A 115343-nucleotide genomic window follows, 5' to 3' on the forward strand; every position below is an offset into this window, starting at 1 on the left:
ACCAATTCAGGAATAAAAGAATTCGTTTCACCAGCTTTTTCAGTATTGAGCAACTTACTCTTTGGAGCAGCTAAAGCCTCTCCTGTCTTTTGGTCATAATAAACAGCCTGACCATTGCATTCGCCGATAAAGACACGACGGCGTCCGAGAAAAAACATATTGACCTCTTTCTATTTATGAAAACAAGTCTTCAAATTTTGGAATTTTATTATCCTAGTATACCATAAACCAACTTGCTAGGTCATAAGATAGCTAAGAGCCACATCTTGCTAAAAGGTTGACAGAACTTCGCTCCATAGGATATGATGGGAATACCTAAAATTTTAACTCTGCATGATCTTTACGACTTCTACTGAAAAAGCGTTGGTGAGTTCAATTCTATATTTGGAGGTTTCTATGAAAATCTATTATTCAAAATTTGTCGGTGTCGGCTATCTAGTCTTTGCGGTAGGTATATTCTTTCAATTTTTCTTTTTTCTCGCGCATGGATTGATCGACTTTTCTCAGCTCAGTCTTCTCACTGTGGTACCAACCATCCTCTTTTTCACTGCTATCTATTCAACGATTGCAGGTATCAAAAGACTTTCTAGTCGTAGGCTCTCCTTTGAATTCACCTTTGAAGGTATTTATGTCTATCCTGGGCTCTTCTTTTCCAAGGAAATCTTCATCCCAAAAGAAGAATTGTTGCGAGCATCGTATGTCGAAGTGGATGTCAGTGACCCCGACCATGTCAACAGCAAGGCTTGCTATTTAGACTTCGATCTGAGAGAGGTGACCCAGCTAGAAGATATTTCTAAGTCAAACGTCATCATCGATACAAGTGTTCTGATATTGCGGCTCGCCCTTAGCCTCTGTAGATTTAGAGAGGAAGAAAAAGCCGAGTTGGCGACCTATCTAAAAGAAAACTACGGAATTGATTTCTTATATTAGAAAGCAATAAAAAAAAGCCCTGTTGTAGGGCTTTTTGTGTTGTTAGCGATTTAGCACATGCTACGCTCCGCTTTCATCCTGTTCTTTCTTAAATCGCACTTTCCCTTGGCTATATAATCTCATAATCTTCACAAAGCGAACTGGATTGTTTTGGTTATACACTAACACGAGTGCAAAGAGTAATAATCCAGCTATCCAAAATTCATAACCTAATTCAATTTCCTGACCAAATTTTTGAGTATAGCTATAAAAAACATATAACAAGTAGATATTAGTGGCAACTATTAGAAAACGAACAATTCGGAAGATTTTAGTCGACAGCTTAGCCGGATCAAAGTTTTCTTCCCCCACCATCAGGTTATGAGAAGCCACATAGTAAAAGATCTTTTCTGTCGTCGGCTGGGCCTTGCGTACATTTTTATATAGAGCTCGTTCGAGTAAAGCAACCATAAACAAAAACTCAGCCAACCAAAATAATAGGATAAAGGTCAAACTGGTCCAGTTATAGACCCCGATACTCATAGCTGCAAGGAACCCAAAGCCACCCGTTCCACCAGCCATGAAGAAAATCACCAATTCAGGAATATAGGCGTTGGTCTTCCGAGCCCCTTCAGTATTGAGTAGGACACTCTTGGGAGCGGCTAAAGCCTCTCTCGTCTTTTGGTCATAATAGACCGCTTGACCATCACATTCGCCGATAAAGACACGACGGCGTCTAAGAAAAAACATATTGACCTCTTTCTATTTCCTTTGTTATATTTACTTCTTAACTCGACTATTTCTGTACCGTTCAACTGACTTCAGCCATCGGATCAACCAGACAATGTGTTTTCGATTTCCACGCGCAACATCTGTATTAAGAGCTTACTTTTAGCAGTACCTATATCTATACTTAGGCATATAAGATCCGATACATATTTTCCATGAAGCCATCAATCTCTCCTCGAACAATTTTCAACAAACGATCTTCTTCGGATTGCGAGATAGAGACTCCTTCTCTTTTTCCACTGTCGTTATCCTGAGAATAGTTAGAATAAATTAAATTAAGGTCTTTATCTAACACGAAAGCTACATATGTTTGTTTTTCATTAACTTGTGTAATGAAAAATAACTGAAAATCTTTTGTATCTTTCTGAGGAGGGCTGATTTTCAAATGTACTTCTCCTTCTATTTCAAGTGGATAAATGACTCCGTCTAGACGAATGGCACCATCAGATGGAATGATGTATCCCGCTTTACGTATTTGAGATGCGTACTTTTCCGACGTCATTAAATAATGAAGAACTGCGATTCTATCCTGTTTTTCAAAAGCTGTTTTTAGAGTACTGGATTCTTGAGAATTCTTATAAGCGAGATACAAAGGAATAACTAATAAGATAAAAGATACTATTATCAACCACTTAAACTGTTTCATTTTATCTAACATTACTCTTACCACCTCTTTCTAAATAGTCAAAGAAGGCTTTCTGCTTTTTCTTTCTCTCTATCTCTTCTTTTTAATCTGATAATAAATAAAACTAATAGTGGTATCCAAAAGAATTGAATAACCAAAAGTTCTTATTGTCCATATAAGCCAAATCGGGCTATTTTCAGCATCTATATTCAATAGTTTTAAAGACACTGCTAGAGTCAAAAATAAGACAACTTCTGTAGTCAAGCGGTGCTTTGCCTTTTTAAGGTCTATGGTTTTCAAAAAGGACTGACTCTTGGTTTCCTTAGGTACTTCTTCCCAATAGGTCTTATCCTTACTTCTTAGATAAAGTAGATAACCAACTTCGACGATTAATCTTGAAAAAGCTGAAATAAACACTATATTGCTCACAATCCCAAATGTTTGCAAATAATAACCGGATAAACTAGCCAATCCTCCGCTTAACAAAGTAACTCCTAGAATAATCCAAAGGGATGGTTTACTGTAAACACTTGAAAAGGCTATATAGTTAGCAGTTGTTCGTTTATCTGAAAATCCTTTTCTTAGTTGCTTTTTTAACCAACTGGCATTATAAACAATTAACCCCATGAATAAACCAATGGAACTTAACCAATAAATCAGCGAGTAGATCAGCGAATTTTTTAGAACCTCATTCGTTAAAATAGTGAGGATATAATCCATTAAAACCAATGAAAGATGAATCCCATTGATTAGTACAAAGAGCATCGCAGTACTAAAGAGTTGATGTTTATAGATGAATGTCTTGCTGAATGACATAATCTGACAGCCCAGCATGAGCAATAGAAGGAGACATAGAAAAAGAAAAGGGACATTCGAAAAGGGATCTACTGTGAACTGCTCCTTGATAAAAAAGTATACATGAGTCAGGTCGATACTCAATACAAACAAACCAGCCCAGGCCAAACTCAACATTCTAACAGAAGCTCTCGTGGAACCCAGCGCTTGAAAATATTCCTTATTTAATGCTTCTGACTGACGGTTCATATCCCACTACTCCTCTTCTAGTTGACTGCTTTTGATCAACTTCTTATAATAGCGTTTGCTGTACCATTCGCGGTCGCTAATCCCCAGATATTCTTTGTATTCCAGACGGCGTCTAAGAAAAAACATATTGACCTCTTTCTATTTCCTTTGTTATATTTACTTCTTAACTCGACTATTTCTGTACCGTTCAACTGCCTTCAGCCATCGAATCATATTATTTTGCCACAGCAATAGAACTGCGACAGCTAGCAAAATCCCCATCAGGCTAAAAGGAAATATCTCACTGCCGATTGGTGTTCCCATCATCTTTAAAACGAGCATGGAGAGGATAGAAATCGGACCAGCTAAGCCCATGACAGCCATAAAGACTGTGAAAAACCAAGCAAATAGCTTCTTGCCAAGGGTAACCTTCTTATCTGAAAAATTATTCCAAAAGAGATTGCTATCGACGGCTCTTCTGAAGTTTTCCTTGCTGATAGGTTGCGCTAAGGCAACATTTTTGTAGAGTGCTCGCTCCACGATCACCAATAGCAAAATGGTTTCCAGTAACCAAATTAGCAGAAAATAAATCAGAGTTCCATAGCTATAGACACCCGTAAAAAAGCGTGTTGCCGGAAAAAGCTGCATGATGCTACTGAATGCTAAAAGGCCACAAATCAACCAGACAATGTGTTTTCGATTTCCACGAGATGCCTCAGTATCTAAAAATTTACTTTTAGGAGCTGCTAGAGGATTTCGTGGCTCATCGACATGGACATAAATAGCCTGACCATCACTTTCCCCTATATAAATCACTTTCCTAAAAAACATACTTATCTTTCTCCTCTAACCAACTGTTTTTCTTAAAACTTCCCTGAAAAAGAGATTTTTTCTTCATTTACTCCTCCAATTTTATGACACAATTGATAGATTTTTTCCCAAAGAGAGATAAAGAATGAGAATTATAAACCTTGGGCAATATTTCCTAGTTGGTTCACTCGATCATGAATGGTTTCCACATTTAAATTTCCATGTTGGTATTCACAAAGAAATCCATTTTCGTAGAAAACTTGCTCTGAAAGCTGACCTTTTGGTGTATCTGGGCATTCAATCATGACAATATTAATGACACCACCTGTTCCTGTACCCTCGATTGCATTGCCTCTAAAATGATAAGTGAAAGCCCGGAATTGTTTCCCCTTGTAGTTACCAGAGATGACATAGGCAACTTTTCTCTCATGTCCACACCCAAAAGGATAATGGCTAAAATTGGCATATTTTTCTACATAGGGACTTTGGGTAGGGGTTATAGTAAGCGTACTAGACATCGTTCTGCTTGAGTAATCCCTATAGTTGTCTCTACCTTGAGCTTGGTCAAATTGATATCCGTGCGCAGTTGCAAAGGCTAGATATTCATTGTTATTTTTATTGGCGTGGCTAATAGCCCAATAAACAATCCCTGCTACAAAAACAAAGATTAGTAACATAAAGATGATAAAGAAAACAACAAAAGTCATACTCATTTTATACTCCTTTTTAAATTGGTTAGAAAGCAAGGACATTTCACCATCCTTACTTCTGATTGATGTTCTTAGTTACGGTAAAACTGGTTATCTTTGTCGCTTACAGATTGACCGATAGACAAGACATCTTGACTGCCATCTGTACCTGTCACTTCATTTTGGACTCCAGCTGGGGTAAAGATTAGTCGTGCCCCTTGTCCACCACCGACAAGATGAATACCTGTTGAGTAGTAGCCGTCTTTTTCCTCTACTTGCCCCATCTCGTATTTAAAGGTTCCATTTGAACTTTGGATCGTTACAATTCCATCTGCTGTGACTGTTGCAGTTGTTCCCGCGTAGTTTTCCCAAGTCCCTACAAACTTAGCGTAAGCCTCTTGTGATTTTTGCTTATATTCCTTTTGTTCTGCTTGAGTGGTTGTAGCTTCTGTCGCACTATTTGTTTCTGACTTCTGCTCCTCTTTTTGGCCTGCTTCAGTTTTACTTGCGGACTCTGTAGTCACCTTACTTGTTGTTTCCTTTTGGTTTGAAGATGACGTATTCTTGTCAGTCTTTCCACCACAGGCAACCAAGGTCAAGGCAGTCAACAAGGTCAGGACTGATAGGCTCGTATAGCGTAATGTTTTGTTTTTCATAAAAATCTCCTTTGAAATAGACTCAGATAAAAGTAGCTCGTCAGATTTTGCATATATTTGACGGCTGTATCATAGTCTTCAGTGTATCATTTATTTGCTTTTAATTCAACAGCTATCATATATCGAAAAAAGGCTAATCCAAGTAGGAATTAGCCCTTTTATTTCTAGTTTTGATTTGCTCGTTTTTTAGTAGATAAACATGGCATCGCCAAAGCTAAAGAAACGGTATTTTTCATCGATAGCATGTTGGTAGGCTTGGAGGACCAATCCACGGCCTGCAAAAGCTGAGACAAGCATGACCAAGGTAGACTTCGGCAAATGGAAATTAGTAGAAAAAGCATCCACCACCTTCCAGTCATAGCCCGGTTTGATAAAGATATTGGTCCAGCCAGAGTCGGCCTGGATTTGGCCGTCAAACTTGCTTCCGATAGTCTCTAGCGTACGGATAGAGGTTGTCCCCACAGCAATGACACGACCACCATTTTCCTTGACCTGACGCAAGGTCGCTGCAGCTTCCTCAGACAATTGATAAAACTCTGAGTGCATCTCGTGCTCATCCAGATTATCTACTGAAACAGGTCTAAAGGTCCCAAGTCCAACGTGCAAGGTCAGGTAGACTAGATGAACGCCTTTTTGCTGGATTTCTTCTAGTAATTCTTTGGTAAAATGTAGCCCTGCAGTTGGAGCAGCTGCTGATCCACTCTCCTTGGCATAGACTGTCTGGTAACGTTCACGGTCATCCAATTTTTCATGGATATAAGGAGGCAAAGGCATTTCTCCAAGACTTTCAAGTACTTCTAGGAAAATTCCTTCATACTCAAAACGGACAATACGGCCACCATGAGTTAATTCCTCAGTCACGACTGCGCTAAGTCGACCATCACCAAAGATAACACGGGTGCCGACCTTGAGACGTTTGGCAGGTTTAGCCAAGACTTCCCATTCGTCTCCTGCTGTATTTTTCAAAAGCAAGAGTTCAACATGGCCCCCTGTTTCTTCTTTTTGACCATGAAGTCGAGCTGGCAAGACACGGGTATCATTCATAACCAGGGCATCACCTGGCTCTAGCATTTCAATAATGGAGTGAAAGTGTCGATCTTGAAATTCTCCAGTCTGGCGATTGACCATCAAGAGTTTAGAGGCATCGCGCTTTTCCAGAGGAGTCTGAGCAATCAATTCCTCTGGCAAGTGAAAATCAAAATCATTTGTATTTAATGTCGTCATTCTTCTTTTCTCTTCTCATTTATTCAAATTACTTATCAAAGCGAACTTCTTCAAGTAGGTACTCGATGAAGCGTTCACCCATCTTAGACAAGCTAGTTTTCTCATGCTGGATATAAACCAGTTCAATGGGATCATCAATATCAAGTGGAATCGAAACGATATTGTCTCCATTGAGATTACTATTGAGGATACCAGTCGCGATGGTATAGCCGTCCAAACCAATCAAGAGATTGAACAAGGTCGCACGGTCACTAACCACGATGGATTTCTTGTGGTGTTCCTGAGACAAAATCTCCTCTGAGAAATAGAAGGAATTATGGGTACCTTGGTCATAACTTAAGTATGGAAAGTCTTCTAGGTCTGCCAACTGCACCTTGTCTCTTTTAGCAAGAGGGTTAGTCTTGCTGACAAAGATATGGGGTTGGGCTGTAAAGAGATGGTGGGCAACCAGATGGTTGTCATCCAACATCTTCGAAAGAACGTCCCGATTATAGCTATTTAAAAAGAGAACTCCCACTTCACTTCGGAAGTTCTTGACATCATCGATAATCTCCCAAGTTCTCGTCTCACGCAAAAAAAGCTCGTACTTTTCCATATCGCTTTTCTTAAGCAAGGAAACAAAAGCATTGACCACAAAGGCATAGTGCTGCGAAGACACACTAAAAAGCTCGCGATGAGCGATTGGGTTCTTATAGCGTTCTTCTAGAAGTTGCGTTTGCTCGACAACCTGACGGGCATAGGATAAAAACTCCATCCCATCACGTGTAAGGGTAATCCCCTTAGGATTTCGGATAAAAATCTCAATTCCCATCTCATTTTCTAAATCACGAACGGCATTTGATAGACTCGGTTGTGTAATGAAAAGTTGCTTGGCAGCCTCATTCATCGAACCAGTCTCTACGATTTTGATAATATAGTGTAATTGTTGAATTCTCATGTTTTTATTGTACCATACTTGAGGCAATATAAAAAGAACCAGTAACTGAAAGCCAAGCTAGTCGCATATCAGTCTTTTTGCAGCTCATAAAAAAGAGGTTGGAAGATTTCCAACCTCTTTTTCTGTTCTAGCAAGTTAAAACTAGCTGTCTCTTCTCCAAAAGATGGCTAATAAAATCATGGCTCCCAAAACTGATGGGATAATAGCCGTATCAGCTAAAATAGGGCCCCAAGTTCCAAAAAGCATTTGACCCAGGAAAGCACCAATCCAACCCAGGAACATTTTCCCGAAGCATCCCATCCGTTCTCCACGATTGGTGATAGCTCCTGCTAATAGTCCGATCAAAAGACCGACAAACATACTTCCAATCATAGTTTCTCCTTAAATTGCCCAATCTCCATTGCGGAAGAGTGGTACGCGTGTCCCATCCTCACGGATACCATCGATATCCATTTGGTTCGAACCAATCATAAAGTCAACGTGAACGTCTGAACGATTAAGTCCTGCAGCTTCCAGCTCTTCTTCGCTCATCTCAGCTCCACCAACAACGCTCGTTGCATAGGCTGCACCAATAGCCAAGTGGTTAGAAGCATTTTCATCGAAAAGGGTGTTAAAGAAGGTAATACCTGACTGTGAAATTGGGCTTGGATCTGGAACCAAGGCACATTCACCCAAGGCACGCGCACCAGCATTCTTAAAGACGAGGTCCTTCATAACCTGGTCACCCTTTTCAGCTGTGATATCAACGATTTGACCATTTTCAAAGGTCACTTTGATGCCTTCGATAATATTTCCATTGTAGCTAAGAGGTTTTGTAGACGTTACATAACCATCTGCGCGACGAAAATCAGGGGCTGTAAAGACCTCTTCTGTTGGCATATTTGGCAAGAAACCTTCGCCTTGAGCATTGATCGCTCCGGCAGATTCCCAAACGTGGTTCTTCGGCAAGCCAAGTGTCAAGTCTGTTCCAGGAGCAGTGTAGTGAAGAGCTGAGAATTGTTCTTTGTTGAGCATTTCCGCCTTGCTCTTGAGGATAGCAGCATGTTTTTCCCAAGCCTTAACTGGATCTTCTTCGTAGATACGGCAAGTCTTGAAGATTTGGTCCCAAAGGAGATCTACTGCTTCTTCGTCGCTTGCAGCATTTGGAAAGACCTTCTTAGCCCACTCAAGTCCAGCAGCTGCTGCTACAGTCCAGCTAACCTTGTTAGATTGAGTTGCAATACGCATTGGCTTCATAGCAATTCCCATAGCTTTAGCAGAAGCTGAGAGCTTTTCAGCATCCACTCCGTTCAAGGCACCTGGGTCAGAAGAACGGACACCGAGACGACTCGCTTTGTTTTCAAGAAGGTAGTTCATCTCAGCGATCTTGTATTCTGGTACATTGTCCAAACGCTCCATCGGCGCGTGAAGGAATTTCTCACGGTTTACAAAGTCATCTGCCCATTGAACGATAACTTCGTGAGCTCCAAGTGCATAGGCTTCTTTGACGATCAAGTGAGCCAACTCGCGTTGCTCCACATCGATAGAGAGAGCCAAGGTATGACCAGGTTGCACGTTCACTCCGTTTGCAACCAAAAGCTTAGCGTATTTTTCTAGATTTTCTTTAAAATTTGGTAAAACCATCTTGTTTCTCTTTTCTATTTGTTTATTTTTCATTCAAAGCAGAAAGTAGCCCTGCTAAAGAAATGGCGCCAGACAAAAGCACTGTCGATAGAAGAATTGTCTGATCAGCAAGTTCCAATTGGTACTCAAAGACTTTTTCAGCTGGCTTGTCTTCCGCAAAAATTCTTAGTTTCATCAAATGTCCTCCGTTCTACCTCTTAAAACAAATCATCAAACAAACTCAACTGGTTATCCTCTGGCATATTGCCGAGAATTCCCATTTCATCCATCTTTTCAACCAAGGTTGATGAGAGTCCTCCACGCTTGCGCAATTCAGTTTTAGAGAGAAATTCTCCCTCTTGACGGGCACGAACCAGTTGCTTGGCAACGTTCTCTCCTAGTCCATCCATAGCGACAAACGGTGGGATGAGAGTATCTCCATCGATGATGAATTCAGTCGCATCACTGCGATATAGGTCCAATTTACCGAACTTAAAGCCACGTTCCCACATCTCATTGACGATTTCAAGTGTTGTGTAGAGGTCAATTTCTACGTTGGAAGCTTCATTGTTCTTACGCTTTTCAGCAATATCTTGCATCTTGCGTTTGATTGCATCCAATCCTGCCCCCATAGTTTTGATATCAAAGGCCTTAGCACGGATTGAGAAGTAAGCACAGTAATAATAAATCGGATGGTGAACCTTGAAGTAGGCTACACGAAGGGCCATCATAACGTAGGCTGCCGCATGGGCTTTAGGGAACATGTACTTGATTTTTCCACAAGATTCGATATACCACTCAGGCACATTATTGGCCTTCATGGCTTCGATATAACCATTGCGCTCTTCTTCTGATATTTTGAGCCACAATCCCTTACGCACTCGCTCCATGATGGTAAAGGCCATCTTTGGATCTAGGCCAGCGTGCATGAGGTAAACCATGATGTCATCCCGACATCCGATAACGGTTGATAGGTCCGCAATTCCAGTCTTAATCAAATCCTGGGCATTTCCCAACCATACGTCGGTACCGTGAGACAGCCCAGAAAGTTGAAGCAACTCCGCAAAGGTCGTCGGATGCGTCTCGTCTACCATCCCACGTACAAAGTTGGTTCCAAACTCTGGAATCCCCAGCATCCCCGTCGGTGTACCGATTTGCTCAGGAGTCACCCCAAGAACATCAGTTCCTGAAAAGAGGGCCATCACGCCTTCATCATCCATAGGAATTTCATTAGGATCAATCCCAGACAAGTCCTGCAATTTCCGAATCATGGTCGGATCATCATGCCCCAGCACATCAAGTTTGAGGACGTTCTCATCGATATCGTGGAAGTTAAAGTGAGTTGTCTGCCATTCAGCCGTCACGTCATCCGCTGGATACTGAACAGGCGTAAAGTCGTAGACATCCATGTAGTTCGGAATAACAACGATTCCCCCCGGATGTTGTCCTGTTGTCCGCTTGACACCAGCTGCACCTTGAGCGAGGCGCTCCACCTCTGCATCACGATAAAACTTCCCGTAATCACGCTCATAGCCCTTTACAAAGCCATAGGCAGTCTTGGCAGCCACCGTACCAACCGTTCCTGCACGGAAGGCATATTCTTCACCAAAGATATCGCGCACATCCAAGTGGGCGCTAGGCTGGTCCTCACCTGAGAAGTTCAAATCGATATCAGGTACCTTATCTCCATCAAAACCAAGGAAGGTCTCAAACGGAATATCCTGCCCATTTTTGCTGAGTTTTTGGCCACAGTTTGGACAATCCTTATTGGGCATATCAAAACCTGAACCGTAAGAACCATCCGTAATAAACTCGCTGTACTGACACTGACCACAGACATAGTGAGGAGAGAGAGGATTAACCTCCGTGATCCCGATCATAGTCGCAACAAAACTGGACCCAACAGACCCACGAGAACCAACCAAGTAACCTCGTTCATTGGAACGTTGCACCAACATTTGGGAAGCCAGATAAATCACAGCAAATCCATTCCCCAGTATGGATGTTAATTCTTTTTCAATCCGCAAATCAACAATATCTGGTAGCGGATTTCCATAAATCTCAAAAGCTTTCTTATAGGTTAATTCGGCAACTGTTTCTTCAGCCTTGTCAATGAAAGGCGTGTACAAATCGCCCTTTACAACCTCCACAGGCTCAAAGATTTCTGCCAGAGCATTGGTATTTTCAATGACAATCTTGCGAGCCAAGTCTTCCCCTAGAAAGGCAAATTCATCCAACATTTCATTGGTTGTTCTAAAATGTGCCTTTGGTAGCGGAGCTGGTTGGGCAGCTTCTCCATGGCCAATAGTTCGGTTAATCATGGCACCCTGACCTAGACTTCGCACGATGATCTCGCGATAAATCTCATCCTCAGGTTCGATATAGTGGACGTTTCCTGTCGCAAGAACGGGCTTACCGAGACGGTCTCCGACCTCTATCAAACTCTTGATAATAGTGTGGAGCTCCTCCATATCCTTGACCTGCTCTTTGGCAATCAGAGGTGCATAGATAGCCGGAGGCATGACCTCGATAAAATCATAGTATTTAGCTACTTCGACTGCCGCATCTACACCTTGTGATACGACTGCATCAAAGACTTCCCCTTCCGTACAGGCTGAACCTAAGATCAAACCTTCTCGATGAGCATCCAGCACCGTACGTGGAATCCGTGGAACTCCTTCAAAATACTGGGTATTTGAGAGAGACACCAGCTTAAAGATATTTTTTAAGCCCACTTGATTTTTCACATAGATGGTCGCATGCTTGACTCGAGCTTTTTTATAAGAGTCTGGACTGATTAAATCAAGGTTTAATCGTGCTAAGTCCGTCACACCGTGTTTTTCTGCTACTTCTTTGATAAAGATAAAGAGCAGACGGCCAGTTGCTTCCGCATCATAGTTGGCCATATGGTGGTGTTCTAGAGCTACACCAAAACGTTTGGTCAAGGGTCCCAAACCATGGCGTTTGTACTCTGGATAGAGATTTCTAGCGAACTCTAGTGTATCGATGACAGGTTGAGTAATTTTTGGAAGACCGTGACGCTCATAGTTGGCATTCATAAAACCAACGTCAAAGCTTGCATTATGGGCTACAAGAACGGTATCTTTACAGAATTCTTGGAATTCTTTCAGAACTTGAACCAAGGGTTTAGCATTTTTCACATGGTCATCGGTAATCCCTGTCAATTCGGTTGTAAAGGCTGATAAGGGGTGCCCAGGATTGATAAATTCATCAAACTCAGCGATGATATTACCCTTATACATCTTGGAAGCGGCCACCTGAATCAAATCATTATAGATAGCTGATAGACCAGTCGTTTCCACGTCAAAGACTACATAGGTAGCTTCAGAAAGATCCATCTCCACTTCGTTATAGACGATAGGAACACGATCCTCAACGATATTTGCTTCCATTCCATAAATGAGCTGGATGCCCGCTTTCTTGGCTGCCTTATAGCCATGAGGGAAGGATTGAACATTTCCGTGGTCTGTGATTGCTACCGCTTTGTGGCCCCATTTTGCTGCTGTTCCAACGATTTCCTCGACCTCAGGAAGAGCATCCATGGTCGACATGTTGGTATGGGCATGAAACTCAACGCGACGCTCACCTTCTGGCATCAAGTCCTTACGCTCATAGTGAACAACTGCCTGCACATCTTGCACATTCATGGTCAAATCTCGTGTGAAATTATTGACCTCGACATTTCCACGAACACGGAGCCATGAATTTTTCTTGATGATATCAAACTTCTGAGCTTCCTCTTCATTTTTGACCCATTTTTGCATAGAGAAACTAGACGTATAGTCAGTCATCTTGAAATTAATCAAGACACGACCTGTTCTAGTCACCTTATGCTCCACATCAAATACAACCCCTTCAAAAACTAATCGATTTTCTTCGGTATTGACCTCAATCATTGGAGTAATCTCTGCCTTGTCAAGTTTAGGCTTAGCAGCTGCCTTCTTGGCTTGGAAATCAAAGACAGGTTTATCCTCAACTGGAGGAGGCGGTGCCATCTGTTCTAACTGTTCCATAGCTCGAAGGGTCTCATCATTGGCAGCCTGAACAATCATTTGATTTTCAGAATGGAAAGCTTCCTGCTCTTCCTTTGTCAAATCTTCATTTTTCTCTAAATGGCATGTAAACTTAGGAAAACCAAAGAGTTCAAGTTGTTTGCTAAGATTTGGCAAATGGTTTTTTCTGAAATGCTCTGTATCTGCTGCTTCAGAGGCCTCAATAATCAACTGATCATTTTCAAATCGAACCTGAAAATCCTGATACATGGTTCGAAAGCCTTGACTAGAACAAGGGCCAGCTGAAAAAGCCTCCCGATAGTAGGCCTGTAAAAGCTCTCTTGAAAAATCTTGATCTTTCGTTTTAATCTCGAAAGTCGCTTGATTTCCTGTTTTTGAAAATTCTTCTTTCAATCCCTTCTTCAATGCTAAAAAGAGTTCAAAGGGCAGAATATTCTCAAAGACAAAACGAAACTCCCAAATGTTACTTTGTTTGTGTACAATAACTTGTTCAATTTCAGCCTGGGAGAAGGCCTCATGATTTCTTATCTCAGCGGGAATTCCCAACTGATTCATTAAAATTTCAAAAGTGGTTGACATCCATTTTCCTCACAATATACTCCTTCTATTTTACCATATTTGAGGCAATTTTAGCTATTTCTACCAAACAGAAAAAGAAGCCACAAAGTGACTTCTTTTAAAGTGACAGTGAATTATTCTTCACCTTTGTTTTTCTTAATGATTTCTTCTTGTACTGACTTAGGTACATCTTCGTAGTGGTCGAATACCATCATGAATGTACCACGTCCTTGTGATGCAGAACGAAGAACTGTTGCGTAACCAAACATTTCAGCAAGTGGAACGTAAGCACGAACGATTTGGCTGTTACCGTGTGCTTCCATACCATCTACACGTCCACGACGAGCAGTTACGTGACCCATAACATCACCAAGGTTTTCTTCTGGAACAGTGATTGTTACAAGCATCATTGGCTCAAGGATAGCTGGTTGTGCAGTCTTAGCAGCTTCTTTAAGTGCAAGAGATGCAGCGATCTTGAAGGCAGTTTCAGATGAGTCGACATCGTGGTATGAACCATCGTAAAGCTTAGCTTTAACGTCAACCATTGGGTAACCAGCAAGAACACCGTTAGCCATAGATTCTACCAAACCTTTTTCAACTGCTGGGATAAATTCACGAGGAACCACACCACCAACGATTGCGTTTTCGAATTCGAATCCTTTACCTTCTTCGTTTGGAGTAAATTCAATCCATACATCACCGAATTGACCTTTACCACCAGACTGACGTTTGAAGAATCCACGTGCTTGAGTAGAAGCGCGGAATGTTTCACGGTAAGATACTTGAGGAGCACCTACGTTCGCTTCAACTTTGAACTCACGACGCATACGGTCAACAAGGACGTCAAGGTGAAGCTCACCCATACCAGAGATAACTGTTTCACCAGTTTCAACGTTAGTTTCAACGCGGAATGTTGGATCTTCTTCAGCCAATTTTTGAAGGGCGATACCCATCTTGTCTTGGTCTGCTTTAGATTTTGGTTCAACCATCAATTGGATAACTGGTTCTGGAACGTTGATTGACTCAAGGATGATTTTAGCTTTTTCATCTGTCAATGAGTCCCCAGTTGTAGTGTCTTTCAAACCAACAGCAGCAGCGATATCACCTGAGTAAACAGTGTCGATTTCTTGACGGCTGTTAGCGTGCATTTGAAGGATACGTCCGATACGTTCACGTTTACCTTTAGAAGTATTCAATACGTAAGAACCTGATTGAAGAACACCTGAGTAAACACGGAAGAATGTCAAACGACCTACGAATGGGTCAGTCATGATCTTGAAGGCAAGAGCTGCAAATGGCTCTTCATCAGATGCTGGACGAGTTTCTTCTTCTTCAGTATCTGGATTGATACCTTTGATCGCAGGAATATCAAGCGGGCTTGGAAGGTAGTCGATAACCGCATCAAGCATCAATTGAACACCCTTGTTCTTGAAGGCAGAACCACAAAGTACTGGGTAGAATTCAACGTTGATAGTCGCTTTACGGATACCAGCTTTCAATTCTTCGTTAGTGATTTCTTCACCTTCGAGGTATTTCATCATCAATTCTTCGTCAGTTTCAGCAACTGCTTCGATCAATTTTTCACGGTATTCTTGAGCTTGGTCAAGGTATTCAGCTGGAATATCTTCTTCAAGGATATCTGTACCAAGGTCGTTAGTATAGATTTCAGCTTTCATCTTGATCAAGTCGATGATTCCACGGAAGTCATCTTCAGCACCGATTGGCAATTGAATTGGGTGTGCGTTTGCTTGAAGACGATCGTGAAGTGTGCTTACTGAGTAAAGGAAGTCAGCACCGATTTTGTCCATTTTGTTGGCAAATACGATACGTGGAACTCCGTACTCAGTTGCTTGACGCCAAACTGTTTCAGTTTGAGGCTCAACACCTGATTGTGAGTCAAGAACTGTAACCGCACCGTCCAATACACGAAGAGAACGTTGTACTTCGATTGTGAAGTCCACGTGTCCTGGTGTGTCGATGATGTTTACGCGGTGGTTGTTCCATTGAGCTGTTGTCGCAGCAGATGTGATAGTGATACCACGTTCTTGCTCTTGCTCCATCCAGTCCATTTGAGACGCACCTTCGTGAGTTTCACCGATTTTGTGGATTTTACCAGTGTAGTAAAGAATACGCTCAGTTGTAGTTGTTTTACCAGCATCGACGTGGGCCATGATACCGATATTACGAGTTTTTTCAAGTGAAAATTCGCGTGCCATGAGGTTTGTTTCTCCTATATTTTTTATTTCTATTCTATTATAACACGATTTCAATAAAAACGGATAGGCAGGACCCACCCGTTCTCAATGTTTATCTTGTTTAGTTGGTTTCAACTTGTGAGATGGGAAGTTGAATTGTACTCGGGCTAAAGTTAGTTAGCCGATTTGAGATCAATTGAACCCGGGCTAAAAGCTCGGAAAATAGATAAGCTTTCCTAGAATCGCTGATTCTTCGTCAAGCTTCCTAATTTTCAGTCGCTTTTTTAACGCCCTCAGTATCTTATTCTTACCAACGGAAGTGTGCGAAGGCACGGTTAGCTTCAGCCATACGGTGAGTGTCTTCACGTTTCTTAACTGCTGCACCAGTGTTGTTAGCAGCATCCAAGATTTCTTTTGCAAGACGGTCTTGCATTGTGTGTTCACCACGAAGGCGAGCGATTGTTACCAACCAACGAAGTCCAAGTGTTGTACGACGTTCTGGACGAACTTCAACTGGGACTTGGTAGTTAGATCCACCAACACGACGTGCACGTACTTCAAGTACAGGCATGATGTTTTCCATAGCTGTTTCAAATACTTCAAGTGCATCGTTACCAGTAGCTTCTTTGATTTGCTCAAAAGCACCGTAAACGATTGAAGCAGCTGTACCACGTTTACCATCAAGCATAACGCGGTTGATAAGACGAGTAACTAATTGTGAATTGTAAAGCGGATCTGGCAATACTTCACGTTTTGGAGCTCTATTTTTACGACTCATTTCTCTTTATCCCCTTTCCTTATGCTTTTGGACGTTTAGTACCGTATTTAGAACGGCCTTGTTTACGATCGTTAACACCTGCAGTATCAAGTGCACCACGGACGATATGGTAACGTACCCCTGGAAGGTCTTTTACACGTCCACCACGAAGAAGCACCACGCTGTGCTCTTGCAAGTTGTGTCCGATACCTGGGATGTAAGCAGTAACTTCGATAAGGTTGCTCAAACGTACACGAGCAAATTTACGAAGGGCAGAGTTAGGTTTTTTAGGTGTCATAGTTCCAACACGAGTTGCTACACCACGTTTTTGTGGTGAAGAAACGTTTGTTTGAACTTTTTTATGACTGTTGTAACCAACGTTCAAAGCTGGTGATTTAGATTTTTCTACTTTTGATTTACGCGGTTTGCGAACCAATTGGTTAATTGTAGGCATCTACATTCTCCTGTGTTTTTTTATTTTTGGTGATGATACACTTGGTGACAGCTATCATCTGTGTGTACTTTTGCAACATTTGTCAGCACGTCCCTGTACACTCTTGAGAGACCAAAAGTAAAAAGTACCGTCTAACATTGTACCACGTTTTTTCTATTTTTGTCAATATATTTCTTCTTATTTTTTGACTTCTTTGCTCTAAAATCTCTTTGAAAACGGTCACCTACCAGATAGACTCTTCAACCGACCACATAGACAGACCTTCTTGTATTTGTCGACAAAATGGTGTTTAATAGATTTGTAAGCAAGAGATCTCTATTACAACTTTATAAAGGAGAAATTATGAAACTCAGACTTGATATTGATCAACAATACACCGAAGAGCAAATCATCATAGAAGCACCTGCCTTGTCTTCAAAAATTCAAAAGGTTCAGGACTTTGTACAATCCCTGGATCAAAAAGAAACCATCAAAGGAAAATTTCAAGACCAGGTCTACTTGATTCAGATTAGCAAGATTCAGCGTGTATACATTGAAAATCGTAAGGTTCTGGCCGAAACGGATAGCCAAACCTATGCACTTGACATTCGTCTTTACCAAGCAATTGAAATTTTACCTGCTTCCTTTATCCAAATTTCCCAATCGGAAATTGTCAACATTGATGCAATTAGTCATCTAAAACTAACCTCTAACGGCTTGATTGAAATCTATTTAAAAAACGAAAGTTTCACCTACTCATCTCGCCGTTACCTCAAAACTATTAAGGAGAAATTAGAACTATGAAAAAACAAGTATTTCACGATGCCACAACTGGTATCCTCATCGGCCTCATCCTATCTATTATCTTTTCTTTTATCCACTCACCAAGTAACTACGCACCTCTCAGCCCCAACTCTTTAATTGGGCAATTCACGACCCAACATCAGGTGCATGGATCACTCGTCTTACTTTACTGTCTGCTTATCTGGTCAGCTATTGGAGTACTCTTTAGTTTTGGTAGCCGTCTATTCGCTCAAGATTGGAGTCTTCTTCGTGCGACTGTCACTCACTTCTTCCTCATGCTACTAGGCTTTGTACCTTTAGCAATCCTAGCAGGCTGGTTCCCTCTTCACTGGACTTTCATCCTTCAACTCATCCCAGAGTTTGCCATCGTCTACCTCATCATCTGGACGATTCTCTACAAAAGAGAATCAAAGAAGGTTGCCCACATCAACCAACTATTAGCTCAGAAAAAATAAGACCTAAAAACCCACTCACAAAACGGAGTGGGTTTTTGCTTATAATTTTTGTTTTAGCTCTAATAAGAGATTCATGGCTTGCATCGGTGTCATATTGTACACATCTACTTGGGCCAACTCTGCTAGGATAGGATTTTCTTCTTTTTCATCAAAGAGAGACATTTGCTCATTGACAACATTCCTTTGATTGATAGAAATTGGATTTTCCTGGCCTTGGCTCTCTAGTTGAGTTAGAATCGCATCCGCTCTTTTTAGCAAGTCTGCTGGCAATCCTGCAATCTTAGCAACGTGAATACCGTACGATTTGTCTGCTGGACCTGGTTCAATCTTATGAAGGAAAGTGACCTGACCATTTTGCTCAAGCGTAGCCACGTGTACATTTACTAGATGTTCAAGACTAGCTTCCAGACTGGTTAATTCATGGTAGTGCGTGGCAAAGAGAGTCTTGGCACCAATATGCTCATGGATATACTCGATAATAGACTGGGCTAGAGCCATACCATCATAAGTTGCGGTTCCTCGACCAAGCTCATCAAAAAGAATCAATGAATCCTTTGTCGCATGACTAATGGCATTATTAGCTTCCATCATCTCTACCATAAAGGTGGACTGACCTGAAACCAAGTCATCTGCCGCTCCGATACGTGTAAAAATCGCATCAAAAATTGGCAGTTGAGCACTTTCTGCAGGGACATAAGAACCCATCTGAGCCATAACCGCTGTAATGGCTAGTTGACGCATGTAGGTTGACTTCCCACTCATGTTCGGACCTGTAATTAGTTGAATGCTAGTATCTTCATCCATCTGGATACTATTGGGAATATAGGTCTGAGCTCCCATGACCTTTTCAACAACTGCGTGACGACCATTCTGGATATCAATCCGCGACTCTTGCCCAAACTCTGGACGAATCAGGTGTTGATTTTCTGCTACCACTGCTAAGCCTTGTAAGACATCGACAGTAGCGATTCCTTGAGCTAGGGCTTGCAGGCGTTGGATATACTTCCCAACCTCCTCACGGATCCGCATAAAGATTTCGTACTCTAAGTTTGCTGATTTCTCACGCGCCTCTAACATTTCTCCCTCGATACGCGCCAATTCCTCTGTCCCAAATCGCTCAGAGTTTTTCAGCGTAGCCTTACGGAAAAAGTGGGCTGGTACGTTACCTAGCTGCGAGTTGGTTACATGGAAATAGTAGCCGTCTTTTTTATTGTAGTCAATCTTGAGAGTATTGATGCCAGAGTTTTCTCTTTCCTTGGCTTCAATCTCAGCAATCCAGCTGGTCCCTTCTCTCAGCACACGACGGTATTTATCCAAGGTCTCATCAAAGCCCGTTCGGATAATACCACCTTCGGTAATCACGTGGGGGGCCTCTGGGGCAATGGCTGCACTAATGAGATTTTCCAACTCTGGGATAGCATCTAGTTGTTCAATCAGATAAGCTAGAGCTGGTTGCTCCATTCCTTCTAAAATGGCGCGAATTCGTGGAACACTTCCCAAGGTAGTCGCTAATTGCAAGAGATCTTTAGGATTACTTTTCCCAAAAGATACTCGGCTAGCCAGACGTTCGATATCGTAGACTCCCTTAAGGCTTTCCGTTAAGTCACTGCGCTCAAAGAAATAATCCAGAAAGACTTGCACAACCTCCTGACGTTCTATGATACGATCTAAATCAATTAAGGGGCGTTGAATCCAGGAACGTAAGAGACGCATACCCATTGCAGTTTTAGTCTCATCTAGCAACCAGAAAAGACTGCCTTGTTTCTTACCTGAGCGAGCATTTTCAACCAAATCAAGACTAGCCTTGGTCGCAAAATCCATCTGCAAGAAATCTTTGATTTCATAACGAATAACAGGTTTTAAGTGATTCAACTCTCTCATCTGCGTCCGATGGACATACTGAAGAAGTTTCCCACTAGCTGCTCCTTCAACAGTTGCCAATCTTGAATCCAACAGATGAACATCTTCATATGTTTCTTGTTCATAGGAAAGCACTAGATTCATTTGACGACTGAGAATCTGTTCTTCCGCTTCAGACAAGTCGTAACCAATCACCACTTCTCTGGCCTTTAGGTTACGGATTTCACCACAGACTAGAGAGAAATCTGATAATCCCGTTACATAGAAATCACCTGTCACCAGGTCCATATAGGCTAGTCCATACTGGGAACCTTCACGATCAATAGCCACTAAAAAGTTATTGTGACTATCTGGCTTACTACTATCAACCACTGTTCCTGGTGTAATGACCTGAACAACCTCGCGCTTAACGACACCAACAGCTTGCTTAGGGTCTTCCATCTGTTCAGCGATGGCAACCTTGTAGCCACGTTCAACTAGAACATCAATATACTGTTGGGCAGAATGATAAGGAACTCCAGCCATGGGAATCGGATTTTCAGCATTTTTATTGCGACTGGTTAGTGAGATTTCTAGTATCTGTGCAGCATTGACTGCATCTTCATAAAACAACTCATAAAAATCACCCATACGAAAAAGCAAAAAAGCATCTGGATATTGTTTTTTGATATCCACATACTGTTGCATACCCGGTGATAATTTTTCAGTAGTCATTTACTCTCTCCTTGTAAAAACAGTCCTGAGAGAAGCTCTCAAGACCTTATCTATCTTCCATTAACTCTAGCAAGCGTTCTTCCATGACTTTAGCTGCATGTTGATCTTTACAGATAACCAATAAGGTATTCGCTCCGGCAACAGTACCTAAGATCCACCCATCTTTATTTGAATCTACTACATTGGCTAAAACGGATGCTTCTCCAAGTTTAGTGTGGAGAACCAAGGTGAATTCGGCTCTTGCAACACCCTCTAAGTGATGTGAAAGGAATTCGACCAGATCAATCTTCTCTGTCTCATTTGCTAGCACATAGTAAACAACATCGTTTTTCTTAACTTTGGTTAAGCCAAGCTCTCGCAAATCACGGGATAATGTCGTTTGTGTCACAAAGACATCACAGGCTTCCAATCGATCTTGTATTTCCTTTTGAGTTCCTAATTTTTCTTCTGTAATCATTCGCTTGATGAGCTGATGACGTTCTCTTTTTCTCATAAGATCCTTTCGATTGCATATTTATTACATTTTACATTTTTTTAGTAAGAACATTATATCAAAAAAACTGGATATTTCAAAAAATATCTCTTCTTTCAAAAAAAATGTAGTAAATTGTGATAAAATAGTAGAAAAGCCCTAAAGGAGCCTTAAATGAATACAAAAGAATTGATTGCTAGCGAGTTGGCTAGTGTCATTGATAGTCTGGACCAAGAGGCTATTTTAAATTTACTAGAAACACCTAAAAACTCAGATATGGGAGATATCGCCTTCCCAGCCTTCTCATTGGCAAAGGTTGAACGTAAAGCTCCTCAAATGATTGCTGCTGACATCGCTGAAAAGATCAATAGCCAAGCTTTTGAGAAGGTTGTAGCAACAGGTCCTTACGTAAACTTCTTCCTTGATAAGGCTGCCATTTCTGGTCAAGTACTGCAAAATGTTATCACTGAAAAAGAGCACTACGCTGACCAAGAGATTGGCAATCAAGAAAATGTCGTTATTGACATGTCTAGCCCTAATATCGCTAAACCATTTTCAATCGGTCACCTTCGTTCAACAGTTATCGGAGATAGCTTGTCACATATCTTCCAAAAAATCGGCTATAAAACTGTCAAGGTCAACCATTTGGGAGACTGGGGTAAACAGTTTGGGATGTTGATTGTTGCCTACAAAAAATGGGGTAACGAAGAAGCTGTCAAAGCTCATCCAATCGATGAACTCCTCAAGCTCTATGTCCGCATCAATGCTGAAGCTGAAAACGATCCAAGTTTGGATGAAGAAGCACGCGAATGGTTCCGCAAACTTGAAAACGGTGATGAGGAAGCTCTCGCTCTTTGGCAATGGTTCCGCGATGAAAGCTTGGTAGAATTTAACCGTCTCTACAATGAGCTACAAGTTGAATTCGACAGCTATAACGGGGAAGCCTTCTACAACGACAAAATGGATGCAGTTGTAGACATCCTTTCCGAAAAAGGACTATTAGTCGAATCAGAAGGTGCTCAAGTTGTTAATCTTGAAAAATATGGAATTGAACACCCAGCTCTTATCAAAAAATCTGACGGTGCAACCCTCTATATCACACGTGACTTGGCCGCTGCCCTTTACCGTAAAAACGAGTACCAATTTGCCAAATCTATCTATGTAGTCGGTCAAGAACAATCTGCTCACTTCAAACAACTCAAGGCTGTCTTACAAGAGATGGGTTACGATTGGAGCCAAGATATTGTCCATGTTCCGTTTGGGTTGGTAACAAAGGAAGGAAAGAAACTTTCTACTCGTAAAGGGAATGTTATCTTGCTAGAACCAACTGTCGCAGAAGCCATCAGCCGTGCTAAAGCGCAGATTGAAGCCAAAAATCCAGAACTTGAAAACAAAGACCAGGTCGCTCATGCTGTTGGAGTTGGGGCCATTAAATTCTATGACCTTAAAACTGACCGTACAAATGGCTACGACTTCGACCTCGAAGCCATGGTATCCTTTGAAGGGGAAACTGGTCCTTATGTCCAATACGCTTACGCTCGTATCCAATCAATCTTGCGTAAAGCTGATTTCAAACCTGAAGCAGGTGCCAACTATAGTTTGAACGATGCTGAAAGCTGGGAAATCATTAAGCTAATCCAAGACTTCCCACGTATTATTAAACGTGCAGCTGATAATTACGAACCTTCTATCATCGCTAAATTTGCAATCAGCTTAGCGCAAGCCTTTAACAAATACTATGCCCACACTCGTATCTTGGACGAAAGCCCAGAACGTGACAGTCGCCTAGCCCTTAGCTATGCAACTGCAGTTGTCCTCAAAGAAGCCCTTCGTTTGCTGGGCGTAGAAGCACCAGAGAAGATGTAACTCGCCAAAGTTACTTGATTGCAAAGCAATCTAAGTAACTAACGCCAAATCCTATTTGGACTTTGGCTAGGCGCCTCACTTGTCTTTCGACAGAAATATTATCGATTTCTACCGAAAGACGTCGTAATCTTCAAGTTACTGTAACTAAAATTCCTAATTGTTAGACGCTAGTCGCTTTTATGCGGACTAGCTAACTGCTTCACTAGTCATGCCCCCTAAATATAATCGATTTAGGGGCCACGACGTCGTAAATGAGGCGATTTGCCTAAACGTCTTACTAATTAATAACAAGAAGCCAGGCGCTTACAGTATTATCACTCGAAAAATAAAAAACTTTACTTTTATCTAACCACTTACTTCTTTATCACCTAGGGAGAATTTTTATGAGCCAATATGCTTATATCTTAGTTGTTATCAGTCTTCTTTTTCTCTTTCTTGTCAACAAATATGAAAAAGAGAAACTTCAAAGACTGCTTCAGGACCAACTATTGAAAGATCAAGATTTTCGTGCAACTATCAAAGAAAAAATCCAAACGATAGAAAATATCAATGATGTCATTGATTACATCAACAAAGGTTACCGCTTAGGAATTCCCATTTCAAAAGAAATCGTTGACGAAATTCGCAACTAACAAAAAGACTCGAGATGACATTTCTCGAGTCTTTTTATTTATTTCTGACAGCTAAGATTCCTACCAGGATAACAATCCCTAATGATACCATGGTTCCAACTGGTGCTACATTTTCATCAAAAATTTTCTCAGAGAACAGTAGCAGAGCAATCGCTAATAGTAGCAAGGCACTGCATAGCATAATATCCTTGAAGCTTGGTTTGCGTTTTATATACTTTAAAAATGATCTCTGTAATTTACTCATTTGAACTGTTCTCTTTTGAAATAATTCTATGAACCATGGGATAAAAATCTAGCCCAGCAACTCTATCCTCTTACAAGGATTCAAGTTCATAAAGTTCAGCAATAATACCTGCAACCTTTTTGATATCTCCTAGCATTCCGCGCATTTCAAAGTCAGCTAGGACTGGAAAACCAAAGCGCTGGCTGTATTGCTTGGCGGTCAAACAGTATTGGTTATTGAAATTACGGTTACCCGATCCTACGACACCAAAACACTTGCTAGCATTATCACCATATGCGATAAAGTCTCCTACTGGAGTGGTTAAGATTTCCACATCTCCATTGTCAACTCCGTTGCCACCTTCTAGGTAAGTCGGTAGAAAAGCCACATATGGGTTGGTCATTTCAAAGAAGTCTTCTCCTTCCTTGACCAAGTCTTTAATATGAATTTTTTCTACTTCAATATTCGCATATTGCTCTAACAAATAAGCTTTCAAACGTGTTACAAAACTCTCCGTGTTGCCGCTTAGACTGATATAAACTAAGGAAATTTTTTTCATCTTTTCCTCCCTCTTTCTCGAATCCAAAAAAATAACTACCAAGATTGTATCTTGATAGTTATCCTTTGTCAACTCTTAGGCGAGTTCTTCTTCTTGAGATTCTGTTAATTCTTTTTGTTGCTGCCATATTTTATAGAAGACGATTGCTAGAAAGATAACATTGAGTACAATCCCAAAAATAGTAGAACCTTTAGCACCTAGTTCAGCCCCCATACGAACATTAGGGTCTGTAAAAAGTGAAAGTGCATCTTGGACTCCTACAAAGTTGTAGATAGAACCAAGGATAGCTAGAAAGACATAGCCGATATAGGTATAATTGGCCAACTGAATATTTTTACGTACGAGGAAAATCAAAGCGACAACAACTAGAATAGCTGATAAGATAACTAAGATAATATTGATAATTGAATGACTATGTTCAGCTGCTTTAATCGTGTAGGCAATCAATTCCTTAGCATAAGTAGCATCTACACCTGATGTCTCAATATTACCCATACTTTCTGCAGTAGGTACTGGAGAGATGATCCCAAATAGTGACATTGCTGAGAGTAAGGCTGAAAAAATCAGTAATACCCATAGATAGATTGGTTTCTTTTTCATAAAAGTAACCTCCTCATATTTTTGAATTTATTATAGCATATTTTAACAAGTAAAACAAATTCTACAAGTTTACTTCCACCTGCTTACGGTAGGCCTTAGGAGACTTCCCACATAGTTTTCGAAAGACCTTATAGAAATAGCCTACATTACTGTAACCAACCGTATAGCAAATATCCTCAATACTATCATTGGTTGATAACAAGAGTTGCTGAGCTGCCTTGATGCGTTGCTTATTGAGAAGCTCAGCAAAGGTTGAATTGGTTTCCTTCTTGATTAACTGACCTAAGTACACAGGATTGATAAAGAGATCCTTGCTGATATCCTTGAGAGAAAGTTCTTTTTTATAGTCTCTCCCAATAACTTCAAGTACACTGACGACATTTTCATTCATACGATATTGACCAAAGAAGGAAGTCAAGGTTTCCTTGGTATAAGCCACTAAATCTTCAAAGTTTGTAATGGCATGAATTCTTTTGACAATATCTGTCATATCATCTGCTTTCAGATGCTCAAAGAGGTGGAAGACATCCATCACAAACTGAGTAAAGAGTTGCTTGGTAATGGATACCCTCGGTGTGTTTTCCAACACAATCTTCTCAAGCAAATTCAACTCTTCGATAATCTGCTGAAGATTTCCTTGGATAATAACTCGATAAATGGGTTCATAATAAGAAAAGAGACTTTCAGATTGATCTAGATTGACCGATCCATAAAAGAGAGTTTTTTCAACATCACGTTTCCACTTTTCAAAGTTGATTTGATAAGGAGCCTTAAAAGGCATGACTAGCAAACCCTCAAATTCCTGATCGGCAAGGACAATCTGCCAGTCCTGACCGAGAACATAGTAGGGAATGACAAAATCCCCTTGTTTCTCTTGGGAGAGTCCAATCCACCAGTTTTCTTTTTGAGACAGGTGTGCTTTAAATGCTTCGTCGTCTAACTTTTGGCTCAACATTTCTGGTTCATGCACTTTCTCACGAAGCTGACCAAGGATTTTCTCAAGTAAATGCTCCAGTTCAACCTTATCAACTGGTTTGACAAGATAATCTACAACATTGAGGTTCATGGCTTTCTTGACATAGTCAAATTCTTGATAGCCGGAAAGAAGGATATAGTAAGCCTCTGGCAAGAGTTCCTTCATTTCCCCAATCATTTCAAGTCCTGTCTTGCCAGGCATGTTGACATCAGAAATGACGATATCTACGGGATGTTCTCGAACATAGTCCAAAGCGTCGTCAGCATGATTGGCTGTTGCAACGACTTCCATATCCCATTTTTCAAAAGGGATCAAACGCTTAAGTCCTTCTGTAATCATGTACTCATCGTCAACTAATAGTACTTTATACATGTTTATCCTTTCTCTTCATCCTGAATGGTGATTCTATATTGAACACCTTTTTGTTCAGCTGATTCTACGCTGATGTTATAGCGGTCTCCAAAGTAGAGCACAAAGCGTTCGTGGGTATTAACAATCCCAATAGACTGTCGTTTCCCCTTATAATCTGCTGTGTGTTCAAAGGTTCTTTGAGCCAGTTTAGCTTGAATTTCTGCTAGTTTGTCGGCAGACATCCCACGGCCATTATCGGTTACTAAGATTTCGACATAGCCATCTTTTTTCAAAGCCTTGATACTGATAACATTATCTGTTCTTCTGTGATCAACTCCATGGGCAAAATAATTTTCCACTAACGGTTGGAGGGTGAACTTTGGAATACGCATTGCTTCCAATTCAGGGTCAATCTTAAATCCATAGGCAATGGATTTTGGATAGCGAACCATACAGAGATAACTGTACTTCCGACAAAACTCCACTTCTTGTTTGAGGGTCGTTTCTCGCTCGTCAGAGATATTATTGCGCAGGAGACTACTGAACTCATAGATGATATCTGCTAGTTCATTTTGGTTCTCCATTACTGCGTACATCCGCAAAAATTCCAGAGTATTGTACATGAAATGCGGATTAATTTGAGCTTGTAAGGCTCGCATGTTGGCATCTTTTTGATTGAGTTCCAGTTGATAAATATCGTGAATATTACTTTCTAGTCGATCCAACATATCATTTGTCGACTCAGCAATTAGTAGCAGTTCCTGGTCCTTTTTATCTGTGTCGATTCTCTTGGTCTGCTCTCCCTTAGTAATGGCTTGGATAGAGTCCACCAAGTCCACAACCTGACTTTGATAGTCAGAAAAAGTCCTTCTTAAGGTCATATATAAAATGATGATAAAGAGGGCGCTCAAACCTAAAATAAGTGCCGAACTCGCTAAAGTCCCACTCCAAACATAATCCTTTGGTACAGCTACTCGAACTTGATAACCATGGGCAGTTGTTCCTACCAACCAAGACTCATTCGTTCCCTTCGCTCCAATATAGAACATATCTGTTTCATATGGTGCAATGACAGTTACTGCTACAGGAATTGTTCCCCTAGTGTTGTCAATCGCTTTATAGAGGAATTCTGGTTCTACGGAAATATAAATGACTCCAAGAGCCTGGTCCGAGATGGGATCAGACACTGGAACCGCAAAACTATTAGCATCCGGTTTAAAGCTCTCAGCTGGAATTTTCTGTCCACCTCTGTTTCCTCTTTTGGAAACAAATACGTCCGTTGAATCCTGTAGAACAATCGAAATACCTGTTACAAAATCGTTTCGCACGTAAATATCATCGATATTTTCATAAATAGAAACGGAAATATAGGGTGACGCCTTGCGCTCTAACTGCCAGTAAAAATAATCCGGCGTACTGAGGCTAAAATACTTGTAAATTCCTTCAATCCGAGCTTGATTATCTACTAAACTCTGGGCTAGGCGAGTTGACTCCCGATAGTAGTATTCAACTTCATCAACTGTTCGAGCGAGAACACGCTGACCGACACGATTGGCTTCCCTTTCACGCATATCCCAGTCTGCATAAGAAATCAAGAGAGCAAAGCAGGAAATGATGATAATCATCACCAGACTATAGATTCTTAGGAGTGAGTGGAGGCGGAATTGTTTGGTCTTATTTGGTTGCCAATTTTTCATGAATACTTTCATAAACAGGCTCCAATAAATCACTAATAAAGAAATGCCACATTCCAATACCTACAAAAGCAATGAGGGCTGGCATATAGAAACCGATAATGGCTAACAAGACGCTACCAAATAGAACCTTGGCCACTGCTGATAAACTCATAAAAATTCCGATAAAGGCAAGCTTTAAGGTGTTTTTATAGGATAATTCAAAGTAAACCTGTAACTTTAAAGATACCGTATAGGCCAAAAATACCAAGGCTACTAAAAAGATATTTAGAAATGTTGCTGCCAAGTGGATAATGGTCTGGTTTGGCAACTGAATCATCAGATACAAGCCATAAATCAAGATGAAGTCAATCCCTATAAAGGTGTAGAAACTGAGATTACTTTTGACAAAATTGCTCTTAAATAAAGCCCATGCTTCCTTAAAACGATAAGCACGGTAAGAATAGCCGTTTTCAGCAAATAAACTCATGAGAGTTGCACTAGCGGGTGCTATACCGAAGACCACTCCTCCTGCTAGTGTCAATAACCAAAAATAAGCAGTCGCAATCATCCCCAAAAAGAAACGATGAAAGACTAGCTCAATGAAATTTCCCACGGTTTGCCTCCTATACATTAATCTAGTTTTATTATAACATATTTCAAGCGCTCTCAAAAACAGAAGCAGTAAAAAGGGCAAGAGAATTTAACTCATTACTTTTTTAGAAGTAAGCTTGGAGTAGGGGCCATCCTTGTTAAAAGTGTACAAACACCAAACTATAAAAAATTACATTTATTGGTTTAACAATGATGTTTGTGCTATAATAAAGATAGAAAGAGATACCGATTAATAATCAAAGAACAAAGGCTTTACCAGGGCAGATGGATATGTTTGAAAATTAGATAATTACTATTCAACTTATTTACTGGATCAACAAAATAACGAAAGGGGTATGAACCATGAATACTCAAATTTTAAGAACTACTTTGTTTTGTATTGTGCTTGTATTGACTCTTTTCTCTGATAAATTGTTCAAACAACAACATTTAAAAATCGTAAAAATAATTTGTTCTATAATCTTATTAGTCATTTCATTATCATTTCTGTTCTAAGTTATTTTAAGAATACAGGAATTTCTTTGTCCTGTATTCTTTTTTTCTCTATAAAACGTGCATTGATAAAAACGAATAACAAAAACACCCCCGGTTAGGGAGTGTTTTCAAGGAAAATAGCAAGATTACCTAAATTTTATTATTTAGCGTCGTCTTTTTTAAAGATGTTTTTAACACCTTCAACAGCGCCTTCAATAGCGTCTTTTGCATCTTCAGCGACTTCTTTCACTTTAGAAGCAACTTTTTCAGCAGCTCCTTCGCTTTCAAGTTCTTTGTCGCCGATCAATTTGCCAACGCCTTCTTTAACAGATCCTGCTGCTTGGTTGAATTTTTCTTCTGTAGACATAAGTATGTCCTCCTTTTATTTTTTTCTAAATTAGTAATTAGTGAACACGTGGTTCTGCTTTGGCTGCAGCGTCTTTAACAGTTTCAACGCCTTGGCCAACTTTTTCTTGAACGAATTCAGCGCCTTCGCCAAGCTTTTCTTGTGCTGCTGCGACACCTGAACCGATACCAGATTTCACTCTAGACAATTGTTCTGACGCAAACTCGCCTGTTGATTCTGCCACGTCAGTTACACGATCTTGAAGGCTAACTGAGTCTGCTTCATGTTGTTCTTTAGTTTTGATGTCAACAACATTAACGTTAACTTCAACTACTTCTAGATCAGTCATTTTCGCAACTTCTGATACGATAACGTCTTTGATTTCCTTGTATAGAGTTGGAACATTTTTTCTGTACTCTACGATAACGTTCAAGTCAACTGCTACTTGTTCTTTACCAACTTCAACGTTAACACCGTGTGTTACATCGTTAGTGTTAACAATTTTTTCTGTAAGATTTGAGAAGAATCCGCCGTCCACATGTAATAGTCCTGGGACTCTATCTAGTGAAAGACCGATGATTTTTTGAATAACTTTATCTTCGTAAGTTAATTCTCCGCGAACATCTTTAGAAACAACAACATCTTTTTTTTCAGTATTTACATTTACATTTTTTTCTACGTTTGACATATGAAACTCCTTTATTTATTTAAATAATTCTTCTGTACATAGTATCCCAACCAAATTCCTAGGGCTCCACAGATTAAAACGAACAATGTTTTAAAGAAACCGAAGGATAGGATGAAGCAGGCTAGAATAATACCTACTACACCACATAGAATTGGGTATTGATATTTTTTAAACCATTCCATTTTTTACTTCCTTACTTTACACGACTAACAATTTTCTTAGCTGCTTTTTGAGGGTCATATTCTTTCACTGAAACTTCCAGTTTAACCTCTCGATCAATACCAAAGAATTCTTTCAATCCTTGAGTGATTTCGTTTTGAACTACTTCAAATTTGTTAGCAATGTTATCTGAAAGAACAGCTGTACCTTCTACATAAACGAAACATTTCTTTTTCCGAGTATGTACCTGAATTTTGGGATTTTTGACCATCTTGTGTTCATCCAATAAACATCGAACAAACCCTTCAATAGCTGAATTTTTTAGTTTTAAATTATCATCTTTAGTTCCAAGTTTTATTTCCAGATATTGTCTAGGATAAAACAGGATTACTAACATCCATAATAAAACTAAGATAGACAGGCCTAGAAGCCCCCAAAACACATATCTAGCGAGATAATATTCAAATGATGTCTGTCGCCAGCTAGTCAATTGAATCCCTAAATCACTAACCTGGTGGTAATCTATCAAAATAGGAAGGAAAATTGTCAAGATTAAAATACAGAAAATAAACAATACTATTTTCTTTGATTTTGACATATAAAATCCTTTCAATTAGTGCAACAAACCATAACTTTACCCGTCATTATAAATTAAAAGCTATAGTCTGCTTTCAAGTAAAAAATTAACCTTTTTTACCCAAAAAGAACGATACCACAGAAACTACAATCACTGCACCAACAATAGATGGAATGATAGCCATACCAGCTAGTGAAGGTCCCCAAGTACCAAGGAGTGATTGACCTACTGATGAACCGATTAAACCGGCAAAAATATTAGCAATTACTCCCATTGAGCCACCTTTTTTAGTGATTGCCCCTGCTGCAAGGCCGATAAAGCCTCCTACAATAATGGACCATAACATAATATGCGCCTCCTTTCATAACCCCAATATATCTGGGTTGAATATAGTATATCAAAATATGAGAGCGTGCTCAAATTATATGCTCACGAATATATGCTTTAATAAAATGTCTATTTTTTAAAACAACACAAAAACGCTCTAGACAATATGACTAGAGCGTTTTCCCTATATCCGAACATCTAATTTATTTCACAAAAAATGTAGTCATTCGGTTGATTTTTTTGCAATACATTGAAATTGGAAAAAAGAAAAAACGCTTAAAATAAGCGTTTTTCTTATGTATTGATTCGAATTGAATGCTTACTTCACTTCTATAAAAAGATTAAATAATTTCTATTTTAGCTGTTAGAAACGTTGGTACATCAATGTTTTTAGAATGCTACATAATAAAAGGTAGAGTGAATGGTAGAGTAGTAAAAATAGTTGTTATCCTAGTTGATTAAAAAAATCTCTGATTTCCTCATCTTTTATAAAATAATATATAATTTTCCCCTCTCTTCTAGTATCCAAGACGTTTTGATTGGCTAGTTTACGAAGATGGTGGGAGGCAGACGCCACACTGAGATTTAGTAAACAGGCTATATCACATACACAGAGTTCTTCAACAGCAAGAAGATAAAAGATGATATTTATCTGTTTATTATCGGTAAACTTTGATAAAATACGAAGTGATTTTTGGACTTTTTCCTTTTCAAGGTAGTTCGTTGCGGTTGTAACATTTTGTTGATTTATAATATTCACTTGGCAGATACTATCTTTTTTCATAATTTTTTCTCCTAGCCGAACACAGTCCTTAGCATGTCAAAGCTGTTGTTTTCAATCAGGATATACATCCCCAATCCTAAATAAACAACGGCAATAAACCATCTGCTATATTTTTCCAAAGTTTCTCCAACAGAAGGGACTTGTGCCAATTTTTGGGCAGAAAAAACCAGGAGATAAATCATGACTAGAAAAGTAAGTAAAGCCACTATCAAATTCGCTAAATTTAAGGTAATAAAATATGGGACAAAAACACCAATATTGTCAGCACCACAACTTGCAAAAGTAATCATAGCGACTAGAAAAATCAGGTTTTTATCATCTTTGCGCAAACCATCTTTTGCAATAGCTTCTCCATCAGAATCTCCTAAAAGCAAAACTTTGAGTCCTAGGAAAATTGGAATCAAACCGAGCAAACCTAAAATCTCTTTACTAGGAATATAATTTAAGACAAATGCAAAAAGTAAACTTAGCAATATTAGACTAACAGAGCCTAGAAATTGTCCTAAATAGATGTTAATGATGTCTTTTCTGCTTTTTCTTTTTGCAAAAAATAACATTAGGATAATAAGTAAGTCTACGGCTGTCCCAGAATACAGGATTATTGAAGTAACAACATTTTGAACCATAAAACACCTCATTCAAATATATTTTTGAATGTATTTTAACATTAAACTTTGTAGATGTCAACTTCAGCTCCATCAAAATATAGATAAGAAGGTAGTGTACCAAACATTAAAAAGCCCTGCCATCGAAATGATAGCAGGGCTTAACTTCAATATCCAGATGATATATTTATCTAAAAAGGTAGAGTTTGGACTGAAATATAGTGAAATGTATTGAAATTGTAAAAAAGAAAAAACGCTTAAAATCAGCGTTTTTCTTATGTATTGATTCGTATTGAATGCTTACTTCACTTCTGTAAACACAACGTGTTTGCGAAGTTTTGGTGAGTATTTCTTCAATTGAAGACGGTCTGGAGTGTTACGTTTGTTTTTAGAAGTAAGGTACAAGCGTTCACCAGATTCTTTGTGTTCAAGTGTAATATTTACGCGCATGGTATCTCCCTTCTATTATTCAGCTGATGCAGCTTTAGCGATCTTACGTCCTTTGTAGTATCCTTTAAGTGATACACGGTGAGAACGTGAGTAATCTCCAGTAGTTTCGTCAAAGTTTACAGATGGAGCTGTTACTTTGTAATGAGTACGACGTTTGTTTTTCTTCGCTTTTGATGTGCGACGTGCAGGTACTGCCATTTCGTTTTTCTCCTTTTAAGATATAAATTCAATTAGGTTTGATTTTCATCAACTTTAATAGTATATCAAAACTTTTTTGTAAAGTAAAGTTACTTGACAAAAAAAGTTGTATTTTTTTATCGTACACTGTTGAATTGTCTGAAAATTTAAAAATTTTCTTCTGTTATTCATATGAAAATTATGCTATAATGGTAAAAACTGATATGAGAGGGAACATAATGACAGAATTAGATAAACGCCACCGCAGCAGTGTCTATGACAGTATGGTAAAATCACCAAACCGTGCTATGCTTCGCGCGACTGGAATGACAGATAAGGACTTTGAAACACCGATTGTTGGGGTCATTTCGACTTGGGCAGAAAATACACCTTGTAATATTCACTTGCATGACTTTGGTAAGCTTGCAAAAGAAGGTGTCAAATCTGCTGGTGCTTGGCCTGTTCAATTTGGAACCATTACGGTAGCAGACGGGATTGCTATGGGAACTCCTGGTATGCGCTTCTCTTTGACATCTCGTGATATTATTGCGGATTCTATCGAAGCTGCTATGGGTGGTCACAACGTGGATGCCTTCGTCGCTATCGGTGGCTGTGACAAGAACATGCCTGGTTCCATGATTGCCATTGCCAATATGGATATCCCAGCCATTTTCGCTTATGGGGGAACCATTGCACCCGGAAATCTTGATGGTAAAGACATCGACTTGGTTTCTGTATTTGAAGGTATCGGAAAATGGAACCACGGCGATATGACGGCTGAAGATGTCAAACGTCTCGAGTGTAACGCCTGCCCTGGACCTGGTGGTTGCGGTGGTATGTACACTGCCAACACCATGGCTACCGCTATCGAAGTTCTAGGTATGAGTTTGCCTGGCTCTTCTTCTCACCCAGCTGAATCTGCTGATAAGAAAGAAGATATCGAAGCAGCTGGACGCGCCGTTGTCAAAATGCTTGAACTGGGTATCAAACCATCAGATATCTTGACTCGCGAAGCCTTTGAAGACGCCATTACTGTTACTATGGCTCTAGGGGGTTCTACTAACGCTACTCTTCACTTACTCGCCATTGCCCACGCAGCTAATGTTGACTTGTCACTTGAGGACTTCAATACCATCCAAGAGCGTGTACCTCACTTGGCTGACTTGAAACCTTCTGGTCAATATGTCTTCCAAGACCTCTACGAAGTTGGTGGTGTGCCTGCAGTTATGAAGTACTTGTTGGCAAATGGATTCCTTCACGGAGACCGTATCACATGTACTGGTAAGACAGTTGCTGAAAACTTGGCTGATTTTGCAGACCTCACACCAGGTCAAAAAGTCATTATGCCACTTGAAAATCCTAAGCGTGCGGACGGTCCATTGATCATCTTGAACGGGAACCTTGCTCCTGACGGTGCGGTTGCCAAGGTATCAGGTGTGAAAGTTCGTCGTCACGTTGGACCAGCCAAGGTCTTTGACTCAGAAGAAGATGCCATCCAAGCTGTCTTGTCAGATGAAATCGTTGATGGCGATGTTGTCGTTGTTCGTTTCGTTGGACCTAAGGGTGGTCCTGGTATGCCTGAGATGCTATCACTTTCATCAATGATCGTTGGTAAAGGTCAAGGAGACAAGGTTGCCCTCTTGACAGACGGACGCTTCTCTGGTGGTACTTATGGATTGGTTGTTGGACATATCGCTCCTGAAGCTCAGGATGGTGGACCAATTGCCTATCTCCGTACAGGAGATATCGTCACTGTCGACCAAGATAGCAAAGAAATTTCCATGGCCGTTTCTGATGAAGAACTTGAAAAACGCAAGGCAGAAACAACCTTGCCACCACTTTATAGCCGTGGTGTCCTCGGTAAGTACGCCCATACCGTATCTTCTGCATCACGTGGTGCCGTTACAGATTTCTGGAATATGGAACAATCTGGTAAAAAATAAGCTCTCATATTATCCTATAAAGAATTACCTTATTACAGTCTGGTATAATAGGCACACAAAAAGGATGAAGTTCATAAGAACTTCATCCTTTTTCATTGGAATAAGCAACAAAGTATGTTATCTACTCCACTTTTCTCTTTTTCCACAAGTAAATGAGTACGATGAGAGAAGTCATTGAAAGTACTATTCCAGTGTTTAACCCTGGTGGGCTATAACTCCATACAATCTCGTGTTCTCCTTCCGTTAGTGAAACACCCATAAAGAAACCAAGCGATTTTTGAACTTCTTGAGCTTGACCATCTACTGTTACACTCCAACCTGAATGGTATGGAATAGTGAAAGTTGCAAAGGATTGTTCACTATTTGTAACATTAACGTGTGCTTTCACTGTTGAATTTGAATAGGAATCAATGGTGATGTCATTTGCTTTTTTAAACTGTTCCAAAGCATTGGTTAGAGTTGGTATATCGATTGAATAGAATTTAAAACCACTAATATCCCATTCTTTGGCTTTTCCTTCATCAATTGTAAATGTGAGTGTTTTGTTTATGTTTCCATTTCCAACCACCCATAATTGATTTTCTCGGAATCGATTTTCATAAGGATAACTAGATCCGTCTACCAACACTTTTGATTTAATGACTGAACCGGCTTGTCTTTCTGGAATTTCGACAAAGTACAACTTGTTTGGTTCAAGAGATAACTGCCATTCAATTTTTACCGGAGTACCCTCTTGAGTAATTGTGTATTTGTCACCATTTTTCGTTAAATTTTCAACATGGGCTTCTGATACACTTACTTCTTTAAGACCTTCTTTCTCAGAAATCCCCACAACTTGTAACAATTGATTTAAATTATTAACAGGTTTGTTCTTTTCAAAACTTACATTTGTTGCAAAATCCTTATTTGTTAAATATCCCAAGGAGAGGGCATATGGATTTTGATAAACAGCAAGGTTCTTTAAGGTTCCTTCTTTCTGATATAAACCACGAATATCCGCAAAGACTTTATTTTCATCGCCATCCATCATAAACCGCGACAAACCAAACATAGAATCTAAAATAATATTTCGCCCTGTATAGTTTACAACTGATTGTGAGGCAGGAAGTCCTAAGTGACTAAATTCTTCAATTAATGTATGCTCTAAACTCGATGTAAAGTGAGAGGCTCCATTATAATTATAAGCAATCGGGAAATTGGCATGCGACAATCCCTTATTCATCTCCAGACGTGTAAATTGATTTAATTTACTATAACCTTCTTCATCAAAAGCAATCGCATTCTCCATTTGAGTCTTTAAACTAGAATTACTAACGAAAAATGGTACTCTTTTCAGTCCAATAAACGCACCCAATAGTAACTCTACAATAACAACTCCTGTTGCTATTTGTAGTCTTCGAGATAAATCCACCTTTGTTAAAAAGAATGCACATAAAACGATACTATAAATAATAAATGCCAGTATTTTCTGTAATGTTTCTACATAAGAAAGTGTAGCAAGCATTGAGAACAATAAAATTGACCCAAAACCTATAAGAGCTACCAAAAATTCATTAAATCGAAATCCATTTTTCCACTTCATCAAACTTTCGGAAGCTAAGACCAACATAAAGGCATTTGCAATCCAAGAATTTCTAAAGTAGAAACCGACCGGACGTTGCCCCATATGCCAAATTTGATCAAAGCCTTGAATATTGAAGGAAAGTAGTAAAATCAATAATACGAATGTTGCAGATAATTTGCTACGAAGAGAAATTTCTTTTTTTACATAGAAAACAAACAGTCCAAAGAGACCTAAACTTCCAATGAAAAGGTGCGGTAAGGCTTTTGGGTCCCCCCACTCTTTTTCACTAAAAGAGCCTAGAATAAATTTTTGAGGATAAGTTATAAGATCATTTACGATTTTAGAAGACCATTCAAATGTACTTCCTGCACTTGCCTTACTTTCTACCAAGGCACCAAATACTGGTAGTAACCAAAACATTGCAAGTCCTACTCCAATCATTGCAAACAATGCAACCCTACCAATTTTCAATAGGTAGTCTTTCAAGGAAGCTTTCTTTGAAAAAACAGCATAGAATGCATAGAGAGCCACAAAAAGGCACATCATATACCCTATATAGAAATTCGTAATCAAGCTGACTGCAAGGAAAATCGGTAATTTAAATGATCGTTTTCCTTCTACGATTTCTTCAATACCAAGAAGAATGAAAGGGACATAAACTAGATTATCTAAAAAGTTGGGATTGAAATGCTGAGAAACGATAAATCCACTAAGTGCATAAGAGGTTGATAAGGCTAATGAAAGCCAATAATTTTTGCTGATACCTTGATATTTCTTTTCAAGAAAATATCCAAACGCCACTCCCATTACTCCAAAGCGAATGAGTGGAATCACATAACTCAAAATATGAAATGTCGAAATTGGAAAAATTACGTATAAAAACGTGAAAGGACTTAAACTATTAAAGCCCCATACACTTGGCATTGCTCCTCCCAGGGATTTAGAGAAGGACCAAAACAGACCGCTAAAATCACCGCTCCAAAATAGTTTATGTAATCCGATATAAAGCGGAAAATATTGTGAAAGAAAATCTCCACTATGCACCGAATTTTGTGAAAAGGGAGTCAACCCTAAACAAAGGAAGACTCCTAACATACCCATAAATGGAACACAGAATAGCGAACTAAATTTTAATTTCATTTTTGAAATTTTCATTATAGTCTACTCCTACTAAATCAAATCCATTTTTTATAAATTGCAAATCCATAAAGAGAGGTTGATAAGATTGAAATTATGAAACCTGCAACAAATCCAGCTGGCAAGTAGCTGATTTCAATTGTATGTTCACCTGGTGTAATCTTGTAGGCTAACAAACTATCCCAAACTTTAGCTGTTTCAACTACTTTTCCATCTACTTTAACAGTCCAACCTTTTTCATATGGGATACTGGTCATCATCCAAGTACTGTCATCAGTTATATTCACTGTTCCTTTAAAACTACGATTATCCCAATGAGTTAATTTTATTCCTTGCAGCTGACGTTCTTGAATGATACGATTTGCTAGAGCAGCATTAGAACGAGCCAAGCGCAGTCCAGATAAATTATATTCATTATCCGAATCAATTTCAATCGTTAAATCTGTAGGTTGACCAACTGAATTATGTGCAATCTGAATAAATTGCATTTGTTGGAATTTATCTTGGAATTCATAATTTTTGCCATTTAACATGACACGAATTTTATTTTTGTCTGTATGAGATAATATTTGCGGAATTGCTACCCAATAATCCTCAGCAGATTGAGGTACTAAATGATAGGTAATCGTTCCTGGTTTTGTAGAATCAATACGCTTATAGGTTTCCGGTTTAGACGGATCTACAACTTCCATATTGTCCAATTTCATCTCATTTGCTCCGAGTACAGCTAAATAATTTTCGCTCGTTGCCCCCATAGCTTGTACAATCTTATTTTGATTTTGAATCGGTTGATGGTTCTCTAATTTCACATTCACCGTTGCATCATTAACACCATAAGCAATTGGCAAAATCAAACCTGTCTCGAATGTCTTTGTTCTAGCAGCTTCATAAACAGGTGCTTTTGTCGTAATATCTTTACGCGTTACCATGTTTCCGAATACATACAATTTGGATGTATCAGGATAGTCTTCTTTAAGCACTGGTTTTGGAGTCACTAGATATTTTACTGAGAAGAGCGCATCTTGGAACGGAGTTCCTTGATAGTAGGTCGTTGCATTAATTCCGTTGTTTCCTAAACGGTCAAATAAATCACGTGTACTATTTTCCAGGTTGGAACTGAAAACCGATAGACCCGGATAATCCACCATAAATGGATCATTCTTACTTAAATTGAATGATTTATTAATTCTGTAAAAATCACTGTGGTCAGGTCTAATTGGATTAATCGCTTCCTTTAATTGTAAAACTGCATCGTGATACTTATAAGCGTCTGTATACCCAACTCTTGATTGAACAAGCGCTGCATTAGCTGTTAACTCAACTACAGTCAAAGCAGCTATAATCATCCAAGAGTGTTTCACTTTAGGATAGAATAAAGCTGCAAGCAAAACCACAAAAATCAAAATCGTTGCAAGACGTTGCCAAACTGTTAAGAAAGAGTGTTGTTGTAACTGTACAATAGAAAAGATAACTGCACCGCTAATCAGTAGGAAGCTAGCTTCTCTTTTAGTAAATTTTTCTACTTCTCGTAGACTTAGATAAGCCAAATAAACTAAAAAGAAAGCAATAATCCATGAGAAGCGATAGAAAAATCCAGCAGGATTTTGTCCCATATGCCACAACTTACTTGTAAATTCATGGGCACAAGAAATCAAAAACACTACGAGAACAAAACTTGCTGCAATTTTACTCCATTTTGAAATCTTACTTGAAATAAAGTAATAAAGTGTTCCTAGTAAACCAAAGCTAGCCACATATATATTTGGCAAGTTAGGTCCAGCTGGCCAAGAAGTATTATCAAAAGCTCCTAAAAAGAGTTTTGCTAAAATCTCAAACGGATTGATTTGTAACTTCCAATCAAATCTCAGAGTGCTTTGCAAGCCCCCTTTTGTTGATACCAAACTAATCAGAATTGGGAGCAATACAGCTGATACTATTCCAACAGCTAGTATAGATGCGGCAGCTAATTTCCCTATTCTTGTTAGAATAACCTTTTTATTTCGTAAGTTCTCTGAACGAATAATGTAGAACAAAGCATAAATGACCACAAAAATGCAGGTCATATAACCCATGTAAAATTGTACAAAGAGAGATAAGGCAAGCATGCCAATGTAGCCTCTCGGAGACTTGTTATCTAATACTTGTTCAACCCCAATTAAAACTAATGGAAGCATGATCATTCCATCATAGAAAATTGGGTTCATTTGATAACTAACATTAAACCCATTTAATGCGTAGATGGTAGCGACGATTGGAACCAAGTAGGCCTTATTCTTTAATCCATCATAACGTTTAACCAAGAAATGTGCCATGGTTAATCCCATCGCTCCATAACGTAAGGCAATAACAATTGGAACCACCCATTGGAAATTTTCTTCAGAGGTTAATAGAAAGAGTAAGTTAAATGGACTCAACAAGTTGAAGCCCCAAATCCCTAACATCCCACCTCCAATGGATTTAGAGAAAGAGTAGAAGAAACTACTCCAATCACCATTTAAAAATAAATGTTTGAAATAAGCATATAAGCCAATATACTGTGCGTTAAAGTCAACCGCCATGAGTGACTTTGTCCCGAAAGGAAAGAAGCCATCAATAGCCCAAGCCACAAACATGATGGCTATAGGTGCAATAAAACTTGCTAGATAGACTTTTTTCTTAGTCGTCATTTTGCTCTCCTTTCACAGTAATGTTCGTTTGGTCAACAAGATAATGTGGACGTTTCTTCACTTCATAATAAATCTTACCGATATATTCTCCGAGTACCCCAATAGAAATCAATTGAATTCCACCAAAGAGCACGACAGAGAAAATCGTTGTAAAGTATCCACTCACAAGTGAATCTGGCGCTACAAAGTATTGAACAAATGTCCAAAGAACGTATGCTAATGAGATTAATAAACAGAATAAACCAAAGTTAATGCACATACGAAGCGGTTTATCATTGAACGATAAAATCCCTTGAATTGCATAGTTCAATGAGAACTTCAATGAGTATTTTGTTTCACCTACAGTACGAACTTGGTTTTCATATTCGATAACTTTTTCATTAAAGCCAATCCAAGCAAAAATTCCTTTCGAAAAACGATTGTATTCTTGCATAGATATAATAGCATTTACAACTTTACGGCTAAACAATCGGAATTCAGAGACTCCGTCCATTAGCTCAATATCCATCATTTTATTAGCAAGTTTATAAAAATGTTTAGCTAAAAAAGTACGGTGACGTTTTTCTCCTGTACGTGTACGACGAGCACTTACAACATCGTATCCTTGCTCATAAGCTTCAATCATTTGTGGAAGCATTGCTGGTGGATGCTGCAAATCTCCATCCATTAGAATAACTGCTTCTCCTGTTGCATATTCAAGTCCTGCAATAGTTCCAGCTTCTTTCCCGAAATTTCGACTGAAGCTGATGTATTTAACACGTGAATCGCCAGCTGCGATGGCTAACATACGTTCAAAAGTACGATCCTTACTACCGTCATTAATAAAAATAATTTCAAATTCCGCTTTTGTAATTTGATTGATTTCTTTAACCAATTCATCATACATTTTTTGAATCATATTCTCTTCGTTATAAAACGGAATGACTACAGATAATTTCATATCTATCCTACCTTATTCTTTTTATTATAATCACTTCTACTATAATAACATTTTTTTGAGTGAAGTGGCTACTCTTAACAAAATTTTTTGTTTATTGTATAAAATTAAATAAACAAAAAAAGGAAAATACAAATCGGGTCTTTAATCCCGATTCATAATTCATCCCATATCCCTCTATTATTTAACGCGGGGGTAGCCCTAAGGCAATACGTCCATAGCGGCTAATACGTGTGATTTTCCATGCAGGAGACCAGGTCACCTCAACCTTGACATCCTCAATCCCATCAATTTGTTTTAAACCTGCTACAATCTCGATTGGCAGACTTTCTGCACAGTCACAGGCAGTATCGGTGAAGGTCATGACAATCGTACAAAGTCCAGCCTCATCTAAATAAATCTCATAAATCAATCCGAGATTGTATACATCTAGTTCTACATCTGTATCATATACTTTTTCGAGTACTTCAATGATTTGGTCTTCCAAGGCTAGAGCGCGGTCATTAATCTTGATGTCTTCTCTCATTGCATTCCCTCCATTTTTTGATTGTTCCTATTTTCTCATAATTCTGACAATTTGGCAAGTTTTTCCCAATCCTGTTTAAAGTAAAAAAAGTAGAGATACAATCTCTACTTTTTAGTGATTATTTTGATTTGACAGGTTTGTCTGCTAGAGCTTTAACAGCAGCATTAATGGTTTCTGCATAAAGTTTAGCGCCTTCTTCCTGCTTGGTCGTATCACTACCGAAGTGAACCTGGTCTGTTCCCTTCCAAATATCTGGATGATCTTTGGCGACTTGGTTCCAATCTGCAAGTGCAATATATGGATATTTTTGTGCCAGTTCACGCGCATAGCTTGCATACTGCTCAACATAAGGTTGCGTTTCCTGAGTGGTATCCCCCTCGTATGGAGTCACAAGGACAAGCTGATGTCCCTTAGGTAGATTTGTAATCAATAGTTCCAAATCGGCCTTATAATTTTCAGGATTATTAACACCAGTTGCAATGACTACAATCTTAGGCAAGGCTTTATTCTGACTGTAATTCAACATCAATTCATTTGCCTGTTTGGTATTTCGACTGATCTGACCATCAATCTGAGCATCTGGCAAGAGTTCTTTCAGCCCGTCTGAAGCACGTAAGGTTACTGAGTCACCAATGATGGATACACCCTCAGCTATATTATAGCGACTGGCTTCTGCTTGATCCGCCATGGTTTTTGTTCGGTTGATATTGGTTTGCGCCTGATTGAGGCCACTGACCATCAAATCCGTTTCAAATGCACCGACTTGAGGAGCTGTCAGTATCACGACCACGGTAATCAAACTAAGAACACCAGCACTACCAGCAAAGATTGGTTTAATGTGCGGAATTTCTTTTGCCTTTTGCAAGAGTTCAGTAGATTTTCCTGCTATCAAAGGTTCGATGACATAGAAAGAAAGAGTTGCGAAGATATAAGAGAAGATGGTCGTTAAAATCACTGCTAGCAGGTTGCCCATCAATTGAGAAAAGATAATATAAAACGGCCAGTGAAAAAGATAAACAGCATAGCTAGTATCTGCTAAAAAGCTGATGATCTTTGGCTCTTTGATCGTCGGTGTTTTCTCATGCAAAAGGCGTGCTGCAACAATCATCAGAAGGGCAGCTAAGCTTGCAAACAAGAATCCAAGTAAATAAGCAAAGAGATATGTAAATTTCACAAAGAAGGTCAGTAAGAGCAAAACTCCGAGTCCAGCTCCAAAGACTAACAAGGTCTGCTTCAAATCCAAGCTTTTATTCAAACGTTTAAGAAGAGGCGTCGTATGACGAACCCCTATCACGGTAGCAAGTACACTACCTAAGAAGAAGGGATAAACATGAGTCAAACTTGAAAAGTATACTGTTGAGTAGGAACTTACAATAAAGCTACCAATAAACATAGAAAGGAAGCTAATCATAAAGGTTGCTGAGGAAAGTAGGAAAATCATTCCTCGTAGTTGTCCACTTGTTTTTGCTCGTTTGGACAAGAACCAGACTGCTAAGCCCCACAAGATATAGTAATGAACTTCAACAGCTAAGCTCCAGTTGTGAACAAAGAGGTGAGGGATAAACTGAGACTCATAACTACCTCCTGTCAACATTTCATAGAAGTTAGTCATAAATCCAAGAACACCGGCAATCTGACCACCGATTCCTGCCACATAATCCTGACGAACCAAGAAGGTGAAGGGCATAACGATGAGGACCATCAAAACAACTGGCGGAAAAATTCGATAAAAGCGTCGTCTAAAAAATCCTAGGATATCAATTTTCCCTTTTTGTCCAAACTCTTCTAATAAGAGTGATGTAATTAGAAAACCTGAAAATGTGAAGAAGACGTCAACCCCGAAGAAACCTCCTGGGAAAACTGTCTGAAAGAAATGATACAAAAGTACCAAAAGCAAACCTGTAATCCTAATCAAGGAAAACCATTTAATACGCATACGAGTTTATTCTCCATTCATTAGATAGGCGAGAAAAGCCATCTAATTTTCAATCCATAGTACCTTTATTTTATCAAAAAAAACAGAAAAATCCTAAGATAAAACTTAGGATTTTTAGCTGATACTAAGCTAAATTTAGAAGTTGCGTCCTGACTTGTTATAACCATATTTTTCAACAAAATGTTCACGGAACTCAAAAAGATTATCATCCATGATAGCCTGACGAACCTGCTTCATGAGGTTGAGCAAGAAGTAAAGGTTATGGTAACTCGTCAAGCGGATACCAAAGGTTTCATCAGCCTTAAGCAAGTGACGAAGGTAGGCACGGGTATAGTTCTTACATGTGTAGCAATCACACTCTGGATCAAGTGGTGTAAAGTCCTCCGCAAATTGAGCATTCTTGACAACCAAGCGACCTTGACTGGTCATACAAGTCCCGTTACGAGCGATACGAGTCGGTAAGACACAGTCAAACATATCAACCCCACGAATAACGCCATCAATCAAGCTATCTGGCGCTCCTACTCCCATCAAGTAACGAGGTTTGTTTTCAGGAAGCAGCTGAGTCGTAAAGTCCAAAACTGCATTCATCTCCTCATGGGTTTCTCCAACAGCTAGTCCACCGATAGAATATCCTGGGAAGTCCATACTTACAAGGTCTTGAGCTGATTGACGACGAAGATCTTCAAATCCTGCCCCCTGTACAATCCCAAATAGACCTTGATCATGCGGACGACGGTGAGCCTTTAAACCACGCTCTGCCCAACGGCTAGTACGTTCAATCGATTTTTTCACATAATCATAAGGTTGATAAAATTGGGGACATTCGTCAAAGGACATCATGATGTCTGAGCCTAGATTGTTCTGGATAGAAATAGCTTTTTCAGGCGAAAGGAACATCTTAGAACCGTTGAGGTGGTTCTTGAAGGTTACTCCTTCTTCTGTAATATTACGGCTATCCGCTAGAGAATACACTTGGAATCCACCGCTATCCGTTAAGATTGGTTGGTCCCAATTCATGAACTTGTGGAGACCCCCAGCACGGGCAATGAGTTCATCCCCAGGGCGAAGCCACAAGTGATAGGTGTTAGATAGGATAATCCCTGAACCCATCTCTTTCAATTCTTCTGGCGACTGAGTCTTGACCGTTGCCTGAGTCCCTACTGGCATAAACATAGGCGTTGGGAAGGTTCCATGGGGTGTGATAATCTCACCCAAACGAGCTCCTGTGTGTTTTTCTTTTTTAATCAATCGATATTTGATTGGCGAATCTGACATTTTTTACCTCCGAAGCTGGGAAAGACAGTCCCAGTTCTTACTTTTCGCCCAAGGGCATACTGTATGATTCTATCAAAAAAAACAGGAACTGTCACGAACTATGGTATAATGAAAGAATGAAGTACCCAAAAATTAATTTAAAAGAAGTTCGCGAGCAGGCTAGACAATTTCAAGCCGAGCACCCTCGCTTGCTGCTTGTCTTTTTATTACCAAGTATTCTCTTTATTCTATCGAGCTTTATCAGACCTTTATCCCTACTTGATGAAGGCATTCTTGAACAGTCCTTCTTGAGTTTTCTAGGGATCATAATCCAGTCTGCTCTCTTTCCGATAGCCGTTGGATTTACAAGTTCTATTATCCTTGCTGGCGCTCTCTTTACTACCATTAATCTTTACAGAATTTCTGAGATTGAGCTTTCCTTTAAGGATAGCTTGTCCTTATTTGACCATCGCTTCTTTACCCAAACTTTTCTAACGCTCTTACTCAAGCGTTTCTATCTCTTTTTATGGAGCATCCCTAATCTTTTTGGAGTCTATTTACTCTTTTATAGCAGTGCTATGGCTCGTAAATTTGTGGAACTTCATCCCGAATTTCCATCTGTCGACGTAACAAATCCAGATATCGAACACTTCCTACTTACTTTTGCTCTCTATTTCTTTGGTAGCGTCCTAGTAATGATTTTAGGAACTATTATCTATCTGCCACAGTATTATGCCTATTCCCAAGTTGAACTACTTTTATGTGACACCCTTGCAATCGGAATTGCCAAACCGAGCCGCGTGCTGCATACCAGCCGCTTTCTCATGAAAGGCTATAAGTTCCAACGCTTTGTCCTTGATTTACAGCTACTTCCTTGGTATCTCCTTATCTGGATTAGCTTTGGAATTGCAAGTATCTCTATCTTCCCTTATATCTATAGTAGCCAAATCTTCTTCTATCAAAGACTACTTGAAATCAAGCGGAGAAAAGTTTAACAGCCGTTATTAAAAACCAGCACCTTCATAGAAAGTGCTGGTTGTTTTTATTTAAATAGTCACTTGATCTCTATCTTTAACCATGTAGTGTTTCAGCGGAGTTAGGCTTGCTAACCAATATAGGAAGCCACCAAAGATCGCTGTAAATCCACTACCTGTTGTAACCAAGAAGATTGAGCTCTGGATTTGAGCAGTTACTGGATTGTAGACAAATAGTACAGCTACAACTAGTGAAATGAATACACAAGATAATCCAACGAGATTAAAGCCTTTTGTGAATTCATATGCCTGATGGCCTTCAAGGAAGTATGCTGAGCGCAAATCAAGTTTGCGTTTTCTGAGCAAGAAATAATCAACAACAATCATTCCAATAATAGGACCTTGAATATAGGCTGCAAGAGAGATGAAGGAGCCAAAGTATTCTTCCACTCCACCCCAGATTGTCAGAGCACTTACATAAACCATGGCAATCCAAACCATTAACTTGTAGCTTACCTTAGGCATCCCACTCTTGACAATCATACAGTTTACATAAGACCCTGTTCCTTGTGTTCCGATATTGGCAAAAGCTACTAGTAATAAACTCAAGAGAGCAAAGGCTGGAGTACTTAGTGTTGAAAGCATGGTTGTTGGATCACTTTCGTAAACTCCTGTTTTTACAAACATAGCTAGAGCCATAACACCACCCGTCGCAACGAAGAAAGGCGCTACTACACCATATGACAAGGCTGTTGCCCAATAACCGCTACGTTCTGTTTTAGCTAAACGTGGCAATACAAGAGCCTGAGTAGACCAAGAAAAGGCGAAGGCTACGTTCCCTTCTCCTGAAAGCATGAAGCGTTCAAGAGGAGTTAGATCTCCTTGTATTGCTGGTTGAATATTCATAATATCTGCAATTGGTACCGCTACGAAACAAATACCTACGATGATCAAACCTACAAGTAACAATGCGATAACCAAGAAACGGTTTGTCCACTTAATGACTTCAGGTCCACCAAGAGCAATTAAAGTTCCCAAGAAGACACAGAGTGTCCCAAGAATCGGTGCCCATAACCCCTTATCAAGTCCAAGTCCAAAACTATTCGCCAAATGAATCATAGAACTTGCAAACAGATTTGCAGCAACAGCATACCAACCAAAGTTAGCTAAACTAATTACGGTTGATAAGAGGGCTACTCCACGTTTCCCTAAAACCGCTCGGAGCCAAATCCACAAATCAATTCCGTATTTGACTGCAAATAAGATAGGAAGACATTCAATAAAGACCCAGATAATATTAAAACTAAAAATATTAATCAGCATTTGACTGAAAGTCAAGTACTGAGCTACATAGGCACCTTGCGTGTAGCACCAAGTTGCAATCGCAAAACCACTGGTTGATAAGAATAAGTCCCAGAAGGAATATTGACGATCCTTATTAGTCATCGGTACAATACCTGTTATGGTTTCTTGCTGAATAAAGTCATTCATTTTTGACATTATTGGATTCCTCCTGTCATGGCTAGGATAATCAAAAGTAGGTTAACGATAACGGCAAATGTTACTAGGATAAAGTCCTTTCTCAGGAATGGTTTTGGAAACTCATACTCTGGAGATTCCATCTCTTCTAGTCTATGCTTGGTCTCTTCTGCGACTAGTTGTTCAATTTCAGATACAGTTTTCATCTCAATCTTCCTCCAAATACATATTTAATGCAAGCTGACCATATTGTTTGGTATAACGATACCAAATGTACAAAAATTCTCCGACAGGTTTACCGACACTCTCTTGGAATAAGGCCCACAAAAACCAATAATAAGATGTCACTGCCACATAGGCTAAATAGTGACGTTTTGTTTTTGTATCTGGAACTTCTTGCAAGTAAATCTCAAATACTTTCTCAGCTTGTTCAACAGTATAATTCGAACAACCAATAAAAGTACCTAAATCCCCTGCAGGGTCTCCCATACCAGAATATTCCCAATCAATCAGACTCATCTCCTCTTGTTCATTCAAGAGAAAATTAGGACTGTAGGAATCCCCGTGACAGAGAACTTTTTCCACCTTGTCTTTCTTTATAAAATCTACTAGAGTTGTAATTGACTGATCTAGCTCATCAAGTCCATCAAACTCAAAACGATTGCTTTCCTGTAACTTTTCTTTGAAATCATCGATTCCTGCAATTAAATCAAAATTATGAGTTGTTTTTTCTCCAGATTGGTGTAGTTCTCTCAAGAGTTCCATGGCTTTTTCAACATGGTCCCAATTATCATAGTCGAGAGTTCTCGCATTCATTATAAACTCTGAAATTTTCCATCCCTTATCTTTATTCATAGCAATAAAGGTGCGATCAATTTGTAATTTTGCAGCTACTTCCATAGAAGCTGCTTCGCTAGAACGATCGATGTATTTTTCAGTACCTACCCCAGGATGACGGTAAACATATTTTTTCCCGAGACAATCAAAACTAAAGGATGTATTAGTCAGACCATCTTTTAGAGGTTTGATATTTATGATATCTGAAGCGATACAATGTAAGGTTTCACAGATATTATCGATAATCTCCGAATTAGAGTTCATCAAGTACCGCTCATCAAATTGTCGTAATTCATCCAAGGAATCAAACTCCTTGATAATATCTGCTGAATAATGACGCGCTACTAGGTGCAACTCGTTGACATGACGGCTATAGTAATCCTCCCAAAGTTGTTCTTTGTAAGGTTCGTGTTTAAATTCTTTTTCTAAAATCTCAACGAATTTTTCACTAAATGCCTGGTCAAAATACACGTGACCTACCATAGCCCATGTGTTTTCTCCACCAATCTGAATTCCTTTAATGATGTGATTGGCATCTTCTATCGCGCAGTATTCATCTGTTTCCCCTTCTGCAAATATTGTTGAATAATAGCCTCTATAGATATATTTTTCAAATGGGTTTTCAACAAAATAATTATCTGACGAACAAATATAGGTATTTGACAGCTGATCTCTAACTAGCATTAGTGATGAACAGTTGTTGTATTTGTAGTAGTCATTGTTTACAACGATTTTTACACCATATTTTTCTGCAAGGTAAAACATTTTTTCCTGCATATATCCTACAATAACTGTAATATCCTCTATACCTGCCTCTTGTAACTGTTCGATTTCTCTTTCAATCAGACGTTGTCCTTTGACTTTTAACAGCCCTTTAGGAATTTCATAAGATAACGGAGCAAATCGGCTACTCATTCCAGCAGCCATAATGACTGCATTTTGAACACGAAAAGGCTCTAAAGCATCTTTTCCCAACTCAGATAAGTGACCCTCTTAGTCAAGAAAATGAGCTTCTTTCATCTCTTTAAACAAGGAATTAACCTTTCCTAGAGAAAGTCCTAATTCTTCTGCTAATTCTCTTTGTGTAAAATCCTCTTGTGGATGATCCAGCAAGAAAGACAAAAACTTAAATTGTTTTTCTGAAATCATACTGACACCTCTTTTGTTCAGTTTTTTGTTAGAAATCATTGTAACATGAACACTTCTCTTTGTCAACTGTTGCTAGAATAAAAAAGCAAATCGATCATCCCCCCGTATAACGGGTGGTTTCTTGTCTCTCACCTAACGGAGCGAGACGGACTAATAGTCACATAATCAAAATACCCCCAAAAGTTAGATTTTTTCTGTCTAACTTTTGGGGTACAGATCAATGCTGGTTGTTTTTATTTAAATGGTTACTTGATCTCTATCTTTAACCATGTAATGTTTCAACGGAGTTAGGCTTGCTAACCAATATAGGAAACCTCCAAAAATCGCCGTAAAGCCACTACCTGTTGTAATTAAGAAGATCGAACTTTGAATTTGTTTAGTTAGGGGATTATAAACAAAGAGTACTGCAACTAACAAAGATACGAATACACAAGACAAACCAACTAAATTAAATCCTTTAGTAAACTCATAAGCCTGATGTCCATCTAAGAAATAAGCTGATCGTAAATCTAATTTCCGTTTTCTTATCAAGAAATAATCAACAACAATCATTCCAATAATAGGTCCTTGAATATAAGCTGCAAGCGAGATAAAAGAACCAAAATATTCTTCTACGCCACCCCAAATTGTTAACGCACTCACATAAATCATGGCAATCCAAACCATTAGTTTATAGCTCATCTTAGGCATACCGCTTTTAACAATCATACAGTTCACATAGGATCCTGTCCCTTGAGTTCCAATATTTGCAAAAGCTACTAGCAATAAACTAAGAAGAGCAAAGGTAGGAGTACTCAAGGTTGAAAGCATCGCAGTTGGATCACTCTCGTAAACTCCTGTTCTTACAAACATAGCTAGAGCCATAACACCACCCGTCGCAGCAAAGAATGGTGCTACCACACCATAAGATAAAGAAGTAGCCCAATACCCACTACGTTCTGATTTTGCTAAACGTGGTAAAATTAATGCTTGCGTCGACCAAGAAAAGGCAGTCGCTACATTCCCCTCTCCTGAAATCATAAATCGCTCTAGCGGGCTCAAATCTCCTTGTACTGCTGGTTGAACGTTCATAATGTCAGTAATCGGAACTGCTACAAAACAAATTCCAACGATAATCAATCCAACAACTAGTAAAGCAATTACCATAAATCGATTAATACCTTTTATAACCTCTGGTCCACCAAGAGCAATCAAGGTCCCCAATAAGACACAAAGTGTCCCAAGAATTGGTGCCCAAATTCCCTTCTCCAGTCCAAGGCCAAAATTATTAGCTAGATGAATCATAGAACTGGCAAAAAGATTTGCAGTAACTGCATACCAACCAAAATTTGCTAAACTGATTGTTGTTGACAAAAATGCCACTCCGCGCTTCCCTAAAACCGCTCGAAGCCAAATCCATAAATCAATTCCGTATTTGACTGCAAATAAGATAGGAAGACATTCAATAAAGACCCAGATAATATTAAAACTAAAAATATTAATTAGCATTTGACTGAAAGTCAAGTACTGAGCTACATAGGCACCTTGTGTGTAACACCAAGTTGCAATCGCAAAACCACTTGTTGATAAGAATAGATCCCAGAAAGAATATTGCCGATCCTTACTAGTCATTGGAACAATCCCAGTTATGGTTTCTTGTTGAATAAAGTCGGTTGTTTTCGACATTATTTAATTCCTCCTGTCATAGCTAAGATAATCAAGATTAGATTAATCCCAATGATAACACCAATCAAAGCAAAATCTTTTTTTAAGAATGGTTGCGCAAAATTATAGTCTGGAGATTCCATTTCTTCCAGTCTTCGTTCCGTTTCATCTGCTACCAATTGTTCAATTTCAGATACAGATTTCATCTTATTTTTCTCCCAGATATAACTCTAATGAAAGTTGTCCGTATTGTCTGGTAAATCGATACCAAGTATAAAGAAATTCTCCAACAGGTTTTCCAACACTCTCTTGGAATAAGGCCCACAAGAACCAATAATAAGATGTCACTGCCACATAGGCTAAATAATGACGTCTTGTTTTTGTATCTGGAACTTCTTGCAAGTAAATCTCAAGTACTTTCTCAGCTTGTTCAACAGTATAATTCGAACAACCAATGAAGGTGCCTAAATCCCCTGCAGGATCCCCCATACCCGAATACTCCCAATCAATCAGACTCATCTCCTCTTGTTCGTTTAGGAGAAAATTTGGGCTATAGGAATCTCCATGACATAAAACTCTTTCAGTGTCATCCTGTTTTAAAAATTCTCTAATAGTTGAAATGTTTTTATCAAGTTCATCAAGTCCATCAAATTCAAAACGATTGCTAGCCTTCAATTTTTCTCTAAAATCATCAATTCCTACAAATAAATCAAAATTATGGGTTGTCTTCTCTCCAGACTGGTGTAGTTTTCTCAAGAGCCCCATAGCTTTTTCTACATGATCCCAATTATCATAATTAAGCGGTCTAGCGTTAGGGATAAATTCTGAAATCTTCCACCCTTCGTTTTTATCCATTGCAACAAATGTTCTGTCTATTTGCAGTTTTGCTGCAATTTCCATAGAAGCCGCTTCGCTTGATCTGTTGATATATTTTTCAGTTCCTCTTCCAGGATGACGATAAACATATTTTTTATCAAGACAATCAAAGCTAAAGGATGTATTGGTTAAACCATCTTTGAGTGGTTTAATATGAACAATATCCGAAGCATCACAATTCAAGGTCTTGCAGATGTTATCAATAATCTCAGAATTAGAATTCATCAAGTAGCGGTCATCAAATTGACGCAACTCATCTAAGGAATCAAATTCTTTAACAATATCCGATGAATAATGACGAGCTTCTAGATGCAATTCATGAACATTGCGGGTATAGTAATCCTCCCAGAGCTGTTCTTTATAGGGCTCGTGTTTAAACTCAGTCTCTAAAATTTTTACGAATTTTTCACTAAAGGCGCGGTCAAAATACACATGGCCTACCATAGCCCAAGTGTTTTTCCCACCAATTTGTATATCAACGATCATGTTGTTGGAGTCTTCGGTAGCACAATATTCGTCTGTCTCTCCTTCCACAAATATCGTTGAATAATAGCCTCTATAGATATATTTTTCAAATGGGTTTTCAACAAAATAATTGTCCGATGAACAAATATAAGTATTTGATAGTTGATCTCTAACCAACATTAATGAAGAACAGTTATTGTATTTATAGTAATCATTATTTACAACGATTTTTACACCATATTTTTCAGCAAGGTAAAACATTTTTTCTTGTAAATAACCTACAATAACTGTAATATCTTCTATACCTGCTTCCTGTAGTTGTTCAATTTCCCTTTCAATCAGGCGTTCCCCTTTGACTTTTAACAATCCTTTTGGTACTTCATAAGACAATGGTGCAAATCGACTACTCATTCCAGCAGCCATAATCACTGCATTTTGTACTCGATAAGGCTCTAAAGCTTCTTTTCCTAACTCAGATAGGTGACCTTCTTGATCAATCCAATTGAATTCTTTCATTTCTTTAAGTAGGGAATTAATTGTTCCTAAAGAAACTTCCAATTGTTCCGCTAACTGTCTTTGTGTAAACTCCTCCTGTGGATGCTCTTGCAAAAAAGATAATAGTTTGAATTGTTTTTCTGAAATCATATTGACAACCTCTTTTGTTCAGTTATTTGTTAAAAACCATTGTAATATGAACATCTCTCTTTGTCAAGCATTACTAAATAAAAAAGCGAATCTAAATAGACTACTTACTATTTATAGTTATCAACCAATAAAAACCAGCACCTTCATAGAAAGTGCTGGTTGTTTTTATTTCAAGAAAAGGATACTTAGCAAGGTTAGAATAGCTGGTCCACCCTGCTTTAGAATAATTTTTTTATCCGCAGTTAAGGAACCATACGCCGCTGCTCCTATGACAAATAAAACAAAGATTGTTACGATTTCTAAACTATGCGAAAAATAAATCCCATAGATCAGAAATACTCCAATCAAGGCATTATAAATCCCTTGGTTTTTAAACAGTGAGCTAACAGATGGTCGTACCAACTCTTCCTTGTCCATATGAAAGACTCGGCTGGTTGCATCTGATTGGGTTGCTACACTCTCCAAATAAAAGATATAAAAATGTTCCAGGGCAACAAGAGTTGCCAAAATAGTGGTAATGAGTGACATGTTTTTCTCCTTAAAATTCTATTTTTTCTAGACCTGAGACTAGTTTTGTCAGTAAGGTTGTCAGCTCTTGCTGCTCACCAGCTGATAAGATGTTCTCCATCTGCTCCTTCACTTTCAAGTGATGTTTAGGCGGATTGACCAAGAGTTGATTCTTAGCTTCTTGGGTTAATTCAACTAGGACTTCTCTCTGATTGATCGGATTACGATTACGTTTAACATAGCCCTCTGACTCTAAAACCTTAAAATGACGGGTCAAAGCTGCCTGGTCAATTTGTAACTTCTCTTGAACGGCAGTTTGGTTACACGGCGACTTTTGCAATAAAAACTGCAGAATTTGATAGCGGGTCAAACTAATACCCAATTGTTTCTCAAAAAGTTGAGTAATGGTCTGATCTACTAAATGGAGCTGGTACAGTAATTCATTGATTTCTGACATTTCTATTCCCTTGTTAAAATTTGATTCATCAACTATTGACTTATCAAGTATAATACAAGCAGATTAAAAACGCAACTATTTTGCTCAATCCGTTAAATTTATCTCCTAGCCACAATCCCAGAAAACTAGGTTCCCAAATTTTATGTCTGGAGTTTATCTTTGCTATCTAAGAATTTGAAAATAAAAAAGAAGTGGAAACTGAATCAGTTCCCAACTTCTCATTCATTATTAGTTCATTGATACGTGAACGTGGTCATAGTGGTTTTCTGTTACGCTACCACGATCTGGCATTGGATTCCAAGTGTAGGCTGGTCCGTATTTGCTATCGTATGGTGCGTAGAAACGCTGTTTCCAGATGATGTAGTTGATACCACGGCTAGCCATATTTTGGATAGCATAATCTGCAATTTGATCACCGAGAGCTGAACTTACTGGAACCATGAAGTCAATAGCAAGACCTTTTCCGTGGTCACCTGGATCTCCTGGACGATAACCACTAAATGATGTGATACCAAACAAGTTAGCTACTTCTTCTTTAAATGCAGCTGTTTGTGGTTGGAGACCTGCATTTTCAGATTTTGTTGCTGCAATAGTTGCATAATCAGGAGCCGCTGGCGCTGTATAAGTTGCCGATGCACCTTGGCTTGGTTCGGCTTGGTAAGTTGCTGGAGATGATTGAGCTTCTGTTACAGCCTCAGTTGTTGCTTCTGTTGTAGTTGTCTCCTCAACAGTAGTCGTTGTTTCTTCAACTGTTGTAGTTGGTTCAGCAGCCGTAGTTGGTTCCTCAACTGTAGTTGTTGGTTCAGCGACCGTAGTTGTTTCCTCAACTGTAGTTGTTGGTTCAGCGACCGTAGTTGTTTCTTCAACGACAGGTGCCGCAGCTTCAGTAGTTGCTTCTGACGATACTGTAGTTTCTGCTACAGCTTCAGTTTCTTCAACTGGTTGTGTCAAATCTTCGACTTGAACAGTTTGTTCATCTACTGTTACTTGATTCGTTGTTAAATCTGCTGTTGCACTTGCTACATCAGAACCAACTTCTTGAGGTGTATAAACCTCAACCTCTGTTACTTCCTCATTGTCGTTCACAGTTGTAGTCAGTACAGTTTCTGGGAAAATCAAATCAATATTAGTGATTTTGTTCAAGTTTGCAAGGACATTTAAGTCTACTCCCAAAGCCTCTGCAATCGTGCTTAGGGTATCTCCGTACTTAATTGTGTAACTTGTTTTATTTTCGCTTTTAGCAACATCGTTTTGAATTTGCTCAACTGAACGTGGTGACCATACAATTTCTTCTGCTTGAGTCGCCAAGGTAGGGGCAAGTGATAGAGCTACTGTTGATGCTAAAATAATTCGTTTCTTCATACTATTCAAACTCCTTTTCAAATGTAGTACCTTTCTATCATAACATAAAGAAAAAAGAAAAAAAGCCCTTTAGGGGCTATTTAATAAAACTGTCTAAGCTCTGTAACAAACCACATTAATTGAAATAGTTTGTATGATTTTTGTCACAAAGCTGACATATTCTCTTTCATAAAATTTTCAAAAAAAGAGCGAAGGAATATCCGCTAAACAAGAAATCTGATGATTGCAATCCACCGGAGTTCCAAGGAAATTGATACTCTGAATGCTACTATTCTGAGCAAATTCGATATCCAAAGTACGGTCCCCTATATAAAAGGTGCGCTCTGGTTTTAAATGGTATTTGCTGATAAGGTAGGTCGCTGCTTCTGGACTTGGTTTACGAGCAAAACCGCTCTGGCTTGTCAAAATTTCTGTGAAATAAACATCCAATCCCAAATCTCGTAAAATAGTCAAGGCATTATCGCCTTTGTGGGTGTAGACAAATTGCTGAATTCCTTGTTGATTTGCCCAGGCTAAAATCTCGCGCGCCCCCGGCATCAAGATGACCTGGGCATTCTTTTCAGCCAAGCTCTGAGCACGAACTTGATTGAGCTTATCAACATCCAAGCCTCTTTCTTCTGCCACTTGCACTAGTAAATTCTGGACAGAGTATTTCAAGATAAAAGCTCGAACTTTTTCCTTGTCAAAAGGAATGGAAAACTGTGCATAGGTCTCCTCAATTCCTGACAAAATAGCTTCATAGGAGTCCAATAAGGTCCCATCCAAATCCCAAATAAAAGACGTTTCTTGCATTTTTTATCCTTTCAATGTCATATAAGATTTGTAATGACAGCGTAGGAAAATCCAACGGAAACCATTATCCAAAAGCGTTCCAGCCCAGATACCAGGCAAACCCCATCCAAGAACAATTCCCATCAGATAACCAGTCCCAATACGGATGCACCACATTCCGATACTTGTCGCATAAAAGGGAAGTCGAGCATTTCCCAAACCTTGCCAGACAGCTGTATAAATGACCGTTCCCGTTGTCATAGGAGTCCCTAAAAGTGAAAAAAGAGTCACTAAAACACTGGCTTTGATAGCCACAGGATCGTTGGTGTAGAGATAGCTTAGTGGTGTCCCGAGAGCATAGATACTAAGTGTTAAAGGCAACATGAGAAAGAAAGACAACCAAAAAGTTTGCTTACTTAGTCTGTCCACCCTTGCCCAATCATTCTCCCCTACTGCTCGAGCTATCTGCATGACTGTTGCTGTTGCAACACCAAAAGCAGGCATGTAGTTGAACTGAGTCAAGACTTCACCGATAGCATTTCCCGCTACTGCCTCCGTCCCAAAGGAAACAACCAAGGCAATAATGACTACATCCCCAGCCCTCATCATGAGACGTTCTCCCGCTGCAGGTAACGCCAAGGTCAGCAGGTCTTTATCCAGTCCAAACGTCGGTCTCATATATGGAAGTTTTAATTGTGACCACAAAATTACAACCCCGATTAAACGAGACAAAATAGTCCCCCAAGCTACACCAGCTATCCCCATATCAAGGATAAAAATGGCGACACTTGAAAAAACAATATTTAAAGCATTGGATAAAAAACTAACATAAAGCGGAAGTCTAGGATTGTGGGTAGCGCGAATCAAGGCTCCTAGACTAGTCATCAAGCCCAGGAGAACGATTGTCCCACCAACTAAAGATAGGTATAAGCCACCACTTTCAGCCACAGCCTGTTCAGTACCCAAAAGACCAATCATCTCTTGACCTGCAAAGATGGACAAGCCACCTAAAATTAAACTCAATAGCAAGGTTATCTTGAGAGCTTCTGTCACATGGTAGGCTAGTCTAGACTGATCTTTCTGTCCCACACTTTTTGAAATGACACTAGAAATTGCTGCTCCCAAGGCAATAAAAATAGCCTGATAAATGGTGATTATATTTCCAGCTACAGACACACCCGAAATGGCGATCAACCCCAGATTAGCTACCAAGTAGCTATCTACCATCCCCATGAGCATCTGCAAGAAATTTTCACCCATGGCAGGTAAAGCTATGTTGAGAATATCCTTATTTTTCTTAAACAATCCTTCCTCCTGATGAAAAGAAACTCAGTTAGTTTCCCAACCGAGTTTACTTCCTCTCTTTTAAAGTCCTAAATAAGATTCTACTGCTTCCTGCATATCTGCCGCTGCAACAGTTGTCTTGTGACGAACTGGAGCTGTTTCGAGACCATCAACTGCTGGTGGCACTGCCACTCCTGAAATTTCGTGCAACTGAGCCAAAGCTTCAAAGTCGGTCAAGCCTGATTTCCCTGTTACAGCTTCTACTGCAACTACTGGGAATTTATATGGACTAGCTGTTGAAGCAATCACGGTCTTAGCCGCATCGCCTGTCGCTGCTTGGTATTTTTTATATACGGCCGAAGCAACTGCTGTATGAGGGTCTTCAATATAAGCATTTGCCTCATAAACACGCTTAATTTCTGCTGCGGTTTCTGCTTCTGTCGCATACTCAGCTGCAAAAAGACCAAGGATTTCTGCATCAAAATCAGCCAACTCATACTGACCTTGAGTGTTCAAAGCATTCATAAGTTCAGCTGTCTTAACCGCATCATTTCCCAAAAGATGGAAAATCAAACGCTCCAAGTTTGAAGACACTAAGATATCCATAGATGGACTAGTGGTCACTTTAAACTCACGCTTCTTGTCATAGACACGAGTTTTAAAGAAATCTGTCAAAACATTGTTGTCATTTGAAGCACAGATCAATTTACCGACTGGTAGGCCGATTTGTTTGGCGTAAAAGGCTGCCAAGATATTTCCAAAGTTTCCTGTCGGTACGGTGAAGTTAACCTTATCACCAGCCTTAATCTCGCCAGTTTTAACAAGCTGAGCGTAGGCATACACATAATAGACAATCTGTGGTACCAAACGACCGATATTCATAGAGTTAGCTGATGAGAACTGGAGCTTGTTGGCTGCCAATTTCTCACGAAGAGCCACATCGTTGAACATATGTTTCACATTAGTCTGAGCATCGTCAAAGTTTCCATCAATGGCGATAACATGAGTGTTTTCGCCCGTTTGAGTAGTCATTTGCAACTCTTGGACCTTGCTGACACCGTCTTTTGGATAAAAGACGATGATTTCAGTTCCTGGGACATCCGCGAATCCTGCCATAGCAGCTTTACCAGTGTCTCCAGACGTCGCTGTCAAGATGACAATCTTGTTTTCCAAGCCATGTTTCTTAGCAGCTGTTGTCATAAAGTATGGCAAGATGGACAAGGCCATATCTTTAAAGGCAATGGTTGAACCGTGGAAAAGTTCCAAGTTGTATTGACCATCAAGTTTTACAAGAGGGGCAATTGCTGGTGTATCAAACTTGCTGTCATAGGCGTTGGTGATACAGTAGTCCAACTCTTCTGCTGTAAAGTCATCCAAGAAAGCTGACAAGACAAGCTTGGCCACTTCTTGATAAGAAGCGTCTTTTAATGTGTCAAAAACCAAGTCCACCTTTGGATAGCTTACTGGAGTGAACAAGCCTCCATCCGTTGCCAAACCTTGCAAAATCGCCTGACTGGCTGTTACTGTATTTTTCGCATCACGCGTTGATTGATAAACTAATGTCATAAATCTCTATCCTTTATCTATAGTCTCATCCATTATAACATGATTTTTCAGAAAATTCTTCCTTTATAATAAAATTATAGAGTCAATTCTTCTTTTAAAGGTTCTAAATAAGTCATTTCTCTCTGACCTCTACTCTCAAGTCCTTGCTCTGCTATAGCCAGCAAGTCTTTGGAGAACTGGACAACACCAGCTTTTTCCTCATTTGTGAGTTGTTTCTTAGAAAACTGTCGTCTCAAAGACTTGTAGTCACGGCCAAAGTTCTCAAAGAAAGGAGCAGTTTCTAGATAAGCTTCAAGCTTGTCTAGATTTACCAACAAACCTAGATGAAAGGCTGCTGAAGCAAAGGTACGGTCTAGCGGTTGCGTACAAACACTACGGAATTCAATCGTCCCTCGAGTTGTTAAGTCTTGATATTGGTAGCTACGGTGCGTTTGAAAATCCTTCTCTTGAGGGACAAGCAGAGTCTCTTTCCCATTTAGAGTATATGCATGAATCTCATCAGTAGCTAGGTAATCTCTAGATTGAATCGGAGAAAAATAGTAGGTTTTCCCATCTCGTTCTGCTGTAAAAATCGCAGAGCGGTCTAGATAATCAAAGAAATCATCCTCATCTTTGAAGAGTTTTGCATTGACACCGACATTCTCTGGATAAATTCCATGCATGGATTCTTCCCAAAAGAGATCTCGTGAAATCTGGGTGTCCCAGTCTGCTCCAGAAAACTCAGAATTGGCAAATAAGTAAGCTTTTGCTGCTTCAATCTGAGTGAAAGCATTAATGACACGTAGGTAGTTAGCAGTCGATACATCCAACTGAACTTGACTCCCGCAGATGAAGGCTCCGTATTGCGGAAAGTCATGTAAATGCGCACTTTCTTGGTGACTCCCCATACTCAGATAATCCATCAGCATCTGATAGCGTGGATAAGCGACAGGTCTATTATCATTGCTATCCCAGTTCGGGTGAATCCCCCAACCTTGAATAGCATGATCCTTTTCTCCTAGCTTCTCCTGAATTACTTCCATATAGGCTCTAAATCGCTCTTCCACTTCCTGAATACTCTTTGCCTTCCCAAAAGCAAACTCCAAGGTCGTGTAGGAAACCTCAAACAGAATTCGATCTTGACTCTTCGGTTCTACAAGTTGAATCGGATTGCCCTCCTGGTCTACCTTTTCAACTTCCAGACTGAGAGCATCCACCAAAAAGCGCAACAAGTCCTTGCTGACTTCAATATCTGTAGGTTGGCCTTTCGTATGAACGATAGGAAACTCCAACTCAATACCGATGTAGAGATCTGGATTTTCTTTGATATTTTTTAAATAGCGGTCTTTTAATAACTGAATTGAAGGGGACATACATACCTCTCACTCTAACTTCTCATACTAGAAAATAAATTACTCTCTATTATACCAAAAATCGGAGATAATCTTGTAGAAAACAAACTTTTTACAAAATAAGGGCAGATTTGGAATTTATATTAAATTTTACATGTTTGCTTTTAAAATCTCTTCTAAAAATGTTGATATATCAATATCTTTAAAAATCATTACTCCTATAATTTTTGTATAATTTAATTTAATTTGTTGATTTTTTTATGAAAACGGTTTATACTTAGTTAGTCTTAAAGTTTTCTTAAACTACAAGTCAAACATTTTATAAGGAGGAATGACAATAATGAGTATCGGAATCATTATTGCGAGTCACGGTGAATTTGCCGCGGGTATTCATCAGTCAGGATCTATGATCTTTGGTGAACAAGAAAAGATTCAAGTTGTAACCTTTATGCCAAACGAAGGTCCAGATGATTTATACGCAAAATTCAACAATGCTGTGGCTGCATTTGACGCAGAAGATGAGGTTCTAGTCTTGGCTGACCTTTGGAGTGGTTCTCCATTTAACCAAGCTAGCCGCGTAATGGGAGAAAATCCTGAGCGTAAATTTGCCATCATCACAGGACTTAACTTGCCGATGTTAATCCAAGCCTATACTGAACGCCTGATGGACGCTAATGCCGGAGTGGCTAAAGTTGCTGCAAACATCATTAAAGAATCCAAGGATGGCATCAAGGCTCTTCCAGAAGAGCTCAATCCAGCTGAGGAAGTTGCAAGTGCTGCAGCTGCTCCAGTTGCCCAAGCTGCTATTCCAGAAGGAACTGTTATCGGAGACGGTAAATTGAAAATCAACCTTGCACGTCTTGACACACGTCTCCTTCACGGTCAGGTTGCCACTGCTTGGACTCCAGATTCAAAAGCAGATCGTATCATCGTTGCTTCAGATAATGTTGCTAAAGATGACCTTCGTAAAGAATTGATCAAACAAGCAGCTCCAAACGGAGTGAAGGCTAACGTTGTTCCAATCCAAAAATTGATTGAGGTTGCAAAAGACCCTCGTTTTGGTAACACACACGCCCTTATCTTGTTTGAAACACCTCAAGATGCCCTCCGTGCTATCGAAGGCGGTGTACCAATCAAAACTCTTAACGTAGGATCTATGGCTCACTCAACTGGTAAAACAATGGTCAACAACGTATTGTCAATGGACAAAGAAGACGTTGCTACATTTGAAAAAATGCGTGACCTTGGTGTTGAATTTGACGTACGTAAAGTACCAAACGACACGAAAAAAGATTTGTTTGACTTGATTAGCAAAGCTAACGTTCAATAATTTATATTAAATAGAAAAGGAATAAAACCATGTCAGATATTTCAATCATTTCTGCTATCTTGGTTGTAGTTGTTGCCTTCTTCGCAGGTCTTGAAGGTATCCTCGACCAATTCCAATTCCATCAACCAATCGTAGCATGTACCCTTATCGGGCTTGTAACTGGTAACCTCGAAGCTGGGGTTATGCTTGGTGGATCACTTCAAATGATTGCCCTTGGTTGGGCTAACATCGGAGCTGCCGTAGCTCCTGACGCTGCTCTTGCTTCTGTTGCTGCTGCAATCATCATGATTAAAGGTGGTAACTTTACTACTGAAGGGATTGCAGTCGCAACTGCAACTGCAATCCCTCTTGCCGTAGCTGGACTTTTCTTGACTATGATTGTTCGTACAATCTCAGTTGGTTTGGTTCACACTGCTGACGCTGCTGCTAAAGAAGGAAACATTGCAGCTGTTGAACGCGCTCACTACTTTGCCCTTGTTCTTCAAGGTCTTCGTATCGCGATTCCTGCAGCCTTCCTTATTGCTATCCCTGCTTCTGCTGTTCAAGATGCTCTTAAATTAATGCCAGACTGGTTGAACGGTGGTATGGCTGTCGGTGGTGCCATGGTCGTTGCCGTTGGTTACGCTTTGGTTATCAACATGATGGCTACTCGTGAAGTATGGCCATTCTTTGCTATCGGTTTTGCTCTTGCAGCAATTTCTCAATTGACTTTGATTGCCCTTGGTGTCATCGGTGTTGCCCTTGCCTTCATCTACCTCAACCTTTCTAAACAAGGTGGAAACGGTGGCGGAGGAGCTGCAACTTCTAACGATCCAATCGGTGATATCCTAGAAGACTACTAGAAAGGGGAACAATCATGGCTGAAAAAATTCAATTATCAAAATCAGATCGCCAAAAAGTTTGGTGGCGTTCACAATTCCTTCAAGGTTCATGGAACTACGAACGTATGCAAAACTTGGGTTGGGCTTACTCTTTGATCCCAGCTATCAAGAAACTTTACACTAAAAAAGAAGACCAAGCTGCTGCTCTTGAGCGCCACCTTGAGTTCTTCAACACTCACCCATACGTAGCTGCTCCAATCATGGGGGTTACTCTTGCACTTGAAGAAGAACGCGCTAACGGTACTGAAATCGATGACGCTGCTATCCAAGGTGTTAAAATCGGTATGATGGGACCTCTTGCTGGTATCGGTGACCCAGTCTTCTGGTTTACAGTTCGTCCGATCCTTGGTGCCCTTGGTGCATCACTTGCTGCAACTGGTAATATCGTTGGACCACTTCTCTTCTTCTTTGGATGGAATGCAATCCGTATGTCTTTCCTATGGTACACACAAGAGTTTGGTTACAAGGCTGGATCTGAAATCACTAAAGACATGTCAGGTGGTATCTTGAAAGACATCACTAAAGGAGCTTCTATCCTTGGTATGTTTATCCTTGCCGTTCTTGTACAACGTTGGGTATCCATCAACTTCACTATCAACCTTCCAGGTAAACAATTGTCAGAAGGTGCTTACATCGTCTTCCCAGAAGGTCCTGTTACAGGTGGTGAATTGAAGGGAATCCTCGGCCAAGCACTTAGCGGTTTGAGTTTGGATAGCGTTCAACCACAAACGCTTCAAGGTCAGTTGAACTCATTGATCCCAGGATTGATGGGACTTCTCCTTACTTTCCTTTGCATGTGGTTGCTTAAGAAAAAAGTATCTCCAATCACAATCATCCTTGCACTCTTTGCAGTTGGTATCGCAGCTCGTTACTTCGGTATCATGTAATCTCGGTGAGAATATACAAACAAAAAAAGAATCAGGTTTATTACCTGATTCTTTTTATCTTTAATTATTCTGCCAAGGCACCCATTGGATCCCAAGGTGCTAACACGATTGGTTCTGCTTCATAAGCAGCTCGTTCTTCTGCTGTCAGCAATTCTTTACGTACAACGATTTGGTAAGTGTATTCGTCCATCCAAGCATCTGAGGCAACAAAGTAACCATCTGTACCGACCTTGTCTCCCCATGAGTTTTCAACTTTCCACTTAGTTGATTTACCATTTTCATCCAAATCAACACCTGTCAAGACCATAGCGTGGGTCATCAAGCTTTCGCTGTAGTCCAAACGTCCAGCCTTGTCTTGAGTGAGTTGAATGTCCATACTTGATTCAAAGTCATAAACATCTGTCGCAAGGATTCCTGCTTTACGGTTGCTGAGCTGGCCGACATCTGAACCAAACCAGACAGTTTCACCTGTTTGCATTTGGGCAATGGCCAATTCTTTCAAGCGTTCCATCGGTACGTTGATGTAGCGAACCGCACGGCTTCCAACGACATTTCCCAACATCTCAACTGTATATGATTTACCGTATGGTTTATCAGCAGTTGGAGCATTGATTACAGAAACATAGTCTTCTAGTGGAAGGTCGACATATTTCTTGTAAAACTCTTGTGGAGTGATACCTTTTTCGCTTTGGTAGTTGTTATCCTTATCGCGATAAGCAAAGTCAAATTGACGTGGTGGGAGACCTAGTGACATGGCAAGGAAATTAAAGATTTCTTGCAAGAGGTCTTCTTTCTTGGCTTGAACAGTCGCTTGGTCTGCGCCAGAAGCCAAGAGGTCACGCAAGATTTGAGCATCTTGACGAAGCAATTTGTTAAGGATGGCATTGAGCTCACGGCTGCTGCTAGATGATACAGACTCTGGATAAACAGACTTAGGAACGACACCGTATTTTTCAAAAAGAGCCACAACCATATCCCATTGTCCACCATCTTGTTGTGGAGTTTGGAGTAGGAAGCTAACCTTGCGGCTAGTCAATTCTTGGTCAGCAGTCGCAATCACTTGCTCCAAGAACCAGTTAGATTTTTCATACTTGTCCCAGAAGAAGGTGTGGGCTTGTGACAATTCAAAGTTTTCAAGTTTGTATTGAGAGATGAGTTTGTGGCGGAAAGTATTAAGTGCCGCAAACATCCAGCAACGACCAGATGCTTTCTGGTTAGTGACCTTGTCCTTAGTCAAGTCAAGTGAGAAAACAGGTGTGTTGTCTACATGGCTTTGACGACGCTCAAGGGCTGCAAAAATTCCATTGTGGCTAGCTGCATTTTCGATAGCTTGGTATTTTACATTTGCTTCATAGTTGGCAAATAATTTATCTGTAAATGATTCTTGAATCGCGTTCATAAAATCCTCCTTTTTTCTTACTGTCTATTATAACTCTTTTCACAAAGGAAGCAACCAAAAACTGAAAAAGGCAGGGATATTCTCCCTTCCTTTTCCGATTATCCAGTCTATTGAACACTTTCAAGCAAGCCTTCTAGTTCTTCCTTGCTTAAGCGACGCCATTCTCCACGTTTTAAATTCTCATCCAAGATCAAAGTTCCCATGGTTAAACGTTGCAAGTCCACAACTTCCTTGCCACAGTAGGCCACCATCCGTTTGACCTGGTGGAATTTCCCTTCTGCAATGGTCACTCGGACCAGGCTTTCTTCCTTTTCCCTATCAATAGACACAAGCTCCAGCTTGGCAGGCTGACAAGTAAAGTCCTTGAGCGGAATTCCTTGCGCAAATGTCTCAACATCTGCATCTGTCATCACTCCATTGATCTGCGCTAGATAGGTTTTATCCACATGATGTTTTGGTGAAAGAAGAGCATGAGCCAGCTTGCCATCATTGGTCAAGAGCAAGAGTCCATGCGTATCGATGTCCAAGCGCCCTACCGGGAAAACTTCCTTGGCACGTGCATAGTCATCCATTAAATCCAAGACTGTCTTGTGTTTAGGATCTTCAGTCGCTGAGATAACGCCCTGGGGCTTGTTCATCATATAGTAAACAAACTCCTCGTAGTCTAGCTTTTGTCCGTCAAAACAAATCTCGTCTGTCTCTTCATCAATTTGTAGCTTGGCAGATTTTTCTTTCTTGCCATTGACCGTCACGCGCCCAGCCTTGAGAAGGTTTTTGACCTCAGTCCGACTCCCAACAGCACAGGCTACTAAAAATTTATCTAATCTCATAGGGCTATTATATCATGAAAAAGCATAGACTTAGAATAAAAAAAGCCGCCTGATTGGGCGACTTAATTTTTTTATAGGGAGATTATTATGAAAAAGTTTTAGGAGTATAAGTTAAGGTCTTCTTAACTTATGAGATAAGTATACAGCTCCTATCTTAAAGTTTCCTTAAGTATTTTTAAATGTGAGATTTTTCCATTTTACTTGCCAGTTTTTCTTAGATAAACGCTGTTGATAAAGCTTCATTCGGTCTTGATTTTCTAAGAAATGGGGAGTTGGAGAAACCTGAAAGTTCAAAATATCCTCTAAACCATAAGGAGCAAAGAGCTCTAAAGTTGCGTCAGCTTGCAAGCGAAGACCTATCGCCGTACAACGTTCGGGATATTTACTCATAGCGTCACAGGAATTCACATACGGTTCCGTATGGGGACTATGCTGATGCATATAGACTTGATTTTTCAACTCCCACTGATACTGGGGGAAGTCCTCTCTCAACTTGTTTTCTATTGCCAGCGTTTCTTCATAACTCACCTCTGGGTCAAAGAAAATCACATCCACATCCGTTTCACGGTCAAAGGCTGGTTTCTCTGACAAAAGATTCCAGATAAAATTTCGAACCGAACCAGCTGCTAACCAGGAATCTTTCAACTCCAAGTCACGGATGATGGTCAAAATAGCCATCATGTCAGGATTTTCTCTAAAAGAGTCTAAGATTTCAGTCTCATTTTTCAATATATTCATACCCCAAATGCTCATAAGCCTTGGCTGTCGCAACTCGTCCTGAACGAGTTCGCATGATAAATCCTTTCTGGATCAGGTAAGGTTCATACATATCCTCTACTGTCTCACGCTCTTCGGCGATATTAACCGAAAGAGTTCCTAGACCGACAGGGCCGCCACCGTACATCTCAATCATGGTGCGAAGGATTTTCTGGTCTACATAGTCCAAACCTTCATGGTCTACATCCAGCATAGTCAAGGCCTTATCCGTAATGACATCATCAATCAAGCCATCGCCCATAATCTGGGCAAAGTCACGCACGCGCTTGAGGAGACGATTGGCGATACGAGGAGTTCCACGACTGCGTAAAGCTAACTCTGAAGCAGCCTCATGGGTGATTTCCATCTCAAAGATATCTGCCGTCCGCTCGACAATCTCTGTCAAGTCATCATGGGTATAGTATTCCATATGGCCTGTAATTCCAAAACGGGCACGAAGAGGATTGGACAGCATCCCTGCTCGAGTTGTTGCCCCAATCAAGGTAAAAGGTGGCAAGTCTAGATGGACACTACGGCTAGCTTCTCCTGCACCAATCATGATGTCAATGTAGAAGTCTTCCATAGCACTGTAAAGGACCTCTTCTACAGACATGGGTAAGCGATGAATCTCGTCAATAAAAAGAACATCTCCTGGCTCCAAGTCATTCAAAATTGCTACCAAATCACCGGCTTTTTCGATAACGGGACCAGACGTCTGCTTGAGATTAACTCCCAATTCATTGGCAATGACAAAAGCCATGGTTGTTTTCCCGAGACCTGGAGGGCCAAATAAAAGAACATGATCCAGCGCCTCATCACGCATTTTTGCTGCCTCGATAAAGATTTGAAGCTGATCCTTGACCTTGTCCTGACCGATATATTCACGTAAATATTGGGGACGGAGGGTACGCTCTACCAACTCCTCATCACCCATGATTTCATTATCTAAAATTCTACTCATGTTCCTATTATAGCAAAAATCCAGCCCACAAACAAAAAAGCCACCTGATTTGGTGGCTTCTTTAGGGAGATTATTATGAAAAAGAAAAGTTAGGATTTCTATTAAATAAAGTTAGGAGGTCTTTACTTAATGGTTACATGATACATGAGTAAACTTAAAGTTAACTTAACCTATAATTTTTATTTTTTTGCTAGAGATTTTAACTACTACCAGCCAAAGCAGAAAAGTTAGGAGACAGATACTCACCACTATTAAGTATGTTTCTTCCTTTGTTAAAAGGTTCTGCCAATTAAGCCGGATTCCTAATTTTTCTTGAAACTCTTCTAATAAGCTACTATTCCCCATAAATGTAGTTTCTAATTGCTCCTTCATTAAGACCTGTCTATAGAGAGAAGCAAGATAGGTAGCCGGTGTGCACTTCATGAGAACTTGAGCGAAGTTAGGAAGAATTCCCATTGGTACATAAGTTCCTACTAAAAATCCTGAAGCTGTACCTACAATGGTAGCCAATTTACCCAGACTATCTACTGACTGGAAATGGTAAATCAAGAGTGCATTTACCAATGTTGAAAGGAGACTACTTAGCAGCATGATTAAACTTATTTCAAATAGCTTACTCATAGCTGGAATTTCTTGAAAATAAAGGCTCATAACAATAAGCATAAAGGCTTGCATAACAAAGGAAATGATAAGGCTACTAATAAGATAAGACAGTTGCAAGCCCCAGCTCCCTAAATCTGTCAAAAAGAGATCCTGATCCACTTGATTTTCACGGTCTTGTACCATCTGGGTCAAAGCTGTAAAACTGGTTGTAATCCCAGTCACAGCCAAAGTTCCACCCATCAGCCAGTTATTTAAAAGGCTCTTATTATCAGGAAGTTGGGACCAGGCATCCATCAAATTTTTCTGCAAAAAAATGATATAGAGTAGAAAGGAAATCAAAGCTCCCAGTAATGAGAAAAAGACTCCTGAACGATTTCGAAAATACAACAAAAAATCACGTTTTAATAAGGCTAACATTAGCGCACCTCTCTTCCTGTAAGGGCTATGAAGGCATCATCCATAGTTCCTGGACGAAACTCAAAAGAATCAATTTCTTCTCGAACTTTTGCCAAATATTCAATGGCTTCCTGTGATGTCCTTGGATAAAAAAGATATTCCAACTCATTTTCTTCCTCTACTGTCATTCCAGTCTGTAGCAGCTTTTCTAAATCCTTCATTTCCTTAAAACGAATTTTTAGAATATTAGATGCATACTGACTTTTAATAGCAGTCGCAGAACCTTGCGCAATCACTTTCCCATGATCAACGATATAGATCTGATCCGCTTCATCTGCTTCATCCAGATAATGAGTCGTTAAGATAATAGTCATCCCTCCATCTCTTTGTAGACGATACAATAAATCCCAAATGGATTTGCGAGTCTGAATATCTAGTCCAGTCGTAGGCTCATCTAGAAATAAAATATCGGGATTGGATAGGAGAGCTCGAGCAATGTCAACTCGACGTTTCTGTCCTCCTGATAAAGTTCCATAAAGTTGTTTCTGAAAAGCAGTCAACCCTAGTTGATTGATTAAATCTTCCACACGACCACCTTTAATCTCCTTATACTGCTGGGCACGAATGGCTAGGTTTTCTTTGACCGTCAACTTTTCATCCAATACACTTGCTTGAAAAACAACTCCAATCCGAGTATTGGGCGCATAGATGATTTGACCATTAGTTGCTCGTTTAAGTCCGATTAACATTGAAATCGTGGTCGATTTGCCAGCCCCATTAGGTCCTAAGATTGCGTTAAAACTTCCTTTTTTAAACTCTAAATTTATATCTTTTACTGCTGTATGGTCTCCATAGTTCTTAGTGAGGCCTTTTGCTTGTAAAATCATATTTCCTTCCCCCTTTTTACACCTTCAGTTTAACAAAAAGGAAAAAGAAAAAATATAGTTTGGTGCTATGTGGTCGAAATGGATGATTATGTGGTCAATTCTACCTTAAAACTTCTGCATTTGAACATAAAAAAAGCCACCTGATTTGGTGGCTTCTTTAGGGAGATTATTATGAAAAAGAAAAGTTAGGATTTCTATTAAATAAAGTTAGGAGGTCTTTACTTAACGATTACATGATACATGAGTAAACTTAAAGTTAACTTAAGATAAAAAAATTATTTTATTTTTTTCGATCCACCCAAATCATTCCTATACAATCATAAGTAGATAAGGTTTCAAACCCCAGAGAACGGTAAAAACCCAAGGTTTTTTCTGTCTGTTCAGTCGCTAGTTGTATTTGGTAGGCATCCTTATAGTCAGCTAAGGCTTCTTTCATCAAGTTACTACCAATTCCTTGGCGCTGATAGCTAGGCAAAACAATCAAATCCTGGACAAAAACGGATGAAAAACCATCTCCAACTAGACGCACTAAACCAATAATTTCCTCATCATCACGAGCAACATAAATAGCCAATGAGTGAGCTAAAGATTGCTCCAGCATCTCTGGTTGATGGGTATAGTTTGTCCAACCAACTGCCTGATAGAGATGCAAAACGTCATTAATTGAAACAGATCTTTCTTTTGTAATCTTAATCATAGCAAACCTTTCTAACATTCTCGTAGAGATTTCAACTGATGGCCTTCTTCATCAAAATTTTCAGATTTTAACCACGCTTCAAAACGTGCTTTAACCTTTGGCCAGTCCTTATCGATCATAGACAACCAATCCGTATCTCTGGTGCGACCTTTATAGATAACAGCTTGGCGGAAGGTTCCCTCATAGACAAAGCCCAAACGTTCTGCTGCTTTTCTAGATGGAAGATTGAGGGCGTCGCACTTCCACTCATAGCGGCGATAGTTGAGTTCTTCAAAAACATAACGAGCTAGCAAATAGTGAGCTTCTGTTCCCAACCTGGTCTGTTTGAGAGCCGGAGAAAAGGTCACCGCGCCAACTTCAATCACGCGATTAGCTTGGTCAATGCGCATGAGCGAAAAAGTACCCAGTGCTTTACCAGTCACTTTATCGATAATCGTATAATAGAAGCGATCCTTGCGCTCAATCATCTGCTTCAAAGCTACGATTAATTCTTCGAGATTCTCTACTGGTGGTTGAAAGAGATAGGTCCACATGTCACGAGGGCTATCTGGGCCATAGACAGCCAGCAAATCCTTCGCGTGCTTTTCTACTGACAGAGCCTCAATAATCGTATACTGCCCTTCTATCCGTACAAGTGAAGGCAAAACTCCAGGTGTATCATCTACAGGTTCACCAATCATCTGACCGTATTCATTTACTGGCATTGTTTTCTCCTTGTCTCATACTTATAAGTTTAAAGATGTGAATAGTATATCACATCTCACAGGCAATCTACAAAAAATCCTCCAGAACTTAGCTCTGAAGGACTTTTAAATTTATTTCGTTACGATATTTACAAGCTTGTTAGGTACACTAATCACTTTCACGATGTCTTTGCCATCAATTTCTGCTTTGACTTTTTCGTCAGCCAGAGCAATTTCTTGCAATTCTTCGCGTGAAAGGTCTTTAGCGACCATGAGTTTAGCACGGACTTTTCCTTTGATTTGAACGACGATTTCGATTTCGTCTTCAACCAATTTGCTTTCGTCCCATGTTGGCCAAGCTATATAAGAGATAGACTCACCTGTTGCTGCCACTGTTTGCCAGAGCTCTTCTGCCAAATGAGGCGCAAATGGGGCAATCAATTGGATAAAGCCTTTGGCGTAATCCACGTAGAGTTTGTCTTCCTTGTTAGCTGCATTGACAAAGACCATGAGCTGGGCAATGGCTGTGTTGAATTTCATGAACTCGATTTGCTCTGTGACAGCCTTAACGGTTTCGTTATAAACCTTGTCTAGAGCACCATTGTTTTCCGCAACGATTTCTTTACTTGTAATCAAACGGTACACACGGTCAAGGAACTTACGACTTCCTTCCAGACCTTCTTCTGACCAAGCGATCGAAGCATCGAGTGGTCCCATAAACATTTCATAAACACGAAGGGTATCAGCACCGTATTGTTCCACCACATCGTCTGGATTGACAACGTTCTTGAGGGATTTCGACATCTTAGCTGGTGCTTGCTCCAATTCTTCTCCTGTTTCCACGTGGAAGAAGGAACCATCACGTTTTTCAACCTTGTCAGTCGCCACAAGAGCCCCACGGTGGTCACGGTAGCTTGTTCCCAAAATCATTCCTTGGTTAAAGAGTTTTTGGAATGGTTCTTTGGTTGGAACGACACCGATATCATAGAGGAATTTATGCCAGAAACGAGCGTAGAGTAAGTGAAGAACAGCGTGTTCTGCACCACCCACGTAGATATCCACTGGCAACCATTGCTTGAGGAGGTCCTCATCAGCCAATTTCTCTGTGTTGTGTGGGTCGATATAGCGAAGGTAGTACCAGCTTGAACCAGCCCATTGTGGCATAGTGTTGGTTTCACGACGACCTTTAACACCATCTTCACGAGTCACTTCTAGCCAGTCTGTCAAGTTAGCTAGTGGACTTTCACCAGTACCTGAAGGGCGGATGTCCTTGGTTACTGGCAAGACAAGTGGCAATTCACTTTCTGGAACGGCTGTCGAAGTTCCATCTTCCCAATGAATGATTGGGATTGGTTCACCCCAGTAACGTTGACGGCTAAAGAGCCAGTCACGGAGACGGTAGGTAACTTTCTCTTGACCACAACCTTTTTCTTCCAACCAAGCTACAATCTTGGCAATAGCATCTTCTTTGTTGAGACCGTTCAAGAAGTCAGAGTTGACGTGAAGACCATCTTCAGTATAGGCAGCTTCTGCTACATTTCCACCTTCCAGCACTTCTACGATTGGAAGACCAAACTGGTTAGCAAATTCCCAGTCACGCTCATCATGGGCAGGTACGGCCATAACGGCACCTGTTCCATAGCTAGACAAAACGTAGTCGGCAATCCAGATTGGAATTTCTTTACCGTTAACAGGGTTGATAGCATAAGCACCAGTCCAAACCCCTGTCTTTTCCTTGGCAAGGTCTGTACGAGCCAAGTCTGATTTCAAGCTAGCTTGGTGTTTGTATTCAGCAACAGCCTCAGCTTGTTCCGCACTTACGATAGCATCTACTAGTTCATGCTCAGGCGCCAAAACAGTGAAGGTCGCCCCGAAAAGGGTATCTGGACGTGTCGTAAAGACGGTGAATTCCTTGTCAGTCCCTTTCACTTTAAAGGTGACATTTGCACCCGTTGATTTCCCAATCCAGTTGCGTTGCATGTCCTTGATAGACTCTGGCCAGTCCAGGTCATCCAAGTCATTGAGCAAGCGCTCTGCATAGGCAGTGATTTTGAGCATCCATTGTCGCATTGGTTTGCGGACAACTGGATAGCCACCACGCTCAGATGTTCCATCTGGAAGAACTTCTTCGTTGGCAATGGCTGTTCCCAATTCTTCCACCCAGTTTACTGGCACTTCAGCTTCATAAGCCAAGCCTTTTTCGTAAAGCTTGGTGAAGATCCATTGTGTCCATTTGTAATAGTTTGGATCTGTTGTATTTACCTCACGGTCCCAGTCGTAAGAGAATCCAAGCGCATTGATTTGGCGTTTGAAGTTGGCAATGTTTTCCGCTGTGAATTCTGCTGGGTCATTCCCTGTATCCATAGCGTATTGCTCTGCAGGCAAGCCAAAGGCATCCCAACCCATTGGGTGAAGGACGTTGTAGCCTTGGGCACGTTTGTAACGGCTGAGGATATCGGTCGCTGTATAGCCTTCTGGGTGTCCTACGTGAAGACCCGCTCCAGATGGGTAAGGGAACATGTCGAGTGCATAAAACTTAGGTTTTAAGGCATCTGTTCCTGTCTTAAAGGTGTGATGGTCAGCCCAGTGTTTCTGCCACTTAGGCTCGATTTCTTTGTGATTGTAAAAACTCATGCTGTCTCTCCAATTTTCGTGATGCTCCTATTATACCATTTTTAGGGGAAATATTGTTCCTCTTTTCGTGTTTTTTATCGTTTTAACCTTTAAATACTAGACATTTTTACTGATAGTTTCTCCAATTTATAGAATTTACCATTCAATTAATGCTTCATAAATAATATAGATGCAAGATAGGGCTTTTTATGGTAGAATATAGGAAAGTGCTTTCTCAGAAGGAGGGAAAAATGAACAAACAAACCATCGCTGTTTTAGGGCCTGGTTCTTGGGGTACTGCTCTGTCACAAGTTTTAAATGACAATGGACATGAAGTACGTATCTGGGGAAATATTCCTGACCAAATTGACGAAATCAATACACAACATACCAACAAACGCTATTTTAAGGATACTGTATTAGACGAAAAGATTGTTGCCTATCATGATTTGGCAGAAGTCTTGAAGGGCGTTGACGCTGTCTTGTTCGTAGTTCCAACTAAGGTGACAAGATTGGTAGCTCAACAGGTAGCTGCTGTTCTTGAGCATAAAGTGGTTATTATGCATGCTTCAAAAGGTCTCGAGCCAAATAGTCACAAACGTCTTTCAACCATTCTTGAAGAAGAAATCCCTGAAGAGTTCCGTAGTGAAATTGTGGTTGTATCTGGTCCTAGTCACGCAGAAGAAACAATCGTCCGCGACATCACCTTGATTACTGCTGCTTCTAAAGATTTACAAACAGCTCAGTATGTTCAGACACTCTTTAGTAACCACTACTTCCGTCTTTACACCAATACAGATGTGATTGGAGTGGAAACGGCTGGTGCTCTAAAAAATATCATCGCGGTTGGTGCAGGAGCCCTTCATGGACTTGGATTTGGAGATAATGCAAAAGCAGCTATTATCACGCGCGGGCTTGCAGAAATCACTCGTTTAGGAGTCAAGCTTGGAGCAAATCCATTAACTTACAGTGGTCTTTCTGGAGTTGGGGATTTAATCGTTACAGGAACTTCTGTCCACTCACGTAACTGGCGAGCAGGTGATGCTCTTGGGCGTGGTGAAGCCTTGGCAGATATCGAAGCCAACATGGGAATGGTCATCGAAGGAATTTCAACAACCAAAGCTGCTTACGAATTGGCGCAAGAGCTTGGAGTCTATATGCCTATTACCCAGGCTATTTACCAAGTTATTTATGAAAATGTTAATATTAAGGATGCTGTTTCTGAACTCATGAGTAACGAGTTCAAGGCAGAAAACGAGTGGTCATAATCACCGTTAGAAAGGAAGCTCATGAAGCAAAAAGTTAGAAAAGCTGTTATCCCTGCTGCGGGACTTGGAACTCGTTTCCTACCAGCAACCAAAGCCTTGGCCAAAGAAATGTTGCCAATCGTGGATAAGCCAACCATTCAATTCATCGTTGAAGAAGCTCTCAAGTCTGGAATTGAGGACATTCTTGTTGTAACAGGGAAGTCAAAACGTTCTATCGAAGACCACTTTGACTCAAACTTTGAACTAGAATATAACCTTAAGGAAAAAGGAAAAACAGATCTCTTAAAATTAGTTGATGAAACGACTGGCATGCGCCTTCACTTCATCCGTCAAACACACCCACGTGGACTCGGAGATGCCGTTTTACAAGCCAAAGCATTCGTTGGGAATGAACCTTTTGTGGTGATGCTCGGAGATGACCTCATGGATATCACTGATGACAATGCTGTCCCATTGACCAAGCAACTTATGAATGATTACGAAGAGACTCACGCTTCTACTATCGCCGTAATGCCTGTACCACACGAAGAAGTTTCTGCCTATGGTGTTATCGCACCTCAAGGTGAAGGAAAAGATGGACTTTATAGCGTTGAAACCTTCGTTGAAAAACCAGCACCTGAGGACGCACCAAGTGATTTAGCGATCATCGGTCGTTACCTCCTCACACCAGAGATTTTCGGTATTCTTGAAAATCAAAAACCTGGTGCCGGAAATGAAATCCAGCTCACAGACGCTATTGATACCCTCAACAAAACTCAACGAGTATTTGCTCGTGAATTCAAGGGGGCTCGTTATGATGTTGGAGACAAGTTTGGCTTTATGAAAACTTCAATCGACTATGCACTTAGACATCCTCAAGTCAAAGATGATTTGAAAACTTATTTGATTAACCTTGGGAAAGAACTCTCAGGAGAAAAATAAGCCCCTAAACCAGGTTGAAAATACCTGGTTTTTTTGTTGCCTAGACACCTCCAAAGCTAGTCCAAGCCTAATTTCTTGCAATCATTGCTTTTATGGTATAATAATAAGGAGTGAGGAAAGAAATGAAGAATAAATTATTATCTATGAAAGAAAAAGGACTGGCTTTCCTTCAGTCCCTTAAAACAAAACTAAAAAATATACATCTAGGAAAAAAAGGTCCTAAAAATTCTAAAAATAAAAAGCAAACCAAAACGAATATTTGGACTATCTTTGCCAATATCTTACTTGGAATCAAGGCAACCTTTAATACCCTATTCATCATCGCCTTCCTTGGTGGACTTTTAGGTACTGGGGTTGTTTTCGGTTATGCTGTATCTCTATTTGACAACGTGACCGTCCCTCAAACAGAAGATTTAGTCAAACAAGTGAACGATATTTCATCCATCTCTGAGATTCGCTATGCTGACGGTTCCATGATTGGCGCTATCGAAAGTGACCTCCTTCGGACTTCTGTCGCATCAGATGCTATTTCAGACAATCTCAAACAAGCTATCGTTGCGACCGAGGATGAACATTTCGCAGAACACAATGGAGTCGTTCCTAAAGCGGTTATTCGTGCCAGTCTAGGAAACTTTATCGGACTTGGTTCTTCTAGTGGAGGTTCTACACTAACACAGCAGCTCATCAAGCAACAAGTGGTTGGTGATGCTCCTACACTAACCCGTAAAGCTACTGAAATCGTGGATGCCTTGGCCTTAGAGAGAGCAATGAGCAAGGACGAAATCTTGACAACCTATCTCAATGTCGCTCCATTTGGTCGTAACAATAAAGGGCAAAATATCGCAGGAGCTCAACAAGCAGCCAAGGGTATTTTCGGTGTTGATGCCTATCAGCTAACGATACCTCAAGCAGCCTTCATAGCAGGCTTGCCACAAAGTCCTATCTCTTACTCACCTTATGAATCTACGGGAGAAATGAAGAGTGAAGAAGATATGGCACTTGGTATCAAACGCTCTCAAGATGTTCTTTACAATATGTACAGAACAGGGGTCCTCAGTCAAGAAGACTACGAAACCTATAAAGCATACGACATCAAACAAGATTTCTTGCCAGCAGAAAGTGTAAACGTAACTTCTAGGGGCTATCTCTACTTTACTGCTCTCGATGAAGCAACTAATCTCATGTATGACTACTTGGTACAAAAAGACAATGTCTCTGCCCAAGAACTCAAAAACGAGTCTATCCAAAAATCCTATCGTGAATTAGCTGAAAAAGAGATTCAAAATGGTGGTTACCGTATCACAACTACAATCGACAAAGCTATCCATACTGCCATGCAAGATGCAGTCGCAAACTATGGCTATCTAGTCGACGATAATACCGGTCAACCTGAAGTCGGAAATGTTTTGATGGATAATCAAACGGGAGCTATCTTAGGATTTGTCGGTGGTCGCGATTACCAAAGTAACCAAAACAACCACGCTTTTAATACCAAACGTTCTCCCGCTTCAACTACTAAACCAATCCTAGCCTACAGTATTGCCATTGACCAAGGTTTGATGGGAAGTGCAAGTGTCCTATCTAACTATCCAACTAACTTCTCAAACGGAAACCCAATCATGTATGTCAATAGCCCTGGTACAGGCATGATGAGCTTGAAAGAAGCCCTCAATTATTCGTGGAACATTCCAGCCTACTGGACTTACCGCACACTCCGTGAAAAGGGTGTTGATGTTCGCTCTTACATGGAAAAAATGGGCTATGAAATCCCGGAATACGACATTGAAAGTTTGCCTATGGGTGGAGGAATCGATGTTACTGTAGCTCAACATACAAACGGATACCAAACCTTAGCCAACAACGGTGTGTATCATAAAAAATTCATGATTTCGAAAATCGAAAAAACTAGTGGTGAAGTTATCTATGAGCACAAAGACGAACCTGTTCAGGTATACTCTAAAGCGACTGCAACCATTATGCAGAGCTTGTTGAGAGATGTTATTTCGTCACGAGTCACTTCAAGCTTCCAGAGCGATCTTGCTGCGATTAATCCAAGTTTAGCAGGTGCTGACTGGATTGGTAAAACTGGTACAACCAATGAAGATGGTGATATGTGGCTTATGCTTTCAACTCCAAGATTGACACTTGGCGGTTGGCTTGGTCACGATGACAACCGACCTCTTGGAAAGGGAGCTGGTCACTACCGCAATGCTAAATATATGGCTTATCTGGTAAATGCTATTCAGCAAGCTTCTCCTTCTGTTTGGGGTTCTGAACGCTTTAGCCTGGACTCAAGTGTCACTTCTTCTCAAGTTCTTAGATCGACTGGTCAGAAACCAGGTAAGGTTACTATTAACGGTAGAGAAATTGAAGTAACTGGAGAAATGGTAACAAGCTATTGGGCTAATCAAACTGGTGCTCCAACTACTACCTACAGATTTGCTATTGGTGGAAGCGATGCTGACTACCAAAATGCTTGGAATACTATTTTGGGAAGTTTACCAAAATCATCTAATTCAAACAATAATAATTCAAACAACAATAGCAACAATAACAATAATCGAAATAATAATAGCAACAACAATAATAACAGTAATAGTAACAATAATAACGGTAATAATAACAATAATATTACCAACGGAAGTAACGACTCTTCGTCAAATAGACTACAACGCTAACCTTTCTATATGAATCAGTATCAAAAGAATATTTTTAAGGGAACCATTTACTCCCTCCTATCTGGATTAATATGGGGTATTTGTGGCATTTTAGGAGAATTCTTCTTTACGCATTATCCAGTTTCCTCTGGTTGGATCACTTCTATGCGACTAAGTCTTGCAGGTGGTTTCGTGCTCATCTTGTCTAGCTTTAAGTTTCGCTCACAGCTATTCGATGTCTGGAGAAAGCGCAAAAACTACCTGCCTTTTCTGGCTTATGCCATCTTAGGAATCTTCTCCGTTCAGTATTTCTTCTATCTCTGCGTAGAATACTCTAATGCAACAACGGCAACCATCCTACAATTTATCAGTCCTGTCTTCATTCTTATCTACAACCGCATCATCTACAAGAAAAAAGCTTCTAAAAAAGCAATCTTCTATGTTTTAACTGCAATGCTTGGGGTCTTTTTGATGGCTACCAAAGGCGATCTCTCTAAGTTATCCATCACTCCTATCGCTTTATTAACTGGACTGCTCAGTGCGCTGGGCGTCATGTTTAATGTCATATTGCCCCAGCCATTTGCTCGAAAATACGGCTTTGTTCCTACTGTTGGTTGGGGAATGATGCTGGCTGGACTCTTTAGTAATTTTCTCTATCCTGTTTATAGAATTAGCTTTCAGCTGGATTGGGTGAGCATCTTGATTTGTTTGACCATTGCCTTTCTGGGAACAGCTTTTGCCTTTTTCCTATCTATGAAGGCTGTCTCGCTCGTATCCCCATTGGTGGTGTCAGTGGTCAGTGCAAGTGAACCGCTATCCTCTGCTATTCTAAGCCTTCTATTTCTAGGTCTGGTCTTGGACGGCTACCTGCTATTAGCTATGATTTTGATTATTATTCCTATGATCTTCTTATCCATCGAAGAATCAAAGAACAAACTGAAAGAATCTTCTTTTAACACTTAAGGCTTCAATTTTGAAGCCTTTTTTGGTAGAATAGTAAGCATTACAAAGAGTGAGGAGACACCTATGACTGCTACAAAAATGAATGCACAAGAAATTATCCAATTTATCGCAAATGCTGAGAAAAAGACAAGTGTAAAAGTGACCTTTGAAGGACAACTTGCCGGAGCTATCCCTGCCTCTGTTATCAAGCTTGGGAATGTTCTTTTTGGAGACTGGAAAGATATCGCTCCACTTCTTGATGGACTAACAGAAAATAAAGATTATGTTGTTGAGCAAGATGCTCGTAATTCTGCAGTTCCTTTGCTAGATAAACGTGCTATCAACGCTCGTATCGAGCCAGGGGCTATCATCCGTGACCAGGTTGAGATTGGCGACAATGCTGTTATCATGATGGGAGCTGTGATCAACATCGGTGCTGAAATCGGTGCTGGTACTATGATTGACATGGGTGCTATTCTTGGGGGACGTGCTATTGTCGGTAAAAATAGTCACGTGGGTGCGGGTGCTGTTCTTGCAGGTGTTATCGAACCAGCTAGTGCAGAGCCTGTCCGTGTCGGTGATAATGTACTTATCGGTGCTAACGCTGTGGTTATCGAAGGTGTTCAAATCGGTAGCGGTTCTGTTGTCGCTGCAGGTGCCATCGTCACTCAAGATGTCCCAGAAAATGTTGTGGTTGCTGGTGTCCCAGCTCGTGTTATCAAAGAAATCGATAGCCAAACCCAACAAAAAACAGCGCTAGAGGATGCGCTTCGTACCTTGTAATTAGTAACAGAGGCGGAAACTTTTCCAGCCTCTTTATCGTATCAATAGAAGGAAATTAGATATGTTAGATTTGATTCAAACTCGACGCGATCTTCACCGAATTCCTGAGATCGGTTTAGAAGAAGTCAAGACTCAAGCTTATTTGCTCAATGTCATTGAGAAATTAACAGCTGGTAAGGATTTTGTTCAGATTCGTACTTGGCAAACAGGTATTTTAGTTTACTTGCAGGGAAGTCAGCCAGAACGTACCATCGGTTGGCGGACAGATATCGACGGACTCCCAATCCTTGAACAAACAGGTCTTGCCTTTGCCTCTCAGCACCCAGAACGTATGCATGCTTGTGGGCACGACTTTCACATGACCATTGCCCTAGGAAGTCTCGAACGTGCTCTAGAAAACCAACCTAAAAACAATCTCCTCTTTCTCTTCCAACCTGCCGAGGAAAATGAAGCAGGTGGCATGCTCATGTATGAAGATGAGGCCTTTGGCGACTGGTTGCCTGACCAATTCTATGGGCTTCATGTCCGTCCAGACCTAAAGGTTGGTCAGATTGCGACCAATACCCATACACTCTTTGCAGGAACTTGCGAAGTCAAGATTCGTTTCAAGGGTAAAGGTGGTCACGCTGCCTTCCCACATCAAGCAAACGACGCTCTGGTTGCAGCTAGCTATTTTGTCACTCAAGTTCAGTCAGTTGTCAGCCGTAATGTCGATCCTATCGAGGGAGCTGTCGTCACTTTCGGTGTCTTTCAAGCTGGAACAACCAATAATGTCATCGCTGATACAGCTTTCTTGCATGGAACCATTCGAGCTCTCACACATAGCATGAGCCTCTTAGTTCAAAAACGTGTCAAAGCCATCGCTGAAGGTGTCGCAGCTGCTTTTGATATGGATGTGGAAGTTGAACTCAAGCAGGGAGGTTACCTACCTGTCGAAAACAACCCTGAATTAGCTCGAGAATTGATGACCTTCTTTGATGAAAAAGAGGGAATTGAACTAATCGACATCGAACCTGCCATGACAGGGGAGGACTTTGGTTATCTTCTATCAAAGGTTCCTGGAGTCATGTTCTGGCTTGGAATTGATAGTCCCTATGCTCTTCACCATCCACAGATGAGTCCTAAGGAAGAAGCTCTGGCTGTCGGTGTCGAGGCTGTATCAAGCTTTTTAGCAAAGAAAGCTGTGGAGTAAACGATGAAAAAAGCCCTACGCAAGCAGGTCTTGCAAGAACTCAAATCTCTATCAGCCGAAGAAAAGGAAGTCATGGACGCTTGGTTGAATGAGCAACTACTTCTATATCCCTTCTACAAGGAAGCAAAAACCATCGCTACTTACCTGTCTTTCCCTCATGAATTTCAGACAGCTAGACTCATTGAACAGGCTCAAAAAGATGGGAAGACTATCCTCATTCCCAAAACCTATCCACATGGAAAAATGGACTTTGTTCTATATGAACCAGAGAAACTCGAAAGAAATTCTTTTGGACTTCTTGAACCTCAAGGAGACTTCACAATCCTTGAACCCTCTCAGATTGACCTGATTCATGTTCCTGGTTTGGCTTTCAACACTTCTGGCTATCGGGTTGGCTATGGAGGTGGTTACTACGACCGCTACTTAGAGCATTTCCCAGGTCATACTATTAGTACGATTTATCCATGTCAGATTCAGAATTTTCAACCTGAGCACTACGATATTCCTGTTGAGGAGGTACTCATCTATGAAAGAAATTTTTGATCGTCGGTATCCTGTCACGAGCTTCTTTCTACTCGTGACAACCCTGGTTTTTGTACTCATGTTTCTAACCAGTGGTTTCAACTATACCAGCGCAGCCACCTTGTATAAATTCGGAGCTGTGTATCCCCCTGCTATCAAGGCTATGCCTGAACAAATCTGGCGCTTATTCTCCGCAACCTTTGTCCACATTGGCTTGCAGCACTTTTTAGTCAATATGCTATCCCTCTACTTTTTGGGACGGCAGATGGAGCAAATCTTTGGCTCCAAACAGTTTTTCTTTATCTACCTTCTATCAGGTATGATGGGAAATCTCTTTGTCCTAGTTTTTAGCCCTGATGCTATTACTGCAGGTGCTTCAACTGCCCTCTACGGAATGTTCGCATCTATTGTCGTTCTTCGATATGCTTCACGCAATCCCTATCTCCAACAACTTGGTCAATCCTACCTCTCCCTCTTGGTCATCAACCTAGTAGGTAGTGTCTTAATCCCTGGAATCAGCCTTGCTGGACATCTAGGTGGAGCTGTCGGGGGTGCATTACTGGCTATCGTCTTCCCAGTTCGAGGAGAACGAAAGATTTACAGCCCAGACCAACGTGGTCTAGCAACCATAGCCTTTATTGCTTTATCAGCTCTACTACTTTTTATCGGACTATTCTAAGAACAGGAAAAACCATTGGAAACTCTCTCAGAGAGCTTTATTTCCAATGGTTTTTTGAGTCTATTTGAAAAGTAGTTTAAAATCCATTATTGTCACTGAGTTCTTTGAACCAGTGGCCTGATTTTTTCAAGCGACGTTCTTGTGTTCCTAAGTCAAGCTCGACCAAACCATAACGGTTTTTATAGCTATTGAGCCATGACCAGCAGTCGATAAAGGTCCAAATCAAGTATCCTTTACAGTTAGCACCGTCTTCAATAGCACGATGAAGTTCACGAAGGTGACCTTTGACAAAGTCAATACGATAATCATCCTGAATCATTCCATTTTCGCGGAATTTATCTTCACCTTCAACGCCCATCCCATTTTCGGTCAACATCCACTCGATATTGCCATAGTTTTCCTTGATATTTTGAGCAATGTCATAAATTCCTTGCTCGTAGATTTCCCAACCGCGGTGCGGATTGATCTTACGACCTGGCATAACATAAGGCTCATAGAAATGTTCAGGCAAGAGTGGGCTGTCAGGATGCTTAGCAAAACGCGGCGCCATTACACGCAAAGGCTGGTAGTAGTTGACTCCAAGGAAATCTACTGTGTGCTCACGAATAAGTTCCAACTCCTCAACCGTAGAATCTGGCAGCAAATCATGCTCAGCTAAAATTTCCATCAATTCTTCTGGATAAGTTCCCAAGACAGATGGATCTAGGAAAGATTGAGCTTGGAAGAGATCGGCTATACAAGCAGCTTTCACATCCGCAGGATGCTGACTACGTGGATAAGCTGGTGTCAAGTTGAGGACAATCCCAATCTTAGAATCAGGCAAAATCTCATGGCAGGCCTTCACCGCAAGAGTGCTGGCCAGTTGAGTGTTATAGGCTACCTGAACCGCAGCTTTGGCATCCACCTTATGTGGATAATGCGCATCATAGAAATAGCCAAACTCAACGGGAACGATAGGCTCATTAAAGGTAATCCATTGATCTACCAAGTCTCCGTAAGTTTCAAAACAGAAACGAGCATAGTCTTCATAAGCTTTGATGGTCGCCTTATTTTCCCAACCATCGCCATCTTCTTGAAGGGCAAAAGGCAGGTCAAAGTGATAGAGATTGACTAAGAGACGGATTCCCTTAGCCTTAATAGCTTCAAAGACATGACGATAGAACGCCACACCTTGAGGATTGACTTCTCCACGTCCTTGTGGGAAAATACGAGACCACTGGATAGAAGTACGAAAGGCTGTATGCCCTGTTTCTAACAATAATTCGATATCTTTTTCCCAATTTTCATAGAAGGTCGATGTCTTATCTGGTCCAATCCCATTAAAGTAGCGATTTGGCTCTACTTGGTACCAATAATCCCAGAGATTATCTCCCTTGCCGTCACCAGGCACTCGCCCTTCTGTCTGTGGCCCAGAAGTTGAGGAACCCCAGACAAAATCCTTTGGAAATTTTAGCATAGCACTACCTCTTTTTACGATTTTAATGTTTACTTTCTCTCATTATAAAGAAAAAACAAGGCAAAAACTAGTTACATTTTTGTCTTGTTTTTCTTCTGATTATAGATTTTATTTATTTGTTAGGATTTCAAGGGTTTCAAGCAAGCTATCTGCGTGAACTTCGATTGTATCTCCTGTCGCCTTAATCTTCACTTCTACGATGCCGTCAGCTGCTTTTTTACCGACAGTGATACGGATTGGAAGACCAATCAAGTCGCTATCGCTAAATTTAACACCGACACGTTCGTTACGATCATCCGTCAAGACTTCGTAGCCTTTATTGACCAAAGCTTCTTCGATACTATCTGTCAATGCAAGACTTTCTTCATCCTTGACATTAACCGGAATCAAGTGCACATCAAATGGTGCCAATTCTTTAGGGAAGTTGATTCCCCAAGCATAACGGTATTCACCTTTTGGAGTTTTGTTAACAAAGAGACGAGCGTGTTGTTCCATGACTGCTGATAGGAGACGGCTGACACCGATACCATAGCAACCCATGATGATTGGCACAGCACGACCATTTTCATCCAAGACATCTGCCCCCATACTTGCTGAGTAGCGAGTCCCAAGTTTGAAAATGTGACCAATCTCGATACCACGTGCAAAGTTGAGCACACCTTGTCCATCTGGAGAGATTTCACCCTCACGAACTTCACGGATATCAACATACTCAGCAGTGAAGTCACGACCAGGGTTCACACCAGTTAAGTGGTAACCATCTTCGTTAGCACCTACAACAGCATTGCGACTATCTTGCACCTTGCGGTCTGCGATAATCTTGACATTTTCTGGAAGATTGACTGGGCCAAGTGAACCAAAGTCCGCTCCCAATAATTCTTTCACTTCCGCTTCGGTTGCAGGTTCTAAGAAGTCTGCACCAAGGTAGTTTTTCAATTTGACTTCATTGAGTTGGTCATTGCCAACGAGTAGGGCAACAACTGGCTCCTCGTCTGCGATATAAACCAAGGTCTTGATTGTTTGCTCTTCAGAGACATTCAAGAAAGCAGCAACTTCATCAATCGATTTGACACCTGGTGTTTCCACACGTGCTACTTGGTCTTCAGTCACAACACGGTTGCTTGGTTTGTAGGCGTTTGTTGCCATTTCCAAGTTAGCTGCATAGCTTGACTCACTTGAGTAGGCAATAGTATCTTCACCAGAAACCATCCATTTGAGCAATTCTGCCTTGATTTCTTTCTGTACATCTACAGGAATCTCATCAAATGATGCGACAGACTTGTCTAAAACAACCCAACGGTCAAGGTCTGTACGAGCAGGTGTGATGGCCATAAACTCTTGGCTATCCTTACCACCCATGGCTCCACCATCACCGATGATTGCTTTGAAGTCTAAACCACTACGGGTAAAGATACGCTCGTAAGCCGCCTTGTACTCATCATAGGTTACATCCAAGCTATCGTAGTTAGCGTGGAAGCTGTAGCCGTCTTTCATGATGAACTCACGGGTCCGAAGAAGTCCATTACGTGGACGTTTTTCATCACGATACTTAGGCTGGATTTGGTAGAGGTTCAGCGGCAATTGCTTGTAAGACTTGACAGAATCACGGACAATCGCTGTAAACGTTTCTTCGTGAGTTGGACCTAAGATAAAGTCTGACTTCTCACGATTTTTCAATTTGTACAAGTCTTCACCGTAGGTTTCATAACGGCCAGATTCACGCCAAAGGTCAGCACTGAGAAGGGCAGGAGCCAACATTTCAACAGCACCCATCTTATCAAACTCTTGACGCATGATGTTCTTGGCTTTTTCGATAACACGGTTAGCAAGTGGCAGGTAAGAGTAGACTCCTGCTGATACTTGACGAACATAACCAGCACGCAACATAAGGGCGTGGCTGATAACTTGAGCATCGCTTGGCATTTCGCGAAGCGTTGGGATTAGCATTTTACTTTGTTTCATATTTTTCCTCTAATTCTTAAAAGAAGGTACGCATGATGTCGTTCCAAGTCACGGCGATCATCAAGACAACCATAATCACAACTCCAACTAGAGTAACATAGGTTTCAATTTCTTGTTTCAGCGGTTTACGGCGAATGGCTTCGATGATGTTGAGCACGATTTTTCCACCGTCTAGTGCCGGGATAGGAATCAAGTTAAAAATCCCGATATTGATGGAAATCATAGCCAAGAAGAACAAGACATTCTCAAGACCATTTTTAGCAGCATCACTACTTGCCTTAAAGATAGCAACAGGTCCACCCAATTTATTCAAGTCAGGCTGAAAAATCAAGCTCTTCAAGGCATTGAGAATGCGCAAGGCCGAGTCAGCCGCACTAGTAAATCCACCTACAAACATAGACCAGATATCTGATTTGAGTCTCGGTTGAACACCTAGAATATAGCGACCTTGGTTTTCCTCAGGGGTCACACTGACTTGTTTTTCAGTTCCATTTTCAGAGACTGTTACATCCAATACCGGTGCTGTTTTGTCTTTGGTCTCTGCTTCAACAGCCTGAATCAAATCTTGCCAGTTACTAATTTCGTGTGAACCGACTTTAGTGATTTGTGCTGTATTTTCAACACCGGCCTTAGCAATCGCGCTATCAGGGATGATACTAAAGTTATTGCTTTGCGTATCACGAACGCCACCCTGCATGAAAATTAAAATCCAAAAGACGATAACTCCTAGAATAAAGTTATTCATAGGACCTGCAAAGTTGGTAATCAACTTGCCCCAGACAGTCGCATTCTGATATTGAACATCTAGCGGAGCGATACGAACTTCCGTTCCGTCAGCTTCCACGATAGTTGCATCATGGTCTACAGAGAAAGTTTTTTCCTCTTCCAAAACCAGACCTGTGATAAAGAGTTTATCCTCAAAGTCAAACTGAGTGACCTGCATAGGAAGAGCCGTTTGGTCGACCTTCTTACCAGAAAGATTGATGCGCTTCACCTTACCATCTTCGGCTAAGGTCAAACTAACAGGAGTTCCTGTCTTAATCTCTGTGGTATCCTCACCCCAACCTGCCATGCGGACATAACCACCAAGCGGTAGGAGACGAATCGTGTAAGCAGTCCCGTCTTTCCCGATATGGGCAAAGATTTTCGGACCCATACCAATGGCAAATTCACGAACCAGAATTCCAGACTTCTTAGCAAAGTAGAAATGGCCGAACTCGTGAACCACCACGATAATTCCAAAAACAAGGATAAAGGTTAATAATCCTAACATTTAATATTTGTTCACCTTTCCTTAAAATAAGCCAAAGAGGTGCATAATAGGGAAAACAGCCAACATAGAGTCAAAGCGATCCAGTACTCCACCATGGCCTGGGATAAAGAAGCCTGAATCCTTGACACCAAAATGGCGTTTCATGGCACTCTCAATCAAGTCACCCAATTGCCCTGCAATACTAAAGAAAATAGCAAAGAGCATCATTTTGTAAATGCCATAAGGAAGGGCAACCGTACTATCCACTAACATAAAGATAAGAGTGACAAGCATGGCAGCTAAAATTCCACCAAAGGCTCCCTCGATTGATTTGTTCGGAGAGACTCTCGGAGCCAATCTTCTCTTACCGAAATTCATTCCTATGAGATAAGCACCACTATCTGTTGCCCATACGATACAGAGGGCCAAAAGGGCTTTATCCAAACCTGCGATTCGAGCATCGACTAAAGCGTTGAATCCAAAACCAACATAGAAACTCATGGCAATCGGGTATACAGCATCTTCAATGGTGTAATTCTTGCTAAAAACAGTGCAACCTAACATGATAAAAATCACAACACCATATGCGACAACGTTCCCATCTACAGGTAAAAATGTCAAGTAGTTTTCTAGGGGGATTGTCAGTGCAAAAGTCGCTAATAAGGTCAGCACCCCCTCAGGGGTCATGGTGTTTAACCCTTTCATCTGAAGCAACTCATGAACCCCTAGCATGGCTAGAAGTCCCATAGCAATCTGTAACCAAAGCCCACCAATCACCAAGAGCGGGATAAAGATTGCTAATGCCAGGGCGGCAAATATGGTTCTCTTTAATAAATCCTTTTTCATAACTTCTTCCTAAACTCCTCCAAATCGACGATTGCGGCGATTATACTCTGCAATAGCTTCTTTCAAAGCTTCCTCATCAAAGTCAGGCCACAAAACATCTGTGAAATAAAGTTCACTATAAGCTGCTTGCCAAGGCAAGAAATTGCTCAAGCGAAGCTCTCCACTCGTTCGAATGATTAAGTCCGGATCACGCAAGACCTTAGGCAAATGCCCTGTAAAGAGGTATTCCCCAATCAACTCTTCTGTAATATCGCCTGGATTCACCTTAGCATCCAAAACATCTTGTGCAATCAACTTGACCGCTTGTGTAATCTCAGCTCGTCCACCGTAATTAAGGGCAAAGTTAAGAATCAAACCTGTGTTTAACTTGGTCAACTCTTCCGCTTTTTTCAAAGCTTCAAAAGTTTGTTTTGGCAAGCGATCGGTTTCCCCAATCATTTGGATCTTCATGTTCTTTTGGTGCAATTCGGGGACATACTTATCATAAAATTCAACAGGCAAGTTCATGATAAACTTGACTTCCTGGTCTGGACGTGTCCAATTTTCAGTAGAGAAGGCATAAACAGTCATAGCCTTGACACCCATATCACTAGCAGCAATGGCTACCGTTCTCAAAGCATCCATCCCAGCCTTATGCCCAAATACACGCGGTTGCATCCGTTTTTTAGCCCAACGACCATTGCCATCCATGATAACTCCGATATGTGCTGGCACCACTGCTGGTGTTTCTGTTACTTTATCTTTTTTTAAAAATCCAAACATGATTGTATTCCTATTCAAAAATCTATCGTTTCATTATACCATATTTTTCGCTTTTCTTCTATCATATTCTCTTATTCTAGGGCGGAATTCCCTATAGGACTCCTATCTTTCTAAACTAAGAAGCCTTGCATTTCCCAAAGAAAGTTGATACAATAAAACATAAAGATTTATCCTTGTTCAATCACAGGGGTTTTTTATTGAAAGGATCTTATCATGTCAAAAAAACTACAACGTAAAAAACAAATAAGAAACAGCCTTCGTCGTTCAGGCGCACTTTCAAATGCTGTAAACAAGGTTGTCGAAGAAACAAAAAAAGTTGTGAAGCATGCTGAAAAAGCTGCAAGTGAAGCAGGAAAAGCAGTCTCTAAGCAAGTAGAAAAAGCTGTAGAAGCAACTAAAGAGCAAGCTCACAAGCTTACAACTTCTGTTGAAGATTTCGCAGCTGACCTAGGCGGACTTCCACTTGACCGTGCTAAGACTTTCTACGATGAAGGGATCAAGTCTGCTGCTGACTTCAAAAACTGGACAGAAAAAGAACTCCTTGCCTTGAAAGGAATCGGTCCAGCTACTATCAAGAAATTAAAAGAAAACGGCATCAAGTTCAAGTAATCTTTCTTGTTCCTTGCATTTCCGTCAAAAACTTGTTAAAATAAAGCCATTAGAGGTGTTTTGAGTCCCACATTTTACAGAAAGTGGCGGAGCTGAGAAGTCCACAAATGTGTCAAAACTGGTTGCTAGTGAGTTGAAATTAAAAATTGAAATATAAATCTTTTTGTTTCCTTTTAGGACTAGGCAGCGAGTTGCAGGCTGTACTCAAGTACGCCAAGACGAGCTAACGACGTCATAAAAGCGAAACAAGAAGATTAAAGTTGCGGGCTCTGCCCGAAATTGGGTGGTACCGCGGATAAACACATTCGTCCCTGTCAGATTGATGACAGGGGCGATTTTTATTTTGCAACTCTAGCCAAAGGAGGTTGTCATGAAACAATCTTTTAACACCAGCAAGCTCTACTATGGTTTTCCTATCTTCATCTTGGGATATCAGGACAAGAACTTTGGGTACAATATCACGACCTGCAGTTCCTCTTATAGTCTGGGCGATTGGCTGGTCATCGGTGTTGGTGCTGAGGAAAATGCAGCCGACCAGATTAAGCATTATCAACAGTTTACCGTAAACATCCCTGATGAAAACTTCATGCTCGAAATGGAACAGGCTGGCTTTATCAGCCATCGGGAGAAATTGAAACATTTGGGACTTGACTACGAGATTTCTGAACAGACTCAGGCGCCGATTTTAGAGGCTTGTCCGGTCGTATTGGATTGCCAAGTGGATAGGATTATCGAGGAAGATGGCATCTGCCATATCTTTGCCAAGATTATCGACCGTCTGGCCAATCCAGAGCTCTTGGACGATAAAGAGCATTTTAAAAATGACCGCTTTGCCCCGACTTACTTTATGGGGGACGGTCATCAACGCGTTTATCGTTATCTGGATGACCGAGTCGATTCCATGGGTAGCTTTATCAAGAAAGCGAGGAAGAAGGATGACAAGAGCTGAACTGCCAGAACGAATAGAAACCGAGCGACTTGTCTTGCGAGTCCGTACAGTAGCGGATGCTGAGGATATTCATGCCTACGCTAGTCTGCCAGAGGTTTCTTATTCAGCTGGCTTTCCACCCGTCAAGACCTTGGAAGATGAAATTTACTATCTGGAGCATATCCTTCCTGAGCGCAATCAAAAAGACAAACTCCCAGCTGGTTACGGCATTGTGGTCAAAGGGACGGATAAGATCATCGGCTCTGTTGATTTCAACCATCGTTACGAAGACGATGTATTGGAGATTGGCTATACCTTGCACCCAGACTATTGGGGGCGAGGCTATGTGCCCGAAGCGGCGCGTTCTTTGATTGACCTAGGCTTTATAAAATTGGGTCTTCACAAGATAGAACTCTCTTGCTTTGGATATAATGTCCAAAGTCAACGAGTCGCTGAGAAACTTGGCTTTACCCTCGAAGCTCGTATCCGAGACCGCAAAGATGCCCAAGGAAATCGTTGCGATAGTCTCATATATGGCTTGCTGAAGAGTGAATGGGAGGTAATTTGATGCATCTTTTCATCATTGGGGCTCCGGCTTCTGGGAAAATGACGATTGGTCAAGAGTTATCTCGACTGACAGATGCTACCCTCTTTTATAACCATCAAGCCATCGATTTTGCACTAGAAATCTATCAGGACTTTACAGAGGAAATGTGGGAATTTGTTCGTGGAATCACCTTTTCTTTCCTTGGAGCAAGTGCAAGAAATCAGCGATCAGTAATTTTAACTGACGTAATTGATTTTTCAAATCAGTACCAGCTGATGTATTTAAAGCAAATTCAGGATTTATTGGATAACTTTCATCAAGAGATTCTGTTTGTTGAATTGGAAACAAGTCTTGAAGAGCGTTTACGTCGAAATCGAACGGAGAACCGGTTGAAGCACAAGCCCTTGAAACGGCATATTGAGATATCTGAAAGAGAAATTTTAGAGACCGCTGAAACACTTCAATTAAATTCCCAACATCAACCGAATGAGTTGCACCACTACCTTAAAATAAATAATACGAATCTGTCTGCAGAAGAAGCTGCTAAGCAGATTCAAGATAAAATGAATACAATAGAGAAAGGACAAACACATGTCTAAAGAACTTTCGCCTAAATACAATCCAGCCGAGGTTGAGGCTGGTCGTTATAAAAAATGGCTTGATGCGGATGTTTTCAAGCCTTCAGGAGATCAAAAGGCTAAGCCTTATTCAATCGTCATTCCACCACCAAACGTAACTGGGAAACTCCACCTTGGTCACGCTTGGGATACGACTTTACAGGACATCATCATCCGTCAAAAACGCATGCAAGGCTTTGACACCCTTTGGCTTCCTGGTATGGACCACGCTGGTATTGCCACTCAAGCTAAGGTTGAGGAGCGCTTGCGTGGTGAGGGCATTACGCGTTATGACCTCGGTCGTGAAAAATTCCTCGATAAGGTTTGGGAATGGAAAGACGAATATGCCACTACCATCAAGGAACAATGGGGCAAAATGGGGCTCTCTGTAGACTACTCTCGCGAGCGTTTCACGCTTGATGAAGGTTTGTCAAAAGCCGTTCGCAAGGTCTTTGTGGACCTTTACAAGAAAGGTTGGATCTACCGTGGTGAGTTTATCATCAACTGGGACCCAGCAGCTCGTACAGCTCTTTCCGATATCGAGGTTATCCACAAGGATGTCGAAGGTGCCTTCTACCACATGAACTACATGCTAGAAGATGGCTCACGCGCCCTTGAGGTTGCGACAACTCGTCCTGAGACAATGTTTGGGGACGTTGCGGTTGCAGTCAATCCAGAAGACCCACGCTACAAGGACTTGATCGGTAAAAACGTCGTCCTTCCAATCGCTAATAAACTCATCCCAATCGTTGGAGATGAGCACGCGGATCCTGAGTTTGGTACTGGTGTCGTGAAAATAACACCTGCCCACGATCCAAACGACTTCTTGGTTGGTCAACGCCATAACTTGCCACAAGTTAACGTCATGAACGACGACGGAACTATGAACGACTTGGCCTTCGAATTTGCAGGTATGGACCGATTTGAAGCTCGTAAGGCAGTTGTTGCCAAGTTGGAAGAAATCGGTGCCCTCGTCAAAATCGAAAAACGTGTCCACAGCGTTGGTCACTCAGAGCGTACAGGTGTTGTAGTTGAGCCACGCTTGTCTACGCAATGGTTCGTCAAGATGGATCAATTAGCTAAAAATGCTATTGCAAACCAAGACACAGAGGACAAGGTAGAATTCTACCCACCTCGTTTCAACGATACTTTCCTTCAATGGATGGAAAATGTCCACGACTGGGTTATCTCTCGTCAGCTTTGGTGGGGTCACCAAATCCCTGCCTGGTACAATGCTGAGGGTGAAATGTACGTCGGCGAAGAAGCACCAGAAGGTGACGGATGGAAACAAGACGAAGATGTCTTGGATACTTGGTTCAGTTCTGCCCTCTGGCCATTCTCAACTATGGGCTGGCCGGATGTCGACTCTGAAGACTTCAAACGTTACTTCCCGACTTCAACCTTGGTAACAGGTTACGATATCATCTTCTTCTGGGTATCTCGTATGATCTTCCAATCTTTGGAATTCACAGGTCGTCAGCCATTCCAAAACGTCCTTATCCACGGTCTCATCCGTGACGAACAAGGACGCAAGATGTCGAAATCTCTTGGAAACGGGATTGACCCGATGGATGTTATCGAGAAATACGGTGCCGATGCCCTTCGTTGGTTCCTTTCAAACGGTTCTGCACCAGGGCAAGATGTGCGCTTCTCTTATGAGAAAATGGATGCTTCATGGAACTTCATTAACAAGATCTGGAACATCTCTCGCTACATCCTCATGAACAATGAAGGTTTGACCCTTGAGCAAGCAACTGCCAATGTCGAAAAAGTTGTTAACAAGGAAGCTGGAAATGTCACAGACCGCTGGATTCTCCACAACCTCAATGAAACGATTGGAAAAGTCACTGAGAACTTTGACAAGTTTGAGTTTGGTGTTGCGGGACACATCCTCTACAACTTCATCTGGGACGAGTTCGCGGACTGGTACGTTGAGTTGACCAAGGAAGTCCTTTATAGTGATAACGAAGAAGAGAAAGTCATCACACGTTCTGTTCTCCTTTATACTTTGGACAAGATCCTTCGTCTCCTTCACCCAATCATGCCATTCGTGACAGAGGAAATCTTTGGACAAATCTCAGAAGGCTCTATTGTTACAGCAGAATACCCAACTGTTAATCCAGCCTTTGAAGACCTTGCGGCTCACACTGGCGTGGAAAGCCTCAAAGACTTAATCCGTGCTGTTCGTAATGCGCGTGCGGAAGTAAACGTTGCTCCAAGCAAGCCGATCACCATCCTTGTTAAGACAAGCGATAGCGACTTGGAAGCCTTCTTTAACAGCAATGTCAACTACATCAAACGTTTCACAAATCCTGAACACTTGGAAATCGCATCAAACATCCCTGCACCTGAACTCGCTATGTCAAGCGTCATCACAGGAGCAGAAATCTACTTGCCACTCGCTGACCTCCTTAATGTCGAAGAAGAACTAGCTCGTCTCGACAAGGAACTGGCTAAATGGCAAAAAGAACTGGATATGGTCGGTAAGAAGCTCTCTAACGAACGCTTCGTAGCCAATGCCAAACCAGAAGTCGTCCAAAAAGAACGCGACAAACAAGCCGACTACCAAGCTAAGTACGACGCGACAATAGCGCGTATTGATGAGATGAAGAAGTTGGGATGATATTCTATGAGTCAAAATGTAGATTTGATTTTCTCTAATTATTCTAACTATAAACCACGATTAGAGAAAGATAAAAAAGGGAAAAAATATTATTCTTTCAGAACAAAGATTAAAAATTTCGATGCAGATTTATTGTCTTCGATTATTTCTTTTTCAACATCGATTCTAGAAAAACCTAAACTAATCCGAAATATAGAATTTAATTTTGATTCTATAGAGTTACAAGATAAATTGTCTTATATTTATTTTGAATGCATTTGTTTTTATCTAATTAGTCAAGGTTTTGTTGTATCAGTCTATTTAGAAGTAACTAGGAACGTGGTATCTTCAGGAATTTACGATTCGCCTATAAAATACTTAAATCCGCCTAATGGAAATTACTCGCTTGAAAAATTTTTGACGGAATTTCAAGTAAAATATACACGGACACATTTGAGATTATGGGTAACCTCTAAAAATGACTTCTCGTCTTTTTCCTCGACAATAGTAAGCTTTTTAAAAAATTTATTTATAATTGATGATAAAAAGATTTTATTTTCCATTGCTAATACTATAGGCGAATTGGTTGGAAACGCTATAGAACACGGGAGATCTGATTGCTTAGTGGATATAGATTATTCTGATAGTTTTGTTCATATTCAAAAACCTGATAGAAATTTTTCAGCTTTAAATGTTGTTATATTGAATTTTTCTACAATAAAAATGGGTGATTTAGTAAAGAATAAAATTACACAGTCTCATCCTTGTAAAATGGGTTTAAAATATCAGGATATAAAGAGAATTTATAATATCCATGAAACCTTCTTTAATCAACAGTATACTGAAAATATTTTTTGGATTATTGCTTCTTTACAACATGAAATATCGGGTAGACAAGATACAATGATTAGTGGTGGTAGAGGAAGTACTAAACTTCTTAAATCGATTATAGATTATTCGGAAAGCAACTATTGCTATATAATGAGCGGGCATGAGTTAGTGAAGTTTCATCATAATTTATTGAATGAAGATTCTCAAGGTTACGTCTCATTCTCGAATTCCGACTTTCAGTCTGCTAAACCAGAAAAGGAAGTATATTCTAAATCAAAAATATATTTACCTGGTGTTGGTTATAATTTGAATTTTGTTTTGGAAAAAAAGGATAGTGAAGATGAAAGAAATAAAGTTAACATTTAAAAAAACATACATAAGCTTGGCTGGTAATCCAGAAGGGAAAGAAATTTTTAAAAATCAAATAAAGCCTTATATACAGGATGAGGAAAAAATTAAATTAATTTTTCCACCTGAAATCGAAAATGTAGCATCATCTTTTTTTCAAGGTCTTTTTGCAGAAGAACTTGAAAAAATTGGTAAAAAAAGAGTTGAATCTAAATATACTCTTGTTTTTGAAAACGAGAATTTAGACTACTCTATTAAGGAGGCTATTGAATAGATATGTGGAGTAATGTTTTATCAGCAATAGCTATTATATTATCGGTTATTACTTTTGTGATTAATTTAATTTTTGAAAATATAAAATTGAAGAGAGAAAAAAACTCTAAAATTTTTCAAGATATATATTTTGAACTTATGCAGTATAAAATACCAAAAGCTGAATCTGATATCAATTATATTCATACTAATGGTAGGATTAAATTAACTGGTATTACTGATATGACAGATATTTTAAAGATCCTTAGAAAAAAATCTAGTTTTTATAAATTCACTGATGAGAAATTTTATAAACTTCTTACAGAATATATCATGGAGATAGAGAACTATTATTCTATAGTGTTAAATACTGTTGATGATGATGAAAAATATAGGAAATTTAAATCAGAATCAAGAGAGAAAATTAGCAAACTTTATAATATTCTACTAAAAAAATTGAATAAAGGTTAAACATTGCTTAACTTTTATTATAGAAAGCAGGTTACTACATGACAAATTCTGTAAGTTCGAACCGACCTGAGAAGTACAACATTGCAGCTTTCTTTTCAGGTGTTGGGGGAATTGAGTTGGGTTTTGAACAAACCAACGAGTTCAGAGTGGTGTATGCCAATGAATTTGATAAGTATGCGCGTCAGACTTATCAGTTAAACCATCCAGATACCTATTTGGATGGTCGTGATATTCACGATGTTCAGCCAGAGGACATTCCAGCTGAGCGCGTGGATGTGATTATGGGAGGTTTCCCTTGCCAAGCCTTTAGTATTGCGGGTTATCGCAAGGGATTTGATGACGATCGTGGCGATCTTTTCTTCGAATTGCTTCGCATGATTGAGGGATGTAAACCTCGTGCTATCTTCATCGAAAACGTCAAGAACATGGTAGGTCATGACCATGGCAATACCTTCAAAGTTATTCGTGAAGCCTTGACCGAGAACAACTACTTCATCAAGTGGAAAGTCCTCAACGGGAAAGACTACGGAAATATCCCACAAAACCGTGAGCGTATCTACATTGTCGGTTTTGATACCAAAGAGGCTTATGACTTGTTTGAATTCCCAGAGGAAATCAAGTTGACTACGAGTCTTCAGGATGTGATTAACTTCGGTGATAAACTAGATGAGGTCTACTACTACCGTGAAGGCAAGCAGAATTTCTACGACCAGTTGAAGTTTGAAGTCACCAGTCAAGATACAGTTTACCAATGGCGCCGTCAATATGTCCGTGAAAATAAAAACGGTGTCGTACCTACTCTCACAGCCAATATGGGAACAGGTGGACATAATGTTCCATTGATTTTGACGGATAGCGGTGAAATCCGTAAGCTAACACCGAAAGAAACCTTTAATGTCCAAGGTTACCCTAAATCCTTTAAAATCCCAGAAGGGGTTTCTAACGGTCAGCTCTACAAGCAAGCCGGAAACAGTGTTGTTGTCCCTGTGATTAAACGCATCGCAGAGAATGTTGCTATGGCCTTAAATGAGAGCCAAGGGCAATCTCAACTTGACCGCTCAAGGAAATTCGCCATTATCTACACTAAGATGAATGGCCAGTTTGAAGGGCAATCCTATGTCAAGGATTTTGTGGACAGCTATGAACAGGCTCTTGAAAAAATCAAAGCTTATGACGATGGTTTAGCCCTTCTGTCAGATGAAGAGTATTTGAGATTTGTCAAAAAACAAGGCAAACTTGAATTTTACAGTATTAATTAACGAATATATAAGAGGATTAGTGAAAAACTAATCTTCTTTTGATATACTGAAAATAGAAAAGAGGGCGCTTATGTGGGAACATCTAAAGTCTGAACAAAAAGAAAAATACAAAACCTTAATTATCAACTTCGCTAGCTTGAGCCAAGCTTTCTCTCAAAAGGCAGAATCCGAAGACGAAGGACAAACAGAGAATTATGTGGCTCCGATTGTCAACTCCAAGTTTCAGGAGACGGTTTTCCAGAAGGCTTTTAATGCTGTCGGGGAAGATATCGCCAATACTTCCTATGATGCTTCTGTTGTTGTAGATGAAAATCATAAATACCTAGTAGGCATCAAGTCTTTTGGGATTAATTCTGGAGACCAAAAAATCGCTCAGTTCAAGAAAGATTCTCAATCTTGGACGGACTTATTAGGTGACATCAAATTTCATGCGGATATTTCAGTAGATAAAGAAGCAGCAGACAAGGTAAACTATCAACGCTATGAGGAGTTGGCACGAAAGATTGCGACTCTGCGGAATCAGAGAATTGAGTCCTCTAAGGCGCAAATCAAGGGATTCAACTCTGACTCGGTCAATGTTGAAGCTGTTTACCACGTTCTGATGCCAACACCAAAGGGAGAAAATCCGAAGATTTTTGTAGGTGAAACATCTTATTTACCAGTCGATATTGATAACCTAGTCATTGAAGGATCAACTACCAAAAACAATCCGACCAATTTCCGATTTACGGATGGACAACACCACTACAAGTACACGGCAGCTGACAGCCAGCTTCACATGACTTTTAACAATAAAGACATTGTGGTAGATACTTGGGATGTTCATTACATCGAAGATCCTTTTTCTCTCTTTGAAAATCTTCATTTGCTAACAGCTGAAAAGGAACAATCCCATATCTTAGAAACAGTATCTTGGGTAATCACAGACAAACATGGAAATGTAGAAGAAAACTCTGGTTTTAATGCCTTTAATGGCGGATCAAAACTAGCTAAGAAAGATCGTCTGCCACGGATTTTAAAGATTCAGGATAAATTCAAGGACAAATTAGCTCCAGAAGAACTAGCCTTTGTGACTTTTTCTTTAGAAGAAATCCTCTTGAAGAAATGGACTAGCAAAGAAGAAAAAGCTAAGATGAAGGCTATTCGTGAAAACTTGATTCACTTTGTCCATAATACTGACAATGAAAAACTCATTAAAGAAATTGAACAACTCGTCTATCGTCCAGTTAGTGAAGTATACATTCCTCTGCCTGACTCCAAAAATTTCCACGATGAAAGGCCTGACTTCTTCGGACCAGGATTTGGGACCTTTGAACCTGATAGTAAAAAACTAGCTCTATCCAAAGAGGAAAGAACCTTTAAACTAAGATTTTTACCTTCTGGTGATGTCATCAATGCCTATATCAACCAAGAAGCTGGTAAGGCGATTCAGTCAACTGATAAGCAAGAAATTCTTGGAAATTGGATTTTGCGTGGTGTTTTCCAGTTGAAGGAACGAGAAGTTTTGACAGGTCAAAGACTCAATGAACTAGAAATCAACGGCATTCGATTGACCAAGTTTAAAAATGGCGAAATTGGCATCGAATTCATCTGGATTGACACCGAAAACCCACCACACGATGCCATTGGCTGGGTAGCCAAATAGACTTGAATAATACAAAAAAATCTCTTAGATTCATTTCTAAGAGATTTTTTCTTACTATTCCCCCTTACAACCAGCCTTCTTCTTCGGCAGTTTTGGCTGCTTCGGTTCGGTTGCTGGCGCCTAGTTTGGAGAGGATATTGGTCATGTAATTACGGACGGTACCGTTTGAGAGGTAGAGCTTGTCCGCAATCTCTTGGTTGGACAGCCCCTGTGCTACTCCATGCAAAACAGCGACTTCCTGCTCGGTCAAGGGATTGGGATGGGTCATCATGACTTCCATCAGCTCTGGAGAATACTCCTTGCGTCCCTCTAACACCGTATGCAGGGTTTGCATGAGCTCAGCGATGCTTCGCTCTTTCAAGACATAGGCATCTACTCCTGCTTTGACTGCTCGTTCAAAATAACCTGGGCGTTTAAAGGTCGTAACGATAACCACCTTGGTTTCAGGAACTTCTTGTTTGATCCACTCGAGAGCTTCGAGTCCTGTCTTGACTGGCATTTCGACGTCAAGGATGGCAATATCTACTGTTTCGTTCTCCAAAACCTCGATAGCCTCGGCTCCATTTTTCGCTTGCAAGACAGTCTCCACATCTGGTTGAAAACTTAAGAGCTGGCACATGGCGTCTCTAAGCATACTTTGATCTTCTGCGACTAATACTTTCATCTACTTTCTCTCCTTATAAGGCAGATGCACGCGCACCTCTGTGGGATCTTTCAAACTGACCAGCTCTACTTGACCTGAGAAGGCTACTGCACGGTCACGGACTGTATGGAGTTCATTCCCTTTTATAGTTGCAAAACCTTTCCCGTCATCTCTGACTGTCAGGAGCAATTCCTGATCTGTACGTTCCAGTTTTAGATAGGCTTTGTTAGCGCTGGCATGCTTAATGATATTGGTCGCCAGTTCTAATAAAATCATAGCAGTCGTTGACTCCACATCCTGGGTCAGGCTAGCCTTGTCCAATTGATTGTCAACCTGGACTTCAATATCAGCAATCTCAAGCATCTTTTTAACAGTTTCAAGTTCTGAAGCTAGGGTCCTTGATTTCAGATTTTCCACGATGGTACGCACTTCATTCATGGAATCTTTGCTGATCTGGTGAATTTCTTTTAATTCCTTCTCCACCTGTGGATAGGCCTGCATCTGAAATAACTGCAGGGCTAGATCTGTCTTGACACTCAGCATAGCAAAGGTATGTCCCAAACTATCATGCAAATCCTGACCGATACGACTGCGTTCATTTTCAGCAAGCAATAAATTTATCTGAGCATTTTGCTTGGCCTGTTCTTCTTTCAAATCCTCCACAATGCGAATCCGAACCATACCAAATGTCATTAAATCGACAAAAGCAAGAATTACAAGTAAATAGAATAGAAACTCAACTTCGATTCTCTGAGTAATCAAAAGTTGGCCCACAACAAGCACTTGAGCAAGGAGAAAAGTCCAGACATGTAAAGACTTTAAACTACGTACACCAAAATGATAACTTAAGAGATTGGATAGGAAAAAGAAAAACCAGATATAATTAACAGTAACAAAGGCAGTATTCCCAACTACATAAGTCAGCATGATCCCCCAGAAAAGCCAAGATAGGCGCTGGCTCTTAGTTGTTAAAATACCCAAATACGCAACTACAAATAGAATATCAATCAATAAATGCCAGGCAGAAAGCCACCCAGTCACTACAGGCAGGATGGGGAAAATCATAAAAATTAAACTGACCCAGAACATATAATGTATGCTTTTCAGTCTTTCAAGCATTAAGCATTCTCCTTATGACCTTGAAGGTAAATGGTCAAACCAAACAAAACTGCTGAAAAAACAAGTAGATAAACTGTGGCTGATAAATTGATGCCACCCTCGTTTAAGAAGGTCTTGAGCAACTCCATCAACTGATAGCTTGGTAGACGCTTCCCGATTGCTTGCATCCAGTCTGGAAATAAAGAGACAGGCATCCAGAGTCCGCCTAAAACAGCCAAGCCAAAGTAAAGAAGATTGCCCACGACAGACATCAGCTGACTGGACGGCAAGAGAGTCAGGGTCAAGCCAAGTGCTACAAAGGCAACACTTCCTACTATCAGCAAGAACGCAGCCCCAATCCAGTTTCCAAGAGACATATCCACACCTCTTACAAAATGCCCAACTGAGAAAACAACCAGAATTGAGACCAAATAATCAACCATCATACTTGTTATCTTTGATAGATAATATTCTACCATATTTACAGGGCTATGACGTAATATTTTCTGCCAGTTGTTGATCTTGTCGGTATGTAAAACAACTGGGAATGAAAAGATAGCTGTCGACATCATGGAAAAAGCTGTCATGGAGATGAGGTAGTCGCGCATAAAATTAGCCGGTCCACCTGGTGTTTCCTGGTACATGCCTGAAAAGAATAAATAGAAGGCTGTCGGCATCCCTACTGATAATAAATAATAGACTAGTTGCCGTTTGGTCAATAGAAATTCTATCTTATTTAGTGCGATCCATCGTTTCATCTTAGTCATCTCCCTTCTGTGTTTCTTCAAAGATTGTATCTAGCAAACTACGGTTATTAACTTCGATTTCTTGTATGCTACATCCTGCTTGAACTAACAGTTCCCAAAAAGCATCCGCTTCACGTGTAACTACTTGCAAAGCATCTTGTTTTTGTGACCAGTTTTCAACCAAGTTAGACTGCTCAATGACTTCCTTGTATGCTAGAGGAAGGATAAAGTGCTTTTCAATCTCCTCACTGCGCATGGCTAGAGGTGTTGTATCGCGAATCAACTCTCCCTTATTCAAGACCAAGATCCGGTCAGCTGTATGCTCTACCTCTTCGATATAATGGGAGGAATAGAGAATGGTAACTCCCTTAGCTTTTAGCTCCTGAACAATTTCCCAAAAACGTTGACGAGTTGAAGTATCCATGGCCGCAGTTGGCTCATCTAAAAAGACAAGTTTTGGTCGCCCAATCAAGGTCAAGACAAAAGAGAAGAGACGCTTTTGCCCACCTGACAATTTTTCTGCCAACTGTTCTTTTTGTTGCTGGTCAAACTGCAATAGTTGATCGATCTCCTGGTTGCTCAAGGGATTTGGATAAATACTTTGAAAGAAAGCAATCAACTCTTTGACCTTTAATTTCTGAACGATAACATTTTCTTGAGGCAGGTAGGATCTTGTGTAGTCCAACTTAGAGCTCGTCACTGGCAAGCCTTGGATGGATACTTGACCGCTTGTGACCAGTTTATCTCCAAGCAAACAGTCCAAGAGTGTTGTCTTTCCAGCACCATTTGGCCCAATCAAGGCGACGCATTCACCTTCAGCTACATCAAAGGAAATATCCTTCAATATAGCCTTGCCCTTGATGTTTTTATTTAGGCTTTCTACCTTAATCATATTCATGATATTCTCCTTTCAGCCATTCCATCCCCATCGGAAAGGCGATAAAAATCATAAATCCTAGACCCCAGGCACCGCGAATAACTTGGTGAAGGAAGGCTTGATCAAACCAACCTGTAAACATTTCTACCAACCATACCACTAGTGACAGTCCAATAAAAAGAAAGAGAATCGCTTTTTTCATTTTTCAAACTCCTTTTTCACATCTGAGACCAATTTCAAACCTTCTCGGATCAACCAAGACATGATTCCAAATCCTGCAAATAGCTCCCAAGGAAAATGATAGAAGCCTTCATCCAATCCTGAGAACATGAGATAAGTCATGACTCCTGCTGCTACTAAACTCATTGCGACAATTACTTTATCTTTCATTTTTTTCTTCCTCCATTTGATACATCTAGTATAATTCTTTGAAGGTAGAATCACTAGAAGCTTCTGTCATGAGGAAATATGACAAATGTCACAAAAAAAGAAAGTTGATTCCTCAACTTTCTTTTTCTATTTATTTCATTCTTTATTCCACACTGAAAAGATATGGATAAACCGGTTGTTGTCCTTGGTGAATTTCTACTTCGACATCTTCGAATTCTTCTGCGATTTCTTGAGCAATTTCATTTGCCAATTCTTCGCTTCCGTCTTCTCCAACATAGAAGGTTACGATTTCACTGTCTTCGTCCAACATATGTTTCAATGTTTCAGTCAAGGTTTGGTGCATATCAGGATTTGATACGAGAATCTTACCATCCACCATACCAAGATTGTCATTTTCATGAATTTCTAGACCATCGATAGTCGTGTCACGAACGGCTGTTGTTACACTACCGCTGACAACGTCCCCAAGAGCTGCAGTCATGCGTTCTTGGTTTTCTTCGATAGACTTGCTTGGGTCAAATGCTAGAAGGCTAGTCAATCCTTGAGGAATTGTACGCGCTTCTACTACAACAGCTGGTTGTTCCAATACTTCAGCTGCAGATTGAGCTGCCATGAAGATGTTTTTGTTGTTTGGCAAGAAGATGATGTTACGAGCATTAACTTTCTCAACAGCCTTGACAAAGTCTTCTGTCGAAGGGTTCATGGTTTGTCCGCCCTCGATGACGTAGTCCACACCTTGTGCACGGAAAATGTCTGCCAATCCTTGTCCAGCTACTACTGCGATAAGAGCATATTCTTTTTCTTCAGCTGGCTTGCTGACTTGAGCTTCTTTTTCTACTTGCGCTTCGTGTTGGTTACGCATGTTATCGACTTTAACCTTGACCAAGCTACCATACTTGAGACCTTCTTGCATAACAAGTCCTGGATCTTCTGTATGGACGTGAACTTTAACGATTTCGTCATCATTGACAACAAGTAGAGAATCCCCAAGTTCGTTCAAGTAGTTACGGAATTCTTCGTAGTCAAACTCTTTAGCATAAGTTGGGCCTTGTTTAAGGGCAACCATGATTTCAGTACAGTAACCAAAGGTAATGTCTTCTGTTGTCACATGTCCAGCTACAGATTTGTGGTGTTCTGCATTGATCATCTCACCCATATTGGCTGGAGTCGCTACAAAGTCTTCAGATGCACTGTATTCACCAGTAAGAGCTGAAAGGAATCCTTCATAGATGAAGACCAAACCTTGACCACCTGAGTCCACAACTCCAACTTCCTTCAATACTGGAAGCATTTCTGGAGTTTTAGCAAGGGCTGCTTTAGCTCCTTCCAAGGCTGCACGCATAACTTCAACTGCGTCATCTGTCTGTTCTGCTTTTTTCTTAGCACCGATAGCAGCTCCACGTGATACAGTCAAGATTGTTCCTTCAACAGGCTTCATAACAGCCTTGTAGGCAACCTCAACACCTGATTGGAAGGCAAGAGCTAGATCTTTTCCTGTTAACTCTTCTTTTGTCTTGATGGCTTGTGAAAATCCGCGGAAAAGCTGAGAAGTGATAACTCCTGAGTTCCCACGCGCACCCATCAAAAGACCTTTAGCCAAGATACTTGCAGCCTCACCAACAGTTGAAGCTGGTTTGTCTGCTACTTCTTTAGCACCATTTTCGATAGTCATCCCCATGTTTGTTCCTGTATCTCCGTCTGGAACTGGGAAGACGTTCAATGAATTGACATATTCGGCTTGCTTGTTCAAACGAGTTGAAGCAGCCTGTACCATTTCTTGAAATAAGCTTGTAGTAATATTTGACACGATTATTCTCCTACAACTTTGATATTTTGAATGTAGACATTCACAGTTTGAGCAGTGATTCCAAGTTGGTTCTCTAGGCTAAAGCGAACACGTTCTTGGATGTTTTTTGAAACTTCACTGATTTTTGTACCGTAGCTCAATACAGTATATACATCAACTGCAATACTACCGTCTTCAGCTGCTTTAACGACTACACCTTTTGAATAATTTTCCTTACCAAGAAGGGCTTGGAAATTATCTTTGAGGGCATTTTTACTAGCCATACCGACTACACCAAAAATTTCAGTTGCTGCACCACCTACGACAGTAGCGATTACATCATCTGTCAGTTCGACTTGACCATCTTTTGTATTAATTTTTACAGTCATTTTTTTTACCTCAAATAGTTGATACTCTATTTTATCATATTTCAGCCCAACTGTAAAAGCAGAATGATGTATCATCGGATATTTGCTTGATTTTTCAAATGATTTCAGCTGTCGAGCAAAACAAAAAAGACCCTGTAGGTCTTTTCATGTTTATTAAACGCGTTCTACTTTTCCTGATTTCAAAGCACGAGCTGAAGCCCAAACTTTTTTAGGTTTACCATCGATAAGAACAGTAACTTTTTGAAGGTTTGGTTTTACGGCACGTTTAGTTTGGTTCATCGCGTGTGAACGGTTGTTTCCTGATACAGTCTTACGACCTGTAAAGTAACATACTTTAGCCATTGTGTTTTCCTCCTATTAGATCTAATATAGCGGATGTGCTAGCACCACATACCGTACTATGTTATCACACTTTCTTATTTTTGGCAAGGGAATTGGAAGACTTTTTTTATTTGACGTAGACAACTTCTAATTTACCAAAAGCTACCTCTCCACGGATAATCAAGGTTTTGCTGGTTGGGGCTACAGGAGCATCTGCCTTAGCTACTCCACAAGAAGTCTCCACCTTCAGGTCCACTCTCCAGTGTTGGGGCACATAGATAACTGCATTCCCTAAACTGACTTCTACCTTCAAGGTTGCACTATCACCTAACATCTCTGCATTGTCATAATAAATCTTGGCATTCCCACAGCTAACTTCAAACTGGTCTTCTACCAAGTCTTGGTCCTGTTTGTAAAAAGTTCCACTACCAAAGGAAACTTCCTTTTCTGTTAGAATGGTCTTTTTACCGTCATACCACCATTTTTTCTCGTTCCATGTTTTGTTCGAATTAGTCAACATGCCAACTCCGAGAACGATTAGCACTCCCGCCCAGAACAGTGATTGATTGGGAATCGGTAAAATGTCATAAAAGTGATTAGCAATCATGAGGGCCACTAGGGCTGTAAAAGTGGCTGAATTGAAATGACGACGAAGCAAAGCTTCAACTGATTGATAGGCAAAAAATCCAATACCAATCAAGGGCCAAATCTGCCCTCCAAATGAAGGAATTCCAAAACTTCCCTGTAACAATACTAAAGCTGCCAACACTAGCAACACAATACCAAATGCTTTCTTTTTCATGTTCTTACCTCATGTTTCTTAGATTTTCTTTTAGGAGGGATTGATAGTGTCGTGACACGTGAACCTCCTTGTGGGTTTGATAAAAGGAAATAGTGCCTGTCCCTGAGAAGGACTTATCCACCGAGTAGACCTGACGGATATTGGCTATGGTCGACTTGGAAACCCGACTGAAATAACAGGGCAGGATGGACTCCAACTCATAAAGCTTGAGCCGAACCTCGTAGGCCTCTTTCTGGGTATGGGCGTAAATCTTGCTACCTTCTGTCTCAAAAAAGAGAATTTCTGCCAAGTCTAAGTAATATTCACCCGTCCCCTTATAAAAGATCAACCTAGGAGCCTTGGTTTCTTGCAAGAGTCGTTGCAAGTCAGCTATCTCATCTGTCAGGGCTGCAGCCTTGATGACAATCTCTGTCTCAGTTAATTCACTATCAATCTCGATTCGTAACTTCATCCTATCTCCTTTCTGCATCTACTATACCAAAGCCTAAAAGACTTTACAAGAGCAAAAAAGCAAGTGGTCACTTTTGACCCGTAAGTGGTTACGAGGCCAAGCCCACTTGCTTTGCTTCTTACACAATAAAGAAAAGAATTCCCAAGAGGAGACCACAGACGTAGCCAACTAAAACATCCTTGGGATAATGTACTCCACCCAAGACCCGTACAAGACCTAAAAGAGCTGATAAGACCAACAAAACCAACCCCACAGGAAGATTTGCATGCATGCAAGCCATGGAAATGATGGTTGCTGAAAAGACATGGCGACTGGGCATTGAATTACCAGAACTGTCCTTATCTAGTAGCGGAATAATTTCCCAAGTCTCATAAGGACGCGGTTGATTGATCCACTTACGAACTAGCGTCAATAGGACAAAGCCCAAAGCTGGAACTAAAATATAAGCAGAAAGTTCTTTCCCAACCCCGTTACTTACAAAGTTTGTTCCCAACAAGGTCAAGTAAGCCAAGGGCATCAGAACTGTCATCATGCGATTAAAGACTCGCATCAATTGCAATAGTTGTGGATGTCGAAGAAGACTTGATTTCCTCTTCTCGTACCACTCTTGATAGTTTTTCATCTGTTTTCTCGTTGTTTCTAGATTTTACACAAGAAGCCTGACAGAACGAGTCTGCTAGCGTCTCCTACTCTAGTATAGTGCAGAAAAAGAAGGCCGTCAAGCCTTCTTTTGATTTATTCTTCTGCTTCGTCTTCTGTAAATTGACTATTGTAGAGGTCTGCATAGAAACCAGCCTGAGCCATAAGCTCTTCATGATTGCCTTGCTCGATGATGTTTCCTTCTTTCATGACCAGAATCAAGTCAGCATTGCGGATCGTTGACAATGACTCCACCACTACTGCCCAAATCCAGTATTCTGACATGCCAAGGATTTTCCCAATGGCCCAAATAGCCATGATAGGACCACGAGTGACCACTTGGAGTCCCATGGTAAAGAGCATTTGAATCTGCGTGATATCATTAGTCGTCCGAGTCAATAGACTGGGGATTGAAAAACGTTTAAAGACCAACATCGGTTTATCCATTCTTTCTCCCTTCTAAGTAAAAATAGTTCTCATAAGAACATTTAAGCTTCAATGAGAACTATCTAAGTAGAAATTGACATCAGCTCTTATTTTATCTATAATAAACACTATCTCACACCTATAAGAATACACCCTGATTAGAAATGAGAAAATCACAAATGAAACATAAAGAAGAGAAAATTTTAGGAATCTTTGCCATCATCTTTGGAACCCTAGCCCTTCTTGGTTCCTGGCTACCAATCATTAGCATTCTAGCCTTTTTCTTTGCCATTATTGCTATCACCCTAGGCATTTTTGGTATCGGTCTTAATCTTAAAAATCGTAAAACATTGGCTATCATCGGAACAAGCCTAGGTATTCTATCCATTTTTCTTGTCTTAATGACGCAAGTATTACCTTCTGGGCTTTTTACCGACCTGGCTAAAAACTTTCGACACCCATACAGAAGTCTGACCTCTTTAACGGAAGATGAGAAATTTGGAAAATCACCAGATTATAGACCAGATGAAGAGGATATCGAAGATACTGATACCTTCTCTTGGACCCAGGAACAGTTTGATGCTTTGATAGAGGGAGACACTGCAAACAGAGGAAAAGGCGGCTCCAACTACAAAGATATCATCAGCAAGCATGGATTACCAGATTCTGAAATTGAGTCAACCTCAGGTGATTACGACATTAAGAAAATCACCTATCTATCCCTCGGTTCAAACACCAAGACAGTCGTACTCACTTTCGCAAAGCAGGAAAACGGCCAGTTTCTTCTCATCCGAAAATTTGCCCTAGGCTTGGATAGAAAAGAGAAAACTGATGATGGAGTGAAAGTTTAACATAACAAAAAACGTGCTGGGAATAGCAATCGGTAGACCAAATCTCGATTTCTAAATCCCAACACCACGATTTTTCCACAATCCATTGGATCATGGACGATTATAGATAACTAATAACGTTTTGGGCAAAAGAGATTTTTGTCTCTTTCTTGCCCCTTTTCTACACAAAGACATAACAAAAGCCCTTGAAATACCAATGTTTTCAAGGGCTTGTTTTTATTTATTAGAAGCCATCTACATTGGTATAGATTTTTTGTACGTCTTCGTCGTCTTCGAGGACTCCGTAGAGTTTTTCAAAGGTTTCAAGGTCTTCCCCTGACAATTCCACTTCTGACTGAGGAATCATCTCAAGTTCTGTTACTTGGAATTCTTCGATACCAGACTCGCGCAAAGCCACAATAGCTTTGTGAAGGTCAGTTGGAGCTGTGTAAACAGTGATTGTTCCTTCTTCTGCTTCTACATCGTCTACATCGACATCTGCTTCAAGCAAGAGTTCAAAGATAGCATCAGCGTCGTCACCAGAAAATACGATGACACCCTTGTTGTCAAAGAGGTAAGATACTGAACCTGAAGCTCCCATGTTTCCGCCGTTTTTACCAAAGGCAGCACGGACATTGGCAGCTGTACGGTTAACGTTTGAAGTCAAGGTATCCACGATGAGCATTGAACCATTTGGCCCAAACCCTTCGTAACGTCCTTCTGTAAAGGTTTCGTCTGTATTTCCTTTAGCCTTATCCAAAGCCTTATCAATAACGTGTTTTGGCACTTGCGCTTGTTTAGCACGGTCGATAACGAATTTCAAAGCTGAGTTTGATTCTGGATCTGGATCACCTTTTTTAGCTGCTACATAGATTTCTACACCAAATTTTGCATATACTTTAGAGTTAGCTCCATCTTTAGCCGTTTTCTTGGCTACGATATTGGCCCATTTACGTCCCATTAGGAATCTCCTTTTTTCACATTTTAATCTTTCTTATTATAACACAAGTCTAGTCGATTTTCACTAGAGGAAATGGATTTTTCTTTTATAAATGAAGCTAGGATTATCCGCCGACAGCCAAGATCTTCTTGCCTTCTTTTATCCAAGGGTGCTGAGAGAGTGAGATATAAAGCTGTGCAGTCATAACAAGCCAAAGTAGCGGTTCACATAGAATCACACCTGTATAACCTGCCCATGGAATAATCCAAGCGACGAAAACAATTTTCCCGATAAACTCGATAAAACTAGATATGAGGGGTAAGAGTTTTTGACCGAGTCCCTGCAAACTATTTCTATAAATCAATAAAAGACTCAAAAATGGATAGAAAACAGAACTAATACGTAGGTACAAGGTTCCATTTTCAATCAAGTAACCATCTGTTGAACTCGCTAAGAAAGAAACTAGGCTAGGACTTGCAAAAAATAGGAACACACAAGCAAAGGTTGCCCAAGCCATACTCAAATAGCTACCTAAACGAAGACCTTGGACGATACGATCTGGACGTTTTGCCCCAAAGTTTTGAGAGATAAAAGTCGTCATAGAAGCCGAAATTGCCGTCATTGGCAATAAGGCAAAGGCCATGATTCTACGTGCTGCCGTTTGGGCACTGATAATAACTGCTCCAAATCCATTAACAGAGGATTGTAAGATGACACTTCCGACAGAGACGATTGAACCCATCAGCCCCATGGCTAGCCCCTGCTCCAAGAGATCAACATAGAGATCCTTATTCCATCTGAAATGTTTAAGTTCTGGAAGAAGCTCTGGAACACTTTTTCGGATATAGAAATAACAGAGAATAGCGGACAAACCTTGCGAGATGATGGTTGCAAGACCTGCAGACTGAACACCCAACTGCAGTTGTGTAATAAAATATAAATCTAGAATGACATTAACAATGGCTGAAAAGATAAGAAAGGCAAGCGCCGCAAGGCTATCACCAATCGAGCGTAGTAATCCTGCAAAGAGATTATAAGCAAAGCTAACTCCCACACAGCTGACAATCATAGAGATGTATTCATAAGATTGGGGGAGAATTTCTATGGGAGTTTCTAGGTACTGTAAGAGTGGATAGAGGCCGAAGAAACCCATCAGCATCACAAGACCACTCAGGATTGTACCTAAAATCCAAGTCGCTGCGACAGCCTCTTTAATCTTTGTAAAATTACGAGCACCATAAAGCCGAGCAATAACAACTCCCATCCCATTTCCGACTCCGAGAGCAAAGCCAATAATCAAATCAAAAATAGCTGTCGTAGCTCCAACTGCCGCCAAGGAATTCTGTCCTAAAAAACGCCCAACAATCAAAATATCAGCTGTATTGTATAGTTGCTGAAAGATATTGGAAAGTAAAATCGGTAATGCAAAACTAATCAGTGAAGGAAGAATGGGACCATGAATCAAGTCCACCGTTGATTTCTTATTCATAAGGCTATTATATCAGCTTTCAAGTTGAGGAACAAGGGAGTTTCCTTAAGAAAGCGTTGCCTATATGTAAACAATCTGGTATAATCGTGACAGAAAAGGAGGGTATGTATGATCTTAACAAGCCAGTTAATTACAGATGGATTCCCAGACCTTGAGAAAGTGGAACAATTAAACAAGGAGGCCTTCCCTGAAGAAGAAAGGGTGCCCTTAGACGAATTTTTACTGTATCAAGATAGGGATGACGCTCACTTTTTCGCCTTTTATAATGAGGAGGAGTTTGTTGGCTTTGCCTTTGCCATCTCCAATCAAAAAGCTTTCTACATCAGTTTTTTCGCCATCATGCCTCATTTGCGTAGCCATGGTTATGGAAAAGAAATTATTGAAAAATTGATTGATTTTTACCAGCGTACCATGATTCTTGAAGTGGAGCGATTAGACGAAGACTGTGACAATCTCGAACAAAGAAAAGCCCGCATGGACTTTTACTTACAAAATGGCTTTAAAACTGCCAACGCCTTCTTGGAATACGAGGGAATGAGTTTCGAAATTCTCTATCGTGGCGACCACTTTGATGAAGAGGCCTATCGGAACATCTTTCAAAAATTGCAAGAAGAGAACTACTTCGACTTTCGTATCGAATACCGACGCTTTAGTGACCACTAGTCAACACGAAATAAAAAAAGTAGCAGTTTTACTGCTACTTTTTTTATTCTTCAATTTCGATTTCAAGAGCGTCGCCCAAATCAAGTGTTACTTCTTGGTTAGAATCTGCATCAGCTGCTGCACTTGCTTTAGAACCTTCTTCCTCTTCAATTAAACCATATCGAACACGAACTTGGTGGTCAATTTCATCAAAGATTTCTGGGTGATCTGCCAAGTATTTCTTAGCATTCTCAGAACCTTGTCCGATTTTTTCACCCTTGTATGAGTACCAAGCACCTGCTTTTTGGATAATATCCAAATCACTAGCAATCTTCAAGAGTTCACCAGTTCTAGAAATCCCTTCACCATACATGATTTCAACAAGAGCTTCTTTGAACGGTGGAGCTACCTTGTTTTTCACAACTTTAATCTTAGTTTCTTTACCAACGTTCGTATCTTTTTGATCACCAGTTCCCTTGATTTGTGTACTTCCACGCACATCCAAACGGACTGAAGCATAGAATTTAAGGGCGCGTCCACCAGGAGTTGTTTCTGGATTTCCAAACATAACCCCTACTTTTTCACGCAACTGGTTGATGAAGATAGCAATTGTCTTTGTCTTGTTGATAGAAGCACCGAGTTTACGCATAGCTTGGCTCATCATACGAGCTTGAAGACCAACGTGGCTATCTCCGATATCTCCATCGATTTCCGCACGAGGTACAAGAGCTGCAACTGAGTCAATAACCACAAGGTCAACCGCACCTGAATCGATCAATTTCCCTGCAATTTCAAGACCTTGCTCACCTGAGTCTGGTTGTGACAAGAGCAATTCGTCAATGTTAACCCCAAGAGCTGCTGCATAGGCTGGGTCAAGAGCGTGTTCCGCATCGATAAAGGCTGCAATTCCACCTTCTTTTTGTGCTTGCGCTACAGCGTGAAGGGCAACTGTTGTCTTACCTGATGACTCTGGACCGTAGATTTCGATGATACGCCCCTTTGGATAACCACCTGAACCGAGTGCAATATCAAGTGCCAAAGAGCCTGAACTCATCACTTGCACTTTTTGCTCTGCTCGTTCACCCAAGCGCATGATTGAGCCCTTACCAAAATCTTTTTCAATCAATTTAAGAGCATCATTCAAAGCTTTTTCACGATCAGCTCCAAATTTTTTCCCAATTTCATCTAATTTTTTTGTTGGTTTTTTCGCCATTTTGTTCTCCTATATTTTAATGATTCTAAGAACCTTCTTCTATTATATCAAAAGTCAGTCACTTAATAAAGCTTTGCGAACTAAGTTAAAAGCATGCATGACTGCAATTTTACGAACATCTGCTCGACTTCTTCCAGCTATATTGACCTGAACAACTTCTGTGCCGGATGCTTGAGACAAACCGATAAAAACTGTACCAGCAGGATGCCCTTCTAGACTATCCGGACCAGCCACTCCTGTCAAGCTAACTCCAAAGTCTGATTGAGTTTTAAGCCGTGCCTGATCTGCCATTTTTTCCGCCGTAAAGGCTGAAACAACTCCATGTTTTTCCAACTCTACTTGTGGAATATCTAACATCTTAGCCTTTTCTTCCAGACTATAAGTGACAAAACCACCTTTAAAGATAGCTGACACTCCCGAAAAGTCTGCCAAAGTTGCTTGAAAAAGCCCTGCTGTCAAACTTTCCGCAGCCGTTATGGTTTTATGCTGCTTTTTCAACTCCTCAACAACTACACTAGCTAGACTCGCTTCCTCACCATAACCATAGCAGATATCCTTTAAAGCAACACCTTCAAAAGTCTGGCGGGCAAGAATTTGAACCTCAAGACGATCCAAAGATTTTCTCGCTTCTTCTTGACTAGTAGCCTTGGTAGACAAACGCAGAGTCACTTCTCCCGTTTTTGCATAAGGTGCCAAGGTTGGATCTGTCTGCTCTTCAATCAAATCCGACAGAATCGTTACTAGCTGGCTCTCGCCAATGCCAAAGAAACGAAGCACACGTGAGTATAACTTAGCTCCAGTTGTCAATCTTGGCAACAGTTCATTTAAAACCATGGGTTTCAGTTCACTTGGTGGCCCTGGTAGGACGACATAGGTCACGCCAGCCACCTCAATCATGCCTCCAACTGCTAGTCCTGTTTCATTAGGTAGCGGGATTGAACCCTCAACGATTTGAGCTTGGCGTTCATTATTTGGAGTTCGGGCATAGTCCGGTCGATGAGCAAAAAAGTCATCTAGTTTAGCCTGCGCTTGAGCATCAAAAGTTAAATCACGCCCTAGAAAATGGGCCAAGGTTTGTTTGGTCAAATCATCCTCTGTCGGTCCCAATCCTCCTGTTAGGATAACCAGATTGCTACGATTCTTAGCAATCTCCAACAAAGATAAGAGACGACCCTCATTATCTCCTACAGCCGTTTGGAAGTAGACATCCACACCGATTTCAGCCAACTTTTCAGATAAAAACTGAGCATTGGTATTGACAATTTGACCTGTTAGAATCTCTGTTCCAACAGCTATGATTTCCGCTTTCATTTTTTCCTCCTACATATCTATTCGGATTTCTTTGAAAAAATCGCAGGAAAATTCCTACGATTTTAGTATTCATTTCTTATTGTTCTTATTGGCCTTGTTGTTCCTGATCTGCAACAGAACCAGTTATTTGTGGTAGACGACCATAAATATTTTCATACAAGACTACATTTGTCTCCAATTCGGTAACTTCTGGCTTATCCAATGAACGACGCAAGAGATTTTGCATTTCTAACATATGCTCAGATGTCACGATTTGGTAAGATGTCTCATCAATCATTGCATCCTCTCCACGTAATTGCTGAGATTCAATATTCTTAAAGGAATCTTGGTAGCCCATCAACTGAGGAATCGTTGTTGTTGTAATCTCGATATTTGTCTGCATGTTATCGCTAAGAGCCTTCAAAATTTCTTGGTAGTGACTAACACTATTCAAACTAAGAATTTTTTCAACAATCTTTTGGATGACTTCGCGCTGACGTTTCTGACGACCGTAGTCTCCCTCTGGATCCTGATAGCGCATGCGTGAATATACTAGCGCCTCGTCACCATTTAGGGTTTGTTCCCCAACACCGATAGAAATCGTGTTAAATGGTTCCTGGTCTTGGATAGAGATTGGGAAACCTAGAGTGTTATTTACTGTGATACCACCTACAGCATCAACCATTCTTTGAAGACCGTGCATATTAACCATGACATAGCGGTCGATATGGATATTCATCATTTTTTGAATGGTCGAAATGGCAAGCTCTGCCCCACCATCAGCATAAGCAGCGTTGAGTTTAGCTTCTCTAACACTACCATCTGGTTGTTGGATTTGTGTCAGAATATCACGTTCCAAACTCATCATAACAACTTTCTTGGTTTTAGGATTCACTGTTACCAAGATCATTGAATCACTATTTCCTGCCCATGGGTCTGTACGTTCAACATTCCCCGTATCCACCCCCATAAGAAGGATTGTCAATGGTTCAGTCGCCTCGATGACCTTGGTTTCTTCTCCAATTTTTTTATAAGTTTTGGCCAAAGTCTGAGTACTTTGTTGGTAAATCGTGTAGGCATAAGCTCCCACACCAAGCACTGTCACAAGAACAAAGCCTAAAAACATTCCAATTATTTTTTTTGCCATACATTTATT

General features: G+C 40.4%; 114 protein-coding genes and 3 pseudogenes (2 of these 117 only partly in view). 31 read left to right on the top strand and 86 right to left on the bottom strand.

Annotated features, from left to right (window positions below; translation table 11 throughout):
• Window positions 1–158 carry the beginning of a hypothetical protein gene (locus ACESNQ_RS04505; RefSeq protein ID WP_006150873.1) on the bottom strand. It extends 502 nt beyond the left edge of the window, so 158 of the gene's 660 nt are visible here — the first part of the coding sequence; it begins with the start codon at window positions 156–158; its stop codon lies beyond the left edge, outside the window.
• 238 nt (window positions 159–396) lie between these two features.
• Between ACESNQ_RS04505 and ACESNQ_RS04510 the strand changes: the two genes are divergently transcribed.
• The gene (locus ACESNQ_RS04510; RefSeq protein WP_373075323.1) at window positions 397–930 is read left to right on the top strand and encodes a hypothetical protein; all 534 of its coding nucleotides are present in this window, start codon (window positions 397–399) and stop codon (window positions 928–930) included.
• Window positions 931–990: 60 nt separating this feature from the next.
• Here ACESNQ_RS04510 and ACESNQ_RS04515 read toward each other — a convergent pair whose 3' ends face one another.
• The 16 genes and pseudogenes from ACESNQ_RS04515 to rpsL all read right to left on the bottom strand — a co-directional run bounded on the left by ACESNQ_RS04515 (window position 991) and on the right by rpsL (window position 17262).
• Entirely contained in the window at window positions 991–1659 is a 669-nt protein-coding gene (locus ACESNQ_RS04515) for a hypothetical protein (protein ID WP_373075325.1), read from the bottom strand.
• Window positions 1660–1822: 163 nt separating this feature from the next.
• Window positions 1823–2356, bottom strand: coding sequence for a thiol-disulfide isomerase (locus tag ACESNQ_RS04520; RefSeq protein WP_373075327.1), 534 nt, complete (start codon window positions 2354–2356; stop codon window positions 1823–1825).
• A 57-nt stretch (window positions 2357–2413) separates the two neighbouring features.
• A complete protein-coding gene (locus ACESNQ_RS04525) occupies window positions 2414–3367 on the bottom strand; it encodes a hypothetical protein (protein ID WP_373075329.1) in 954 nt (317 codons plus the stop codon).
• Between the two features lie 6 nt (window positions 3368–3373).
• Window positions 3374–3469, bottom strand: a pseudogene (locus tag ACESNQ_RS04530) (beta-carotene 15,15'-monooxygenase); the annotation flags it as partial.
• A gap of 54 nt (window positions 3470–3523) precedes the next feature.
• Complete coding sequence (locus tag ACESNQ_RS04535) at window positions 3524–4177, bottom strand: hypothetical protein (protein ID WP_373075331.1); 654 nt, start codon at window positions 4175–4177, stop codon at window positions 3524–3526.
• Between the two features lie 131 nt (window positions 4178–4308).
• Window positions 4309–4863 carry a hypothetical protein gene (locus ACESNQ_RS04540; protein ID WP_373075574.1) on the bottom strand — a complete coding sequence of 185 codons (555 nt, stop codon included), beginning with the start codon at window positions 4861–4863 and terminating at the stop codon, window positions 4309–4311.
• A gap of 74 nt (window positions 4864–4937) precedes the next feature.
• On the bottom strand, window positions 4938–5501 hold the full coding sequence (locus ACESNQ_RS04545) for a DUF6287 domain-containing protein (protein ID WP_373075333.1): 564 nt from the start codon (window positions 5499–5501) through the stop codon (window positions 4938–4940).
• A gap of 186 nt (window positions 5502–5687) precedes the next feature.
• Window positions 5688–6725 (bottom strand): tRNA preQ1(34) S-adenosylmethionine ribosyltransferase-isomerase QueA, encoded by a 1038-nt coding sequence (gene queA / locus ACESNQ_RS04550; protein WP_247913202.1) that lies wholly within the window; start codon window positions 6723–6725, stop codon window positions 5688–5690.
• Between the two features lie 28 nt (window positions 6726–6753).
• Window positions 6754–7662 (bottom strand): LysR family transcriptional regulator, encoded by a 909-nt coding sequence (locus ACESNQ_RS04555; RefSeq protein ID WP_004250738.1) that lies wholly within the window; start codon window positions 7660–7662, stop codon window positions 6754–6756.
• 141 nt (window positions 7663–7803) lie between these two features.
• Window positions 7804–8034, bottom strand: a complete 231-nt coding sequence (locus ACESNQ_RS04560; protein ID WP_373075336.1) for a GlsB/YeaQ/YmgE family stress response membrane protein — start codon at window positions 8032–8034, stop codon at window positions 7804–7806.
• 9 nt (window positions 8035–8043) lie between these two features.
• Entirely contained in the window at window positions 8044–9285 is a 1242-nt protein-coding gene (locus tag ACESNQ_RS04565; RefSeq protein WP_214262694.1) for an aminopeptidase, read from the bottom strand.
• A 22-nt stretch (window positions 9286–9307) separates the two neighbouring features.
• Window positions 9308–9460: a hypothetical protein gene (locus ACESNQ_RS04570; protein WP_373075338.1), complete on the bottom strand. Its 153-nt coding sequence runs from the start codon at window positions 9458–9460 to the stop codon at window positions 9308–9310.
• Window positions 9461–9482: 22 nt separating this feature from the next.
• Entirely contained in the window at window positions 9483–13877 is a 4395-nt protein-coding gene (locus ACESNQ_RS04575) for a PolC-type DNA polymerase III (RefSeq protein WP_373075340.1), read from the bottom strand.
• 113 nt (window positions 13878–13990) lie between these two features.
• Window positions 13991–16072, bottom strand: a complete 2082-nt coding sequence (gene fusA, locus ACESNQ_RS04580; protein WP_070678707.1) for an elongation factor G — start codon at window positions 16070–16072, stop codon at window positions 13991–13993.
• Window positions 16073–16358: 286 nt separating this feature from the next.
• The gene (gene rpsG / locus ACESNQ_RS04585) at window positions 16359–16829 is read right to left on the bottom strand and encodes a 30S ribosomal protein S7 (RefSeq protein WP_004250722.1); all 471 of its coding nucleotides are present in this window, start codon (window positions 16827–16829) and stop codon (window positions 16359–16361) included.
• A gap of 19 nt (window positions 16830–16848) precedes the next feature.
• The gene (gene rpsL, locus ACESNQ_RS04590) at window positions 16849–17262 is read right to left on the bottom strand and encodes a 30S ribosomal protein S12 (RefSeq protein ID WP_001142332.1); all 414 of its coding nucleotides are present in this window, start codon (window positions 17260–17262) and stop codon (window positions 16849–16851) included.
• A gap of 342 nt (window positions 17263–17604) precedes the next feature.
• Here rpsL and ACESNQ_RS04595 point away from each other — a divergent pair, with 342 nt between their 5' ends.
• Together ACESNQ_RS04595 and ACESNQ_RS04600 are read left to right on the top strand one after the other, a co-directional pair.
• Window positions 17605–18045, top strand: coding sequence for a LytTR family DNA-binding domain-containing protein (locus ACESNQ_RS04595; protein ID WP_006155882.1), 441 nt, complete (start codon window positions 17605–17607; stop codon window positions 18043–18045).
• Window positions 18042–18500: a DUF3021 domain-containing protein gene (locus ACESNQ_RS04600; RefSeq protein ID WP_006149353.1), complete on the top strand. Its 459-nt coding sequence runs from the start codon at window positions 18042–18044 to the stop codon at window positions 18498–18500. The genes ACESNQ_RS04595 and ACESNQ_RS04600 overlap by 4 nt, the downstream gene beginning before the upstream one ends.
• Window positions 18501–18539: 39 nt before the next feature.
• Here ACESNQ_RS04600 and mutS read toward each other — a convergent pair whose 3' ends face one another.
• Together mutS and argR are read right to left on the bottom strand one after the other, a co-directional pair.
• Complete coding sequence (gene mutS / locus ACESNQ_RS04605; protein WP_006149352.1) at window positions 18540–21074, bottom strand: DNA mismatch repair protein MutS; 2535 nt, start codon at window positions 21072–21074, stop codon at window positions 18540–18542.
• A gap of 46 nt (window positions 21075–21120) precedes the next feature.
• On the bottom strand, window positions 21121–21567 hold the full coding sequence (argR, locus tag ACESNQ_RS04610) for an arginine repressor (protein ID WP_004250715.1): 447 nt from the start codon (window positions 21565–21567) through the stop codon (window positions 21121–21123).
• A gap of 153 nt (window positions 21568–21720) precedes the next feature.
• Between argR and argS the strand changes: the two genes are divergently transcribed.
• A complete protein-coding gene (gene argS, locus ACESNQ_RS04615) occupies window positions 21721–23412 on the top strand; it encodes an arginine--tRNA ligase (protein WP_373075347.1) in 1692 nt (563 codons plus the stop codon).
• A 383-nt stretch (window positions 23413–23795) separates the two neighbouring features.
• Window positions 23796–24044: a hypothetical protein gene (locus ACESNQ_RS04620; protein WP_049527311.1), complete on the top strand. Its 249-nt coding sequence runs from the start codon at window positions 23796–23798 to the stop codon at window positions 24042–24044.
• Window positions 24045–24078: 34 nt separating this feature from the next.
• On the opposite strand, the gene ACESNQ_RS04625 is transcribed toward ACESNQ_RS04620, so the two are convergent.
• From ACESNQ_RS04625 to ACESNQ_RS04685, 13 genes are all read right to left on the bottom strand, one after another.
• Window positions 24079–24288: a hypothetical protein gene (locus tag ACESNQ_RS04625; RefSeq protein WP_004250709.1), complete on the bottom strand. Its 210-nt coding sequence runs from the start codon at window positions 24286–24288 to the stop codon at window positions 24079–24081.
• A gap of 70 nt (window positions 24289–24358) precedes the next feature.
• Window positions 24359–24826, bottom strand: coding sequence for a class Ib ribonucleoside-diphosphate reductase assembly flavoprotein NrdI (gene nrdI, locus ACESNQ_RS04630; protein WP_223333922.1), 468 nt, complete (start codon window positions 24824–24826; stop codon window positions 24359–24361).
• 75 nt (window positions 24827–24901) lie between these two features.
• A complete protein-coding gene (locus tag ACESNQ_RS04635) occupies window positions 24902–25426 on the bottom strand; it encodes an ABC transporter permease (protein WP_373075349.1) in 525 nt (174 codons plus the stop codon).
• Between the two features lie 61 nt (window positions 25427–25487).
• Window positions 25488–26774 carry a response regulator transcription factor gene (locus ACESNQ_RS04640; RefSeq protein WP_373075351.1) on the bottom strand — a complete coding sequence of 429 codons (1287 nt, stop codon included), beginning with the start codon at window positions 26772–26774 and terminating at the stop codon, window positions 25488–25490.
• A gap of 2 nt (window positions 26775–26776) precedes the next feature.
• The gene (locus ACESNQ_RS04645; RefSeq protein ID WP_373075353.1) at window positions 26777–28450 is read right to left on the bottom strand and encodes a sensor histidine kinase; all 1674 of its coding nucleotides are present in this window, start codon (window positions 28448–28450) and stop codon (window positions 26777–26779) included.
• Complete coding sequence (locus tag ACESNQ_RS04650) at window positions 28428–29060, bottom strand: YesL family protein (RefSeq protein ID WP_006149346.1); 633 nt, start codon at window positions 29058–29060, stop codon at window positions 28428–28430. Before ACESNQ_RS04650 ends, ACESNQ_RS04645 begins: the two co-directional genes overlap by 23 nt.
• 615 nt (window positions 29061–29675) lie before the next feature.
• Window positions 29676–29882, bottom strand: a complete 207-nt coding sequence (locus ACESNQ_RS04655) for a CsbD family protein (RefSeq protein ID WP_006149345.1) — start codon at window positions 29880–29882, stop codon at window positions 29676–29678.
• A 37-nt stretch (window positions 29883–29919) separates the two neighbouring features.
• The gene (locus tag ACESNQ_RS04660; RefSeq protein WP_006149344.1) at window positions 29920–30549 is read right to left on the bottom strand and encodes an Asp23/Gls24 family envelope stress response protein; all 630 of its coding nucleotides are present in this window, start codon (window positions 30547–30549) and stop codon (window positions 29920–29922) included.
• A gap of 11 nt (window positions 30550–30560) precedes the next feature.
• On the bottom strand, window positions 30561–30731 hold the full coding sequence (locus ACESNQ_RS04665; protein WP_004250679.1) for a DUF2273 domain-containing protein: 171 nt from the start codon (window positions 30729–30731) through the stop codon (window positions 30561–30563).
• 11 nt (window positions 30732–30742) lie between these two features.
• The gene (gene amaP, locus ACESNQ_RS04670) at window positions 30743–31306 is read right to left on the bottom strand and encodes an alkaline shock response membrane anchor protein AmaP (RefSeq protein ID WP_006149343.1); all 564 of its coding nucleotides are present in this window, start codon (window positions 31304–31306) and stop codon (window positions 30743–30745) included.
• Between the two features lie 85 nt (window positions 31307–31391).
• Window positions 31392–31631, bottom strand: coding sequence for a GlsB/YeaQ/YmgE family stress response membrane protein (locus tag ACESNQ_RS04675; protein WP_006149342.1), 240 nt, complete (start codon window positions 31629–31631; stop codon window positions 31392–31394).
• A 426-nt stretch (window positions 31632–32057) separates the two neighbouring features.
• Window positions 32058–32396, bottom strand: a complete 339-nt coding sequence (gene cadX / locus ACESNQ_RS04680) for a Cd(II)/Zn(II)-sensing metalloregulatory transcriptional regulator CadX (protein WP_373075357.1) — start codon at window positions 32394–32396, stop codon at window positions 32058–32060.
• An 11-nt stretch (window positions 32397–32407) separates the two neighbouring features.
• On the bottom strand, window positions 32408–33022 hold the full coding sequence (locus ACESNQ_RS04685; protein ID WP_006152989.1) for a CadD family cadmium resistance transporter: 615 nt from the start codon (window positions 33020–33022) through the stop codon (window positions 32408–32410).
• Between the two features lie 28 nt (window positions 33023–33050).
• Between ACESNQ_RS04685 and ACESNQ_RS04690 the strand changes: the two genes are divergently transcribed.
• Window positions 33051–33236, top strand: a complete 186-nt coding sequence (locus ACESNQ_RS04690; RefSeq protein ID WP_373075359.1) for a FanG protein — start codon at window positions 33051–33053, stop codon at window positions 33234–33236.
• Window positions 33237–33301: 65 nt separating this feature from the next.
• Here ACESNQ_RS04690 and rpmG read toward each other — a convergent pair whose 3' ends face one another.
• Entirely contained in the window at window positions 33302–33451 is a 150-nt protein-coding gene (gene rpmG, locus ACESNQ_RS04695; RefSeq protein WP_001265622.1) for a 50S ribosomal protein L33, read from the bottom strand.
• A 15-nt stretch (window positions 33452–33466) separates the two neighbouring features.
• Window positions 33467–33649: a 50S ribosomal protein L32 gene (gene rpmF, locus ACESNQ_RS04700; protein ID WP_000290417.1), complete on the bottom strand. Its 183-nt coding sequence runs from the start codon at window positions 33647–33649 to the stop codon at window positions 33467–33469.
• Between the two features lie 218 nt (window positions 33650–33867).
• Here rpmF and ilvD point away from each other — a divergent pair, with 218 nt between their 5' ends.
• Window positions 33868–35571, top strand: coding sequence for a dihydroxy-acid dehydratase (gene ilvD, locus ACESNQ_RS04705; RefSeq protein ID WP_373075376.1), 1704 nt, complete (start codon window positions 33868–33870; stop codon window positions 35569–35571).
• A gap of 121 nt (window positions 35572–35692) precedes the next feature.
• Here ilvD and ACESNQ_RS04710 read toward each other — a convergent pair whose 3' ends face one another.
• The 6 genes from ACESNQ_RS04710 to tgt form a co-directional block, all read right to left on the bottom strand.
• Window positions 35693–38290, bottom strand: coding sequence for a YfhO family protein (locus ACESNQ_RS04710; RefSeq protein ID WP_373075378.1), 2598 nt, complete (start codon window positions 38288–38290; stop codon window positions 35693–35695).
• 20 nt (window positions 38291–38310) lie between these two features.
• Window positions 38311–40938 (bottom strand): YfhO family protein, encoded by a 2628-nt coding sequence (locus ACESNQ_RS04715; RefSeq protein WP_373075380.1) that lies wholly within the window; start codon window positions 40936–40938, stop codon window positions 38311–38313.
• Window positions 40928–41878 (bottom strand): glycosyltransferase PgfS, encoded by a 951-nt coding sequence (gene pgfS, locus ACESNQ_RS04720; protein ID WP_223333994.1) that lies wholly within the window; start codon window positions 41876–41878, stop codon window positions 40928–40930. Before pgfS ends, ACESNQ_RS04715 begins: the two co-directional genes overlap by 11 nt.
• Before the next feature lie 181 nt (window positions 41879–42059).
• On the bottom strand, window positions 42060–42401 hold the full coding sequence (locus tag ACESNQ_RS04725) for a metal-sulfur cluster assembly factor (protein ID WP_373075382.1): 342 nt from the start codon (window positions 42399–42401) through the stop codon (window positions 42060–42062).
• Between the two features lie 118 nt (window positions 42402–42519).
• Entirely contained in the window at window positions 42520–44337 is a 1818-nt protein-coding gene (locus ACESNQ_RS04730) for an acyltransferase family protein (RefSeq protein ID WP_373075384.1), read from the bottom strand.
• Between the two features lie 135 nt (window positions 44338–44472).
• Complete coding sequence (gene tgt, locus ACESNQ_RS04735; protein WP_373075386.1) at window positions 44473–45615, bottom strand: tRNA guanosine(34) transglycosylase Tgt; 1143 nt, start codon at window positions 45613–45615, stop codon at window positions 44473–44475.
• A gap of 116 nt (window positions 45616–45731) precedes the next feature.
• Between tgt and ACESNQ_RS04740 the strand changes: the two genes are divergently transcribed.
• Complete coding sequence (locus tag ACESNQ_RS04740) at window positions 45732–46589, top strand: DUF975 family protein (RefSeq protein ID WP_373075388.1); 858 nt, start codon at window positions 45732–45734, stop codon at window positions 46587–46589.
• Between the two features lie 51 nt (window positions 46590–46640).
• Here ACESNQ_RS04740 and ACESNQ_RS04745 read toward each other — a convergent pair whose 3' ends face one another.
• From ACESNQ_RS04745 to ACESNQ_RS04805, 13 genes and pseudogenes are all read right to left on the bottom strand, one after another.
• Entirely contained in the window at window positions 46641–48068 is a 1428-nt protein-coding gene (locus ACESNQ_RS04745; RefSeq protein ID WP_223334002.1) for a cytosine permease, read from the bottom strand.
• Entirely contained in the window at window positions 48068–48253 is a 186-nt protein-coding gene (locus ACESNQ_RS04750; protein ID WP_223334005.1) for a hypothetical protein, read from the bottom strand. The genes ACESNQ_RS04745 and ACESNQ_RS04750 overlap by 1 nt, the downstream gene beginning before the upstream one ends.
• 1 nt (window position 48254) lies before the next feature.
• Window positions 48255–50033 (bottom strand): annotated as a pseudogene (locus ACESNQ_RS04755) (phosphotransferase).
• Between the two features lie 237 nt (window positions 50034–50270).
• Window positions 50271–51698, bottom strand: coding sequence for a cytosine permease (locus ACESNQ_RS04760; RefSeq protein WP_223334009.1), 1428 nt, complete (start codon window positions 51696–51698; stop codon window positions 50271–50273).
• Window positions 51698–51883: a hypothetical protein gene (locus ACESNQ_RS04765; RefSeq protein ID WP_373075391.1), complete on the bottom strand. Its 186-nt coding sequence runs from the start codon at window positions 51881–51883 to the stop codon at window positions 51698–51700. The genes ACESNQ_RS04760 and ACESNQ_RS04765 overlap by 1 nt, the downstream gene beginning before the upstream one ends.
• A gap of 1 nt (window position 51884) precedes the next feature.
• Window positions 51885–53663, bottom strand: coding sequence for a phosphotransferase (locus ACESNQ_RS04770; RefSeq protein ID WP_373075393.1), 1779 nt, complete (start codon window positions 53661–53663; stop codon window positions 51885–51887).
• Window positions 53664–53828: 165 nt separating this feature from the next.
• Window positions 53829–54191, bottom strand: coding sequence for a DUF1304 domain-containing protein (locus ACESNQ_RS04775; RefSeq protein ID WP_373075395.1), 363 nt, complete (start codon window positions 54189–54191; stop codon window positions 53829–53831).
• A 10-nt stretch (window positions 54192–54201) separates the two neighbouring features.
• The gene (locus ACESNQ_RS04780) at window positions 54202–54627 is read right to left on the bottom strand and encodes a MarR family winged helix-turn-helix transcriptional regulator (RefSeq protein WP_373075397.1); all 426 of its coding nucleotides are present in this window, start codon (window positions 54625–54627) and stop codon (window positions 54202–54204) included.
• Window positions 54628–54855: 228 nt separating this feature from the next.
• The gene (locus tag ACESNQ_RS04785) at window positions 54856–55989 is read right to left on the bottom strand and encodes a LysM peptidoglycan-binding domain-containing protein (RefSeq protein WP_373075399.1); all 1134 of its coding nucleotides are present in this window, start codon (window positions 55987–55989) and stop codon (window positions 54856–54858) included.
• Window positions 55990–56166: 177 nt separating this feature from the next.
• A complete protein-coding gene (locus ACESNQ_RS04790) occupies window positions 56167–56781 on the bottom strand; it encodes an HAD family hydrolase (protein ID WP_373075401.1) in 615 nt (204 codons plus the stop codon).
• A gap of 3 nt (window positions 56782–56784) precedes the next feature.
• The gene (locus tag ACESNQ_RS04795; protein ID WP_373075403.1) at window positions 56785–58065 is read right to left on the bottom strand and encodes an MATE family efflux transporter; all 1281 of its coding nucleotides are present in this window, start codon (window positions 58063–58065) and stop codon (window positions 56785–56787) included.
• A gap of 60 nt (window positions 58066–58125) precedes the next feature.
• Window positions 58126–59610, bottom strand: coding sequence for a threonine synthase (gene thrC, locus ACESNQ_RS04800; protein ID WP_373075405.1), 1485 nt, complete (start codon window positions 59608–59610; stop codon window positions 58126–58128).
• 74 nt (window positions 59611–59684) lie between these two features.
• A complete protein-coding gene (locus ACESNQ_RS04805; RefSeq protein ID WP_373075407.1) occupies window positions 59685–60962 on the bottom strand; it encodes a glutamate-cysteine ligase family protein in 1278 nt (425 codons plus the stop codon).
• A 319-nt stretch (window positions 60963–61281) separates the two neighbouring features.
• On the opposite strand from ACESNQ_RS04805, the gene ACESNQ_RS04810 reads away from it, so the two are divergent.
• From ACESNQ_RS04810 to ACESNQ_RS04820, 3 genes are read left to right on the top strand one after another with little or no spacing between them, the layout of a single operon-like run.
• Entirely contained in the window at window positions 61282–62271 is a 990-nt protein-coding gene (locus ACESNQ_RS04810) for a PTS sugar transporter subunit IIB (protein ID WP_373075409.1), read from the top strand.
• Between the two features lie 29 nt (window positions 62272–62300).
• Entirely contained in the window at window positions 62301–63113 is an 813-nt protein-coding gene (locus tag ACESNQ_RS04815; RefSeq protein ID WP_004250648.1) for a PTS mannose/fructose/sorbose transporter subunit IIC, read from the top strand.
• A 14-nt stretch (window positions 63114–63127) separates the two neighbouring features.
• Complete coding sequence (locus ACESNQ_RS04820) at window positions 63128–64039, top strand: PTS system mannose/fructose/sorbose family transporter subunit IID (protein WP_373075412.1); 912 nt, start codon at window positions 63128–63130, stop codon at window positions 64037–64039.
• Between the two features lie 64 nt (window positions 64040–64103).
• On the opposite strand, the gene pepC is transcribed toward ACESNQ_RS04820, so the two are convergent.
• From pepC to leuS, 9 genes are all read right to left on the bottom strand, one after another.
• Window positions 64104–65438, bottom strand: a complete 1335-nt coding sequence (gene pepC / locus ACESNQ_RS04825) for an aminopeptidase C (RefSeq protein WP_303943291.1) — start codon at window positions 65436–65438, stop codon at window positions 64104–64106.
• A 107-nt stretch (window positions 65439–65545) separates the two neighbouring features.
• Window positions 65546–66268 carry a pseudouridine synthase gene (locus tag ACESNQ_RS04830; RefSeq protein ID WP_373075414.1) on the bottom strand — a complete coding sequence of 241 codons (723 nt, stop codon included), beginning with the start codon at window positions 66266–66268 and terminating at the stop codon, window positions 65546–65548.
• Window positions 66269–66433: 165 nt separating this feature from the next.
• Entirely contained in the window at window positions 66434–67006 is a 573-nt protein-coding gene (locus ACESNQ_RS04835) for a nucleotidyltransferase family protein (protein ID WP_373075416.1), read from the bottom strand.
• Window positions 66987–67985, bottom strand: a complete 999-nt coding sequence (ruvB, locus tag ACESNQ_RS04840; RefSeq protein WP_006151318.1) for a Holliday junction branch migration DNA helicase RuvB — start codon at window positions 67983–67985, stop codon at window positions 66987–66989. The genes ACESNQ_RS04835 and ruvB overlap by 20 nt, the downstream gene beginning before the upstream one ends.
• 165 nt (window positions 67986–68150) lie before the next feature.
• Window positions 68151–69005 carry an ABC transporter permease gene (locus tag ACESNQ_RS04845; protein WP_373075418.1) on the bottom strand — a complete coding sequence of 285 codons (855 nt, stop codon included), beginning with the start codon at window positions 69003–69005 and terminating at the stop codon, window positions 68151–68153.
• Window positions 69005–69871: an ABC transporter ATP-binding protein gene (locus ACESNQ_RS04850; RefSeq protein ID WP_373075420.1), complete on the bottom strand. Its 867-nt coding sequence runs from the start codon at window positions 69869–69871 to the stop codon at window positions 69005–69007. Before ACESNQ_RS04850 ends, ACESNQ_RS04845 begins: the two co-directional genes overlap by 1 nt.
• 280 nt (window positions 69872–70151) lie before the next feature.
• Entirely contained in the window at window positions 70152–70568 is a 417-nt protein-coding gene (locus ACESNQ_RS04855; protein WP_373075422.1) for a GNAT family N-acetyltransferase, read from the bottom strand.
• Between the two features lie 11 nt (window positions 70569–70579).
• Complete coding sequence (locus ACESNQ_RS04860) at window positions 70580–71272, bottom strand: GNAT family N-acetyltransferase (RefSeq protein WP_373075424.1); 693 nt, start codon at window positions 71270–71272, stop codon at window positions 70580–70582.
• A 111-nt stretch (window positions 71273–71383) separates the two neighbouring features.
• Window positions 71384–73885, bottom strand: a complete 2502-nt coding sequence (gene leuS / locus ACESNQ_RS04865; protein WP_373075426.1) for a leucine--tRNA ligase — start codon at window positions 73883–73885, stop codon at window positions 71384–71386.
• 230 nt (window positions 73886–74115) lie between these two features.
• Here leuS and ACESNQ_RS04870 point away from each other — a divergent pair, with 230 nt between their 5' ends.
• From ACESNQ_RS04870 to ACESNQ_RS04905, 8 genes are all read left to right on the top strand, one after another.
• Window positions 74116–75132: an NAD(P)H-dependent glycerol-3-phosphate dehydrogenase gene (locus ACESNQ_RS04870; protein ID WP_373075428.1), complete on the top strand. Its 1017-nt coding sequence runs from the start codon at window positions 74116–74118 to the stop codon at window positions 75130–75132.
• A gap of 21 nt (window positions 75133–75153) precedes the next feature.
• Window positions 75154–76053: a UTP--glucose-1-phosphate uridylyltransferase GalU gene (galU, locus tag ACESNQ_RS04875; RefSeq protein WP_314944205.1), complete on the top strand. Its 900-nt coding sequence runs from the start codon at window positions 75154–75156 to the stop codon at window positions 76051–76053.
• A 122-nt stretch (window positions 76054–76175) separates the two neighbouring features.
• Complete coding sequence (gene pbp1b, locus ACESNQ_RS04880) at window positions 76176–78731, top strand: penicillin-binding protein PBP1B (protein ID WP_373075431.1); 2556 nt, start codon at window positions 76176–76178, stop codon at window positions 78729–78731.
• A 9-nt stretch (window positions 78732–78740) separates the two neighbouring features.
• Window positions 78741–79673, top strand: a complete 933-nt coding sequence (locus ACESNQ_RS04885; RefSeq protein ID WP_373075433.1) for a DMT family transporter — start codon at window positions 78741–78743, stop codon at window positions 79671–79673.
• 63 nt (window positions 79674–79736) lie between these two features.
• Entirely contained in the window at window positions 79737–80435 is a 699-nt protein-coding gene (gene dapD / locus ACESNQ_RS04890; RefSeq protein WP_006152864.1) for a 2,3,4,5-tetrahydropyridine-2,6-dicarboxylate N-acetyltransferase, read from the top strand.
• A 61-nt stretch (window positions 80436–80496) separates the two neighbouring features.
• Entirely contained in the window at window positions 80497–81627 is a 1131-nt protein-coding gene (locus tag ACESNQ_RS04895; protein WP_373075435.1) for an N-acetyldiaminopimelate deacetylase, read from the top strand.
• 3 nt (window positions 81628–81630) lie between these two features.
• The gene (locus tag ACESNQ_RS04900; RefSeq protein ID WP_373075437.1) at window positions 81631–82170 is read left to right on the top strand and encodes a 5-formyltetrahydrofolate cyclo-ligase; all 540 of its coding nucleotides are present in this window, start codon (window positions 81631–81633) and stop codon (window positions 82168–82170) included.
• On the top strand, window positions 82154–82828 hold the full coding sequence (locus ACESNQ_RS04905) for a rhomboid family intramembrane serine protease (RefSeq protein ID WP_314944212.1): 675 nt from the start codon (window positions 82154–82156) through the stop codon (window positions 82826–82828). Before ACESNQ_RS04900 ends, ACESNQ_RS04905 begins: the two co-directional genes overlap by 17 nt.
• A gap of 76 nt (window positions 82829–82904) precedes the next feature.
• On the opposite strand, the gene gmuD is transcribed toward ACESNQ_RS04905, so the two are convergent.
• The 5 genes from gmuD to uppS form a co-directional block, all read right to left on the bottom strand.
• Window positions 82905–84284 (bottom strand): 6-phospho-beta-glucosidase GmuD, encoded by a 1380-nt coding sequence (gene gmuD / locus ACESNQ_RS04910; RefSeq protein WP_373075439.1) that lies wholly within the window; start codon window positions 84282–84284, stop codon window positions 82905–82907.
• Window positions 84285–84392: 108 nt separating this feature from the next.
• Window positions 84393–86246: a proline--tRNA ligase gene (locus ACESNQ_RS04915; protein ID WP_373075441.1), complete on the bottom strand. Its 1854-nt coding sequence runs from the start codon at window positions 86244–86246 to the stop codon at window positions 84393–84395.
• Between the two features lie 16 nt (window positions 86247–86262).
• Window positions 86263–87519 carry an RIP metalloprotease RseP gene (gene rseP, locus ACESNQ_RS04920; RefSeq protein WP_373075443.1) on the bottom strand — a complete coding sequence of 419 codons (1257 nt, stop codon included), beginning with the start codon at window positions 87517–87519 and terminating at the stop codon, window positions 86263–86265.
• A 21-nt stretch (window positions 87520–87540) separates the two neighbouring features.
• A complete protein-coding gene (locus ACESNQ_RS04925; protein WP_373075445.1) occupies window positions 87541–88344 on the bottom strand; it encodes a phosphatidate cytidylyltransferase in 804 nt (267 codons plus the stop codon).
• A gap of 9 nt (window positions 88345–88353) precedes the next feature.
• On the bottom strand, window positions 88354–89106 hold the full coding sequence (gene uppS, locus ACESNQ_RS04930) for an undecaprenyl pyrophosphate synthase (protein WP_223334059.1): 753 nt from the start codon (window positions 89104–89106) through the stop codon (window positions 88354–88356).
• 213 nt (window positions 89107–89319) lie between these two features.
• On the opposite strand from uppS, the gene ACESNQ_RS04935 reads away from it, so the two are divergent.
• The 10 genes from ACESNQ_RS04935 (at window position 89320) to ACESNQ_RS04980 (ending at window position 99215) form a co-directional block, all read left to right on the top strand.
• A complete protein-coding gene (locus ACESNQ_RS04935) occupies window positions 89320–89715 on the top strand; it encodes a helix-hairpin-helix domain-containing protein (protein ID WP_373075447.1) in 396 nt (131 codons plus the stop codon).
• Window positions 89716–90085: 370 nt separating this feature from the next.
• A complete protein-coding gene (locus tag ACESNQ_RS04940) occupies window positions 90086–90664 on the top strand; it encodes a flavin reductase family protein (RefSeq protein ID WP_373075449.1) in 579 nt (192 codons plus the stop codon).
• Window positions 90651–91211, top strand: coding sequence for a GNAT family N-acetyltransferase (locus ACESNQ_RS04945; RefSeq protein WP_373075451.1), 561 nt, complete (start codon window positions 90651–90653; stop codon window positions 91209–91211). Before ACESNQ_RS04940 ends, ACESNQ_RS04945 begins: the two co-directional genes overlap by 14 nt.
• Entirely contained in the window at window positions 91211–91789 is a 579-nt protein-coding gene (locus ACESNQ_RS04950) for an ATP-binding protein (RefSeq protein ID WP_061863503.1), read from the top strand. Before ACESNQ_RS04945 ends, ACESNQ_RS04950 begins: the two co-directional genes overlap by 1 nt.
• On the top strand, window positions 91782–94430 hold the full coding sequence (locus tag ACESNQ_RS04955) for a valine--tRNA ligase (protein ID WP_373075454.1): 2649 nt from the start codon (window positions 91782–91784) through the stop codon (window positions 94428–94430). The genes ACESNQ_RS04950 and ACESNQ_RS04955 overlap by 8 nt, the downstream gene beginning before the upstream one ends.
• Before the next feature lie 6 nt (window positions 94431–94436).
• Window positions 94437–95606, top strand: a complete 1170-nt coding sequence (locus ACESNQ_RS04960; protein ID WP_373075456.1) for a hypothetical protein — start codon at window positions 94437–94439, stop codon at window positions 95604–95606.
• Window positions 95581–95862, top strand: coding sequence for an STAS-like domain-containing protein (locus ACESNQ_RS04965; protein WP_373075457.1), 282 nt, complete (start codon window positions 95581–95583; stop codon window positions 95860–95862). The genes ACESNQ_RS04960 and ACESNQ_RS04965 overlap by 26 nt, the downstream gene beginning before the upstream one ends.
• A gap of 2 nt (window positions 95863–95864) precedes the next feature.
• A complete protein-coding gene (locus tag ACESNQ_RS04970; RefSeq protein ID WP_373075459.1) occupies window positions 95865–96311 on the top strand; it encodes a hypothetical protein in 447 nt (148 codons plus the stop codon).
• A gap of 38 nt (window positions 96312–96349) precedes the next feature.
• Complete coding sequence (locus ACESNQ_RS04975) at window positions 96350–97570, top strand: DNA cytosine methyltransferase (RefSeq protein ID WP_373075461.1); 1221 nt, start codon at window positions 96350–96352, stop codon at window positions 97568–97570.
• Between the two features lie 70 nt (window positions 97571–97640).
• Complete coding sequence (locus ACESNQ_RS04980) at window positions 97641–99215, top strand: hypothetical protein (RefSeq protein WP_373075463.1); 1575 nt, start codon at window positions 97641–97643, stop codon at window positions 99213–99215.
• Window positions 99216–99279: 64 nt separating this feature from the next.
• Here the strand turns inward: ACESNQ_RS04980 and ACESNQ_RS04985 are convergent, their stop codons facing one another.
• The 13 genes and pseudogenes from ACESNQ_RS04985 to ACESNQ_RS05045 all read right to left on the bottom strand — a co-directional run.
• Window positions 99280–99879, bottom strand: a complete 600-nt coding sequence (locus ACESNQ_RS04985) for a response regulator transcription factor (RefSeq protein WP_373075465.1) — start codon at window positions 99877–99879, stop codon at window positions 99280–99282.
• On the bottom strand, window positions 99880–100977 hold the full coding sequence (locus ACESNQ_RS04990) for a sensor histidine kinase (RefSeq protein ID WP_373075467.1): 1098 nt from the start codon (window positions 100975–100977) through the stop codon (window positions 99880–99882). It lies immediately after the preceding gene.
• The gene (locus ACESNQ_RS04995; RefSeq protein ID WP_373075469.1) at window positions 100977–101714 is read right to left on the bottom strand and encodes an ABC transporter permease; all 738 of its coding nucleotides are present in this window, start codon (window positions 101712–101714) and stop codon (window positions 100977–100979) included. Before ACESNQ_RS04995 ends, ACESNQ_RS04990 begins: the two co-directional genes overlap by 1 nt.
• A 1-nt stretch (window position 101715) precedes the next feature.
• Window positions 101716–102600 carry an ABC transporter ATP-binding protein gene (locus ACESNQ_RS05000; protein ID WP_373075471.1) on the bottom strand — a complete coding sequence of 295 codons (885 nt, stop codon included), beginning with the start codon at window positions 102598–102600 and terminating at the stop codon, window positions 101716–101718.
• Window positions 102587–102781, bottom strand: a complete 195-nt coding sequence (locus ACESNQ_RS05005) for a hypothetical protein (RefSeq protein WP_373075473.1) — start codon at window positions 102779–102781, stop codon at window positions 102587–102589. Before ACESNQ_RS05005 ends, ACESNQ_RS05000 begins: the two co-directional genes overlap by 14 nt.
• Window positions 102778–102969: a hypothetical protein gene (locus tag ACESNQ_RS05010; RefSeq protein WP_373075475.1), complete on the bottom strand. Its 192-nt coding sequence runs from the start codon at window positions 102967–102969 to the stop codon at window positions 102778–102780. Before ACESNQ_RS05010 ends, ACESNQ_RS05005 begins: the two co-directional genes overlap by 4 nt.
• Window positions 102970–103111: 142 nt before the next feature.
• Window positions 103112–104776, bottom strand: a complete 1665-nt coding sequence (fakA, locus tag ACESNQ_RS05015; protein WP_373075476.1) for a DAK2 domain-containing protein — start codon at window positions 104774–104776, stop codon at window positions 103112–103114.
• 2 nt (window positions 104777–104778) lie between these two features.
• Window positions 104779–105144, bottom strand: a complete 366-nt coding sequence (locus ACESNQ_RS05020) for an Asp23/Gls24 family envelope stress response protein (protein WP_000216443.1) — start codon at window positions 105142–105144, stop codon at window positions 104779–104781.
• Between the two features lie 153 nt (window positions 105145–105297).
• Window positions 105298–105486: a 50S ribosomal protein L28 gene (rpmB, locus tag ACESNQ_RS05025; RefSeq protein WP_001140948.1), complete on the bottom strand. Its 189-nt coding sequence runs from the start codon at window positions 105484–105486 to the stop codon at window positions 105298–105300.
• A 106-nt stretch (window positions 105487–105592) separates the two neighbouring features.
• Window positions 105593–106267, bottom strand: coding sequence for a LiaF transmembrane domain-containing protein (locus ACESNQ_RS05030; protein ID WP_373075485.1), 675 nt, complete (start codon window positions 106265–106267; stop codon window positions 105593–105595).
• 4 nt (window positions 106268–106271) lie between these two features.
• Complete coding sequence (locus ACESNQ_RS05035; protein WP_373075487.1) at window positions 106272–106718, bottom strand: LytTR family DNA-binding domain-containing protein; 447 nt, start codon at window positions 106716–106718, stop codon at window positions 106272–106274.
• Between the two features lie 118 nt (window positions 106719–106836).
• On the bottom strand, window positions 106837–107340 hold the full coding sequence (locus ACESNQ_RS05040; protein WP_373075489.1) for a phosphatase PAP2 family protein: 504 nt from the start codon (window positions 107338–107340) through the stop codon (window positions 106837–106839).
• 113 nt (window positions 107341–107453) lie between these two features.
• Window positions 107454–107606, bottom strand: a pseudogene (locus tag ACESNQ_RS05045) (ABC transporter ATP-binding protein); the annotation flags it as partial.
• A 356-nt stretch (window positions 107607–107962) separates the two neighbouring features.
• On the opposite strand from ACESNQ_RS05045, the gene ACESNQ_RS05050 reads away from it, so the two are divergent.
• Window positions 107963–108634, top strand: coding sequence for an ABC transporter permease family protein (locus tag ACESNQ_RS05050; RefSeq protein ID WP_314944237.1), 672 nt, complete (start codon window positions 107963–107965; stop codon window positions 108632–108634).
• 223 nt (window positions 108635–108857) lie between these two features.
• On the opposite strand, the gene ACESNQ_RS05055 is transcribed toward ACESNQ_RS05050, so the two are convergent.
• Window positions 108858–109574, bottom strand: coding sequence for a YebC/PmpR family DNA-binding transcriptional regulator (locus tag ACESNQ_RS05055; protein ID WP_373075491.1), 717 nt, complete (start codon window positions 109572–109574; stop codon window positions 108858–108860).
• A gap of 103 nt (window positions 109575–109677) precedes the next feature.
• Window positions 109678–111042: an MATE family efflux transporter gene (locus tag ACESNQ_RS05060; protein WP_373075493.1), complete on the bottom strand. Its 1365-nt coding sequence runs from the start codon at window positions 111040–111042 to the stop codon at window positions 109678–109680.
• Between the two features lie 108 nt (window positions 111043–111150).
• On the opposite strand from ACESNQ_RS05060, the gene ACESNQ_RS05065 reads away from it, so the two are divergent.
• Window positions 111151–111705, top strand: a complete 555-nt coding sequence (locus tag ACESNQ_RS05065) for a GNAT family N-acetyltransferase (protein ID WP_373075495.1) — start codon at window positions 111151–111153, stop codon at window positions 111703–111705.
• A 43-nt stretch (window positions 111706–111748) separates the two neighbouring features.
• Here the strand turns inward: ACESNQ_RS05065 and recA are convergent, their stop codons facing one another.
• The 4 genes from recA to ACESNQ_RS05085 all read right to left on the bottom strand — a co-directional run.
• Complete coding sequence (gene recA / locus ACESNQ_RS05070; protein WP_373075497.1) at window positions 111749–112897, bottom strand: recombinase RecA; 1149 nt, start codon at window positions 112895–112897, stop codon at window positions 111749–111751.
• Between the two features lie 54 nt (window positions 112898–112951).
• On the bottom strand, window positions 112952–114208 hold the full coding sequence (locus tag ACESNQ_RS05075) for a competence/damage-inducible protein A (RefSeq protein WP_373075499.1): 1257 nt from the start codon (window positions 114206–114208) through the stop codon (window positions 112952–112954).
• 85 nt (window positions 114209–114293) lie between these two features.
• Window positions 114294–115334, bottom strand: coding sequence for a glycopolymer--peptidoglycan transferase LytR (lytR, locus tag ACESNQ_RS05080; RefSeq protein WP_373075501.1), 1041 nt, complete (start codon window positions 115332–115334; stop codon window positions 114294–114296).
• A 4-nt stretch (window positions 115335–115338) separates the two neighbouring features.
• On the bottom strand, window positions 115339–115343 hold the final stretch of the coding sequence (locus ACESNQ_RS05085; RefSeq protein ID WP_373075503.1) for a GNAT family N-acetyltransferase. 517 nt of this gene lie beyond the right edge of the window; 5 of the gene's 522 nt are visible here — the last part of the coding sequence; the start codon falls outside the window, past its right edge; its stop codon occupies window positions 115339–115341.

The organism is Streptococcus infantis (assembly GCF_964243025.1).
Classification (GTDB): domain Bacteria; phylum Bacillota; class Bacilli; order Lactobacillales; family Streptococcaceae; genus Streptococcus; species Streptococcus infantis_N.

What these genes read in the sequence shown, in the direction of transcription:
- ACESNQ_RS05060 (WP_373075493.1), bottom strand. Translation starts at nt 111,042, where the DNA reads ATGAATAAGAAATCAACGGTGGACTTGATTCATGGTCCCATTCTTCCT.
- ACESNQ_RS04905 (WP_314944212.1), top strand. Translation starts at nt 82,154, where the DNA reads ATGAAAGAAATTTTTGATCGTCGGTATCCTGTCACGAGCTTCTTTCTA.
- ACESNQ_RS04555 (WP_004250738.1), bottom strand. Translation starts at nt 7,662, where the DNA reads ATGAGAATTCAACAATTACACTATATTATCAAAATCGTAGAGACTGGT.
- ACESNQ_RS04860 (WP_373075424.1), bottom strand. Translation starts at nt 71,272, where the DNA reads ATGCCAGTAAATGAATACGGTCAGATGATTGGTGAACCTGTAGATGAT.
- rpsL (WP_001142332.1), bottom strand. Translation starts at nt 17,262, where the DNA reads ATGCCTACAATTAACCAATTGGTTCGCAAACCGCGTAAATCAAAAGTA.
- ACESNQ_RS04510 (WP_373075323.1), top strand. Translation starts at nt 397, where the DNA reads ATGAAAATCTATTATTCAAAATTTGTCGGTGTCGGCTATCTAGTCTTT.
- ACESNQ_RS04740 (WP_373075388.1), top strand. Translation starts at nt 45,732, where the DNA reads ATGAAGTACCCAAAAATTAATTTAAAAGAAGTTCGCGAGCAGGCTAGA.
- ACESNQ_RS04980 (WP_373075463.1), top strand. Translation starts at nt 97,641, where the DNA reads ATGTGGGAACATCTAAAGTCTGAACAAAAAGAAAAATACAAAACCTTA.
- rseP (WP_373075443.1), bottom strand. Translation starts at nt 87,519, where the DNA reads ATGTTAGGATTATTAACCTTTATCCTTGTTTTTGGAATTATCGTGGTG.
- ACESNQ_RS04595 (WP_006155882.1), top strand. Translation starts at nt 17,605, where the DNA reads ATGAAACTCAGACTTGATATTGATCAACAATACACCGAAGAGCAAATC.
- ACESNQ_RS04960 (WP_373075456.1), top strand. Translation starts at nt 94,437, where the DNA reads ATGAGTCAAAATGTAGATTTGATTTTCTCTAATTATTCTAACTATAAA.
- ACESNQ_RS04990 (WP_373075467.1), bottom strand. Translation starts at nt 100,977, where the DNA reads ATGCTTGAAAGACTGAAAAGCATACATTATATGTTCTGGGTCAGTTTA.
- ACESNQ_RS04635 (WP_373075349.1), bottom strand. Translation starts at nt 25,426, where the DNA reads ATGAAAAAGAAACCAATCTATCTATGGGTATTACTGATTTTTTCAGCC.
- ACESNQ_RS05065 (WP_373075495.1), top strand. Translation starts at nt 111,151, where the DNA reads ATGATCTTAACAAGCCAGTTAATTACAGATGGATTCCCAGACCTTGAG.
- ACESNQ_RS05030 (WP_373075485.1), bottom strand. Translation starts at nt 106,267, where the DNA reads ATGAAAAAGAAAGCATTTGGTATTGTGTTGCTAGTGTTGGCAGCTTTA.
- ACESNQ_RS04830 (WP_373075414.1), bottom strand. Translation starts at nt 66,268, where the DNA reads ATGAGATTAGATAAATTTTTAGTAGCCTGTGCTGTTGGGAGTCGGACT.
- pbp1b (WP_373075431.1), top strand. Translation starts at nt 76,176, where the DNA reads ATGAAGAATAAATTATTATCTATGAAAGAAAAAGGACTGGCTTTCCTT.
- ACESNQ_RS04895 (WP_373075435.1), top strand. Translation starts at nt 80,497, where the DNA reads ATGTTAGATTTGATTCAAACTCGACGCGATCTTCACCGAATTCCTGAG.
- ACESNQ_RS04935 (WP_373075447.1), top strand. Translation starts at nt 89,320, where the DNA reads ATGTCAAAAAAACTACAACGTAAAAAACAAATAAGAAACAGCCTTCGT.
- ACESNQ_RS04645 (WP_373075353.1), bottom strand. Translation starts at nt 28,450, where the DNA reads ATGAAAAATTGGCAACCAAATAAGACCAAACAATTCCGCCTCCACTCA.
- ruvB (WP_006151318.1), bottom strand. Translation starts at nt 67,985, where the DNA reads ATGAGTAGAATTTTAGATAATGAAATCATGGGTGATGAGGAGTTGGTA.
- ACESNQ_RS05075 (WP_373075499.1), bottom strand. Translation starts at nt 114,208, where the DNA reads ATGAAAGCGGAAATCATAGCTGTTGGAACAGAGATTCTAACAGGTCAA.
- tgt (WP_373075386.1), bottom strand. Translation starts at nt 45,615, where the DNA reads ATGTCAGATTCGCCAATCAAATATCGATTGATTAAAAAAGAAAAACAC.
- rpmB (WP_001140948.1), bottom strand. Translation starts at nt 105,486, where the DNA reads ATGGCTAAAGTATGTTACTTTACAGGTCGTAAGACTGTATCAGGAAAC.
- ACESNQ_RS04835 (WP_373075416.1), bottom strand. Translation starts at nt 67,006, where the DNA reads ATGAATATATTGAAAAATGAGACTGAAATCTTAGACTCTTTTAGAGAA.
- ACESNQ_RS04620 (WP_049527311.1), top strand. Translation starts at nt 23,796, where the DNA reads ATGAGCCAATATGCTTATATCTTAGTTGTTATCAGTCTTCTTTTTCTC.
- ACESNQ_RS05040 (WP_373075489.1), bottom strand. Translation starts at nt 107,340, where the DNA reads ATGAAAAACTATCAAGAGTGGTACGAGAAGAGGAAATCAAGTCTTCTT.
- ACESNQ_RS05005 (WP_373075473.1), bottom strand. Translation starts at nt 102,781, where the DNA reads ATGAAAAAAGCGATTCTCTTTCTTTTTATTGGACTGTCACTAGTGGTA.
- rpmG (WP_001265622.1), bottom strand. Translation starts at nt 33,451, where the DNA reads ATGCGCGTAAATATTACACTTGAACACAAAGAATCTGGTGAACGCTTG.
- galU (WP_314944205.1), top strand. Translation starts at nt 75,154, where the DNA reads ATGAAGCAAAAAGTTAGAAAAGCTGTTATCCCTGCTGCGGGACTTGGA.
- ACESNQ_RS05020 (WP_000216443.1), bottom strand. Translation starts at nt 105,144, where the DNA reads ATGACTGTAAAAATTAATACAAAAGATGGTCAAGTCGAACTGACAGAT.
- ACESNQ_RS04995 (WP_373075469.1), bottom strand. Translation starts at nt 101,714, where the DNA reads ATGAAACGATGGATCGCACTAAATAAGATAGAATTTCTATTGACCAAA.
- ACESNQ_RS04665 (WP_004250679.1), bottom strand. Translation starts at nt 30,731, where the DNA reads ATGGAATGGTTTAAAAAATATCAATACCCAATTCTATGTGGTGTAGTA.
- ACESNQ_RS04785 (WP_373075399.1), bottom strand. Translation starts at nt 55,989, where the DNA reads ATGAAGAAACGAATTATTTTAGCATCAACAGTAGCTCTATCACTTGCC.
- ACESNQ_RS04520 (WP_373075327.1), bottom strand. Translation starts at nt 2,356, where the DNA reads ATGTTAGATAAAATGAAACAGTTTAAGTGGTTGATAATAGTATCTTTT.
- ACESNQ_RS04925 (WP_373075445.1), bottom strand. Translation starts at nt 88,344, where the DNA reads ATGAAAAAGGATTTATTAAAGAGAACCATATTTGCCGCCCTGGCATTA.
- cadX (WP_373075357.1), bottom strand. Translation starts at nt 32,396, where the DNA reads ATGAAAAAAGATAGTATCTGCCAAGTGAATATTATAAATCAACAAAAT.
- ACESNQ_RS04850 (WP_373075420.1), bottom strand. Translation starts at nt 69,871, where the DNA reads ATGATTTTACAAGCAAAAGGCCTCACTAAGAACTATGGAGACCATACA.
- ACESNQ_RS04870 (WP_373075428.1), top strand. Translation starts at nt 74,116, where the DNA reads ATGAACAAACAAACCATCGCTGTTTTAGGGCCTGGTTCTTGGGGTACT.
- ACESNQ_RS04600 (WP_006149353.1), top strand. Translation starts at nt 18,042, where the DNA reads ATGAAAAAACAAGTATTTCACGATGCCACAACTGGTATCCTCATCGGC.
- ACESNQ_RS04955 (WP_373075454.1), top strand. Translation starts at nt 91,782, where the DNA reads ATGTCTAAAGAACTTTCGCCTAAATACAATCCAGCCGAGGTTGAGGCT.
- queA (WP_247913202.1), bottom strand. Translation starts at nt 6,725, where the DNA reads ATGACGACATTAAATACAAATGATTTTGATTTTCACTTGCCAGAGGAA.
- gmuD (WP_373075439.1), bottom strand. Translation starts at nt 84,284, where the DNA reads ATGCTAAAATTTCCAAAGGATTTTGTCTGGGGTTCCTCAACTTCTGGG.
- ACESNQ_RS04915 (WP_373075441.1), bottom strand. Translation starts at nt 86,246, where the DNA reads ATGAAACAAAGTAAAATGCTAATCCCAACGCTTCGCGAAATGCCAAGC.
- pepC (WP_303943291.1), bottom strand. Translation starts at nt 65,438, where the DNA reads ATGAACGCGATTCAAGAATCATTTACAGATAAATTATTTGCCAACTAT.
- ACESNQ_RS04655 (WP_006149345.1), bottom strand. Translation starts at nt 29,882, where the DNA reads ATGTCTACAGAAGAAAAATTCAACCAAGCAGCAGGATCTGTTAAAGAA.
- ACESNQ_RS04810 (WP_373075409.1), top strand. Translation starts at nt 61,282, where the DNA reads ATGAGTATCGGAATCATTATTGCGAGTCACGGTGAATTTGCCGCGGGT.
- ACESNQ_RS04940 (WP_373075449.1), top strand. Translation starts at nt 90,086, where the DNA reads ATGAAACAATCTTTTAACACCAGCAAGCTCTACTATGGTTTTCCTATC.
- ACESNQ_RS04745 (WP_223334002.1), bottom strand. Translation starts at nt 48,068, where the DNA reads ATGTCAAAAATGAATGACTTTATTCAGCAAGAAACCATAACAGGTATT.
- ACESNQ_RS04805 (WP_373075407.1), bottom strand. Translation starts at nt 60,962, where the DNA reads ATGTCCCCTTCAATTCAGTTATTAAAAGACCGCTATTTAAAAAATATC.
- ACESNQ_RS05050 (WP_314944237.1), top strand. Translation starts at nt 107,963, where the DNA reads ATGAAACATAAAGAAGAGAAAATTTTAGGAATCTTTGCCATCATCTTT.
- rpsG (WP_004250722.1), bottom strand. Translation starts at nt 16,829, where the DNA reads ATGAGTCGTAAAAATAGAGCTCCAAAACGTGAAGTATTGCCAGATCCG.
- ACESNQ_RS04660 (WP_006149344.1), bottom strand. Translation starts at nt 30,549, where the DNA reads ATGTCAAACGTAGAAAAAAATGTAAATGTAAATACTGAAAAAAAAGAT.
- ACESNQ_RS04640 (WP_373075351.1), bottom strand. Translation starts at nt 26,774, where the DNA reads ATGTATAAAGTACTATTAGTTGACGATGAGTACATGATTACAGAAGGA.
- ACESNQ_RS04515 (WP_373075325.1), bottom strand. Translation starts at nt 1,659, where the DNA reads ATGTTTTTTCTTAGACGCCGTCGTGTCTTTATCGGCGAATGTGATGGT.
- ACESNQ_RS04685 (WP_006152989.1), bottom strand. Translation starts at nt 33,022, where the DNA reads ATGGTTCAAAATGTTGTTACTTCAATAATCCTGTATTCTGGGACAGCC.
- nrdI (WP_223333922.1), bottom strand. Translation starts at nt 24,826, where the DNA reads ATGAAAAAAATTTCCTTAGTTTATATCAGTCTAAGCGGCAACACGGAG.
- ACESNQ_RS04975 (WP_373075461.1), top strand. Translation starts at nt 96,350, where the DNA reads ATGACAAATTCTGTAAGTTCGAACCGACCTGAGAAGTACAACATTGCA.
- ACESNQ_RS05000 (WP_373075471.1), bottom strand. Translation starts at nt 102,600, where the DNA reads ATGAATATGATTAAGGTAGAAAGCCTAAATAAAAACATCAAGGGCAAG.
- ACESNQ_RS04885 (WP_373075433.1), top strand. Translation starts at nt 78,741, where the DNA reads ATGAATCAGTATCAAAAGAATATTTTTAAGGGAACCATTTACTCCCTC.
- ACESNQ_RS04760 (WP_223334009.1), bottom strand. Translation starts at nt 51,698, where the DNA reads ATGTCGAAAACAACCGACTTTATTCAACAAGAAACCATAACTGGGATT.
- ACESNQ_RS05055 (WP_373075491.1), bottom strand. Translation starts at nt 109,574, where the DNA reads ATGGGACGTAAATGGGCCAATATCGTAGCCAAGAAAACGGCTAAAGAT.
- recA (WP_373075497.1), bottom strand. Translation starts at nt 112,897, where the DNA reads ATGGCGAAAAAACCAACAAAAAAATTAGATGAAATTGGGAAAAAATTT.
- ACESNQ_RS04535 (WP_373075331.1), bottom strand. Translation starts at nt 4,177, where the DNA reads ATGTTTTTTAGGAAAGTGATTTATATAGGGGAAAGTGATGGTCAGGCT.
- fusA (WP_070678707.1), bottom strand. Translation starts at nt 16,072, where the DNA reads ATGGCACGCGAATTTTCACTTGAAAAAACTCGTAATATCGGTATCATG.
- ACESNQ_RS04690 (WP_373075359.1), top strand. Translation starts at nt 33,051, where the DNA reads ATGTATTTTAACATTAAACTTTGTAGATGTCAACTTCAGCTCCATCAA.
- leuS (WP_373075426.1), bottom strand. Translation starts at nt 73,885, where the DNA reads ATGAGTTTTTACAATCACAAAGAAATCGAGCCTAAGTGGCAGAAACAC.
- ACESNQ_RS04540 (WP_373075574.1), bottom strand. Translation starts at nt 4,863, where the DNA reads ATGACTTTTGTTGTTTTCTTTATCATCTTTATGTTACTAATCTTTGTT.
- ACESNQ_RS04625 (WP_004250709.1), bottom strand. Translation starts at nt 24,288, where the DNA reads ATGAGTAAATTACAGAGATCATTTTTAAAGTATATAAAACGCAAACCA.
- ACESNQ_RS04965 (WP_373075457.1), top strand. Translation starts at nt 95,581, where the DNA reads ATGAAAGAAATAAAGTTAACATTTAAAAAAACATACATAAGCTTGGCT.
- ACESNQ_RS04650 (WP_006149346.1), bottom strand. Translation starts at nt 29,060, where the DNA reads ATGTATAGGAGGCAAACCGTGGGAAATTTCATTGAGCTAGTCTTTCAT.
- ACESNQ_RS04945 (WP_373075451.1), top strand. Translation starts at nt 90,651, where the DNA reads ATGACAAGAGCTGAACTGCCAGAACGAATAGAAACCGAGCGACTTGTC.
- ACESNQ_RS04845 (WP_373075418.1), bottom strand. Translation starts at nt 69,005, where the DNA reads ATGTTAGCCTTATTAAAACGTGATTTTTTGTTGTATTTTCGAAATCGT.
- ACESNQ_RS04725 (WP_373075382.1), bottom strand. Translation starts at nt 42,401, where the DNA reads ATGAGAGAAGACATCAAGATTAATGACCGCGCTCTAGCCTTGGAAGAC.
- ACESNQ_RS04970 (WP_373075459.1), top strand. Translation starts at nt 95,865, where the DNA reads ATGTGGAGTAATGTTTTATCAGCAATAGCTATTATATTATCGGTTATT.
- rpmF (WP_000290417.1), bottom strand. Translation starts at nt 33,649, where the DNA reads ATGGCAGTACCTGCACGTCGCACATCAAAAGCGAAGAAAAACAAACGT.
- lytR (WP_373075501.1), bottom strand. Translation starts at nt 115,334, where the DNA reads ATGGCAAAAAAAATAATTGGAATGTTTTTAGGCTTTGTTCTTGTGACA.
- ACESNQ_RS04715 (WP_373075380.1), bottom strand. Translation starts at nt 40,938, where the DNA reads ATGACGACTAAGAAAAAAGTCTATCTAGCAAGTTTTATTGCACCTATA.
- ACESNQ_RS04575 (WP_373075340.1), bottom strand. Translation starts at nt 13,877, where the DNA reads ATGTCAACCACTTTTGAAATTTTAATGAATCAGTTGGGAATTCCCGCT.
- ACESNQ_RS04820 (WP_373075412.1), top strand. Translation starts at nt 63,128, where the DNA reads ATGGCTGAAAAAATTCAATTATCAAAATCAGATCGCCAAAAAGTTTGG.
- ACESNQ_RS04775 (WP_373075395.1), bottom strand. Translation starts at nt 54,191, where the DNA reads ATGTCACTCATTACCACTATTTTGGCAACTCTTGTTGCCCTGGAACAT.
- ACESNQ_RS04710 (WP_373075378.1), bottom strand. Translation starts at nt 38,290, where the DNA reads ATGAAAATTTCAAAAATGAAATTAAAATTTAGTTCGCTATTCTGTGTT.
- ACESNQ_RS04985 (WP_373075465.1), bottom strand. Translation starts at nt 99,879, where the DNA reads ATGAAAGTATTAGTCGCAGAAGATCAAAGTATGCTTAGAGACGCCATG.
- ACESNQ_RS04950 (WP_061863503.1), top strand. Translation starts at nt 91,211, where the DNA reads ATGCATCTTTTCATCATTGGGGCTCCGGCTTCTGGGAAAATGACGATT.
- ACESNQ_RS04570 (WP_373075338.1), bottom strand. Translation starts at nt 9,460, where the DNA reads ATGAAACTAAGAATTTTTGCGGAAGACAAGCCAGCTGAAAAAGTCTTT.
- argR (WP_004250715.1), bottom strand. Translation starts at nt 21,567, where the DNA reads ATGAGAAAAAGAGAACGTCATCAGCTCATCAAGCGAATGATTACAGAA.
- ilvD (WP_373075376.1), top strand. Translation starts at nt 33,868, where the DNA reads ATGACAGAATTAGATAAACGCCACCGCAGCAGTGTCTATGACAGTATG.
- ACESNQ_RS05010 (WP_373075475.1), bottom strand. Translation starts at nt 102,969, where the DNA reads ATGAAAGATAAAGTAATTGTCGCAATGAGTTTAGTAGCAGCAGGAGTC.
- dapD (WP_006152864.1), top strand. Translation starts at nt 79,737, where the DNA reads ATGACTGCTACAAAAATGAATGCACAAGAAATTATCCAATTTATCGCA.
- ACESNQ_RS04565 (WP_214262694.1), bottom strand. Translation starts at nt 9,285, where the DNA reads ATGGTTTTACCAAATTTTAAAGAAAATCTAGAAAAATACGCTAAGCTT.
- ACESNQ_RS04780 (WP_373075397.1), bottom strand. Translation starts at nt 54,627, where the DNA reads ATGTCAGAAATCAATGAATTACTGTACCAGCTCCATTTAGTAGATCAG.
- ACESNQ_RS04900 (WP_373075437.1), top strand. Translation starts at nt 81,631, where the DNA reads ATGAAAAAAGCCCTACGCAAGCAGGTCTTGCAAGAACTCAAATCTCTA.
- ACESNQ_RS04770 (WP_373075393.1), bottom strand. Translation starts at nt 53,663, where the DNA reads ATGATTTCAGAAAAACAATTCAAACTATTATCTTTTTTGCAAGAGCAT.
- ACESNQ_RS04815 (WP_004250648.1), top strand. Translation starts at nt 62,301, where the DNA reads ATGTCAGATATTTCAATCATTTCTGCTATCTTGGTTGTAGTTGTTGCC.
- ACESNQ_RS04855 (WP_373075422.1), bottom strand. Translation starts at nt 70,568, where the DNA reads ATGATTAAGATTACAAAAGAAAGATCTGTTTCAATTAATGACGTTTTG.
- amaP (WP_006149343.1), bottom strand. Translation starts at nt 31,306, where the DNA reads ATGTCAAAATCAAAGAAAATAGTATTGTTTATTTTCTGTATTTTAATC.
- mutS (WP_006149352.1), bottom strand. Translation starts at nt 21,074, where the DNA reads ATGACTACTGAAAAATTATCACCGGGTATGCAACAGTATGTGGATATC.
- ACESNQ_RS04765 (WP_373075391.1), bottom strand. Translation starts at nt 51,883, where the DNA reads ATGAAATCTGTATCTGAAATTGAACAATTGGTAGCAGATGAAACGGAA.
- ACESNQ_RS04790 (WP_373075401.1), bottom strand. Translation starts at nt 56,781, where the DNA reads ATGCAAGAAACGTCTTTTATTTGGGATTTGGATGGGACCTTATTGGAC.
- thrC (WP_373075405.1), bottom strand. Translation starts at nt 59,610, where the DNA reads ATGACATTAGTTTATCAATCAACGCGTGATGCGAAAAATACAGTAACA.
- pgfS (WP_223333994.1), bottom strand. Translation starts at nt 41,878, where the DNA reads ATGAAATTATCTGTAGTCATTCCGTTTTATAACGAAGAGAATATGATT.
- ACESNQ_RS04545 (WP_373075333.1), bottom strand. Translation starts at nt 5,501, where the DNA reads ATGAAAAACAAAACATTACGCTATACGAGCCTATCAGTCCTGACCTTG.
- uppS (WP_223334059.1), bottom strand. Translation starts at nt 89,106, where the DNA reads ATGTTTGGATTTTTAAAAAAAGATAAAGTAACAGAAACACCAGCAGTG.
- ACESNQ_RS04560 (WP_373075336.1), bottom strand. Translation starts at nt 8,034, where the DNA reads ATGATTGGAAGTATGTTTGTCGGTCTTTTGATCGGACTATTAGCAGGA.
- ACESNQ_RS04730 (WP_373075384.1), bottom strand. Translation starts at nt 44,337, where the DNA reads ATGCGTATTAAATGGTTTTCCTTGATTAGGATTACAGGTTTGCTTTTG.
- ACESNQ_RS04525 (WP_373075329.1), bottom strand. Translation starts at nt 3,367, where the DNA reads ATGAACCGTCAGTCAGAAGCATTAAATAAGGAATATTTTCAAGCGCTG.
- ACESNQ_RS04675 (WP_006149342.1), bottom strand. Translation starts at nt 31,631, where the DNA reads ATGTTATGGTCCATTATTGTAGGAGGCTTTATCGGCCTTGCAGCAGGG.
- ACESNQ_RS04750 (WP_223334005.1), bottom strand. Translation starts at nt 48,253, where the DNA reads ATGAAAACTGTATCTGAAATTGAACAACTAGTCGCAGAAGAGACCAAG.
- argS (WP_373075347.1), top strand. Translation starts at nt 21,721, where the DNA reads ATGAATACAAAAGAATTGATTGCTAGCGAGTTGGCTAGTGTCATTGAT.
- ACESNQ_RS05035 (WP_373075487.1), bottom strand. Translation starts at nt 106,718, where the DNA reads ATGAAGTTACGAATCGAGATTGATAGTGAATTAACTGAGACAGAGATT.